At 72.5% G+C, this 113797-nt stretch carries 102 protein-coding genes and 1 other RNA gene (2 of these 103 running past the window's edge); 45 read left to right on the top strand and 58 right to left on the bottom strand.

What is annotated here, in order from left to right:
• Positions 1-1153, top strand: the final stretch of a protein-coding gene (locus HHX37_RS08285) for a KGGVGR-motif variant AAA ATPase (protein WP_182884992.1). Its footprint begins 1574 nt before the window's first position; 1153 of the gene's 2727 nt are visible here — the last part of the coding sequence; the start codon falls outside the window, past its left edge; its stop codon occupies positions 1151-1153.
• Between the two features lie 34 nt (positions 1154-1187).
• Here HHX37_RS08285 and HHX37_RS08280 read toward each other — a convergent pair whose 3' ends face one another.
• Positions 1188-1640 carry a MarR family winged helix-turn-helix transcriptional regulator gene (locus tag HHX37_RS08280; RefSeq protein ID WP_220502660.1) on the bottom strand — a complete coding sequence of 151 codons (453 nt, stop codon included), beginning with the start codon at positions 1638-1640 and terminating at the stop codon, positions 1188-1190.
• Between the two features lie 64 nt (positions 1641-1704).
• Between HHX37_RS08280 and HHX37_RS08275 the strand changes: the two genes are divergently transcribed.
• Positions 1705-2844: a serine hydrolase domain-containing protein gene (locus HHX37_RS08275; protein ID WP_182884991.1), complete on the top strand. Its 1140-nt coding sequence runs from the start codon at positions 1705-1707 to the stop codon at positions 2842-2844.
• A gap of 95 nt (positions 2845-2939) precedes the next feature.
• Here HHX37_RS08275 and HHX37_RS08270 read toward each other — a convergent pair whose 3' ends face one another.
• Positions 2940-3509: a hemerythrin domain-containing protein gene (locus HHX37_RS08270; protein ID WP_117408258.1), complete on the bottom strand. Its 570-nt coding sequence runs from the start codon at positions 3507-3509 to the stop codon at positions 2940-2942.
• A 320-nt stretch (positions 3510-3829) separates the two neighbouring features.
• Positions 3830-4327: a tautomerase family protein gene (locus HHX37_RS08265; RefSeq protein WP_182884990.1), complete on the bottom strand. Its 498-nt coding sequence runs from the start codon at positions 4325-4327 to the stop codon at positions 3830-3832.
• Between the two features lie 94 nt (positions 4328-4421).
• Here HHX37_RS08265 and HHX37_RS08260 point away from each other — a divergent pair, with 94 nt between their 5' ends.
• A complete protein-coding gene (locus HHX37_RS08260) occupies positions 4422-4913 on the top strand; it encodes a winged helix-turn-helix transcriptional regulator (RefSeq protein WP_182884989.1) in 492 nt (163 codons plus the stop codon).
• A 249-nt stretch (positions 4914-5162) separates the two neighbouring features.
• Here the strand turns inward: HHX37_RS08260 and HHX37_RS08255 are convergent, their stop codons facing one another.
• Together HHX37_RS08255 and HHX37_RS08250 are read right to left on the bottom strand one after the other, a co-directional pair.
• The gene (locus tag HHX37_RS08255; RefSeq protein WP_259406268.1) at positions 5163-6710 is read right to left on the bottom strand and encodes a serine/threonine-protein kinase; all 1548 of its coding nucleotides are present in this window, start codon (positions 6708-6710) and stop codon (positions 5163-5165) included.
• A 34-nt stretch (positions 6711-6744) separates the two neighbouring features.
• Positions 6745-8034, bottom strand: a complete 1290-nt coding sequence (locus tag HHX37_RS08250; RefSeq protein ID WP_182884987.1) for an SGNH/GDSL hydrolase family protein — start codon at positions 8032-8034, stop codon at positions 6745-6747.
• A gap of 240 nt (positions 8035-8274) precedes the next feature.
• On the opposite strand from HHX37_RS08250, the gene HHX37_RS08245 reads away from it, so the two are divergent.
• The gene (locus HHX37_RS08245) at positions 8275-9072 is read left to right on the top strand and encodes a tyrosine-protein phosphatase (protein WP_117408268.1); all 798 of its coding nucleotides are present in this window, start codon (positions 8275-8277) and stop codon (positions 9070-9072) included.
• A gap of 33 nt (positions 9073-9105) precedes the next feature.
• On the opposite strand, the gene HHX37_RS08240 is transcribed toward HHX37_RS08245, so the two are convergent.
• Both HHX37_RS08240 and HHX37_RS08235 read right to left on the bottom strand, forming a co-directional pair.
• Positions 9106-10218: a Gfo/Idh/MocA family oxidoreductase gene (locus HHX37_RS08240; RefSeq protein WP_182884986.1), complete on the bottom strand. Its 1113-nt coding sequence runs from the start codon at positions 10216-10218 to the stop codon at positions 9106-9108.
• A 12-nt stretch (positions 10219-10230) separates the two neighbouring features.
• Positions 10231-11136 (bottom strand): proteasome assembly chaperone family protein, encoded by a 906-nt coding sequence (locus HHX37_RS08235; RefSeq protein WP_117408253.1) that lies wholly within the window; start codon positions 11134-11136, stop codon positions 10231-10233.
• A 243-nt stretch (positions 11137-11379) separates the two neighbouring features.
• Here HHX37_RS08235 and HHX37_RS08230 point away from each other — a divergent pair, with 243 nt between their 5' ends.
• Entirely contained in the window at positions 11380-12348 is a 969-nt protein-coding gene (locus HHX37_RS08230) for a 4-epi-cubebol synthase (protein ID WP_182884985.1), read from the top strand.
• Between the two features lie 43 nt (positions 12349-12391).
• Here the strand turns inward: HHX37_RS08230 and HHX37_RS08225 are convergent, their stop codons facing one another.
• Positions 12392-14509: an ATP-binding protein gene (locus HHX37_RS08225; RefSeq protein ID WP_182884984.1), complete on the bottom strand. Its 2118-nt coding sequence runs from the start codon at positions 14507-14509 to the stop codon at positions 12392-12394.
• Between the two features lie 193 nt (positions 14510-14702).
• On the opposite strand from HHX37_RS08225, the gene HHX37_RS08220 reads away from it, so the two are divergent.
• Positions 14703-14870, top strand: coding sequence for a hypothetical protein (locus HHX37_RS08220; RefSeq protein WP_165900781.1), 168 nt, complete (start codon positions 14703-14705; stop codon positions 14868-14870).
• On the opposite strand, the gene HHX37_RS08215 is transcribed toward HHX37_RS08220, so the two are convergent.
• Positions 14867-15346 carry an ATP-binding protein gene (locus HHX37_RS08215; RefSeq protein WP_182882818.1) on the bottom strand — a complete coding sequence of 160 codons (480 nt, stop codon included), beginning with the start codon at positions 15344-15346 and terminating at the stop codon, positions 14867-14869. The genes HHX37_RS08220 and HHX37_RS08215 overlap by 4 nt on opposite strands.
• Complete coding sequence (locus HHX37_RS08210) at positions 15343-15546, bottom strand: DUF5999 family protein (protein WP_182882983.1); 204 nt, start codon at positions 15544-15546, stop codon at positions 15343-15345. Before HHX37_RS08210 ends, HHX37_RS08215 begins: the two co-directional genes overlap by 4 nt.
• Before the next feature lie 351 nt (positions 15547-15897).
• On the opposite strand from HHX37_RS08210, the gene HHX37_RS08205 reads away from it, so the two are divergent.
• Entirely contained in the window at positions 15898-16269 is a 372-nt protein-coding gene (locus HHX37_RS08205) for a response regulator transcription factor (RefSeq protein WP_220502659.1), read from the top strand.
• 84 nt (positions 16270-16353) lie between these two features.
• Here the strand turns inward: HHX37_RS08205 and HHX37_RS08200 are convergent, their stop codons facing one another.
• Positions 16354-17013: a response regulator transcription factor gene (locus tag HHX37_RS08200; RefSeq protein WP_182874358.1), complete on the bottom strand. Its 660-nt coding sequence runs from the start codon at positions 17011-17013 to the stop codon at positions 16354-16356.
• A 140-nt stretch (positions 17014-17153) separates the two neighbouring features.
• Here HHX37_RS08200 and HHX37_RS08195 point away from each other — a divergent pair, with 140 nt between their 5' ends.
• Entirely contained in the window at positions 17154-19019 is a 1866-nt protein-coding gene (locus HHX37_RS08195; RefSeq protein WP_182884982.1) for a GAF domain-containing sensor histidine kinase, read from the top strand.
• A 25-nt stretch (positions 19020-19044) separates the two neighbouring features.
• Here HHX37_RS08195 and HHX37_RS08190 read toward each other — a convergent pair whose 3' ends face one another.
• Both HHX37_RS08190 and HHX37_RS08185 read right to left on the bottom strand, forming a co-directional pair.
• The gene (locus HHX37_RS08190; RefSeq protein WP_182884981.1) at positions 19045-20007 is read right to left on the bottom strand and encodes an ABC transporter permease; all 963 of its coding nucleotides are present in this window, start codon (positions 20005-20007) and stop codon (positions 19045-19047) included.
• Positions 20008-20012: 5 nt separating this feature from the next.
• On the bottom strand, positions 20013-22778 hold the full coding sequence (locus HHX37_RS08185; RefSeq protein ID WP_182884980.1) for an alpha/beta fold hydrolase: 2766 nt from the start codon (positions 22776-22778) through the stop codon (positions 20013-20015).
• 167 nt (positions 22779-22945) lie between these two features.
• Here HHX37_RS08185 and HHX37_RS08180 point away from each other — a divergent pair, with 167 nt between their 5' ends.
• Positions 22946-24145 carry a hypothetical protein gene (locus HHX37_RS08180; protein WP_310738303.1) on the top strand — a complete coding sequence of 400 codons (1200 nt, stop codon included), beginning with the start codon at positions 22946-22948 and terminating at the stop codon, positions 24143-24145.
• Positions 24146-24151: 6 nt separating this feature from the next.
• Here the strand turns inward: HHX37_RS08180 and HHX37_RS08175 are convergent, their stop codons facing one another.
• Both HHX37_RS08175 and HHX37_RS08170 read right to left on the bottom strand, forming a co-directional pair.
• Entirely contained in the window at positions 24152-25189 is a 1038-nt protein-coding gene (locus HHX37_RS08175; protein ID WP_182882814.1) for a copper resistance D family protein, read from the bottom strand.
• On the bottom strand, positions 25186-25824 hold the full coding sequence (locus HHX37_RS08170; RefSeq protein ID WP_182884979.1) for a copper resistance CopC family protein: 639 nt from the start codon (positions 25822-25824) through the stop codon (positions 25186-25188). The genes HHX37_RS08175 and HHX37_RS08170 overlap by 4 nt, the downstream gene beginning before the upstream one ends.
• 329 nt (positions 25825-26153) lie before the next feature.
• On the opposite strand from HHX37_RS08170, the gene HHX37_RS08165 reads away from it, so the two are divergent.
• Positions 26154-27401 (top strand): CynX/NimT family MFS transporter, encoded by a 1248-nt coding sequence (locus tag HHX37_RS08165; RefSeq protein WP_182884978.1) that lies wholly within the window; start codon positions 26154-26156, stop codon positions 27399-27401.
• A gap of 12 nt (positions 27402-27413) precedes the next feature.
• Here HHX37_RS08165 and HHX37_RS08160 read toward each other — a convergent pair whose 3' ends face one another.
• Positions 27414-29624, bottom strand: a complete 2211-nt coding sequence (locus tag HHX37_RS08160; protein WP_182884977.1) for an alpha/beta fold hydrolase — start codon at positions 29622-29624, stop codon at positions 27414-27416.
• A gap of 177 nt (positions 29625-29801) precedes the next feature.
• Here HHX37_RS08160 and HHX37_RS08155 point away from each other — a divergent pair, with 177 nt between their 5' ends.
• Positions 29802-30377 (top strand): GNAT family N-acetyltransferase, encoded by a 576-nt coding sequence (locus HHX37_RS08155; protein WP_182882811.1) that lies wholly within the window; start codon positions 29802-29804, stop codon positions 30375-30377.
• A 26-nt stretch (positions 30378-30403) separates the two neighbouring features.
• On the opposite strand, the gene HHX37_RS08150 is transcribed toward HHX37_RS08155, so the two are convergent.
• Complete coding sequence (locus HHX37_RS08150; RefSeq protein ID WP_117408596.1) at positions 30404-31414, bottom strand: LacI family DNA-binding transcriptional regulator; 1011 nt, start codon at positions 31412-31414, stop codon at positions 30404-30406.
• Between the two features lie 233 nt (positions 31415-31647).
• Here HHX37_RS08150 and HHX37_RS08145 point away from each other — a divergent pair, with 233 nt between their 5' ends.
• Positions 31648-33024 (top strand): glycoside hydrolase family 5 protein, encoded by a 1377-nt coding sequence (locus HHX37_RS08145; RefSeq protein ID WP_182884976.1) that lies wholly within the window; start codon positions 31648-31650, stop codon positions 33022-33024.
• A gap of 151 nt (positions 33025-33175) precedes the next feature.
• Positions 33176-34402: an NAD(P)/FAD-dependent oxidoreductase gene (locus tag HHX37_RS08140; protein ID WP_165900805.1), complete on the top strand. Its 1227-nt coding sequence runs from the start codon at positions 33176-33178 to the stop codon at positions 34400-34402.
• Here HHX37_RS08140 and HHX37_RS08135 read toward each other — a convergent pair.
• The 5 genes from HHX37_RS08135 to HHX37_RS08115 are packed head-to-tail and all read right to left on the bottom strand — an operon-like array spanning position 34365 to position 40010.
• Positions 34365-35345 (bottom strand): phosphatidylserine/phosphatidylglycerophosphate/cardiolipin synthase family protein, encoded by a 981-nt coding sequence (locus tag HHX37_RS08135; RefSeq protein WP_182882808.1) that lies wholly within the window; start codon positions 35343-35345, stop codon positions 34365-34367. The two genes, HHX37_RS08140 and HHX37_RS08135, sit on opposite strands and share 38 nt — an antisense overlap.
• 2 nt (positions 35346-35347) lie before the next feature.
• A complete protein-coding gene (locus HHX37_RS08130) occupies positions 35348-36283 on the bottom strand; it encodes an SCO2521 family protein (protein ID WP_182884975.1) in 936 nt (311 codons plus the stop codon).
• Between the two features lie 8 nt (positions 36284-36291).
• Complete coding sequence (locus HHX37_RS08125) at positions 36292-37263, bottom strand: SCO2522 family protein (protein ID WP_208759287.1); 972 nt, start codon at positions 37261-37263, stop codon at positions 36292-36294.
• Positions 37260-38174, bottom strand: coding sequence for an SCO2523 family variant P-loop protein (locus tag HHX37_RS08120; RefSeq protein ID WP_117408601.1), 915 nt, complete (start codon positions 38172-38174; stop codon positions 37260-37262). Before HHX37_RS08120 ends, HHX37_RS08125 begins: the two co-directional genes overlap by 4 nt.
• The gene (locus HHX37_RS08115; RefSeq protein WP_182884974.1) at positions 38175-40010 is read right to left on the bottom strand and encodes an SCO2524 family protein; all 1836 of its coding nucleotides are present in this window, start codon (positions 40008-40010) and stop codon (positions 38175-38177) included.
• A 369-nt stretch (positions 40011-40379) separates the two neighbouring features.
• On the opposite strand from HHX37_RS08115, the gene HHX37_RS08110 reads away from it, so the two are divergent.
• Positions 40380-41393, top strand: a complete 1014-nt coding sequence (locus HHX37_RS08110) for a 2-hydroxyacid dehydrogenase (protein WP_182882806.1) — start codon at positions 40380-40382, stop codon at positions 41391-41393.
• 89 nt (positions 41394-41482) lie between these two features.
• Positions 41483-43177: a 5-guanidino-2-oxopentanoate decarboxylase gene (locus HHX37_RS08105; RefSeq protein WP_310740305.1), complete on the top strand. Its 1695-nt coding sequence runs from the start codon at positions 41483-41485 to the stop codon at positions 43175-43177.
• On the opposite strand, the gene HHX37_RS08100 is transcribed toward HHX37_RS08105, so the two are convergent.
• Genes HHX37_RS08100 through HHX37_RS08090 form a run of 3 tightly spaced genes read right to left on the bottom strand, consistent with a single transcriptional unit; the run spans position 43089 to position 46455 of the window.
• Complete coding sequence (locus HHX37_RS08100; protein ID WP_310740304.1) at positions 43089-44054, bottom strand: GNAT family N-acetyltransferase; 966 nt, start codon at positions 44052-44054, stop codon at positions 43089-43091. The two genes, HHX37_RS08105 and HHX37_RS08100, sit on opposite strands and share 89 nt — an antisense overlap.
• Entirely contained in the window at positions 44051-45379 is a 1329-nt protein-coding gene (locus HHX37_RS08095; RefSeq protein WP_310740303.1) for a M20/M25/M40 family metallo-hydrolase, read from the bottom strand. Before HHX37_RS08095 ends, HHX37_RS08100 begins: the two co-directional genes overlap by 4 nt.
• Positions 45376-46455, bottom strand: coding sequence for a dipeptidase (locus tag HHX37_RS08090; RefSeq protein ID WP_310738299.1), 1080 nt, complete (start codon positions 46453-46455; stop codon positions 45376-45378). Before HHX37_RS08090 ends, HHX37_RS08095 begins: the two co-directional genes overlap by 4 nt.
• A gap of 84 nt (positions 46456-46539) precedes the next feature.
• On the opposite strand from HHX37_RS08090, the gene HHX37_RS08085 reads away from it, so the two are divergent.
• From HHX37_RS08085 to HHX37_RS08075, 3 genes are all read left to right on the top strand, one after another.
• Positions 46540-47394, top strand: a complete 855-nt coding sequence (locus HHX37_RS08085; RefSeq protein WP_182884973.1) for a Nif3-like dinuclear metal center hexameric protein — start codon at positions 46540-46542, stop codon at positions 47392-47394.
• 10 nt (positions 47395-47404) lie between these two features.
• The gene (locus HHX37_RS08080; protein ID WP_182874343.1) at positions 47405-48145 is read left to right on the top strand and encodes a zinc ribbon domain-containing protein; all 741 of its coding nucleotides are present in this window, start codon (positions 47405-47407) and stop codon (positions 48143-48145) included.
• A gap of 62 nt (positions 48146-48207) precedes the next feature.
• The gene (locus HHX37_RS08075; protein WP_182884972.1) at positions 48208-49527 is read left to right on the top strand and encodes a bifunctional RNase H/acid phosphatase; all 1320 of its coding nucleotides are present in this window, start codon (positions 48208-48210) and stop codon (positions 49525-49527) included.
• Here HHX37_RS08075 and HHX37_RS37625 read toward each other — a convergent pair.
• Genes HHX37_RS37625 through HHX37_RS08060 form a run of 4 tightly spaced genes read right to left on the bottom strand, consistent with a single transcriptional unit; the run spans position 49470 to position 53600 of the window.
• Positions 49470-51089, bottom strand: coding sequence for a sensor histidine kinase (locus HHX37_RS37625; RefSeq protein ID WP_182884971.1), 1620 nt, complete (start codon positions 51087-51089; stop codon positions 49470-49472). The genes HHX37_RS08075 and HHX37_RS37625 overlap by 58 nt on opposite strands.
• Positions 51086-51796, bottom strand: coding sequence for a response regulator transcription factor (locus HHX37_RS08065; RefSeq protein WP_307801373.1), 711 nt, complete (start codon positions 51794-51796; stop codon positions 51086-51088). Before HHX37_RS08065 ends, HHX37_RS37625 begins: the two co-directional genes overlap by 4 nt.
• Before the next feature lie 59 nt (positions 51797-51855).
• Positions 51856-52629 carry a hypothetical protein gene (locus HHX37_RS36380; protein WP_259406266.1) on the bottom strand — a complete coding sequence of 258 codons (774 nt, stop codon included), beginning with the start codon at positions 52627-52629 and terminating at the stop codon, positions 51856-51858.
• A complete protein-coding gene (locus HHX37_RS08060; RefSeq protein ID WP_182884969.1) occupies positions 52626-53600 on the bottom strand; it encodes an ABC transporter ATP-binding protein in 975 nt (324 codons plus the stop codon). Before HHX37_RS08060 ends, HHX37_RS36380 begins: the two co-directional genes overlap by 4 nt.
• A gap of 193 nt (positions 53601-53793) precedes the next feature.
• Here HHX37_RS08060 and rnpB point away from each other — a divergent pair.
• An RNA gene (rnpB, locus tag HHX37_RS08055) (RNase P RNA component class A) lies at positions 53794-54184 on the top strand.
• A 105-nt stretch (positions 54185-54289) separates the two neighbouring features.
• On the opposite strand, the gene HHX37_RS08050 is transcribed toward rnpB, so the two are convergent.
• Both HHX37_RS08050 and HHX37_RS08045 read right to left on the bottom strand, forming a co-directional pair.
• Positions 54290-54628 (bottom strand): hypothetical protein, encoded by a 339-nt coding sequence (locus HHX37_RS08050; RefSeq protein WP_182884968.1) that lies wholly within the window; start codon positions 54626-54628, stop codon positions 54290-54292.
• A gap of 9 nt (positions 54629-54637) precedes the next feature.
• The gene (locus HHX37_RS08045) at positions 54638-55081 is read right to left on the bottom strand and encodes a VOC family protein (protein WP_182884967.1); all 444 of its coding nucleotides are present in this window, start codon (positions 55079-55081) and stop codon (positions 54638-54640) included.
• An 88-nt stretch (positions 55082-55169) separates the two neighbouring features.
• Between HHX37_RS08045 and HHX37_RS08040 the strand changes: the two genes are divergently transcribed.
• The gene (locus tag HHX37_RS08040) at positions 55170-55622 is read left to right on the top strand and encodes a winged helix-turn-helix transcriptional regulator (RefSeq protein WP_182882800.1); all 453 of its coding nucleotides are present in this window, start codon (positions 55170-55172) and stop codon (positions 55620-55622) included.
• 26 nt (positions 55623-55648) lie between these two features.
• On the opposite strand, the gene HHX37_RS08035 is transcribed toward HHX37_RS08040, so the two are convergent.
• The 15 genes from HHX37_RS08035 to HHX37_RS07965 all read right to left on the bottom strand — a co-directional run bounded on the left by HHX37_RS08035 (position 55649) and on the right by HHX37_RS07965 (position 73447).
• The gene (locus tag HHX37_RS08035; RefSeq protein WP_182885077.1) at positions 55649-56305 is read right to left on the bottom strand and encodes a maleylpyruvate isomerase N-terminal domain-containing protein; all 657 of its coding nucleotides are present in this window, start codon (positions 56303-56305) and stop codon (positions 55649-55651) included.
• 256 nt (positions 56306-56561) lie between these two features.
• Positions 56562-59438 (bottom strand): type 2 lanthipeptide synthetase LanM family protein, encoded by a 2877-nt coding sequence (locus HHX37_RS08030; protein WP_182884966.1) that lies wholly within the window; start codon positions 59436-59438, stop codon positions 56562-56564.
• 19 nt (positions 59439-59457) lie between these two features.
• Complete coding sequence (locus HHX37_RS08025) at positions 59458-59643, bottom strand: DUF6229 family protein (RefSeq protein ID WP_182884965.1); 186 nt, start codon at positions 59641-59643, stop codon at positions 59458-59460.
• Between the two features lie 54 nt (positions 59644-59697).
• Positions 59698-59889, bottom strand: a complete 192-nt coding sequence (locus HHX37_RS08020; RefSeq protein WP_220502657.1) for a DUF6229 family protein — start codon at positions 59887-59889, stop codon at positions 59698-59700.
• Positions 59890-60855: 966 nt separating this feature from the next.
• Complete coding sequence (locus HHX37_RS08015; RefSeq protein WP_182884963.1) at positions 60856-61701, bottom strand: S8 family serine peptidase; 846 nt, start codon at positions 61699-61701, stop codon at positions 60856-60858.
• A gap of 7 nt (positions 61702-61708) precedes the next feature.
• Positions 61709-62023 (bottom strand): hypothetical protein, encoded by a 315-nt coding sequence (locus tag HHX37_RS08010; RefSeq protein WP_182874326.1) that lies wholly within the window; start codon positions 62021-62023, stop codon positions 61709-61711.
• A 231-nt stretch (positions 62024-62254) separates the two neighbouring features.
• On the bottom strand, positions 62255-63004 hold the full coding sequence (locus HHX37_RS08005; protein ID WP_182884962.1) for a hypothetical protein: 750 nt from the start codon (positions 63002-63004) through the stop codon (positions 62255-62257).
• Between the two features lie 178 nt (positions 63005-63182).
• Complete coding sequence (locus tag HHX37_RS08000) at positions 63183-64193, bottom strand: multicopper oxidase domain-containing protein (RefSeq protein WP_182884961.1); 1011 nt, start codon at positions 64191-64193, stop codon at positions 63183-63185.
• Between the two features lie 419 nt (positions 64194-64612).
• On the bottom strand, positions 64613-64897 hold the full coding sequence (locus HHX37_RS07995; protein WP_111701634.1) for a YiaA/YiaB family inner membrane protein: 285 nt from the start codon (positions 64895-64897) through the stop codon (positions 64613-64615).
• Positions 64898-65103: 206 nt separating this feature from the next.
• A complete protein-coding gene (locus HHX37_RS35540; protein WP_220502656.1) occupies positions 65104-65664 on the bottom strand; it encodes a type II toxin-antitoxin system PemK/MazF family toxin in 561 nt (186 codons plus the stop codon).
• A gap of 266 nt (positions 65665-65930) precedes the next feature.
• The gene (locus tag HHX37_RS07985) at positions 65931-66941 is read right to left on the bottom strand and encodes an NAD-dependent epimerase/dehydratase family protein (protein WP_182884960.1); all 1011 of its coding nucleotides are present in this window, start codon (positions 66939-66941) and stop codon (positions 65931-65933) included.
• Positions 66942-67108: 167 nt separating this feature from the next.
• The gene (locus HHX37_RS07980; protein ID WP_182884959.1) at positions 67109-69409 is read right to left on the bottom strand and encodes a SulP family inorganic anion transporter; all 2301 of its coding nucleotides are present in this window, start codon (positions 69407-69409) and stop codon (positions 67109-67111) included.
• A 53-nt stretch (positions 69410-69462) separates the two neighbouring features.
• Positions 69463-71373, bottom strand: a complete 1911-nt coding sequence (locus HHX37_RS07975; RefSeq protein ID WP_182884958.1) for a hypothetical protein — start codon at positions 71371-71373, stop codon at positions 69463-69465.
• 183 nt (positions 71374-71556) lie between these two features.
• Positions 71557-72102 (bottom strand): YbhB/YbcL family Raf kinase inhibitor-like protein, encoded by a 546-nt coding sequence (locus tag HHX37_RS07970; protein ID WP_259403972.1) that lies wholly within the window; start codon positions 72100-72102, stop codon positions 71557-71559.
• A 148-nt stretch (positions 72103-72250) separates the two neighbouring features.
• Positions 72251-73447: an FAD-dependent oxidoreductase gene (locus tag HHX37_RS07965; RefSeq protein WP_182884957.1), complete on the bottom strand. Its 1197-nt coding sequence runs from the start codon at positions 73445-73447 to the stop codon at positions 72251-72253.
• A gap of 68 nt (positions 73448-73515) precedes the next feature.
• On the opposite strand from HHX37_RS07965, the gene HHX37_RS07960 reads away from it, so the two are divergent.
• Positions 73516-74139, top strand: a complete 624-nt coding sequence (locus HHX37_RS07960; RefSeq protein WP_182884956.1) for a TetR/AcrR family transcriptional regulator — start codon at positions 73516-73518, stop codon at positions 74137-74139.
• Between the two features lie 36 nt (positions 74140-74175).
• On the opposite strand, the gene HHX37_RS07955 is transcribed toward HHX37_RS07960, so the two are convergent.
• The 4 genes from HHX37_RS07955 to HHX37_RS07940 all read right to left on the bottom strand — a co-directional run bounded on the left by HHX37_RS07955 (position 74176) and on the right by HHX37_RS07940 (position 81794).
• Positions 74176-75792 carry an alpha/beta fold hydrolase gene (locus HHX37_RS07955; protein ID WP_182884955.1) on the bottom strand — a complete coding sequence of 539 codons (1617 nt, stop codon included), beginning with the start codon at positions 75790-75792 and terminating at the stop codon, positions 74176-74178.
• A gap of 398 nt (positions 75793-76190) precedes the next feature.
• A complete protein-coding gene (sepH, locus tag HHX37_RS35535; protein ID WP_220502655.1) occupies positions 76191-78764 on the bottom strand; it encodes a septation protein SepH in 2574 nt (857 codons plus the stop codon).
• A 464-nt stretch (positions 78765-79228) separates the two neighbouring features.
• Positions 79229-80521 carry a D-arabinono-1,4-lactone oxidase gene (locus tag HHX37_RS07945; protein ID WP_182885075.1) on the bottom strand — a complete coding sequence of 431 codons (1293 nt, stop codon included), beginning with the start codon at positions 80519-80521 and terminating at the stop codon, positions 79229-79231.
• Positions 80522-80603: 82 nt separating this feature from the next.
• Complete coding sequence (locus tag HHX37_RS07940) at positions 80604-81794, bottom strand: MFS transporter (RefSeq protein ID WP_182884954.1); 1191 nt, start codon at positions 81792-81794, stop codon at positions 80604-80606.
• 192 nt (positions 81795-81986) lie between these two features.
• Between HHX37_RS07940 and HHX37_RS07935 the strand changes: the two genes are divergently transcribed.
• On the top strand, positions 81987-83186 hold the full coding sequence (locus HHX37_RS07935) for a lytic transglycosylase domain-containing protein (RefSeq protein ID WP_310740301.1): 1200 nt from the start codon (positions 81987-81989) through the stop codon (positions 83184-83186).
• 9 nt (positions 83187-83195) lie between these two features.
• On the opposite strand, the gene HHX37_RS07930 is transcribed toward HHX37_RS07935, so the two are convergent.
• The gene (locus tag HHX37_RS07930) at positions 83196-84194 is read right to left on the bottom strand and encodes a ferrochelatase (protein ID WP_182874298.1); all 999 of its coding nucleotides are present in this window, start codon (positions 84192-84194) and stop codon (positions 83196-83198) included.
• Positions 84195-84281: 87 nt separating this feature from the next.
• On the opposite strand from HHX37_RS07930, the gene HHX37_RS07925 reads away from it, so the two are divergent.
• On the top strand, positions 84282-86252 hold the full coding sequence (locus tag HHX37_RS07925; protein ID WP_182874440.1) for a S9 family peptidase: 1971 nt from the start codon (positions 84282-84284) through the stop codon (positions 86250-86252).
• 107 nt (positions 86253-86359) lie between these two features.
• Positions 86360-87181 carry an inositol monophosphatase family protein gene (locus HHX37_RS07920; protein ID WP_182884953.1) on the top strand — a complete coding sequence of 274 codons (822 nt, stop codon included), beginning with the start codon at positions 86360-86362 and terminating at the stop codon, positions 87179-87181.
• Between the two features lie 80 nt (positions 87182-87261).
• Here the strand turns inward: HHX37_RS07920 and HHX37_RS07915 are convergent, their stop codons facing one another.
• Complete coding sequence (locus HHX37_RS07915) at positions 87262-87426, bottom strand: hypothetical protein (RefSeq protein WP_165900481.1); 165 nt, start codon at positions 87424-87426, stop codon at positions 87262-87264.
• Positions 87427-87667: 241 nt separating this feature from the next.
• On the opposite strand from HHX37_RS07915, the gene HHX37_RS07910 reads away from it, so the two are divergent.
• From HHX37_RS07910 to HHX37_RS07890, 5 genes are all read left to right on the top strand, one after another.
• Positions 87668-88321 (top strand): response regulator transcription factor, encoded by a 654-nt coding sequence (locus HHX37_RS07910; RefSeq protein WP_111698089.1) that lies wholly within the window; start codon positions 87668-87670, stop codon positions 88319-88321.
• 11 nt (positions 88322-88332) lie between these two features.
• Complete coding sequence (locus HHX37_RS07905; protein WP_259402329.1) at positions 88333-89646, top strand: sensor histidine kinase; 1314 nt, start codon at positions 88333-88335, stop codon at positions 89644-89646.
• A gap of 257 nt (positions 89647-89903) precedes the next feature.
• Positions 89904-90203 carry a DUF4193 domain-containing protein gene (locus HHX37_RS07900; RefSeq protein ID WP_030454398.1) on the top strand — a complete coding sequence of 100 codons (300 nt, stop codon included), beginning with the start codon at positions 89904-89906 and terminating at the stop codon, positions 90201-90203.
• 19 nt (positions 90204-90222) lie between these two features.
• Positions 90223-90975: a hypothetical protein gene (locus HHX37_RS07895; protein ID WP_310737988.1), complete on the top strand. Its 753-nt coding sequence runs from the start codon at positions 90223-90225 to the stop codon at positions 90973-90975.
• A gap of 292 nt (positions 90976-91267) precedes the next feature.
• Positions 91268-92671, top strand: a complete 1404-nt coding sequence (locus HHX37_RS07890) for an alpha,alpha-trehalose-phosphate synthase (UDP-forming) (protein WP_111698088.1) — start codon at positions 91268-91270, stop codon at positions 92669-92671.
• On the opposite strand, the gene HHX37_RS07885 is transcribed toward HHX37_RS07890, so the two are convergent.
• On the bottom strand, positions 92661-92978 hold the full coding sequence (locus tag HHX37_RS07885; RefSeq protein WP_259402307.1) for a DUF4235 domain-containing protein: 318 nt from the start codon (positions 92976-92978) through the stop codon (positions 92661-92663). The genes HHX37_RS07890 and HHX37_RS07885 overlap by 11 nt on opposite strands.
• Before the next feature lie 69 nt (positions 92979-93047).
• On the opposite strand from HHX37_RS07885, the gene valS reads away from it, so the two are divergent.
• From valS to HHX37_RS07855, 6 genes are all read left to right on the top strand, one after another.
• Entirely contained in the window at positions 93048-95591 is a 2544-nt protein-coding gene (gene valS, locus HHX37_RS07880) for a valine--tRNA ligase (protein ID WP_182884952.1), read from the top strand.
• Between the two features lie 67 nt (positions 95592-95658).
• Positions 95659-96951, top strand: coding sequence for an AI-2E family transporter (locus tag HHX37_RS07875; protein WP_310740299.1), 1293 nt, complete (start codon positions 95659-95661; stop codon positions 96949-96951).
• A gap of 121 nt (positions 96952-97072) precedes the next feature.
• Positions 97073-97510 (top strand): dUTP diphosphatase, encoded by a 438-nt coding sequence (gene dut, locus HHX37_RS07870; RefSeq protein WP_111698086.1) that lies wholly within the window; start codon positions 97073-97075, stop codon positions 97508-97510.
• A 46-nt stretch (positions 97511-97556) separates the two neighbouring features.
• Positions 97557-98237 (top strand): DUF3710 domain-containing protein, encoded by a 681-nt coding sequence (locus HHX37_RS07865; protein WP_310740298.1) that lies wholly within the window; start codon positions 97557-97559, stop codon positions 98235-98237.
• A 237-nt stretch (positions 98238-98474) separates the two neighbouring features.
• On the top strand, positions 98475-98867 hold the full coding sequence (locus HHX37_RS07860; protein ID WP_111698084.1) for an OB-fold nucleic acid binding domain-containing protein: 393 nt from the start codon (positions 98475-98477) through the stop codon (positions 98865-98867).
• A 16-nt stretch (positions 98868-98883) separates the two neighbouring features.
• A complete protein-coding gene (locus HHX37_RS07855) occupies positions 98884-99552 on the top strand; it encodes a DUF3159 domain-containing protein (RefSeq protein WP_111698083.1) in 669 nt (222 codons plus the stop codon).
• A 62-nt stretch (positions 99553-99614) separates the two neighbouring features.
• Here HHX37_RS07855 and HHX37_RS07850 read toward each other — a convergent pair whose 3' ends face one another.
• Together HHX37_RS07850 and HHX37_RS07845 are read right to left on the bottom strand one after the other, a co-directional pair.
• A complete protein-coding gene (locus tag HHX37_RS07850; RefSeq protein WP_111698082.1) occupies positions 99615-100283 on the bottom strand; it encodes a potassium channel family protein in 669 nt (222 codons plus the stop codon).
• Entirely contained in the window at positions 100283-100951 is a 669-nt protein-coding gene (locus tag HHX37_RS07845) for a potassium channel family protein (protein ID WP_111698081.1), read from the bottom strand. Before HHX37_RS07845 ends, HHX37_RS07850 begins: the two co-directional genes overlap by 1 nt.
• Positions 100952-101058: 107 nt before the next feature.
• Here HHX37_RS07845 and HHX37_RS07840 point away from each other — a divergent pair, with 107 nt between their 5' ends.
• From HHX37_RS07840 to HHX37_RS07830, 3 genes are all read left to right on the top strand, one after another.
• Positions 101059-103101: an APC family permease gene (locus HHX37_RS07840; protein WP_182884951.1), complete on the top strand. Its 2043-nt coding sequence runs from the start codon at positions 101059-101061 to the stop codon at positions 103099-103101.
• A 23-nt stretch (positions 103102-103124) separates the two neighbouring features.
• Complete coding sequence (locus HHX37_RS07835) at positions 103125-104417, top strand: class I SAM-dependent RNA methyltransferase (RefSeq protein ID WP_182885072.1); 1293 nt, start codon at positions 103125-103127, stop codon at positions 104415-104417.
• Positions 104418-104668: 251 nt separating this feature from the next.
• The gene (locus HHX37_RS07830) at positions 104669-105166 is read left to right on the top strand and encodes a hypothetical protein (RefSeq protein ID WP_182884950.1); all 498 of its coding nucleotides are present in this window, start codon (positions 104669-104671) and stop codon (positions 105164-105166) included.
• A 47-nt stretch (positions 105167-105213) separates the two neighbouring features.
• On the opposite strand, the gene HHX37_RS36375 is transcribed toward HHX37_RS07830, so the two are convergent.
• Positions 105214-105372: a hypothetical protein gene (locus tag HHX37_RS36375; protein ID WP_259406264.1), complete on the bottom strand. Its 159-nt coding sequence runs from the start codon at positions 105370-105372 to the stop codon at positions 105214-105216.
• 41 nt (positions 105373-105413) lie between these two features.
• On the opposite strand from HHX37_RS36375, the gene HHX37_RS07825 reads away from it, so the two are divergent.
• Genes HHX37_RS07825 through HHX37_RS07810 form a run of 4 tightly spaced genes read left to right on the top strand, consistent with a single transcriptional unit; the run spans position 105414 to position 110832 of the window.
• Entirely contained in the window at positions 105414-105815 is a 402-nt protein-coding gene (locus HHX37_RS07825) for a helix-turn-helix domain-containing protein (RefSeq protein ID WP_259406263.1), read from the top strand.
• Positions 105812-106729 carry an LLM class F420-dependent oxidoreductase gene (locus tag HHX37_RS07820; RefSeq protein ID WP_182874292.1) on the top strand — a complete coding sequence of 306 codons (918 nt, stop codon included), beginning with the start codon at positions 105812-105814 and terminating at the stop codon, positions 106727-106729. The genes HHX37_RS07825 and HHX37_RS07820 overlap by 4 nt, the downstream gene beginning before the upstream one ends.
• A gap of 45 nt (positions 106730-106774) precedes the next feature.
• On the top strand, positions 106775-108268 hold the full coding sequence (locus HHX37_RS07815; protein ID WP_182884949.1) for a 3' terminal RNA ribose 2'-O-methyltransferase Hen1: 1494 nt from the start codon (positions 106775-106777) through the stop codon (positions 108266-108268).
• A complete protein-coding gene (locus HHX37_RS07810) occupies positions 108265-110832 on the top strand; it encodes a polynucleotide kinase-phosphatase (RefSeq protein ID WP_182884948.1) in 2568 nt (855 codons plus the stop codon). Before HHX37_RS07815 ends, HHX37_RS07810 begins: the two co-directional genes overlap by 4 nt.
• Before the next feature lie 196 nt (positions 110833-111028).
• Here the strand turns inward: HHX37_RS07810 and HHX37_RS07805 are convergent, their stop codons facing one another.
• Positions 111029-111601, bottom strand: coding sequence for a TetR/AcrR family transcriptional regulator (locus HHX37_RS07805; protein WP_182880012.1), 573 nt, complete (start codon positions 111599-111601; stop codon positions 111029-111031).
• Between the two features lie 87 nt (positions 111602-111688).
• Between HHX37_RS07805 and HHX37_RS07800 the strand changes: the two genes are divergently transcribed.
• Complete coding sequence (locus tag HHX37_RS07800) at positions 111689-112060, top strand: DUF4267 domain-containing protein (protein WP_182874288.1); 372 nt, start codon at positions 111689-111691, stop codon at positions 112058-112060.
• Between the two features lie 39 nt (positions 112061-112099).
• On the top strand, positions 112100-112639 hold the full coding sequence (gene mug / locus HHX37_RS07795) for a G/U mismatch-specific DNA glycosylase (protein ID WP_111698074.1): 540 nt from the start codon (positions 112100-112102) through the stop codon (positions 112637-112639).
• 18 nt (positions 112640-112657) lie between these two features.
• On the opposite strand, the gene HHX37_RS07790 is transcribed toward mug, so the two are convergent.
• Positions 112658-113626, bottom strand: a complete 969-nt coding sequence (locus tag HHX37_RS07790) for an alpha/beta hydrolase (RefSeq protein ID WP_182884947.1) — start codon at positions 113624-113626, stop codon at positions 112658-112660.
• Positions 113627-113737: 111 nt separating this feature from the next.
• On the opposite strand from HHX37_RS07790, the gene HHX37_RS07785 reads away from it, so the two are divergent.
• Positions 113738-113797, top strand: the 5' end (the start) of a protein-coding gene (locus HHX37_RS07785) for a MarR family winged helix-turn-helix transcriptional regulator (protein ID WP_182874284.1). The gene runs 384 nt beyond the window's last position; the window shows 60 of its 444 coding nt (coding positions 1-60); the start codon lies at positions 113738-113740; its stop codon lies beyond the right edge, outside the window.

The following is a 113797-nucleotide window of genomic DNA, read 5'->3' as shown; positions in this document are numbered from 1 at the left end:
CGGCGTTCCAGGGGTCTCGCTGCAGGCCCTGCTGGCTCCCGTCTTCATATCCAAGAACCTGAAGGACGACGCTTATCAGCGAATAAGGGCGATTCAATGCGATGCCTGCGTCTCCTCGGCGGCGGAGCCCGCGAGTCAACTGGAACTGCGCGATCTGATCGACAGGGCGCTGCGTTCACAGCTCTCCGATTCGGAATGGCGGCGAGTCTGGCTCACCTGCATGGCCCGAGCCGTGGGTATCGATGCCGAGCCGGCCGACGTGGAGCGGAAGCTGGCCGACTTCGCCCATGGCGACTCGCGGATCTTCCTCATCGACGGGCTCGAGGACCTCCTGCAGGATTTCGCTCGCAGTGAGGCGCAGCGGCAGGCGCTTCGCGTTCTCATGGTCGACTGCCTCGACTGGCTGCGCAGCTTGAGGGGCCGGCCACTCGGTCTGGTCATCTTCGTGCGCCGGGATCTCGTCCAGGCGGCGGTCCGGCAGAACTACAACCAGTTGCTTGCCCGGTACAGCGAGTACGAGCTCAAGTGGAACCCCGCGGAGGCGCTGCGACTCGCCCTATGGGTGGCCCAGCGCTCGGGAAGCCTCCCTCGTCTGTCGTCCGAGGAGGTGTCCAAGGCGTCGGACAAGGATCTGAGCAGGCGGCTCACACCTGTCTGGGGGGAGAAGATGGGATCGCCACGCTCCCGGGAGGCCAGGTCGGACGGCTGGTTCCTCGCTGCGCTCTCGGATTTCAACGGGCAGATTCAGGCGCGTGACATCGTCATCTTCACCGCGGAGTCGGCGGACATCTCCAAGGACGACATCCGGTGGTCGGATCGGCTGCTGACGCCATCCGCCATGCGGAACGCCCTGGTCCGATGCAGCCGGGAGAAGATCGCAGCGATCGGGGCGGAGAGTCCGCAGGTCGGGGAACTCCTCAACCGGCTGGACGGCCTGGGCGCGGAGAAGAAGAAGATTCCCTTCAGTCCTGAGACCGTTGGCCTCTCCGGCGAGGATCTCGATCTCCTGGCCGCCAACGGAGTCGTCTTCCGCGAGGAGGACCAGTACTGGATCCCCGAAATCTTCCGTCACGGCCTGTCCTTCAAGGCCGCCGGCCGCCCCAAGATCCTGGCCATCACCAATCTCGTCAGGCAGCGCAACAATCTCGACTGAACCGAGCCTCGCCGGCTGTCCGAGCCACGGTCGTTCACTGGGGGCGTAGCCGGCGGGAGAGCAGGTCGCTCAGGGCGCCGGTCTCCCGGGCGAGCCGGTCGAGCGACGCCAGGAACTCCTCCGGGGCGTCGAGGAGGCCGAGCATTCCGGCGGACACCTCGGCGCGGGCGGTGCGGCCCGCCTCGATCGCGGCCTGGCCGTACGGCGTGAGTTCGATCATCCGCGCCCGCTGGTCGCCGGGGTCGGTCCGGCGCGCGACGTAACCGGCGCGTTCCATCTCGGCCGCCACCTTGGACGCGCCCTGGGGGGTCATGCCGAGCAGCCCGGCCAGGTCGGAGACCCGTACGGGCCCCTGGAGCAGGTGCTGGAACACGTACCCGTGCACCGTGCGCACCCGGTCGTGCCCGGCCGCGGCCATCCGGGCGCGCACCTCGGCGTCGCAGGCCGCGCTGAGGGCGGCGAAGAGCAGGGTCAGGTCACTTGACACCACAGGAGGATGCTCTAATACTCAACCATGGTTTCGCAACCAAGGTTGAGTATCTGGAGGGCGTATGTGGTGTGATCCCGCGTTCCGGCCCGTCGCCGAGGCGTTCCGGCAGGTGTGCGACGGACGGCCGGGTGGCGCGGCCGTCGCGGTGTACGCGGACGGGCGGCTGGTGGTGGACCTCTGGCACGGCACGGCCGACCGGGACGGCGGCCGTGCCTGGGAGCGCGACACGGTCGTCAACGTGTTCTCCGCGTCCAAGGGGGTGCTCGCGACGCTCGCGCACTTGTACGTCCAGCGTGGGCTGCTCGACCTCGACGCCCCGGTGGCCCGTTACTGGCCCGGGTTCTCCACCGCGACCACCATCGCCGACCTGCTGGCGCACCGGTCGGGGCTGCCCGCCGTCCGCCGCACCCTGCCGCCGGGCTCGCTGTTCGACTGGGACGCCATGACCGGCGCGCTCGCCGCGGAGAGCCCGTGGTGGCCGCCCGGCGAGCGGCACGGGTACCACGCGGTGACCTTCGGCTGGCTCGTCGGAGAGGTCCTGCGCCGGATCGGAGGGCGGCCGGTGCGTGACTTGGTCCGCGACGAGTTGCGCGTGCCCGGCCTGTCGATCGGCCTGCCCGCCGCCCAGGCGGGCAGAGCGGCCTACCTGTCGCCCCCGGAGGCGGCACCTCAGGAAGCCCGGGAGGAGGCCGGGCGGGCCGGGCAGGACGCCGCCCCGCCGGCGTTGGCGTCGGCCATGGCGGATCCCGGCTCGATCACCATGAAGGCCTTCTGCAACCCGCCGGAGCAGCTCACGCCCGGCCTGGTCAACACCGCGCGCTGGCGCTCCGCCGAGATACCCGCGTCCAACGGGCACGCCAACGCCCGGGCCCTGGCCACCCTGTACGGCAGGCTCGTGTGCGGTGAACTGCTCCAGCCCGACGTGCTCGGACGCGCGGTCGAGCCGCGCAGCGAGGGGCGCGACGAGGTGCTGCTCGCCGGGACCAGGTTCGCCCTCGGCTACATGCTGCCCGGTGAGATCCGGCCGTTCGCGCCGGACCCGCGCGCCTTCGGCCACAGCGGCACGGGCGGGGCGCTGGCCTTCGCCGACCCGGCGGCGGGCGTGGCCCTGGCCTACACCCCGAGCCGCCTCCTCGTCAGTCCCGCCGGGCCGGACCCGAGGTGGCGGCCCATGGTCGCGGCGCTGTACGGCTGCCTGTGACCGGCGGGGCACGCGTCGCCGCCGTGCGACGCCCGGCGTGCCCGCCTCGGCTGCCCGCCCGTACGATGCCCGCCGTACGGCGCCGCGGCCCGGGGTCAGCCCTGCTGCTTCTTCTGCCTGATCGCGGCGACGAGCTCGTCCTTGGTCATCCCGGACGCGCCCTCGAGCTCCAGCTCCTTGGCCTGGTGCAGCAGCTCCTCCTTGGTGCGCGACCGCGGCTTGATCGGCTTGGCCAGGACCTCGGCCTTCCGCCTGCTGAAGGCCTTGCCCGCCCGCACCCGCTCCTCCAGCGAGACGGCCTGCTCCAGGACGGGGAGGATGTCGGTCTCCTCCTCCTCGACGTGGTGGGACACCGCCGCCACCAGCTCCCGCAGCAGGGTGTCGAACTCCGTGCTCTCCGGGTCGCTCTCCAGCAGCCGCGAGAGCATCTCCTCGGCCTCGTGGTGCTCCTCGGCGCCGTGGTGGACCTCTTCCTTCTCCTCCGGCCGCCGCCTGGCGAGCAGGGGGTAGACCACGTCCTCCTCGCCCTCGCTGTGGGCGATGAACTTCGCCGCCAGCTCCGCGAGCAGAGCCGGACGGTTCTCCGGCATCTTCTGGAGCCGCTCGAACAGCGACTCCACATCGCGGTGATCTTCCTTGATCAGGCCGATGACGTCGGTTGCCATGGATTTCCTCCTGTGCGTGGACGCCCTCGCGACTACCCCGCGTCCCGCCGCTCACACCGATCACGGCCGGTAGGAGCACCCGCTTGTCGAACCCCTCGTCGGCCCTCCGCTCACAGCCGTGGGCGAATCGGCCCGAAATCGGCTCACACCGGGAAGGTGGCTAGTGCCGCATCAGAGGACCTACGCCCCGTAGTGACGTGACGCGCCGTTCGGATGCTGGTCCGTGCGGCGCGGTGTCGCCAGGCTGCCCGGGTGGCAGAACGGGTACGCGTCCCGACTGTGTCGCCGGCCGCATCGATCCCCGCTTCGTTCGCCGCTCATCAGGGCAGGCGGGCGTGTTCGGCTCGGGTGGCAGCGATCCGCTCACGCGCGAGCGTACGGGCCCGCTTGGTGTCGTCGCCGGTGAGTCGGGCGAGGATCGTCGCGAGCGGCCTGATCTGGCCCCGGCCGCCCCAGTGACCCTCGGGGATCTCGGTGGGGAATACCCAGACCCGGGTGGCGTCACGCGGCCAGGCGCCGTTCTCCGCGTCGAGGATCGCCTCGGTGACCTCGGCGATGACGCTCGCACGCTTCTGCTCGTCGAGCTGGCCTTCGGGGACGGACGGGACGACCTTGTAGCGAGGTGCGTCCGCGGGTTCTCCGCCGACGTAGATGCCGGCCGGCCGGTGCAGCCAGAGCCAGGAGACGGAACGGCTCACCGGGTCGGCAGGGTCGAATCCCTCGTTGCGGACGAGGATCTCGGTGATGCGGTTCAGCAGGGCCGCCTCGGCGTCCGGCTGGAGCGCGCCGTCGGGAATGTACACGTCGAGCATGGGCATGGTCGATCTCCTTGATGAGTTTAGTTCTTCAACTCAGGCCGGAGTCTACGAGGGCTAAGTACAGCTTGTAAACCCAGATGGGTACACTCGTCCCATGGAGACGCGGCGAATCGACCCGGTGAACTGCTCGGTGGCGCGCGCCCTCTCGGTGGTGGGGGAGCGCTGGTCGCTGCTGATCGTTCGTGAAGCGCTGGACGGCGCGCGCCGGTTCGGAGAGTTCCACTCCCGCCTCGGGATCGCCAGAAATCTTCTGGCGACTCGGCTCGAGGCCTTGGTGACCGCGGGAGTGATGCGCCGCGTGCCCTATCAGGAGCCCGGGGAGCGGCAGCGCTTCGCCTACGAGCTCACCGAGCAGGGCCGGGCGTTGCGGCCCACGCTCGTGGCGCTCCTGGAATGGGGCGACACCTACCTCGCCGACCCGCAGGGCCCGTCGGTCATCGTCCGGCACCGGCCCGTCGACGATGCGAGCTCCTGCGACGAGCCGGTCAAGATCGTCCTCGAGTGCGCTGCGGGGCACAGCCACCTCGCCCCGGAAGACGTCTGCCGCACGCCCGGGCCGGGCGCGCGCTTCATGGAAAGCTCCTGAGATCCCAGGATCGTACTGAGCAGCTCACCGCACCGGCTCCTTCGTCTCCGACGACGGACGCACCCGACGACAGCCCCGTGATGCAGTGGGTGGAGAAGGGGGAAGCCGATACTGCCACGCCGTCTCCACGTACATATATCTGCCACCCAATACGGCCCAGCCGCAGACGCTGACGGGCAAGGAGGAATGTTACGCGGGAAGTATCTACACCACCGTTGCCAGAACGACCTTTTATCAGGTGGATGGATACTAATACTTCCTGGTGAGGTCGCCGGTATAGGTGAACAGCTTGGCGTCGTCGCTGTGGCGGTAGGCGAGGGCGTCACCCTTCCGGGTGAGCACCACCTCGCCCGGCACGCACCCGTCCACGTCCTCCAGGCGTAAGGTGAGCGCGGGGCCGGAGCCCCCCGTGAGCCCTCCCGTCAGCCGCAGCGTGCCCTCGCAGGAGTTCGCCGGCTCCTTCCACCTGCCCGTCTTCTCGCCCCGCCGCAGTTCGATCTCGATGTCGTACTCGCCCATCAGCGGGGTGTCGGGCGCGATGTGACCCTGCCACTTGCCCGCGAACGCGGCCGGAATCGCGGCCACCGTCGTGGTCGTCGAAAGGGAGGAGGACGGTGTGGAGCCGCCTCCGGGCGAGGCGGTCGCCTCCGCGCCGGTGCCGTACGTCCCGGTGGCGGACGTGTCCGGGGCGGACGTGGCGGTAGTGCCGCTCGTCGGCGGCGGGTCCGCGGACGCGGAGGGGGAGGTGCCGTCAGGCGCGGCGTTGAGGCGCGGCACCAGCACCGCCGCGGTGATCCCGAGCGCCGCCACGACCGTGGCAGCCCCCGTCAGGACGCGGGCGCGCGAGCCTCCGCGGGCCGCGCCGCCGGGAGAGGTGACCGCCGCGCCGGACCCGGCCACTCCGGGTTCCGGCGCGCCGTACGGCGGGCGCGGGAGCGTGCCGTACGAGTCGCCGGCGGCGGCCGGGGTGGCTCCGGCGGCGGCACCCGCGCGCAGCGGGTCGGGCGCGCTCCCGACCAGAGTGAGCAGCAGATCGCGGGCGGTCGGCCGGGCCGCCGGATCCTTCGCCAGGCACCGCTCGACCAGGGCCCGCAGCGACGGCGGCAACGCCGTCAGGTCGGGGGAGGCCGTCATGATCCGGTGCAGCACGGCGGCGACGTTGTCGGCGCCGAAGGCCGCGCGCCCGGTGGCGGCGAAGACGATCGTGGCTCCCCACGCGAACACGTCGGACGCGGGCGTGGCCGGCTGCCCGGCGATCTGCTCGGGCGCCAGGTAGGCCGGGGTGCCCACCGGCCCCGCCGTGATCGTCTGGCTCTCGCCCTGGCGGGCGATGCCGAAGTCGACCACCCGCGGGCCGTCCGGCCCCAGCAGCACGTTGCCGGGCTTGAAGTCGCGGTGCACGATCCCCGCGGCGTGGATCGCCGCGAGGGCGGTCGCCGTGCCCACCGCGAGCCGGTCGAGGTCGCCGCCGCGCAGCGGGCCCGAGGCGGCCACCCGCTGCTGCAGCGAGGGGCCGTCGACGAACTCGCTCACGACGTACGGCCGGCTCCCCTCGACGACCGCCGCGATCACTCTCGCCGTGCAGAAGGGGGCGACGCCGCGCATGGCGTCGAGTTCGCGGGCCAGCCGTTCGCGCACGACGGGGTCGAGCCCGGTCTTGAGCACCTTGACCGCGACCGGGTCGCCATCCGGCCCGTGGCCCAGGTAGACGACGCCCTGGCCGCCCTCGCCGAGCCGGCCGCCGAGGCGGTAACCGCCGAGCGTGCGCGGGTCATCTGCCTCAAGAGGGGCAATCATGGTCAAACCGTAGCGACCCTGGGGCCGCTCCGGGTCAAAGGGCGCCGAGGCTCACCGTGTAGGCGAGCTTGCGCCGGCCGGCGTCGCTCAGGTGCAGATGGTCGCCCGAGTCGTACGGCACGGCGAGTTGCTCGGGGAACTCGGGGTCGCGCACGGCCTTGTCGAAGTCGAGGACGCCGTCGAACGCCTTGCTCGTGCGGATCCACTGGTTGAGCCGCAGCCTGACGTCCTCGCGTTCCGGCGTCCAGGTGCCGAACCCGTAGAACGGGGTGAGCGTGGCGCCCAGCACCTTGATCTTGCGGGCGTGCGCCAGGCGGATCAGCCGCTTGTACCCGTACGCGAGGGGTTTGATCGAGGTGTACTCGCCCCGGGAGATGTCGTTGATGCCCATGAACACCACGACGGTCCGTACGCCGGGCTGGGTGAGCGCGTCGCGGTAGAACCGGCTGAGACCGCTCGGGCCGACGCCGGAGTGCAGCAGCCGGTTCCCGGCGATGCCCGCGTTGAGCACCGCCATCCTGCGCGACGGCGAGAGCCGGGCCATGCGCTGCCGCAGGTAGTCGGTCCAGCGGCGGTTGGCGTCGGTGTTCTGGCCCGCCCCGTCGGTGATCGAGTCGCCGAAGGCGACCACCGAGCCCGCCTTCGACGTGGTCTCGACCGCGATGCGGTCCAGGAAGTACCACTGCGTGCTGGTGTAGGTGAAGCCGTCGGCGGTCTCCTCCGCCGCGTGGTCGCCGGGGTCGGACAGGAACGTCGTGGCGTAGGCGCGCTCGTGCCCGGTGATGGCGCTGACCGTGCCCGGCAGATAGAGACTGACGACCAGGGCGGAGCCCGTGACGATCCGGCCCGGTATCGGATCGCTCCAGACCGCCCGCCCGGCCGGCACCCGGACGGACTTCCGGCCGCCGAAGGTGACCTGCCGGTTGGTGCCGGTGAGGATCTCCGCGCCGTACGCCTGGACGCCCACATGGACCTGGGCGAAGGTCACCGGCGCCGTCCCGAACACGTTGGACAGGCGGAGGCGCGTTCCGCCGCCGCCGGCGCTCACCCGCACGACCATCCGCACGGTCTGCCCGCCGAGAGCCGCCACCACGCGGTCGGTCGAGGTGGTCCAGGCGCCCACCAGGTGCGGCCGGGCGGGCGTGTCTCCCTTCCGTGCGGCGGCCGGCGAAGCAGCCGCGCGAGCCGCGGCCGTGACGTTCGCCGTGGCGTTCGCGGTCGCCGGGGACTCCGCGTGGACCGGTGCCGTGGGGAGCGCGGCGGTCGCGCCGGTTACGGCGAGGGCAAGAGCGGCCATGGTCAACCGGTGAGCCGGCCGTGCCATCCGGGTCCTCCAAGTGGGTCGGGCTGCCTGGGCGGGTCGACGGCGGCGGCGCGATAGGGCCGCCGGAACCGTTGATCGTAGAGCATGCGCGACGCCCTACATTACGGCTGTTTGCCGAACACTGGGGGACAACTTGACGGGTGCGTGTGATCGCCGGTGCCGTCCCGGATGCCGAAGGGGTTTCGGACCTTCACTCTGCCCACATTCTTCCGTCACAGAGGGGCGGATAGGCTCGGAATGATGAATGCACACAAGCGTTGGATCGTTCTCGAAGGCGCGGCGAACGTGCGCGACCTCGGCGGGCTCCCCACCGAGGACGGGGGGACCACGGCGTCCGGACGGATACTGCGGGCCGACAACCTGCAGGGCCTCACCACCCGTGACATCGGGCTGCTCGTCGGCGACCTCAAGCTGCGGCACGTCGTCGACCTGCGGTCGGGGACCGAGGTGCGCCTGGAGGGGCCCGGCCCCCTGACCCGCCTGCCGGAGGTCGCCGTACACCATCACAGCCTGTTCGCGGAGGGCGGGCGCTTCACTGACGTCGAGGCCGACACCATCGACGACAGGGCGCTGCCGTGGCAGGACGAGCGGAGCGAGGAGGACCTCGCCGAACTCCGGGTGACCGGCTACTACTACGGCTACCTGCGCGACCGGCCCGACTCGGTGGTGGCGGCGCTGCGGGTGCTCGCCCGTGACGACGGCGCGGCCGTGGTGCACTGCGCGGCGGGCAAGGACCGCACCGGGGTGGTCTGCGCGCTGGCCCTGGCCGTCGCCGGGGCCACCCGGGAGGCGATCATCGGCGACTACGTCGCGACCGGGGAGCGGCTGGCGGGCATCCTCGCCCGACTGCGGGCCAGCCCCACCTACCGCGCCGACCTCGACGGCAAGCCGGTAGACAGCCACCTGCCGCGGCCCGAGTACATGGCCCAGTTCCTGGCCACCCTGGACGACCGGTTCGGCGGCCCCCTCGGCTGGCTGCACGCCCACGGCTGGACCGGCGCCGACACCGAGGCGTTGTACGGCCGCCTCCGCGGCTGACCCGGCCGGGACCGGAGTCGTGGGCGGGCCGGCTCACTCCCGGTGCGCGGGGACGGGCACCACCTGGCCGAGGGACGCGGAGAGCCGGGCCGCCTCCAGGACGGCGATCGCCGCGACGGCCTCCTCCGCCGGCACCGGCGGCGGCGCGCCGTCGCGCAGGCAGGCCACCACGCCCTCGTAGAACCGCTGGTAGGCGCCCGGCTCCGTCCGGAACGGGCGGACGTCGCCCTCGACCCCGAGGGTGCCCCAGCGCTCGGGCGGCTCCGTGCCCCAGCCGTCGCGCGGGTCACCGCCGCGGCCGAAGTCGGCGGGCCCCGGGCGCTCGCCCGCGCGCAGGCGTTCCTCCTGCGGGTCGAGGCCCCACTTGACGTAGGCGGCGCGGGAGCCGAGCACCCGCAGCCTCGGGCCGGGCAGCCCGGCAACCGCGCTCATCCACAGGTGCGACCGGGTCCCGCTCCGATGGGTCAGCGCAACGAACGCGTCGTCGTCATTGCGGATGCCGGCCCGCCTGACGTCGGTCTCCGCGTACACGTGGGTGACCGGGCCGAACAACGTCAGGGCCTGGTCGACCAGATGGCTGCCGAGGTCGAAGAGCGTGCCGCCCACGTCCTCGGGGCCGCCCGCCTCGCGCCAGCCGCCCTTGGGCACCGGCCGCCACCGCTCGAACCGCGACTCGAAGCGGTGGACCTCGCCCAGTTCGGGCAGCAGGCGGCGCAGCGTGAGGAAGTCGCCGTCCCAGCGTCTGTTCTGGAAGACGGTCAGCATGAGGCCGCGGTCACGGGCCAGCCGCACGAGGTCGCGGGCCTCGTCCGCGGCGCCGGCGAGCGGCTTGTCGACGACCACGGGAAGACCGGCCTTGAGCGCCTCGGCCGCCAGCGGCACATGGGTGCGGTTCGGCGTCGCGATCACCACGAGGTCGCAGGCGTCCCAGAGGTCCTCCGCCGCCGCGACGACCTCGGCACCGGGGTGGTCCGCGCGTACCTGCCCGGCTCTGCCGGGGTCGCGGGTGACGACGGCGGACAGGCGCAACCCGGGGGTGGCGGCGATCAGCGGAGCGTGGAAGAAGGATCCGGCCGGGCCGAAGCCCGCGAGCCCGACCCGGATGTCGGAGGTGTCGCCGGAAGACGGCGTGAGCGGGGAAGGCATGAGTGGTGCGTTCTAGCCGTCGTGGTCGTCGCGTTCGGCGAGGAACGCCTCGAACTGGGCGGCGAGCTCCTCACCCGTGGGCATCGGCGTGTCCTCCGCCAGCAGGCTCTCCCGCGTGGCGCCCGACTGGAACGCGTCGTACTGCTGCTCCAGGCCGTGGATGGCGCCGGCGAGCTCGTCGGAGGCCGCGATCTGCTCCTCGATCTCGGCGGTGGTCTTCTCGGCGGCGTCCCGCAGGGCCTCGGTGGGGAACACCAGGCCGGTGCCGCGGGTGATCGCCTCCAGGGCCGCGACGGCGGCCTGCGGATACTCCGCCTGGGCGAGGTAGTGCGGCACATGGATCGCGTAACCGAGCGCGTCGTGTCCCTTGGCCCCGAGACGCAGCTCGATCAGCCCGGCGAGGCTGCCCGGCACCCGGACCTTCCCGAACGGGCTGTTCTGCCCGTGGACGAGGTCGGGGCGGCTGGCGTGGGCCGTCAGGCCGAGCGGCCGGGTGTGCGGGACGCCCATCGGGATGCCGTGCACGGTCACCAGCGTGCGGATGCCGAGCCGGGTCACCAGCATGCCGACGGCCTCGGTGACCAGCTCCCACTCCCGGTCCGGCTCCGGCCCGCTCATGATGAGGAACGGGGTGCCGGTGACGTCACGGGTCAGGTAGACGGCCAGCTCCGGGGTCTCGTAGTCGGTCCAGCGGTCGGTGTCGAACGTCATCACCGGCCGGCGGGACCGGTAGTCGAGCAGCCGGTCGACGTCGAACGTCGCGATTACCCGGTGCTCCAGCTCGGCGAGGAGGTGCCCCAGGGCGAGCCGCCCCGCTGCGCCGGCGTCGACGAACCCCTCGAAGTGGTAGAGCAGCACCGGATCGGTCAGCTCGGGAAGGTCCCCGTCGAGCCGATAGAGATCCGTGGGGTCGGACACGTGTCCCAGCCTTTCTCAGGAAGCCTTTACCTACTGAACCTACGGGGTGCCCGGTCGATTCCGCGGTGGTTGCGGCGACCTTATCGGTGGACGGTGTCCAACGGGCACCCGGACCCGGAGCCGGACCGGCCGGGCGCCGGGCACCCGGGCCGGTCCGAACCGGCTGCGCTGAATCGCTGACCGATGTGTCCGTAATCAGGGCAAGGGTGGCCCCTGTCTCCCCGGCGGGATCATTCTTGTCGGATGGCTACTGCGAAAGCGGATTCCCTCAGTGGACACCCCCTCCGCATCCCCCCGCTCGCCTGCCCTTTCCCCCGTGCGGTCAACCCCCACGTGGACGAGGTGGACCGGGACACGCTGGCCTGGCTGGCCGCCTCCGGCATGATCGCCGGCGACCAGTTCGAGCGTTTCCGGATCGCCCGGTACGGATGGCTCGGCGCCCGCACCTACCCGTACGCCTCACGGGAGCTGTGCCAGCTCGTCACCGACTGGTGCGTATGGCTGTTCGCGTTCGACGACGCCTACTGCGAGTCGGACCGGAGGGCGGCCGAGATCGCCCGGGCGCTGCCCCAGCTCTACACCGTCGTGGAGGACGCCGGGGGAGGTGATGCGGTCGAAGACGTCTTCGCCCGGGCGCTGCTCGGCATCAAGACCCGCATCGCCGCCCACGCCACCCCCGATCAGCTCGACCGCTGGCGCACGACGACCAAGGACTACCTGTTCGCCCAGGTGTGGGAGGCCGCCAACCGGGAGGACGACGTGCTCCCCACCATCGACGACTACGTCTTCATGCGCCGCAGGACCGGCGCGATGCTCACCGTCTTCGCGCTGATCGACGTGGCCGCCGGGGTACGCCTCACGGTGGACGAGTGGCTCCACCCGGCCGTCCACGAGATGACCGGGCACGCCAACGACGTGGTCGTCTGGGACAACGACCTGATCTCCTACGCCAAGGAGCGGGGGCAGGCGAACATCCGCAACAACCTCGTCAGCGTGCTCGCCGGGCACACCGGCTGCGGCGTCCAGGAGGCGATGAACCGCATCGGCGTCATGCGCGACGAGGCGGTCGCCGCCATGGTGGAGCTCACCCCCGCCACCGAGGCGCTCGGCTCGCCCGCGGTCGACGCGTACGTGCGGGGCCTGAAGTTCTGGGTCAGCGGCAGCGTGGACTACTCGCTGACCAGCTCCCGGTACGCCGGCGCCTGGCAGTGACCCGACCGGCCCGGAACAGCCCCGAGAGGCCCGGCCGGTCCGGTCAGTCCTCGGGGAGGTCGTCGAGACCGTCGAGGTCGTCCAGCGCGTACTCGACGAGATCGCCCAGGCTGAACCGGGCCCCGGCGGCGTACGCCTCGTCGTAGGCGTCCTCGCCGACCAGCTTCTTGCACTCCTTGACGCACTGCTCGTGCTCGGTCGTGAAGAACGGCGACCCGAACTGGGGCAGCCCGAACGTCCGCCAGTTGGCCTGGGCCGCCCCGAGGAGGGTCGCCGTCCGTTCCGGCTCACCGGCCTCCAGGCTCAGCCTGGCGAGGTTGTCCACGCACAGGACGATGCCGAGCACGTCGTGGAAGCGCCGCTTGATGCGCAGCGCCTCCTTGCACGCCACCAGGGCCTCGTCCCGCCGCCCGGTCTCCCGGTGGACGAGGGAGGTGACGTACCAGGCGTAGGAGCGCAGCCACAGCTCGCCGCGTTCCCGGCAGACCTGCAGGCAGTCGGCCAGCAGCGTCTCCGCCTCCTCGAACTCGCCCTGTGCGAGCAGCACCATGGACAGCTCGACGATCGCCGGGAGCAGGCCCGGGTTCAGCTCCCGGCCGCCCCGGTGGAACTCGATCGCGACGCCGAGCAGCGCCGTCGCCTTCTTCGCGTCGCCCTGCAGCATGGCGGCGGTGCCCTGCATCTTCGTCGCGAGCAGTACGGCGCCCGAGTCGCCCACCCGCACCGCGTCGGTGCTGCACTGCTCGGCGGCGGCCAGCGCGCCGGCCATGTCTCCCTGGGCGCTGCGGATGTAGGCCAGCACCCACAGCGCCTTGCAGCGTTCCCTGCTCGGCGCCGGGCTCGCCTTGAGGGCGCGCTCCAGGTAGACCACCCCCTCGCGGGCGAAGCCGCAGGCCACCCAGAGGAACCACAGGGCCGACAGCAGTTCCAGGCCGACGCGTTCCTCTCCCGGTGCCGACAGGCAGTAGTCGAGGGCGACCCGGATGTTGTCGTGCTCCTGGCGCATCCGGCTGAACCAGTGCACCTGGCGGGGCCCCGACCAGGAGTGCTCGCTGAGCTCGGCGAGCCGGAGGTAGTGGTCGCGGTGGCGCCGCCGCAGGTCCTGCGTCTCGCGGAGCTTGTCCAGCCACTCGCCGCCGTACTGCCGCAGCGTGTCGATCAGCCGGTACCGCTGCCCGGCCGGGGTGGCGAAGCTCAGCAGGACCGACTTGTCGACCAGACCGGTGATCACGTCGAGGATCCGGTCGGCGGGCAGGGCGTCGCCCGCGCAGACCTGCCGGGCGGCGTCGAGGTCGAAGTCGCCGGCGAACACCGACAGCCGGGCCCACAGCAGCCGCTCGGCGGGCTCGCACAGCTCGTGGCTCCACCCGATCGCCGCGCGCAGCGTCTGGTGCCGCGGCAGAGCCGTGCGACTGGCCCCCGCCAGCAGGCTGAACCGGTCGGCGAGCAGGGCGAGGATCTGCTCGACCGACAGCGTGCGCAGCCGTACGGCGGCCAGTTCGATCGCCAGCGGGATGCCGTCGAGGCGGCGGCACAGCTCGGCGACGGCCGCGATGTTGTCCTCGTCCACCGTGAAGTCGGGCACCACGGCGGAGGCCCGCGTGCCGAACAGTTCGACCGCCTCGTTGGTGAAGGGATCGTCCGACAGGTCCTCGCCGGGCACCGTGAGCGGCGGCACGGCCACCGTGAGCTCTCCAGCCGCGTTCAGCGAGCGCCGGCTGGTCGCGAGGATCCGCAGGTGCGGCGAGGTGCCGAGGAGGTCCTCTGTGAGCCGGGCGCACGCGTCGACCAGATGCTCGCAGGTGTCCAGGATGAGCAGGATCTCCCGCTCGGCCAGCCATTCGGCGAGCGTGTCCGACCCCTCGCGCGGGGACTGGTCCGCGATGCCGAGCGCGGCCGTGATCGTGTGATACACCATCGCTTGGTCCTGCAGGCGGGCCAGGTCGACGTACCAGACGCCGTCCCTGAACCGCCGCCGCACCTGGTGCGCCAGGCGCAGCGCCATGCGGGACTTGCCGACGCCGCCGATGCCGGTGACCGTGATGAGCCGGGACTCCTGCAACCTCTGCCTGAGCGACGCGAGTAACCGTGTCCGCCCGACGAAGCCGGTGAGCTCCACGGGAAGGTTGCCCTCTTGCCGCCATCCTGCTGGCGCTGCCATGCCGCCTCACGGGGGGATTTGTCCGGCGTGCTCCCTGCTCCCGCATCGTACCCGCGCCGCCGTCGGCTGTCCGGTCGTACGGGCGTGAGGCCGGTACGCCGGAGAGGCTGTTGTTTCTCCCCTCATCGGAAGGAGTCCCAGGGCATGACAGGCGTCTCCACGGGCCGCCGCGGGAGCCGATACCATTGGGATCGTGAGTATGCGGCATCCGGATGACATGCGTCCGGTGGACCTCTTCGACGAGGGGCTGCCGGTGCTGCCAGACCAGACGAGCGACGACACCGACCTCGGGTGGGGCGAGTGGCGCTCCGACTCCGACGTCTCCCACCTGCTGGAGGAGCGTCCGCCCCACTGGGACTAGACGTTCACGGGGAGCTCGAACCAGACGGCCTTGCCCCTGCGGGTGGGGAGCACGCCCCAGGCGCGGGACAGCGTGTCGACGATCAGCAGTCCCCGCCCGCCCTCCTCCTCGCGCCGGGCGGTTTCGTCGCGCGGTGACGTGCCGCGTGCCCGGACCGGGACGCGGGCCTCGTCCTCGACCTCGCACCGGAGGGTGTCGTCCCGCAGCAGCAGGAGGGTGAGGAGGGGTGATCCCCGCCCGTGCCGCATGGCGTTGGCGACGAGCTCGCTGACGAGGAGTTCGGCCACCTCCGCAGCCTCCCGGTCTCCGTCGCCGCACCAGTCGCGCAGTGCGGCGCGGACGAACCGGCGGGCCAGGCACGTGGACGACGCGTCGAGGGGCAGGGTCCAGCAGGAGCGGTGGACGGCCGGCACGTCGTCTGCCGGCCGCCGGCTCAACGGGACGAGCGAGCACATCATGTTCGCATCCCTCTTCATGCGGCCCGCGTGCAGCGGGCCCGGTGCGTGGGAAGGCTCCGGCCGTCGGGCAGCAGTTCGCCGGTGTCCTCGAACACCACGACGCCGTTGCAGAGCAGGCCCCACCCCTGCTCGGGATGGAACGCCACCAGCCGGGCCGCCTCGTGGTCGTGCGCGTACGCGGGCGGACACGGCGGACTGTGCGGGCAGGTGGGGCACATGCGTGTCACCTCGATCCTTCAGATGAGGAGGACGGTTCGCGGGGGGCCGGCCCGGGCCGGGCAGCCCGGCTCGGGGAGCGGAGGCGTGCGGTGCCGGCGCCGGAAGGCCGCACCGGGCCGAGGCCGTCGATCCCGTCGGCCCACGCGTCGTGACGGTCGGTCAGCATCGCCGCCCTCCTCCTGTCCCGTGACCTCGCCAGCTTCGCGGTCGCCCGCTCACCCCCCTACGATCGCTCGTGGAGGGCGCCGCGTCTGCGCGGGCAGCCCCCATCTCGCACGGGTGTCCACCGGCATGCCGAGATGCCTGCTACCTGCAATGACGTGGACGCGAGCCGGTGTCAACCTGGTGTTGTGCCTCTGCGGTGTCTCATCGTCGACGACAGCGATCACTTCAAGGACGCCGCCCGCCCGTTGCTGGAGGCGGACGGCATCTCCGTCGTGGGCGCGGCGTCCACCACGGCCGAGGCTCTCCGGCACTGCCAGGAGCTCCGGCCGGATGTCGTGCTGGTCGACATCGACCTGGGCGAGGAGAGCGGCTTCGACCTGGTGCCGCGGCTCTGCGCGGAGACGGGGGAGCGCCCGCCCCGGGTCATCCTGATCTCGACGTACGACGAGCAGGACTTCGCCGAGATGATCGCGTCCAGCCCGGCGCTCGCCTTCCTGTCCAAGCCGAGACTGTCGGGCCGGGCCATCGACGAGATCCTGCGGAGAGCGGACGCCTGAAGCGGCCGTTTCGGTCCCGGCCGAGGCGTGGCGGAGGCGCCACCGAGGCGTTCCCGTGCTCGGTCCGGGCGACGCCGTACGGCGTCAGCGGGCGTCGAGGAAGGCGAGCACGGCGAGCACGCGGCGGTGGTCGTCCTCGGTCTCCGGCAGCCGCATCCTCGACATGATGCTGCGGACGTGCTTCTCGACCGTGCCCTCGGTGATCCACAGTTTGTGCGCGATCCCCGCGTTCGAGCGGCCCTCCGCCATCAGGGCGAGCACCTCGCGCTCACGCTGGGTGAGCTCCTCCAGCGGATCGTGCCGGCGGCGGGCGTTGATCAGCTCGGCGACGAGGCTGGGATCGACGACCGAGCCGCCGTGGACGATGCGTTCGAGCGTCTCGACGAAGTCGGACACCGCGGTCACCCGGCTCTTGAGCAGGTAGCCGACCCGTTGGCCCGCCGCGAGCAGCTCCATCGCCTGGTCGACCTCGATGTGCGCGGACAGCAGCAGGATGCCCACGTCGGGAAGTTCCGCGCGGATGACCTTGGCCGCCTCGACGCCCTCCGTGGTGTGTCCCGGGGGCATCCGGATGTCGATGACGGCGAGGTCGGGATGGTGTTCCCGGACCAGGGCGAGCAGCTCGGACGCGTCCCCCGCCTGCCCCGCCACTTCGAATCCCGCGCGCTCCAGCAGGCTCGCGAGCCCCTCCCGCAGCAGGACGTCGTCGTCCGCCAGGACCACCCGGCTCGGGGTCTCGTCCACCGCTCCGCCGCCTTCCGCGTGCGCAGGTCACGCCGGATCGAGGGTCGTGCCTCGATCGCGCCGGCGATCGGGGCGGCCGTGCCAGCCGTGGTCGTCCGATCTGCGTCGACGTGGTGCGAACAGCCGCGTAACGTGGGCTTATGCGCGCGCGAATGTTGTCGTCGCTGCTCCGCGTGACGCGCCCGCCCCTCTTGGTGGGCGTCATCGTCGGCGTCGCATGCGTGACGGCGGAGACTTTTCTGACCTTCCTGCTGGAGCGGGTGGCCCCCTCGAACGCCCTGAACGTAGTCTATCTGGTCGGCGTTCTCGTGGTCTCCTACCTGTGGGGCCTGCCGCTCGGCATGCTCACCGCCGTGGCGAGCGGCTTCGTCTACGACTACTTCCTGGTCGTTCCCCGCCACGCGATCAGCGTCTTCAGCGGCTGGTCGTGGATGCCGCTGCTGGTCTTCCTGGTCGTCGGGCTGCTGGTCAGCGCCGCCGCCGCGCTGATGCGGACGCTGCTGATGGAGGCGGAGGAACGCCGCGGCGAGGCCGATCTGGAGGCCGCCACGGCCCGTCTCCTCCTGCGCGCCGAGCACCTGCCCGCCGCGCTGCCGGTCGTGGCCCGTCGTCTGGCGCAGGGCCTCGGCCTGCCGTTCCTGGCCGTGGAGCTCGGAGCGACCGGTGCCGGGGACCCGGGCAAGGTCGCACTGCCGCTGAGCGACGACGACGTACGGCTCGGCACGCTCGTCGCGCCCGCGAACCTGCCGGCGGCGGTGCTGCGCCGCCTCCGGGAGCGCGTGGTGCCCTCACTGGAGGCGGTGCTGGCGGCGGCGTGTGATCGTGAGGCCATCGGGAACGCCCTGGCCACGAGCCGGGACGAGCTCGCCAGGGTCGCCGACGAGCAGGCCGCCCTGCGCCGGGTCGCGACGCTGGTCGCGCGTGGCGTCCGCCCGGCGGAGATCTTCGGCGCGGTCGCCCGCGAGATGGGTCTGATCGTGAACGCGGACCACACGGCGGTGGAGCGATACGAGCCCGACCGGACGGTCGCCCTGATGAGCTTCTGGAGCGCCTCGGACGGCGGCCCGGCGCCGCCGATCGGCTCACACCGGCCGCTCCGGGAGGACGGCCTGTCCGCCCTCGTTCTGCGCACGGGACAGCCGGCCAGGATGGCCGCGGCCGAGGGGACGGCCGAGGGCGCGGCGGGAGAGCTGGAGACCTGGGTCAGGGACGACAAGGTCGTCTCCGCGATCGCCAGCCCGATCGTCGTCGAGGCCCGTTTGTGGGGTGTGGTGATCGCCTTCTTCCGCGGCCGTGAGCCGCAGCCCGAGGGCATCGAGGAACGCATCCGGGACTTCACCGAACTCGTCGCCACCGCGATCTCCAACGCCCAGGCCCGCGACGAGCTCGCCGCCTCACGCGCCCGCGTGGTCGCGGCCTCGGACGAGACCCGGCACCGCATCGAACGCGACCTGCACGACGGTGCCCAGCAGCGCCTCGTCTCCCTGGGGCTGCAACTGCGGATGGCGGAGACCGCCGTGCCTCCCGAACTGCCGAAGCTCAGGGAACAGCTCTCCCGCACGGCCGAGGGCCTGACGCTGGTGCTGGAGGACCTGCGGGAGCTGTCCCGTGGCATCCACCCGGCGATCCTGTCCAAGGGCGGCCTCGCGCCGGCCCTGAAGATGCTCGCCCGCAGGTCGTCGGTCCCCGTCGATCTACGGGTGCGGGTCGACGGGCGCCTTCCCGAGCGGGTCGAGGTGGCGGTCTACTACATCGTCTCCGAGTCGCTGACGAACGTCGCCAAGCACGCGCACGCCTCGCTGGCGTGCGTCGAGGTGGACGCGGTGGGCGAGGCCGCGCGGGTCGCGATCCGCGACGACGGGAAGGGCGGCGCGGACCCGCGCGGGGGTTCCGGTCTCATCGGCCTCCTCGACCGCGTGCAGGCTCTCGGCGGCACGATCGAGATCACCAGCCCGGCCGGCCAGGGCACCACGCTGACGGCCGTCATGCCGGTCGGCGGCGGCTGAGCCCGGGTGCGGGGAAACGGTCTGGTCAGGAGACGACGTCCCGGCGCCGGAAGCGGCGGAAGGCGAAGGCGACGATGATCGCCGAATAGGTCACCGAGATCGCCACGCCCTTCACCATGCCGCCGTACTCGGGCTCCGGCGCGAGGGCGTCGAGCCACGCGGCGTTCCAGAACGTGGGCAGGAACTCGCGCAGCGAGCCCAGCGCCTCGACCGCCTGGAGGATGCTGCTGACGATCACCAGGCCGACCGCGCCGCCGACCGCGCCGAGCGGGGAGTCGGTGGTCACCGACAGCAGGAAGGCCACCGAGGCGACGACCAGCTGACTGACCATGGCGTACCCGATCACGACGGCGAACTTCGGCAGCACGTCGGCGGCGGGGATCACCTCGCCCGTCCCCGGCACGGTGATGTCGTTCCACCCGAAGGCGAGCGTGCCGGCGAGCAGGGCCATCAGCGGGAGCACGGTCACCGCGGCGGCCGAGTACGCCAGCGCCACCACCAGCTTCTGGCGCAGCAGCCGGTCGCGGGGGACCGGGGCGGCCAGCAGGTAGCGCAGCGACGACCAGCTCGCCTCGCTCGCCACCGTGTCGCCGCAGAACAGCGCCACGGCGACGACCAGCAGGAAGCTGGCCGACACCGACAGGGCGAACGCCGCGAAGTTGAGCCCGCCCGCCGTGGCGAGGTCCGACAGCCGCAGGCTGCCCTGGCCCCGCCCGGCCGGGCCGAACTGGAACGCCACCACGAGCACCCAGGGCAGGGCGAGCAGCACGCCGAACATCGCCATCGTCCGGCGGCGGCGCAACTGCCGGACGAACTCCACCCGCAGCGGCAGCGTGCGTCCCGGCGCGTATCCGGGTGCGTGCGCGGCCGCCGCCTGTCCGGGCGTGCGGCCGTCCGCGTCGCTCCCGTGTGCGTCCGGCCCGTCGTCCCGGACGGCCCGCCCGGCGGCGGGGGCTTCTCCGGCCACGTCCGGGGCCGGTCGATCCATCGGGCTCAACGGCGCTCTCCGATCAGGTCGAGGAACACGTCCTCCAGGCGCGGGCCGGCGCCGTTGGCGGTGGTGGCGGTGCCGAGCAGGTCGCCGACCGGTCCGGCCGACACCAGTCGCCCGCGATGCATGACGACCACGTGGGTGCAGGTCTGCTCGACCTCCGCGAGCAGGTGGCTGGAGACGATGACCGTGCGCCCCCGTTCGGCGTACGCCCTGAGCACCCGGCGCATCTCGGCGATCTGCGGCGGGTCGAGGCCGTTCGTCGGCTCGTCGAGCACGAGCAGGTCGGGGAGGCCGAGCATGGCCTGCGCGATGGCCAGGCGCTGCCGCATGCCCTGGGAGTAGGTGCGCACCGCGCGGTCCAGGGCCGCGCCGAGCCCGGCGATCTCCAGCGCCTCCTCCAGGTGGGCGTCCTGAGGCGGACGGCCGGTGGCCCGCCAGTACAGCTCCAGGTTGGCCCGCCCGGACAGGTGCGGCAGGAATCCCGGCCCCTCGACGAACGACCCCAGCCGGGACAGCACGGGCGCCCCCGGTGCCACGCGGGTGCCGAAGATCCGGATCTCGCCCTCGTCGGGATGGATGAGACCCATCAGCATGCGCATGGTGGTCGTCTTGCCCGCGCCGTTCGGCCCGAGCAGGCCGAGCACCTGCCCCTTCTCGACCCGGAACGACAGGCCGTCGACCGCCTTCTCGCCGTTGCGGTAACGCTTGACCAGCCCGCTGATCACCAGGGGCACCTCGGCCGGCCCGGCGTCTGCGGCCCGGTCGCCGGTAGGGGCCGGGTCGCGCCTCGCGGCCCGGCCGGTCAGCAGGAGGACGGCCGCGATCAGGATCGCCGCGAGCGGCATGGCCCACGTCCACCAGGCGGGGCCGGTGGCGGGCGTCCGCAGCGCCGCGAACCCCGGGACCTCCAGCGCCGGGGACTCCAGCCCGATCCGGTAGACGGCGGGGGCGGCGGGCGTCGCGTAGCCGAGGTCGGTGGTCGACACCACCACCCGCATCCGGTGCCCGGCGTCGAAGCGCCTGTCGACGGCCGGGAGCGTCACCGTGACCGGCGTGCCCGCCTCGCTCGCGGTCACCCGCAGCGGCGCGACGAGGCCGGACGGCAGCACCGGGAGCGACCCCCCGGAGACGTCGTAGAGCTTGGCGAACAGCGTGGCCTCGCCCGTGCCGTAGACCCTGATCCGGACGGCCGGGCTGCCGGTGACCTGGGTGGGCCGGGCCAGCGGAGCGGACTCGAAGACGGCCGCCTGGCCCGGCATGTCCAGCGCGACCGACACGCCGCCTCCGCCGCCTCCGCCGGCGCCGCCGAGCAGCCCGCCGAGGCCGGGCACCGCGGAGATCGACGCCGGCGACCCGCCCGCGGGGTTGGCGACCGGCTGGGCGGAACCGTGAAGGGCGATCGTGGTTCGTTCCCCGCCCGCCAGGCCGGGGTATCGGCCCGCGGTCGCGTGCAGGAGCACGGGGCGGCGGGTGCCCGGGTCGCGTCCGCCGTCCCGGGTCACGGTGAACGCGGCCGAGGCGGCGTCGGCGGGGGAGCCGGACCGCTTGAGATAGCGGTCGAACCAGCCCGCCGTCCGGTCGGACAGCCAGTCCGCCTCGCCGTCGCCGCCGTCGTGGCCGCCGTTGAACCAGGCCACCTCCACGGGAGCGCCGGTCGCGGCGATGGCCCGGGCGTTGGCGTCGGCGTGGGAGAGGGGGAACAGCGAGTCGCGCTGGCCCTGCACGAGAAGCGTCGGCACCTTGATCCGGCCGGGCACGGAGATCGGGCTCGACCGCCGGAGGAGGTCGACCGCCTCCTTGGTGGCCCTGCCGGTCTCGGCCACCTTCTGGTACATCGCGCAGATCTCCGGCCGGAACCGCCCGCACTGGACCTGCTCCGCCTCCCCGCCCCCCGACGTGCCGCCCGGCCCGGTCTGCTGCCCGGACCCCTGGCCGGTCTGCGGGGCGGCCGTGTTCCCGGGCCTCGCGGTGGCCGCACCGGCCTCCGGCGAGGGCGCGCCGGGCCCCTGCTCGCCGGTGCCCGGTGCCCGGCCGTCGCTGCCGGCGGCGGCGCCCGCGAGGCCGGCGAGACCCCCGGCTCCGAGCCCCCCGGCGCCGAGGCCGCCGTCCGGGGCCAGCCGGTCGGCGGCGGCGCTGAAGAAGATGCCGGCCCACATCTTCTTGAACACGCCGTTGGCCGGCCCGGCGCCCGAGGCGTCGGGGAAGAGCGCGTCGGCGAGGTCGTACCAGGTGATCTGGGGCACGATCGCGTCGACCCGGCTGTCGTAGGCCGCCGCCATCAGCGCGATCGCCCCGCCGTACGAGCCGCCGGCGATGCCGACGCGCGGGTCGCCGGGGGCGTCGAGACGCACCTCGGGCCGCGCGGCGAGCCAGTCGACCAGCCCCCGCACGTCCTTGACCTCGTAGTCGGGGGAGTTGAGCGCGATCTGACCCGTCGAGCGGCCGAACCCGCGGGCCGACCAGGTCAGCACGGCGTAACCGCGCCCGGCGAGCCGCTCCGCCTGCTCGCGCATGCTGTCCTTGCTGCCGCCGAAGCCGTGGGCGAGCAGCACGGCGGGGGCCCTGCCGCCGGAGGCGGGGGGATAGAAGGTGGCGTCGAGATCGACGCGCTGGTCGCCCGAAGGCCCGTCGACGACGGGGATGGCGAGATCGCGCCCCTGCACCGCCGGACCGGAGGGCCACAGGGCCCACGCCACCCCTCCGGCCACCAGGATGACCAGCGTGACCACGATCGCGAGGGCACGCCGCCCACCCGGAAACGTCATATCGCGATGCTACTTGTCGCACCTGAGAGCGGGCTGAGGAGCCCGCCGCGCCTGTGGACAACCGGCCCGCGACACCGGGCGCGGCCTCCCTCGGCATACGAATCGTGATGATGCATCGGGGTAATCCCTGATTGCGCCTGACCTTGGGGGACGGCATCATTTCGCGCGTGAACGGAACGCCGCTGAAGCAAGTCCCCACGCGCGTGGTCGAGTGGGCCCTTCCCTACTGGACCCGGGGGGAGGCGGGCAGGCAGACCCCGTCCGACCTGTTCCGGGTGCTCTACGCTGGCTGGCTCGCGGCGTTCGTCCTCAAGGTGCTCGGGTCGAGCTGGGACGTGTCGTGGCACTTCAGGTGGCTGCGCGACGACCTGGCCCCGCCGCATCTGCTCAACACCGTCGGCACGGCGATCGCCGTCGCACTGACCATCGTGCACTGGTACACCGGTTACGGGGTGGACCGCGCGTCCTCCCGCCTGATCGTGTGGGGCACCGGCGTCTTCCTCATCGCCATCCCGCTCGACCTGATCAACCACCGGGTCAACGGCATCGACATCACCGCCTGGAGCCCCTCTCACGCGCTGCTGTTCGTCGGCACCGCGCTGATGCTCGCGGGTGTGATCCGCGGCTGGTACCTCGGCTCGGGCCGCTACGCCGAGATCTCCGGCGGGCGGCGCGCCCTGGTGCTCGGCGGCCTGTTCGCGTTCTTCCTGGAGAACGCGCACTTCCCGGAGCAGCACCAGGAGTACGGCGTGCTGGAGCTGGCCTCGTGGGACCGCGGCCAGCCGTACGCCGAGCCGACGCTGCTGAACTTCGCGGCCGACCAGATGGGCCGCGCCGTGGACCGCGCGATGGTGCTCAAGTTCTCGCTGCCCGTGCCCGACGCCGTCTACTCCGTCTACGCCGGCGTGTTCGGCGTCGCGATCCTGGTCTTCGCCCGGGTCATGACAGGCCGCCGCCTCACCGCCACCACGATCACCGCGGGGTACCTCGCCTACCGCTGCCTGATCTGGCCGCTGCTCGTCGGCGGCGGGTTCCCGCCGTCGGCGATCCCGTTCTTCTTCCTGCTCGCCGGGATCGGCGTCGACCTGGCCTTCCTGGTGCCGATCCGGCTCCTGCGCCCGCTCGCGGGCGGGGTGCTCGCCACCGTCGGCGTGTACGGAGGCCTGATGGCGCAGGACCGCCTGCTGGAGGCTCCGCCGTACGCGCCGGAGGCCTGGCCGTACGCACTCGCCGGGCTGGTGGTCGTGTGGTACGCCGTCGAGTGGTTCGCCGGGCGCAAGGGGCTGACGGCCGCCGACGCGGAGGCCAGGGACGCCCGGGAGAGGGCGGCGGACTCCGGGTCGCCCGTCTCCACGTCGCCGGTCTGAGGACGTTCAGGCGACGGGCGTCCGGGTCAGCGCGACCGCGACGCCGAACGCGAGGCCCATCACCGTGACTTCGAGGGCCGCCCAGGCGGCGAACGCCGTGGGCTCACGCCGCGCGATCGCCGGCAGCAGCCGCCAGCGGATGTTCGCCCCCAGCAGCGCGATCACGCCGGTGAGCACCGCCTTGGCGATGACCAGCCAGCCGTACCGGGTGGTCACGAGCGACCCGGGCAGGGTCTCGCCGGGCGAGAGCGCGAGCTCGACCAGGCCGTTGAAGAGCCCGGAGAGCCCCACCACGAGCAGGGCGTAGGTCGCCAGCCGGGAGAACCTGGGCAGCGTGGGGGCGAGCAGGTCGCGGTCGCGCGGGAGCAGCACGCCGAGCGCGACCAGGCCGCCCACCCAGGCGCACGCGCCGATGACGTGCAGCTCCATCGACACCATGCTGAGGTCGTGCCAGTACCAGTTCGACGCGTGCCCGGTCACCGGCAGCGGCAGCAGCCCGAACCCGGCGACGAGCACCCGCAGCTCGGCGGGCACCTTCTCGCCGAAGCGCACCGCGAGCATCCCCACGGCGGCGCTGGCCAGGGCGCACGACGCGCTCACGATCATGCCCTGCCCCGAGCCGATGCCGTCCACGTACGCCGCGACGTCCGGCGCCCCTCCCGGCATGATCTCGGCGGCGCCGAGCACGGCCGACAGCAGGGCAGCCGCGCACCAGACGAGGGAGAAGGCCACGGCCCAGTGCCGCGCCCTGGCGGCGACGGGCTCCGTCCGGTCCGGATCGTCGAAGCCGAGCAGCTTGGGCAGCAGACTCAGGCCGAGGGCGGCGGTGGCGGCCAGGTCGAGGACGACCCGGACGACCGGCAGGCCGTACTCCACGACCGCGCCCGGCATCGGAATGCCCGGCGCCGCCCCCGGACGGGTGAGCCACGTCGCGGTCACGACGGCGAGGACGGCCGCCACGGTCAGCCCCGCGACCGGGATCCGGGTCCTGGCGGGCGTGGCGCGGCGGTCCGTCGTGGCGGGCCGCTCCGTGGTCGCGGTCATCCGGCCTCCCCGGCGGCGGAGCGGCCCGGCGCGGCGCTCGCCACGCGGCGGTCGTGCCGGAAGAGGACGAGGGCGGACAGCGCCAGCAGCGCCGCGGTGAAGATCAGCAGCCCCCAGACCCAGCCTCCGCCGCCCTGGCCGCCCGCCGCCGCGGAAAGCCCGGTGCCGGGCTTCGGGTCCACCGTCTCCACGGCGACCGCTTCGGTGTTCACGTAGCCGGTCGGCAGGGTGAACCGGAGGGTGCCGGTGACCGGATGGCCGTCGTTCGACACGATGCGGTAGCCGACGGCGTACGACCCGGCGGGGACGGTGAACGCCTTTCCCGGGGCGGCCGGTGGTCGCACCGCGATCGAGATGCTCCCGCCTTCGACGGTGACATCGCCGTCCTCGTAGTGCCCGCCGTCCGGCCCGGTGACGGCGATCCGGGCGAAGTCCGCACGCACCGCCTGGTCGAACGTGAGCGTGACGGTGCGGGGCAGGCTGTCGAGTACGGCGCCGTCCTTGGGGTCGCTGGACACCAGGACGTTGTGCGCGCTCGCGGGCGTCGCGACCAGCGTGACGGCGAGCAGGGCGAGCACGGGCCACACGAGCAGGGCGAGCGCAGGCGACGCCAGGCGGGCGAGCACCCGTGACATGGGCCGAGCGGGCGGGGGCGGCACGAGCCGCGCGGGCATCCGCGACACAAGCCGTGCCGGCGTGGGCGGGGCGGTTCGTCCAGCCGTACCCCGGCCACCGCGCGGGGCCGGGGCGTCGTGGCACGTCGGGGTGCGTGCGACCTGGTCCACCTGCCTTGCCTTCCTTTTGCCGGGCACCGACCCTGACATGGTCCCACTGATCGCGTGCCCGGAACGCCCCGGGCGGGGCGCGTACGGCCGGGCCGTTGTTGAGCGCGCGCCGGGCGGAGGCCAGCATGGGGGGCACGGTCACCGGCCCCATCGTCACGACCGCGAGAAGGAGAAGCCTCTTGACCCCCCAGCCCTCGTCATGCGAGTCCCAGCGCGACCCGGCCCGGAGCGAAGCGTCGACGCCGCGCTCGTCATGGGTGACGATCATCGTCATCTATCTGGCCGGGGTCGCCGCGGCGACGAGCCTCGGCAAGTTCTCCTCGGTGGGGCCGCAGATGACGGCACAGCTCGGGCTGTCGCTGTCCCAACTGGGCTGGGTGATCTCGGCGGTGGTCGCACTCGGAGCAGTCGCCGGGCTGCCGGCCGGTTACCTGGTCCGCCGGTTCGGCGCGGCGAGGTCCCTGGTCGTCGCTCTCGTGCTGATGGTGGCGGCGAGCGCGCTCAGCGCGGCCGCCGGAAACCTCGCCTGGCTGCTGACGTCCCGCGTCGCCGAGAGCGCGGGCTACCTGCTGGTCTCCATCACCTGCCCGGCGCTGATCCTCCGTCTCGCGCACGAGCGGGATCGAGGGGTCGCCCTGTCCATCTGGGCGACGTTCGTCCCGGTGGGCATCGGACTGAGCACCCTCGCGGGAGGCGCCGCCGGCGCCGCCCTCGGCTGGCGCGGCTGGGTCCTGCTGCTCGCCGGGTTGACGCTGGTCATGACGCTGATCGTCCGGGCGCGGCTGCCGTGGACGTCCGCTCCCGAGACGGCGGCCGGGTCCGTGCCCGGCGCGCGGGCGCTGGCGTGGCCCGCGCTGCTCACCGTGGCCTTCTGCCTGATGGTCCTGGTGACCATCCCGGTGATGGTGCTGCTGCCGACGCTGCTGATCGAGCAGCACGGGCGGTCGGCCGCCGTCGCCGGAGCCCTGACCTCGGCGATCTCGCTGGTCGGGGTGCCGGGAGGGCTGGCCGTGGGACTCCTGCTCCGCCGGAGGGTCCCGCTCGGGGTGCTGGCGGCGTCCGGACTGCTGGTCGTGCCGGCCGCCTGGCTCACCTACGACAGCGAAGGGTCGCTGGCCGCCGCGGTGACGGGCGCGGGAGTGATCTCGCTGGAGAACGGGCTGCTCGGCGCCCTCGTCTTCGCCGCCCTCCCGCAGGTGCTGGAGCGGCTCGACCACGCCGACGTGGGCAACGGCCTGGTGACCCAGATGGGCAGCCTCGGATCGCTGCTCGGTCCTCCGCTGTTCGGCCTCGTCGCCGGCGCCTCCGGGTACGGCGCCGCCGTGCCGGTCATCGTGGCGGGCATGGTGGCCTCGGTCGGGATCATGCTGCTGGTGACCCGGCATGTGAGCGGGCGGGCGCGGCGGGCCGCGCCGGAGATCGGCTGAGCCGCGGGCCCGTCAGGCCAGCAGCCAGCCGTACAGCCAGGCGAGGAACGCCATGCCGGTCAGAGCGGGCACGATCTTCGCGGCGCCGGCGGTGAGCCGGAACGCCTCGATCACCGACAGCACGGTGCAGACGATCGCCAGCAGGCCGAACCAGGCCAGCGCCGGAGGCACCCCGATCGCCAGCACGACGGGATCGGTGATCGCCGCGAGGCTGAGCGCCGACAGCGCGCCGAGCACGACACCCGCGAGGCCCGCGAGCACGCTCAGCCCGCCGCCGCGGCGGCGCAGGAGGGAGACCAGCCCCACGAGCAGCTGTACGGCGGCCACGAGGAGGAACGCCGCGGGAATCGCGAGCGGAGCGGGCGACCGCAGCATGCGGTACACCGAGGAGGTGAGGAGGAGATCGCCCGGCCGGACCATCGCGTACGGCGCGACGCCGGGGTCGCAGGGCCGGGCGGCCGAGGCCGGGTCGGCCAGGAACGCGGCGATCGTCCGGCGGCCGCACTCGCTCGACAGGAAGACCGCGTGCCCGACGCCGTCGAACTCGGCGAACCGGGCGCCCGGCACCGCCGACACCGCCTTACGGGCGGCCTCCGGCGGCGTGGTCGGGTCGTAACGCCCGCCAAGCGCCAGGATCGGCACCCCGCCCCCGGTCGCCGTCTCCCCGGCCGTCCTGCGCCTGGCGCTCGCGCTCCCGGCCGTCGCGCGCCCGGTCGCCCTGCCCTCGGCTGTCGTGCCCGTGGTTGCCGTGCCCGTGGTTGCCGTGCTTTCGGCCGCTGCGTGCCCTGCGAACGCGTTCCTGGTCGCGTTGCCCCCGGCCCTCGCGGTTCCGGCCGTCACGCGCCCGGCCGCCCTGCCCTCGGCTGTCGCGCTGGCCGTCGTGTGCCCGGTCGTCGTGCCCCGGGTGTCCGCGGTCGCGGAGCGCCCGGCGATGGTGGCGTCGGCGCCGACGGCGGTGACCGCCGGGTCGGGGGTCAGGGCGTCGGGTTCGGTGCGGGAGGCCGGGAGCCCCCACGCGCCGCACACCGCGGCGTCGACGACACCGGTGAACAGCCGCGGGTGCGCGGAGCCGGGGAAGGAGTTGCCCGGCGTCTCGTCCTGGCACTGGACCGCGTAGTACAGGCCCCACTCGTGCGAGGTGAGCCCGTCGCCAGCCTGGTCGACCAGGGGTTGCAGCAGCTCGGTGCGCCCCGCGGCCAGCCCGTCGACGAGAGCCGGCATGACCGGGATCACGTCCGTCTCGTGCAGGGCCTCACCCAGGATCGTGGCCACGTCGTCCCCGTTGAGCCACACGGTCAGCCGCTTGCGGGTCAGCGGGTCCCGGGTCTCGTACGCGGCCGGATGGGCGTTGAGCGCGGCCACCATGGTGTCGAACCGGCTGGTGAGCCCCAGTTTCGCCATGGTGGCCGTGAGCGAGCCGGGGGACTCGTCGTACCACCGGGCGCGCGGGGGGAGGAGGGAGTCCAGCACGATCCCTCGGCTGCCCTGGGGATCGAGCGCCGCCGCCCGCAGCATCGGGCGGGTCGAGTAGCTGACGCCGAACAGGTACCACCGCCGGTAGCCGAGCGCGGACCGCAGGTCGACGATGTCGGCCGCGATCTCGGCGGTCCGGTAGCCGCGCAGGTCGACGTGCTCGCCCTCCAGCCGGGACTGGCAGGCCGCCGCCCGCCGTACGACCGCCGCCGTCTCGTCCGCGGCCGGGCCGGGGGTGCGCAGGGTGTCCACGATCCCCTCGACGATCTCCGGGCAGCTCAGGCGTGGCTCGGAGTAGCGCCCCCCGCGCTGCTCCAGCACGATCACGTCGCGGCCGGGAAGCATCTGCGTCAGCAGCCCGGTGAGCTGGAGCGAGGCGGAGCCGGGGCCACCGCTCATGTAGACGACCGGGTCGGCGTCCTGCGCGCCCGCCTGCCCTGTGACCTGCCCTGGCGCCTCTCCTCCGGCGCGGTGCACGGCGTAACCGACCTTGATCGTCCTGCTGTTGGGGACGTCCCGCCGCTCGGGCACCAGGAGGTAACCACACGTCGTGCCGGCGGGAACGGTGACCGGGCAGGGCCGCTCCTCGACGCGCGCCGTGGCGGACGTCCCGGCGGCCGTCACACCGGCCGCGGTCGCGGCCCCGGGCCGGCTGGACACCGGAGCCGCCAGGGCCGCCGACCCCGGACCTTCCATCAGCATGAGGGCCGCGACGAATGCCGCGACGGCCGCTCCGCGCAAACTACGCAACCGTCAGCCCCGTCCCGCGAACCCGGCGATATCGGCAGAAACCTTAGCGTGTCCGTTGGTCATCCCGCCCACATTCGCCACATGCGCCGCCGGTCGGACGATCACCGCATCGCCCGCCGGCTCCCTGTCCGGGAAAGCGGATGACCGGGAGGAGGCCGGAGCGCGAGAATGCGCCCCATGTCCCAGGCGACACTGCGTACGGGCCGGATCGAACTCGTCCCGCTGTCCGACGAGCACCTCGAAGACGAGATCGAACTGGACGCCGACCCCGAGGTCATGCGTTACATCACCGGCCGTGCCCGCGACCGCGCGGAGGTCGAGGCGCTCCACCGCCGGAGACTCGCCGCCGCGGAGCGCGTCGCCGGGCTCGGCTTCTGGGCCGGTCTCGTCGACGGGCGGTTCGTCGGCTGGTGGATCCTGGAGCCGCCCACCCGCGCCGACCAGGGTCCGGTCGAAGGGCAGGCCGAACTCGGCTACCGGCTCCTGCGCCGCCACTGGCGTCAGGGGCTCGCCGGCGAAGGGGCCCGCGAACTGGTGCGGCACGCCTTCGAAGACCTTCGGCTGTCCCGCGTGTTCGCCGAGACGATGGCGGTCAACACCGCCTCCCGCGCGACGATGACCGCGATCGGCATGCGGTACGTCCGTACGTTCCACCCGGACTGGGAGGAACCGCTCCCCGGGAGTCATCTCGGCGAAGTCGAGTACGAGATCACCCGGGAGCAGTGGCTCGCCTCCCGGGCGGCCGGAGCGTAACGGCCCGGCCGAGTCGGCTCCATTTCTCATCGCGGCCTGGCGGTGCTCTCCCTGATCACCAGATCGGTGGACAGCTCGACCCTGCGGGCCTCGGTGTTCTCACCGCGGCCCATGGCCAGCACCATCCGCGCGGCGAGGGCCGCCATCTCCTCCAGAGGCTGGCGTACGGTGGTCAGCGGCGGCCACGCGGAACTGGACAGCGGCAGGTCGTCGAAGCCGACCACGCTGAGGTCCTCCGGCACCCGCAGGCCGCGCTGGCGCGCGGCCTCGAACACGCCGAACGCCTGCATGTCGCTGCCCGCGAAGATTGCGGTCGGGGGAGTCTCCAGCGAGAGCAGCGAGTGGCCGTGGTCGTGGCCCGAGTTGACCAGGAAGTCGCCGTACCGGATGAGCTCGGGGTCGATGGACACCCCCGCGGTCTCCAGCGCGGCCCGGTAGCCGTCGATCCTGGCCCGGCTGCAGAGCATGTCGGGCGGGCCGCCGATCATGCCGATCCGGGTGTGGCCGAGGTCGAGGAGGTGACGCGTGGCCGCCAGGCCGCCGTGCCAGTTGGTCGCGCCGACCGACGCCACCCCCGGCGGCGGCTCGCCCTCGGGATCGACGACGACGAACGGGATCGAACGCGCGCTGAGCTGGCCCTGCTGACGCACGGAGAGGCGTGAGCTGACGATGATGACGCCGTCGGTCCGCCGCGCCGCGATGCGCTCCAGCCAGTCGCGGCCGGGTCCCGCATGGGTGTGCAGCACCGAGATCACCACGCTCGCCGCGGCCTCGTGCGCGGCCTGCTCGGCCCCGCGCACCAGTTCCATGGCCCACGGGCTCTCGATCTCGGCGAACACCAGGTCAAGTAAACCGACCGGGCCGTCGCCCTGCCCGGTCCTGCGCTGGTAGCCGTGCTTCTGCAGGAGGCGCTCCACCCGCTGGCGGGTCTCCGGCGCCACCTCGGGACGGCCGTTGATCACCTTGGACACGGTCGGAACGGAGACCCCGGCCTCCTCCGCTATCTGGGCGATGGTCACCCGCCTTTTCACTGGCATGGTGCAGATCGTAGCCGAAAGTTTCGGGGGAGCCGTACCGGATACCTCCTGATGGCGCGGATGTCGCAGGTGATCAAGCCCGCGATGCTCTTGACGCTTAACGACCGTATTACATATTCTCCGGTCCGCGAAAACATTCGGATATCAGCCGAAACTTTTCAAAAGCGGACAGAGGAGAGGCAGGCCCGTCGCCCCTCCGGCCACGCCACTGGTTTCGAGGTTTAGGAGAATCGATGACGCTGCTGCGCGTGTCCGGATCCCGGCTGGTGAACGAGACGGGTGACACGGTCCGGCTCCGGGGGGTCGGCCTGGGCGGCTGGCTCAACATGGAGAACTTCATCACCGGCTACTCGGCCAACGAGTCCTCGATGCGCGCGGCGGTCCGCGGGGTGCTCGGCGAGGAACGCTACGAGCTGTTCTTCGACCGTTTCCTGACCTCGTTCTTCACCGAGGCCGACGCCGACCTCCTGCGCGACATGGGCGTCAACTGCGTACGCATCCCGGTGAACTACCGCCACTTCGAGTCGGACGACCGGCCGATGGAGATCATCGAGCGGGGGTTCCACCACCTCGACCGGGTCGTCGCGATGCTCGGCGAGCGCGGCGTCTACAGCGTCATCGACCTCCACGCGCTCCCCGGGGCGCAGAACCAGCACTGGCACTCCGACAATCCCACCCATGTCGCCTCATTCTGGCAGCAGCGGCACTTTCAGGATCGGGCGGTCCACCTCTGGGAGGCGGTGGCCGACCACTACAAGGACAATCCGTGGGTGGCCGGCTACAACCCGGTCAACGAGCCGGGCGATCCGAGCGGCCAGGTGGTCGGCCCCTTCTACGACCGGCTGGTCAAGGCGCTGCGCGCCGTCGACCCCGCCCACGTGCTCTTCCTGGACGGCAACACCTACTCGACGGACTTCTCGGTGTTCCGGGAGGTGTACGAGAACACGGTGTTCGTCTGCCACGACTACGCCCTTGCCGGTTTCGCCCACGGCGGGCCGTACCCCGGCTACACCCGGGGCGAGTGGTGCGACCGCGAGGAGCTGGAGCGCACCTTCGCCCGCCGCACCGCGTTCCAGCGCGAGACGGGCACCCCGATCTGGGTCGGCGAGTTCGGGCCCGTCTACACCGGCGACCCCACGGTGGACGAGCAGCGCTACCGGATCCTCAGCGACCAGCTGGAGATCTTCGACGCCCACGGGGCCGGCTGGTCCATCTGGACCTACAAGGACGTCGGCCTGCAGGGCCTCGTCTGCGCCGGCGGGACGTACATGGAGCGGTTCGCGCCGTTCATCGCGAAGAAGAAGCGTCTCGGCGCCGACCGGTGGGGCTCCACGATGGAGGAGACGGCCAACGAGCTCGCGCCGCTGCACCGCCTGATCGACACCGAGTTCCCCTCCTGGACCCCCTACCCCTGGGGCGCCCGCTACCAGACCGACGACCTCATCCGGCACATCCTGATCGCGCAGGCGCTGCTGCCCGAGTACGCCGAGCTGTTCGGCGGGCTGGACGACGACGAACTGGTCGCGCTCGCGGACTCCTTCGCTCTGTCCGCCTGCACCAGGCGGGAGCCGCTCATCCAGCTCCTCGGTGACAACCTGTCCGCGGGCTAGCCGACGAACTCGGGAAGGGGCACGTTCCCGAATTCCCGCCTCGGTGCAGGCCGGCGGGATACAGTGCGGCAAGGCCACGCGTCTGTGACCTTCTTGAACGGCCCTTACTCGCCTACTGTCGAAGCGAGGGGATGGCGAACTGGGAGCCCGCGTGCCTGGAACCTGCGACGTCGTGATCATCGGTGGTGGCGTGATCGGCTGTGCGATCGCGCACCGGCTCGCCGCGCGGGGCACGAAGGTCGCGGTCGTCGACTCGGGCCAGCGGCTCGGGCTCGGCGCCTCCGACGCCGCCATGGGCGGCATCCTCACTCAGACGGAGCCGTCCTGTCTCGGCCCGCTCAGCGTCGTCATCAAGCGCAGCCGGGACATCTACCCCCGGTGGCTGGAGGAGGTCGCGGCCGCCTCGGGCCTCACGGTCCCGGTGCTGGAGGGCGGCGACATACAGGTCGCCCTCGACGAGGCCGAGATGGAGCGCCTGGAGTCCGAGGTCCTGCCCGAGTGGAAGAACTCACCATTCCAGGTCGTGCGCCTGACCGCCGCCGACGCCAGAGACCTGGAGCCCCTGCTGAGCGATCGGGTGGTCGGGGGATTCCTGCTCCCGCAGGAGCTCGCGCTCGACCCCCGCGTGCTGATGGCCTCGCTGGGCCGCGCGGTGCTGGAGCACCCGGGGATCCGCGTGCACAACCAGGCGCACGCCACCGCCCTGCGCTCCTCGCCGGGCGGCGTCGAGGTGGACCTGCACGACGGCCGCCGGCTGCGCGCGGAGACGGCCGTGGTCGCCGCCGGGCACCTGAGCGGGGTGTTCCTGCCCCGCCTCCGCGAGCACCTGTTCCCGATCAAGGGCGTGGCGTTCGACCTGCGGCCTCCCGGCGCCACCACCTACCCCCTGCGCCACCACGTCTTCGCGGAGTTCACCGACGGCGAGCGGGAGTACTTCCCCTACCTCGTGCCGCGGCACGACGGCCGGGTGGCCGCGGGCGTCACCTACGAGGAGAACGTCGGTGACGTGACGGTGACCGCCGAGGCGATCGAGGAGATCCGGCAGGGGGTCGCCACCCTCATGCCGGAGGCGGCGACCTGGCCGATAGGCCGGCGCTGGGCCGGCCTGCGGCCCGGCAGCGCCGACCACCGGCCCATCCTCGGCCAGGTGGACGACCACGGCAGGATCGTCGCCGCCACCGGCCACAGCGGCCTCGGCGTCACGCTCGCCCCCGTCACGGCCGAGCTGGTGACGGCACTTGTCACCGGGGAGGTGGGCGCGCCGGAGCGGAGACTGCTCGACGTGTGCAGGCCCGACCGCCCCTTTCCGCCCGCGCCGCCGGTGCCTGCTCCTCCGGTGCCTACGCCGCCGGCGTCGCCGCCTGCCACAGTTCGCTGAACCGCTCCACGCGCTCCCGCACCCTCTCCTGGTCCCGTACGAGGATCGTGCTGTGGATCACCGGCGCGATGTCGTCGCCGAGCTGGGGGGCGGGGTTGGACTCGTAGTAGACGACCCCGTCGAACAGGATGAAGTCCGACAGCGAGCCGCGCAGCAGGGGCGGCGCGTCGGTCAGCAGGAGGGTGCGGACCTCGATCCCGACCCCGGCCTGCCACTTCCACACCCTGCGGAACGCGTCGGAGTCGAGCCGTTCGGAACGATCCATGACGAACACGCGGCGCACCCGCACCCCGCGCTGGACGAGATCGCGCTGGAGCTTGACGTAGCGCTGCCCGAGATCGGTGTGCCAGAAGCCGCCGGCGAACTCGATGTCGCGGGCGTCCACGCTGGTCAGGCTGATCGCGTCCAGGCTGACCTGGGTGTTCTTGGCGAGCGCGAGCAGCCAGTCGCGGTCCTCGCCCTCGTAGAGGGCGTACCTGCCGTCGGTCAGCTCGCCGAGGAACTTCGCCATCCGGCTGATCTCGTGGTGCACCAGGAGCTTGACGAGGTCGGGCATGTCGTCGCGGATCTTGGTGGCGTTCCGCACCAGCTCGGCCACGCCCCTGGTGTGCAACGACGACATCTCCATCAGGCCGAAGAGCTTGCTCGCCTCGTTGATCCTGGTGAAGCTGTCGGCCACGAGGGTGTGGGTCTTCGAGTGCTGCCTGCTCTGCTCCTTCCGTACGGTCTGCAGCTGGTCGTCCACGTCGACCAGGAACTGCACGACGAAGGCGACGCCGCTGATGAACGTCGCGAGCAGCAGGCTCCACAGGTCCTCGTTCGGGCCGTGGATGAGCGCGTTGCTCACCAGATAGCTGACGCCGCCCACGAGCACGGTCACGAGCGCCTTGCGCACGATCCTCGGCACGAGCGTGGGGGGCGGCTCCGGTTCCGCTCCGGTCACGGTCACCTCCCTCCGGTTTCGGCGTTCGCGCTGAGCAGGGCGAGGGTGTGCACCGCCAACTGGTCGCGGACGCGGTCGACCAGCGACCGCCACTGGCGGCTGAAACCCGGCCGCCGCTCCAGGCTCTCCCAGAACGGCGTCAGCCGCTCCTCGACCCGGGCGGCGGGCATCCACAGGTGCAGCAGATGGTCGACGGCGGGCGACAGCCGCGCCGCCACCTCGGCCGCCGGGGTCGCGCCGACGCGCGCCCGCTCGACGACGACCAGCAGCGAGGTGAGCAGCCAGTCGTGCACCGCCAGGTCCTCGCAGAGGTCCACCACCGCGGGCGTGAACGGGCCCGGATGCGTCAGGCGCAGCGTGCGCTCCTGCTCGGTGTGCAGGGTGAAGGCGATCGACGGCTCGCCGGTCTCCGCCACCCATCGCAGGATCGTCCGCGGCATCCTGAAGGGCGCCCGCCGGTTGAGCAGCGGGGACGTCTGGACGAGGTCGAGGAAGCGGCCGGTGACCGCCGTCAGGTCGAGGCAGCCGTGGAGGCGCGGGGCGCCCTCGCCGACGAACCCCTCGGCGATGTCGGCCGCCCTGGCCTTGCCCAGGACCTCGATGACGCCCGGCCGCGCCAGGTAGTGCGACCAGGGCAGCCGCCGGTCGGTCTCCGAGCGCCCCAGCCGGACGTACGACGAGCCCTGGGCCACCCGGCCCCCGGTCACCGCGCAGCGGGACACGACGGTGCCGACGCCCCTGATCCGGGAGCCGGAGGCGGCGGGTAGCACGCAGTCCACTCCGGTCAGCCGGTCGGGCGACAGCGCGTGGACGATGGGGCGGCGGGACACCCGCACCGTCTCCCCGGTCATCAGCCCGAGCACCTGACGGCACGCCGGTTCGGAGATCTCCCCGGAGTTCTGCAGCAGCCCGGTGTGGACCTCCCCCATCACCAGCATCGGGCCCCTCAGGTGAAGACGTAGGAGACGCGGTCGACGAGCTCCTCTTCGAGCCGGACTCGTTCGCTCTCGCTCCGGGCCGCTACCTGCCGCAGGACTTCGTCGTCCACCGCGACCTGACCGAGGATCGTCCGAACGGCCAGCTCGACGGGCAGGAACCGGGGGGAGAGGACGGAAAGCGTGGTGTACGCGCTGAACGGCGCGGCCTGGGGGTTGATCCGGACGACGGCGGGCAGCCGGTCCCAGTCGCCGGGCCAGTCACCCTCCAGGGGCACCGGGGGCAGCGGCACCCGGCCCTCGGCGCGCAGCAGGCCGAGCCGCAGGAGCTGCCAGACGGCGGCGAGGAAAGGACACGACCAGGTGCGCCGCGCCCCCCTCTCGTCCCACAGCTCCACGTCCACGAAGATCGAGTGGCCGCGCTTGGCGTTCTGGGTGGGAGGCTCCCAGGGCCGGGCCTTTCCCATCGCCTGCAGCGGGGTGGTGAGGGGTGAGCGGGAGCCGTTGCACAGCCAGCCCGTCTCCTTCACCGGCGGGCGGGACCCGTCGGTCTCCGGCGGCGGGTCGTCGACGAGACGGTCCTCCACCAGCCGGGCCAGCTCCACGGCTCCGGACCGGCCGTCCTCGAACTGCGCGCACGCCGACTCGCGGGCCAGGTAGTCGATGGTCAGATCGTGCTCGGCCGCCGCCTCCAGGATCATCGGGACCAGCTCGGCCGGGGTGCTGAACCGGCTGAAGTAGTCGTCCACGAGGAAGCAGGTGCTCACCCGGGCCCGGCCCCCGGGCACCCGCTCCCGCCACACGGAGCGGATGGTGGCGAGCCACGGCGCGACCCGGCGGAACTGCTCGCGTAACCGGGCCGGGCCCGCCTCGAAGTCCTCCATGTAGAGGTGCCCGAGCTCGACGGACACGTGCGAGAGGGGGACGGACGCGATCCTGCGCTCGGCCGCCACCTCGCCGAACGTCGCGTGCACCGGCGTCACAGACCCTCCCACGCGTTGTCGTCGACGATCTTCTTGGCGAGGTCGTCGAACGCGGCGGCGGTCTCGACGTTGGCGATCTTGCTGGCGAGCACGTCCTCGTCGGTGATGAGCTGCTCGCGCCACTGGAGCACCGGGTCCAGCGGCACCTTGCCCAGCATCGTCGTACGGCCGACGCCGTGGCGGCCCGCGAGCTCGCGCAGCTCGCTGTCGCACGCGCTCAGCCAGGCCCGCTGCTCGTCGCGCAGGCCGACCAGCTCCGCCGCGTCCGGCTCCAGCACGGCCGTGCGTACGAAGCGGATGCGGTCGCGCAGGACCTCCGGGTCGTGCCCGAACCGGGTGCCGACGTCGAACAGCCCGTCCGTGCCGGTGACGAGCCCGTCGGCCGCGATGATGTGCTGGCGCGTCCAGCGGTGGAAGACCAGCCAGCGGAACGGGACCGCGGGCATCCGCACGGTCGCCGCCAGGACCAGCTCCGCGGTGAACGACCGGCCGGCGCTGACGTCGACCATGCAGAGGTCGAACTCCTCCTCCAGCCGCCCGAACAGCTGGACGCACCGCCCGACGACCTCCTCGGAGAGCGCGGACAGCTCGCCGCCGCCCTCGCTGCCCGGCAGCAGCACGAGCCGTCCCGCGCCGGGCGGACGGGTGCGCAGTCCCTCGCGGTCGGACTCGGCCCACACGTCCACCCGCCGCGGCTGCGGGCAGTCGCCCCGCAGGTATTCGTGCAGGCCGCTCTCCCGCGTGCCGCGCGCCACCGAGCCGACACTGAAGATGGCTCCGGCCGTGGGCGAGCCGAAGTCGAAGTCGAGGTAGCAGACGTCGTTGCCCTGCAGGGCGTGCCGGTAGGCGATGTTGGTGCCGGTGACCGAGCGCCCGGTCCCGCCCTTGTCCGAGATCGCGAAGACCAGCACTCAGATCGCCTCCGACGCGCTGTCGCGGGCGGCGGCCAGCCGTTCGAGGTCGAGCAGCGCGTCGTTGATCAGCGCCTGGGCCGTCGCGGGCCGGTCGCTGATGATCGTCCTGGCCCGCTGGAGCGCGGACTGGATCGTGCGCAGCTTGGGCTGGATCGTCTGCCCGGCGACCAGCGGCCGGGTGACCATCTCCTGGTCGAGCAGGTGCTCGGCCTCCCCGAGCATCTGGTAGGCCAGCTCGACGAGCTGCGGGCTGCGCAGCGGCGGCTCCCCGCTGGCCGTCGCCGCGGCGACGAGGAACTCGGCGACCCGTTCGGAGAAGTACCAGGACGGCTCCTCGTCCCGTACGGGGATGTCGGTGAAGACGTTGCCCGGCTGGTCCCACAGGCCGGCGGCCGGGCCGGCGGTGTGGCGGCGCTGCAGGATGTGCCGCCAGATCTGGTCGGCGAGCGTGAGCAGGCGCTCCCGCATGCGGGTGTTCTGGGCGATGCTGGCGGCCCAGATCGTCCGCTTCAGCAGCGTGATGGCGAAGTCGGACACCATCCAGAGGAGGTGCGGGCCGAGCATGTCGCTGCCGTGCAGGTTGACCGGCACACCGGGGGCGTGCATGAGCACCGGCGGGTCGCCCGGCACCGCCCTGCGGATGATCCTGGCGCGGATGGCCAGCTCCTCCAGCACCGCGCCGACCCGGTCGAGGTCGACGTCGGCCGACCGGTTGTTCACCAGGCTCTGCACCACCATGGCGGTGACGCCGAGGCTGTAGTAGTCCGACTCCTTCTCGTCGACCGTCCGCCAGGGGATGTCCTCCAGCGGCCAGGTGCCCCGCCCGTACGTCGCGATGGTGCGCCAGTAGAGCTGCGTGAGGTCCCAGCGGCGCTGGATGGCCTCGGCGAGCGTGATCTGGTCGTCGTTGAGCAGGCTCAGCACTCTGGTGCGCGGCGAGAACAGGTCGGCGATGCCGACGAGGGCGTTCACGGTGAAGTACAGGAACGGCGTGTCGGCGGCCACGCCCTCCGGCTGGGGGCCGATGTCGAGCGGCGTGACGACGGCCGGCGCGTCCTTCACGATGCCCCACGTCCAGCCGCACTCGAACAGCAGGTTCTCGTTGTCCAGGTCGGCCTGGCTGCCCGAGCCGATCGTCAGGTCGCGCAGGCCGGCCCGCACCGGCCGCAGCTCACGCCGCAGATCGTCGAGCACCCGGCGGGTGGGCGCGCCGGTCTGGTTCACCGTGCGCAGCAGCGCGCGGCCCGCCGGGGAGGCGGGGTCGAACGCGTTCACCGTGAAGCTGCGCAGCAGGCCGGCCATCGCGGCCGAGAGGCGTTTGCCGGCCAGGTCCTCCAGCTCCCGGATCTCGGTGCGGATGGACTGGCGCCGCACGCTCTGGCGGAAGACCTTCAGGAAGCCGAGGGTGCCGAGCGCGAGCGTGACCGACATCGAGAACGAGTCGACCACGTCGAGCTGGAGCTGTTCCGGGGTGACCTTGGCGTCGTCCTCCTGGGTGCGGAAGTAGCTGCCGCCGGAGAAGATCGGGCGCCCGTCCTCGGCGGTGTAGGTGCGCAGGTACTGGCCGATGACCTTGAGCAGCAGCTTGGGGATCTCCACGGAGTCGCCGAGCACGGTGAGCGCGGCCAGCACGTCGTCGCCGGTCTCGTTCGGCGTGTCCAGCCGGAAGCCCGGCAGCTCGGAGGCGGGGTACATGAAGCACAGGAGCTGCTCGGCGTCGGAGATGGAGTTCGACCCGTCCCGGCCGCCCCACGTCCATACGCCGTCCCGGTAGGAGGTGCGGGCGGCCGCCTCCCACAGCTCCAGAAGCTGCTGTCGCGGCTGGAGTCTCATACGGGCCCTCTCTGCACTGCCTTCGCTTGCCTCGGGTTCGCCTATAAGGGGCGGATACCTGATGGCGGGCCGAAGACCGGTGTTCCCGCGGCCCACCTGGGGAGTTCCTTGCGAGGAGTTGTCCGTACCTGGCACGTCGCTATCAATATTCTGTATATCATTGAACTCGCACTTCGTCGCTACAATCGTCCGCGATATTTGGCATTCCAGCTGGGCTGCAGTGATTCCGGAGCCTACGGAAACCAGTGAGAAGCGGGTCCTGAATCGAGAGATAACGCAATGGTCCACCCACTGGCTGTCGGGGCTGAAACATTCGGCGATGCCGCGACGTCACGGGTGGGCGGTGCGGAGAGGCCGGCGAGGGGCGGGGTGGTCCTCGTCACCGGCGCCGGCATCGACACGAAGCTGCTGGCGCCGCTGAAGGAGCGGCACGGTCTGAAGGTGCTGTACCTGCCCGGCCCGCTGGACGAGACCGAGCTCGGTCATCGCCTGGGGCAGCACGTGCGCGCCTACCTCCACGGAGGCGAGGAGCGGGCGACCGGCGGCGTGCTGCGCAAGGCGACGTCCCTGCAGGTGGTCGCCTTCGTGGGGGTGGGCTACGAGAACTTCGTCGACGTGCCGACGGCCGACGAGCTCAACATCGCCGTCACGAACACCCCGGGGGCGGCGACGGACGCGGTCGCGGCGTTCACGGTGGGCCAGATCATCAATGCCAACTGGCGCATACCCCACCGTCTCGGCCGGCGCGTCCCGGGCTGGGGGGACCCCGGTGACATGCCGCACGAGCTGGGCGCCTGCCGCGTCGGCATCCTCGGCATGGGGGCGAACGGGCAGCGTATCGCCGAGATCCTCCGCGACGGATTCGACGCGACGGTCGCCTACCACAGCCGCACCCGGAAGGCGGACGTCGAGCGCAGGCTCGGCCTCTCCTATCGGGGATCGGTGTCCGAGCTGGCCGAGGGCAGCGACATCCTCGTCGTCATGGTGCCGGAGACCGACGAGACCAGATCGATGATCGACCGCTCGGTGATCAAGCTGATGCCCTGGGGGTCCGTCATCGTCAACACCGCGCGCCCGGCGATCGTCGATCCCCACGCCCTGTACGAAGGGCTGAGCGACGGCAGAGTGCGCATGGCGGTCTTCGACGGCTTCTACGACCTCGACTCCGATGCCGGCCTGAAATTGACCCGGGATTTCGCCGACCGCCTTCTCGTTACCGGGCATATCGCCTCCCACACCCAGGAGACGATGAACCGCATGATCACTCAGGCCGTCGCTTCCATCGACAATTATCTGACAAATGGGACGGACGAGCACGAGGTAGGCAAACGCCGCGACACGTTTGGGACGGCGCTCCGGGTGACATGCGGTCGGTCATCATAATTCGGGTGCCGGAAGAGCGTACGCGGTGCACGACGGGGGAAACCTAGGGAGTAAACCTCCGTAAACCCCTTCTCTCCCCGGGAAGTGACGTGGCCACCGAGGACCCGATCCATTCCAAGGGGACGCCCGCCGGGATCACCGGTGCCCGTGCCCTGGTCGAGACGTTGACGGCGCACGGCATCAGAACGATTTTCGGTATACCGGGCACCCACAATCTCGCGATCTACCAGGAACTCGACGGCGCGGGCGTCCGATGCGTGACGCCGCGGCACGAGCAGGGCGCGGGATACGCCGCCGACGGGTACGCCAGGGTGACCGGCAGACCCGGCGTCGTCGTCACCACCACCGGCCCCGGCGTGGTCAACGCGGCCACGGCGATCGGGCAGGCGTACTCCGACTCGTCCCCGATCCTGCTCGTCTCCCCGGGCGTCCCGACCGGCCATCCCCGCGACGGCCGCGGCTACCTGCACGAGAGCAGGGACCAGTCGCGGGCGATCGGCGCCCTGTGCGACTGGAGCCACCGTGTGACGAGCGTGCGCGAGATCCCCGCCGCCGTCGCCCGCGCCTTCGGGCACTTCGCCGAGGGACGCCCCCGGCCGGTCCACATCGAGATCCCCGCCGACCTGCTCGACCTGGAGGGCCACGTCAAGATCGTGCCGCCGTACCGGGTCATGCCTCGCGAACCGGATCCGCAGGCCCTGGACGAGGCGGCCGAACTGCTGCGTGCGGCGCGGCGCCCGGGTTTCGTGCTGGGCGGCGGCGCCCAGCGGCCGGGCTCTGACGAGCCGCCGGTGGGCCGCCTGGCGATGCGCCTGGCGGAACGGCTCGGCGCGCGGGTCGTGACCACGGTCAACGGCAAGGGCGCGGTGCCGGAGAGCCATCCGCTGGCGCTCGGCGCCACCCTGCACCTCGCGGCCGTCCGTCGCTGGCTCGCCGCGTGCGACGTCGTGCTGGCCGTCGGCACCGAGCTGGGACCGGCCGACCTGTGGGAGGACCCCTTCGCCCTCACCGGCCGCCTCGTACGGATCGACATCGACCCCGGGCAGATGCACGGCGACCACGTGGCCGACGTGGCGATCGTCGCGGACGCCGAGCGAGCCATGCGCGGCCTGACCGAGCGGCTCGGCGGGCGGCTCGATGACCGGCTCGATGACCGGCTCGACGGGCGGCTCAATGGCCGGGCCGGGGGGCAGGGGGACGCGCCGGGCCCGGAGCGGGAGCCGGGCGTCGGCCACGAGACGGAGCTCCAGGACCTGGTTCGCAGGTGGTCCGGCCAGCTCGCGGCGCTGCGCCGCGCCATGCCGCCGGAGACCGTCGTGGTGGGGGACAACTCCATGTTCGTCTACCACGGCGCGCTCGTCGGCATGCCGATGGACCCGCCCGGGCGGTTCCTGTTCCCCACCGGGTTCGGGACCCTCGGCTTCGCGTTGCCGGCCGCCATCGGCGCGAAGCTGGGTCAGCCCGATCGGCCGGTGGTGGCGCTGGCGGGCGACGGGGCGTTCCAGTTCACCCTGCAGGAGCTGGCCACGGCCGTGGAGCTGCGGCTGAGCCTGCCGATCGTGGTGTCCCTCAACGGCGGTTTCGGGGAGATCCGGGAGGAGATGGTCGCCCGCGGCATGACGCCGGTCGCCGTGGACCTGCACGCGCCGGATTTCCCCGCACTAGCCGCCGCGTTCGGCGCGCGGGGCCTCGCCGTCAAGACGCCCGGGGAGCTGGAGGAGGCGGTCGCCGAGGCCCTGCGCGCCCCGCTGCCCACGTTGATCGCCGTACCCGAGGGGGAGTGACGCCGCCGCCGGATCGCCGGCGCTCGACGACGTAGCAGCCGTCGGCGAAGCCCGTCACCCGGCCGCCCTCAGCCATCAGGCCGCCGAGCACCTCGCGTACGGCGTGCCGCCACGCCGCGGCCGTCGCGGGGTCGCGGCGGCGCAGCGTCTCCATGTCCGCGGGCACGGTGACGAGCACCGCCGGGGCGTCCGTCCGCAGGACCAGGGGCCGCCCGTCCCGTTCGATCAGCGCGCGGCCCGCGCCGTCCGCGCTCACCGGCCGGTACGGCACGCCGACGCAGGCCCGCGACACGGCGGGCGAACTGAGCCGCCAGACCGCCAGGAGCCGGTCGGACTCGTCCCCGGCGTTCAGCGCGTCGCCCATCGGGCCGTAGAAGTCGGGAAGGTACTCCTCCGGCCGCGCGGCGAGCTTGACCAGGTTGAAATGGGCGTTGCGCCGGACCAGCGGATCGAACGTCCAGGTGATCCGGCTCAGCCCGCGTCGCAGGGCCCAGGCGCGCTGGTGCAGCTTGAGCGCGAAGCCGGCCCCCGGCCGCACGGCGCCGGTGACGTGCGAGTGCAGCACCTGTCCCGCGGGCGCGGCGAGGAAGCCGACGCACGCCCCGACGAGGTCGGGCCCGTCGAACGCCCCCGCGACGTATCCGCCCGCGTGCGACAGGGCCCGCATCAGCTCCGCGGTGACCGGCGGGTTCCACGGCTCGGGATGCCAGATGTCGTCGAACAGCTCGACCACCCGGCCGAACTCGTCGTTCGTGTCCAGCTCGGCTATCCGCAGGCCGCCGCGCGCCGCCGCGGCCCGCGCGCGGCGGCCTGCGTCGGCGGCGCACCCGCCGCGCGGGGGCCGCGGCCCGCCGGTCTCCCGGCGGCCCGCGTTCACGCGGTGTCCCCGGCTTCGAGAGGACCGGTCTCCCCGCGACCGGTCTCCCCGCGACCGGTCTTCACATGACCCGTCTCCCCGAGGCCGAAACGGCCGGTCCCCGCGCGGCCGTGCGCCGCGTGCGTCCCGCCACGGCCGTTGTCCGCCGTGTCGCCAAGGTCGCCAAGGTCGCGGGGGTCGCCGTCCGTCGTGTCCCCGCCGCCCGGGGGTCCGACGGCCCCGCCGGCCAGGACGTACGCGGTGAGCGCGGCCACGAGGCGGGCCCGGACCGGCATCTCGGCGACCACGACGTGCTCCCCGGCGGCGTGCGCGCCGCCGCCGACCGCGCCCAGGCCGTCGAGCGTGGGGCAGCCGGCCCCGGCGGTGAAGTTGCCGTCGGAGCCGCCGCCGACCGCGACGCCGCGCAGCGGCGCCATGCCCAGCTCGCGCGCGGTCCGTACGGCGACCTCGAAGAGCCCGGCGGAGGCGGCCGGGTCGAGAGGCGGGCGGTTCGGCCCGCCCCGCAACTCAAGGCGTACGCCCGGGGTGCGGGGGGTGAGCGCGCGCATCAGCTCGTCCACCCGCCGCTGCGCGGCCTGGTCGGGCACCCGCACGTCGACCGCGACCCGGGCCCGCGCGGGCACGGTGTTGGTGCTCGTCCCGGCGGACAGCATGGTGGGGGTCACCGACGTGGCCCCCGCCCTGGACGACGACCCGACCTGGTCACCGATCGCCGCGACGGCCAGCACCTGATGGGCCAGCTCCACGGCGGCGTTGGCGCCCAGTTCGGGTTCGAGCCCGGCGTGCGCGGCCCGGCCGTGCACGATCAGCTCGTAGCGGGAGATGCCCTTGCGCGCCGTCTTGAGCGCGCCCCCGTCCGCGCTGGCCTCCAGCACGAACGCGGCGGCGCACCGCGCCGCGATCGACTCGATCAGCGGGCGGGAGGTCGGCGAGCCGAGCTCCTCGTCGCCGACGACGAGCACGCTCAGGCCGTCGGCGGACGGCAGCGAGGCGGCCGCGTGGAACAGCTGCACGAGCCCGGCCTTCATGTCGAACACCCCCGGGCCGCGGGCCACGCCGTCCGTCACCGACCAGGGGTGCTCGCGCAGCGTGCCGACGGGCCAGACGGTGTCGTGGTGGCCGAGCAGCAGCACCCGCGGGGCGCCGAACGACCAGAGCAGGTGCGTCACCCCGTCGATCACCAGGATCTCCGGGTCCGCCCCGAGCAGCCTGCGGCCCTGCGCGGCCACGACCCGGGCGCTGCGCGCCACCGCGTCGTGGTCGCTGGAGTACGACTCGCAGAGCACCAGATCTTCGAGGTCGGCCAGCATCGCGTCCAGGTTCACCGCGCGGGCTGTTCCTCTCCCGCCCCTTCGGGCGCCGGCCGGCCGAGCTCGGCCCGGAACAGGCGCATCACGTTCGCGCCCAGGATCTTCTGGATCTCCTCCTCCGAGAATCCCCGCTTGACCAGCGCGTCGGTCACCAGCGGAAGCCCGCGCGGCCCCTCCAGGCCGGGGATCGCCGCGTTGGCGTCGATCCCCGGGTAGCCGAAGCCCTCGCAGCACGGTGGGGTGAGGTCCTCGTTGACCTCGCGCATGAAGTCGGGGCCGAGGCCCACGTGGTCGATCCCGGCGACGGAGGCGACGTGCTCGATGTGGTCCACCAGATGGTCGGCGGTGGCCGAGCGCGCGTCCTCGGTGAGGAAGGCGGCCAGGAAGTTCACGCAGATCACGCCGCCGCCCGCGGCGACGCCCCTGAGCTGCTCGTCGGTGAGGTTCCGGTGGTGGTCGCGCAGGGCGCGGGCCGAGGAGTGGGTCGCGATGACCGGCCGGGCCGCGATCTCCAGCACGTGCGCGACCCCCGCCGCGCCCAGATGCGAGATGTCGAAGAGCATGCCGAGCCGTTCCATCTCGCGCAGCGCCTGAACTCCGTGGCTGGTGAGCCGGGAGCCGGCGCCGTCCTGGCCGCTGCCGTCGGCGAGAGCCGTACGGCCCCAGTGGGCGATCGACGCGACGCGGACCCCGAGCCGGTGCAGGGTCGGGATCAGCTCCACGCTCTCGTCGATCCCGGGCATGCTCTCCAGGGCGAGGACCAGGGCGATCCTGCCGAGGGCGAGCGCCTCGTCGATCTGCTGCCCGTCGTGGCACAGCGCGACCGCGTCCTGGTTGCCCTCGGCCAGCACGTGGGCGCACTCGATCATGCGCAGGGTCTGGCGCAGCGCCCCCTCCGGACGGAACCGGCTCTCCACGAACACCGGCAGCACCTGCACGTCGACCCCGCCCTCGGCGAGCTGGGGCAGCCATCGGTCCCGGAAGAACGAGGACCAGACCTCCGGGGGCCTGGCGGAGACGGCCATCAGAAGGTCGTTGTGCGTGTCGGCGACCACGAATCTGTCGTGCGGGCTCTGCTGACCATCGGGCACGGCGGGGTCCCTCCCTGTGTCGAGTCCTCGGTTGGGACGTTACCTTTCCCGGGCCGCCCCGCCACCAGGCTGTAGTGTGCGCGGGTGGATTCGATCTCCTCCTGCGCCCTCGCCGAGGTCGTCGCGCGCCTGGACGCGTTGTACGACCCCTCCTGGGCCGAGTCATGGGACGCGGTGGGCCTCGTCTGCGGCGACCCGGAGCAGCCCGTAAGGAAGATCCTCTTCGCGGTCGACCCGGTCGCGGTCGTCGTCGACGAGGCCCTCGCCTGGGGGGCCGACCTCGTCGTCACCCACCACCCGCTCTATCTGCGCGGCACCACGAGCGTCGCCGCGACCACGTTCAAGGGCCGGGTCGTCCACCGGCTCATCCGCGGCGGCGCCGCGCTTTACGCCGCGCACACCAATGCCGACGTGGCCGATCCGGGCGTCTCGGACGCGCTCGCGCGGGCCGTCGGCCTCGCGGGTGACCTGCGGCCCCTCCAGCCCGCCGCGGACGACCCGCGCCGGGGGCTCGGCCGGATCGGGGACCTGCCCGCCCCGATGCCGCTGCGGGAGTTCGCCGCGCTGGCCGCCGCCGGACTGCCGCGTACGGCGGCTCCGCTCCGCGTCGCGGGGGACCCGGACCGCGCGGTGCGGACCGTCGCCGTCTGCGGCGGTGCCGGCGACTCCCTCCTGGGCACGGCCCGGGCGGCGGGGGTGGACGTCTTCCTGACGGCCGACCTCCGGCACCACCCCGCCGGTGAGCACCTGGAGGCGGGCGGGCCCGCATTGGTCGACGCCTCCCACTGGGCCACCGAATGGCCCTGGCTCGCGGACGCCGCCGAGCGTCTGACGTCAGCGTTGGCCGCAGGTGGCATTACTGTTGAGGCGCGCGTCTCGGGCGCCGTCACCGACGCCTGGACGGCGACGACCACCGACTTGGACCCCCGAGCATCTTGAGGGATTTGGGATGAAGGCCGCACCGGAAGCACAGAAGCGTCTGCTCGATCTCGCGGAGCTCGACACGGGTCTCGACCGGGTGCGGCATCGCCGCCGCACCCTGCCCGACCTGGCCGAGATCGACGAGCTGTCCAAGAGGCTCGCACGGCTCGCCACGCAGGTCATCGCCGCCGAGACCGAGGCCGGCGACCTCGCCCGCGACCAGGCCAAGGCCGAGTCGGACGTCGACGCCGTACGCGTCCGGGTCGATCGCGACACCAAGCGTCTCGACTCCGGGCAGGTCTCCTCGCCCAAGGACCTGGCGAGCCTCCAGTCCGAGATCACCTCGCTGCGGCGCAGGCAGTCGGACCTGGAGGAGGTCGTCCTGGAGATCATGGAGCGCCGGGAGGCGGCGGACGCCCAGGTGGAGTCGCTCAGGTCGGAACGCGACAAGGTCACCGGGACGCTGCGGGCCGCCGAGGAACGGCGTGACGCGGCCTTCGCCGAGATCGACAAGGAGGCCGGCGAGCTGACCGGCGGCCGGACCGCGATCACCGCGGACATCCCCGCCGACCTGCTCGCCCTGTACGAGAAGCTGCGCGAGCAGAGCGGCGTCGGCGCCGCCATGTTGCACGGCGGCCGGTGCCTCGGCTGCCGTACGACCCTGTCGATCGCCGACCTGAACCGGATCAGGGCCGCCGCCCACGACGAGGTGGTCCGCTGCGAGGAGTGCCGCCGGATCCTCGTCCGCACGGCCGAGTCCGGGCTGTGACACCGGCTGCGTGAACGAGGGTGTGCGGATGACGAGGGCGTGCGGGTGACGGGGGTGCGTGGATGACCGGGGGGTACGTCGTCGAGGCCGACGGCGGGTCGCGGGGCAACCCCGGCCCGGCCGGGTACGGCGCGGTGGTCAAGGACGAGGCCGGGCACGTGCTCGCCGAGGCGGCCGAGTCGATCGGCACCACGACCAACAACGTGGCCGAGTACCGCGGCCTGATCGCCGGGCTCGAGTCGCTGCTCGCCCTCGGCGTGGAGGGCGCGCGGGTCGAGGTGCGGATGGATTCCAAGCTGGTCATCGAGCAGATGGCCGGGCGCTGGAAGGTCAAGCACGAAGGGCTGCGCCCGCTCGCCCTGGAGGCGGCGGCCCTGGCCCGGCGCCTGCGCGTCACCTGGACCTGGATTCCGCGGGAGCGCAACACCCACGCCGACCGCCTCGCCAACGAGGCGATGGACGCCGCGGCCCGGGGGGAGACCTGGCGGGCGGGCCCGGCCACCCCCGCCCCGCGGACCCCGCCCACCACTGGGCCTGATAGCGGGCCCGCCACCGGGTCCGCTACCAGGCACGCCGTGGGCCCGGGCACCGACCCGTCCGACCCCGGCACGCTCTTCCCCGCCCCCGCGCGGGACGACGGCACCGGTGCCCCCGGCGGGGCCGCGTCCGTGGAACGCGGTGCGAGACCGGGGGACCGCGAGGCTCGGGGCACGGACGCCGTGGCCGACGATCGGCGCGGGCACGGATGGATGCCCGGGGCCACCCGGACCGCCACGTCGCTGCTGCTGCTCCGGCACGGGCAGACGCCGCTCTCGATCGAGAAGCGGTTCTCCGGGCTCGGCGACCCGGAGCTCACCCCGACGGGGCTCGCGCAGGCCGAGGCCGCGGCCGCGCGCCTGGCCCGCGGGCCGCGGCGGGTGGAGGTGATCGTCACCTCCCCGCTCGCCCGCGCCCGGCAGACGGCGGAGGCCGTGGCGTCCCGTACGGGTTCGGTGGTGCTCGTGGACGAGGACCTGCGCGAGACCGACTTCGGGGCGTGGGAGGGGTACACGTTCGCGGAGATCCAGCGGCGCTGGCCTGATGAGCTGGCCGCCTGGCTGGCCGACCCTGAGGTGGCGCCGCCCGGCGGCGAGAGTTTCGCCTCGACGGCCCGGCGGGTCGAGCAGGCGAGGGAACGCATCGTCAAGGCCCACGAGAGCCGCAGCGTCGTCGTGGTCTCCCATGTGACCCCGATCAAGACGCTGATCCGCTTCGCCCTGGGCGCGCCGCCCGAGGCCCTCTATCGGATGCACCTCGATCTGGCCTGCCTGTCGGCGATCGACTACTACGCCGACGGTCCTTCCGTGGTGCGGACGTTCAACGACACGGCGCACCTCGGCTGAGGCCACCCGCCCGGCGGAGTCGGCGCGCCGGTCGCCGGGTGGACGGGCAGGACGACGCGGAAGGCCGCCCCGGCGCCGGGCGCGGTCCGCAGTTCCACCCGCCCGCCGTGGGCGGCGACGATCGACCGGACGATGGCCAGTCCGAGGCCGGCCCCTCCCGCGCCGCCGCGGCTGCGTGATCCGTCCACGCGGTAGAAGCGGTCGAAGACCCGCTCCGCCTCCTCCGGCGGCAGCCCCGGCCCCTCGTCGGCGATCACCAGGACGCCTTCGGCGCCGCCGCCGGCGCTGACCGTGCCGACGCCGATCCTGACCGGGGTGCCCGGCGGCGTGTGGGCGACGGCGTTGCCCACCAGGTTGGAGACCACCTGCCGCAGCCGCGCCTCGTCGCCGTGTACGGGCGCGGCGCCGGCCGGGCCCCCGTCGGGGCCGGTCAGCGTGACCGTCCGGGCGGGATCGAGCGCGCGGAGGTCGTGGTGCGCGTCGGCGGCGAGCGTCCGCAGGTCCATGGGCGCGAGGTCCATCGGGAGGGCGTCCTCGCCCTCGTCGAGGCGGGCCAGCAGGAGCAGGTCCTCCACGAGCCGGACCAGGCGCACCGCCTCGCTCTCGATCCGGCCGAGCGTGTGGTCGACGTCGGGAAGGCCGCCCATCCGGTGCAGTTCCGCGAATCCCTTGATCCCGAAGAGCGGCGTGCGCAACTCGTGGCTCGCGTCGGCGACGAACCGCCGCATCCGGGCCTGCGACCGCTCCCGCCCGGCGAACGCCGCCTCCAGCTGGGCGAGCATCGTGTTGAGCGCGGCGGCCAGCCGCCCGACCTCGGTGTGCGGAGCGGAGGGCACGGGCACCCGCCGGGACAGGTCGCCCGCGGCGATCGCCGCCGCCGTCCGCTCTATCGCGCGCAGCGGCCGCAGGCCCCGGCCTACGGCGAACCAGCCGATGACGGCGAGTGACGTCATGAGGGCGGCGGCGGTCGCGGCGCAGACGAGCGTCAGGCGGCCGACGGTCGACCTGACCCCGCCGAGTGACGCGGCCACGACGACGGTGCCCCCCTCGGCCGCCCCCTCACGAGGCCCCTCGCCAGGCCCCTCACGAGGCCCCACGGTGGTGAGAGCGGCCCGGGGGGCGGCGACGACCCGCCATGCGGCGCCGTGGTCGTCCCTCGCGTCGAACGGCCGCCCGCCCAGCCGGCGGACCGTCGCGGCGTCGAGCAGGGAGAGCTCCGGACCCCGTCCCCGCAGCCAGGGGCCGCCCTCCTGCTCGACGGTCCCGTCCGCCCGCAGGTACGCCAGATACACCTGGTCGATCAGGTCCATGCCGGGCAGGGCGCTCAGCGGCACCCGGCTCTGGCCGGTGAGCGGGGCCGTCACCAGCCGGGCGGGGACCCGCGACAACAGCGTCGCCATCGGCCCGAGCTGCTGGTCCACCCGTTCGATGAGGTGGGCCCTGAGCGTGGCGACGGCGACCGCGCCGCTGGTCGCGAGGCCCGCCGCGAGCAGGGCCAGGGTGATCAGCAGGAGCCGCCCCCTCAGCGACAGGCTCCTCCGGCGTGCCGTCCGGCGGGTCACGGGCGCGGCCCGCGCAGGACGTAGCCCACGCCGTGCATGGTGTGGATCAGCTTCGGCCCGGCCTTGTCGATCTTCCGCCGCACGTAGCTCACGTACGTGTCCACGATGCTGGTATCACCCGCGAAGTCGTACCGCCAGACGTGCTCCAGGATCTGCGCCTTGGAGACGACCCTCCCGGCGTTGAGGATCAGGTAGTGCAGCAGGCGGAACTCGGTCGGCGACAGCCGTACGGGAACGCCCGCGCGTGTCACCTGATGGCCGTCGGGGTCGAGTTCGAGGTCGGCCACCCGCAGCGTGCGGTCCTCCGGGGCCGCCCCCGCCCGCCTGAGCACGGCCTCGATCCGGGCGAGCAACTCCTCCAGGTCGAAGGGCTTGGTCACGTAGTCGTCGCCGCCCAGCCGAAGCCCGTTGATCTTGTCCTGTGTCGTGTCGCGCGCGGTGAGGAACAGGACGGGCACCTGTCCCGGACGGTCACCGGACAGCGGGCGGGGGCGTTCCCGGAGACGCCGGATGACCTCGAACCCGTCCATGTCGGGCAGCATGACGTCGAGGAGGACGAGATCGGGAGGCTCGGCCCCCGCCGCCTCAAGGGCCTGCGACCCGGTCGCGGCGGAGGTCACCGTGTATCCCGCGAAGCGCAGCGTGGCCGCCAGCAGTTCCCGCACCACGGGCTCGTCGTCGACCACGAGCAGGCGCCGCCCGTCCACTCCGGCCTCCCTTCGTCGGTCAGCGGCAGGATAGGTCCGCCGTCCAGGATCACGTGCCTTCAGACGTCCCGTGCCCGGAAGACGGCGGCGGCCGCGCACAGCAGCGCGAGCACGGCGGCGGCCAGCACCCCGATCCCCGTGAGCGGGGCCGGCCCGCCGGACCCCGGATGGACCGCGAACACCCGCGCGCCCGCCGCGCTCGGCCACCAGGCGACGATCCATTCGGCCAGCGCATCGGGGAACAGGGACGCCATGCCGGGCAGGATCAGCAGGAAAGTCCCGAGCGAGACGGCGCCCGCCGACCTGCGCAGCAGGAACCCGAGCGCCACGCCGTACAGTCCGACCAGCCCCGTGAACAGGCCGGCGCCCGCGACGGCCCCGAGCACGCCCGGGTCGCCGAGGCCCGCGCTCGGCACGTTCCGCGCGGCCAGCGAGAGCTGGCTCAGTGTGAACGACACCAGCGCCATCGGCGGCCCGGCGACGAGCGTGACCACCGCGACGACGGCGGCCTTGCCGCCGAGCAGCAGGCCCCGCCTGGGCACGGCGGCGACGCTGACCGGCATCGTCCCCGAGGCGTACTCCGACGTCACGGCGAGCACGCCGACCGCGCTGACGAGCACCCCCGCGAGCACGAGAGCGCGGAAGCCCGTGTCGGTGGGATCGAAGGCCGCCCGGTCCGCCGCCGACCCGGCCAGATACCGGCGGGCGTCGGCCAGCCCGAAGAGGTACCCGTACGCCGCGGTCGCCGCCAGGGCCCCGGCCAGGCAGCCGAGCGTCGCCCGGATGCTGTGGAACTTGCCCCATTCCGAACGCAGGACGTCGTACGCGGTCATCGGGCGGCTCCGCTGATGGTCATGGATGTGGTGGTGGCTTCGGTTTCGGCGGGGGCCGCGGGCCGGGCGCCGGCCGAGGCGAAATCGGCGCTGCCGCCGGTGAGTTCGAGGTACGCCTCCTCCAGGGAGGCCCGCCGCGGCGTCAGTTCGTGCAGGACGACGCCGTGCGCGCCGGCGATGTCACCGACCGCGGCGCCGGACACCCCCGTCACCAGCAACTCGTCCCCGGCGCCGGGCCGTACGGTCGCGCCGGCCTTTTCGAGCAGGGCGGCGAGTGGCCGCGCGCCTGGCGTGCGGACCACGACCGTCTCCCGGGCCGCGGACCGTACGAACGCGTCGAGACCGGTGTCCGCGAGCAGCCGCCCGCGGCCGACGACGACCAGGTGATCGGCGGTGAGCGCCATCTCGCTCATCAGGTGGCTGGAGAGCAGGACGGTGCGGCCCTCGGAGGCCAGATCGCGCGTCAAGGAGCGGATCCAGCGGATCCCCTCCGGGTCGAGCCCGTTGACGGGCTCGTCGAGCAGCACGACGCCGGGATCGCCGAGCAGCGCCGCCGCGATGCCGAGGCGCTGCTTCATGCCGAGGGAGAACCCGCCCGGGCGGCGACCCGCGACGTCGGCCAGCCCCACCAGCCCGAGCACCTCGTCCACCCGGCGCCGGCCGATGCCGTTGCCGCGGGCCAGGGCCAGCAGGTGCTTCGCGGCGCTCCTGTACGGATGCACGGCGTGCGCGTCGAGCAGCGCGCCCACCTCGCGGAGCGGCGTGGGCAGATCGGCGTAGCGCCGTCCGCCGATCGTGGCGCTTCCGCTCGTCGGCCGGTCGAGGCCGAGGATCATCCGCATCGTGCTCGTCTTGCCCGCGCCGTTCGGGCCGAGAAAGCCGGTGACGACGCCCGGCCGTACGTCAAAGCTCAGCCCGTCGACGGCCGTGACGTCGCCGTAGCGCTTGGTCAGTCCGCGTATCTCAATCATGCGCAGCAGGCTGGCCCACCCGTCTTGGCGTTCCGGGAGAGAGCCTGTGAGATCTCTGTGAGCGGTCCCCCCGTGGCCTGCGCCGCTGCCGCCGGCCCGCCCGCCCCGGGTGGAGAACTCGCAGAATCCTCACATGACTTCCGGCTGTGCCGGGGAACGGAGCGGGAGCCGATAGGCTTGTTTTCACGGCGGACGAGCCGGCCGGGCGGCCGCGTCAGGGCCTCGCGCCCTGCCGAGGAAGGTCCGGGCTCCACAGGGCAGGGTGGTCGGTAACGCCGACCCGGGGTGACCCGCGGGACAGTGCCACAGAAAACAGACCGCCCCTTCCCAGGGGTAAGGGTGAAACGGTGGTGTAAGAGACCACCAGCGCCCACGGTGACGTGGGCGGCTCGGTAAACCCCACCCGGAGCAAGGTCAAGAAGGGACGTTCTCCGGAACGTCCCGCGCGCGACGTTCGAGGGCTGCCCGCCCGAGCCGCGCGGGTAGACCGCTTGAGGCCGCCGGCAACGGCGGTCCTAGATGGATGGCCGCCGGTCAGCCCCCGTGGCTGGCCACAGAACCCGGCCTACAGGCCGGCTCGTCCACCTTCACACCCCTGACCTCGGTTCATGTGCGGTTCGGATGCCGCTGTCCAACCCCGGCAGCGACCCGTCGGGGACCGGGGAACAGACGCCCCCGGCCGGGATCACCTATCCGGGGAGGGTGTCTCCGGGGAAGCCGTGGCACGGGTGGACCTCGCAGCGCAGCATCCCGGCTCGAACGCAGGGGTCCCCGGCCATGATCTCCGCGGCCTCCTCGGCCGGCACGGTCATGATCGCGACGCCGGCCACGGTGTCGGAGGCGACCGGGCACAGGATCGCGATCACCCCCTCGGCGCGCAGCGACACCATGCGTCGCTGGTGTTCGAGTTCGATCGCGTCGGCGCCGTCCATGGTCCGCTCCGGCCCCCACTGAAGGAGCGCCAGGCTGTAGGGCTTCGCGGTCGCGGCCAGCGCCCGAATCTGTTCGTCGGTCACGGTCGTGCTCATGATGTCTCCTTACTTCTCGATGCGCTCGGCCAGCGAGACGATGATTCCTTCGGGCCCGCGGACGTAGGCCATCCGCCACACGCCCTCGTATTCGCCGATGCCCCCCACCAGGCCGTAGCCGCCGGCTGCGGCGTGGCCGACCGCGGCTTGGAGGTCCTGCACCTCGAAGGCGACGTTGCGCAGGCCCAGCTCGTTGGCCGGCGCGGCAGGCGAACCCGGGAGGTGGTCCGGCCGCGTGAAGCTCGAGAGCTCCAGCGTCGTACCTCCGCCGGGCGCTCGCAGCATGACGATCTCGGTGCGGGCGCCGGTCATGCCGATCACCGTGTCCAGGAACTCGCCTTCGACGGCCATCTTCTGATCAGCCTCCAGACCGAGGCTGACAAAGAACGCCGTCGCGGCGTCGAGGTCGGCGACGGTGATGCCGACGTGGTCGAAGCGCCTCACGAATGTCATCGGATCCCTTTCGAGGTTTCTTCAAGAGACGCTGAGAAAGGTAACACCCGAGGTTTCGTAAGGGAACCCCACTTGCTAGATTGCTGCCATGCAGCGAACGCGGTTCGGGGAGATGGCGTGTTCCATCGCGCGCACCTTGGACGTGATCGGCGAGCCCTGGTCGCCGCTGATCCTGCGCGACGTGTGGGCCGGGGTGCGCCGCTTCGACCACATCCAGGCCGACCTGGGGATCTCCCGCAAGGTACTCACCGAGCGGCTCAATTACCTGGTCGAACAGGGTGTGCTCGAACGGCTGCCCTACGACGCCCGTCCCCGCTACGAGTACCACCTCACCGCCAAGGGTGTGGATCTCGTCGAGATGCTCATGGTGATGGCCCGGTGGGGTGACCGCTGGCTCGCCGGCGAGGCCGGGCCTCCCGTCCTGTACCGTCACCACGCCTGCGGGCAGATCGGCCACGTCGACCCACGCTGCAGTCACTGCGGGGAGCCGATGCACGCCGACGACGTCGACCTCCTCCCGGGCCCGGGTTCGGCCGGATGACCGTGACGACGGTCCGGGCCCTGCGGTTATCCGAGGACGAGCGGGAGTCTCGTGGCCAGCTCGCCCAGTTCGGTCCTCTCCGCGTCTGTGGGGGCTCGCCGTCCGGTGCCGACCAGCAGCGCGTCCCTGTCTGAGAACGACGAGGGAAACGCGCTCCCCGCGATCTTCTCCAGCATCTCGCGGGACCGGGCAAGCCCCTCCGCGGGCGGTCCCGCGGCGTCCGCCAGGTGCGCGACCAGGTCGAGGTGGTGCAGTGTCCACTCCATGACGTACGCGGACAGGTAGGCGTCCACGGTGAGGACCTCGCCGCGGGTCCCGACCCGGAGGTGCGGGTCGGCGAGCCCGGCGGCACGGCCTGCGGCGGAGCCGACGTCGTCGAGGTGGAACTTGAGCAGCCGCGGCTCCTCGTACGCGGCGGCCAGCCGGACGACCAGCGCGTCGAGCGGGTCGTCGCCGGTCGGCGGCGTCGTGGCGACCTCCCAGTAGGTCACCGCGTCGCGGGTCGGTTCCGTCTCCACGGGGGTCGCCAGGGTGATCAGGACATCCTGCGCGTCGATGACCAGATGGCACACGAGATCCCGCACGAGCCAGCCGGCACAGCCCGACCGCTGGGCGAAGTCCTCATCCGGAAGCTCGGCGACCGCCCTGCGCAACGCCGTCCACGAGCGCGCGAAAAGATCCACGTCGGTGCGGTACTTCGGCGCCACGAGGACATCCACCTCGCCTTCCTCAGCATCGGCTGCGCCCTGATCTGCTGGCGCCGCCTCAGTTTGCCACGCCAGTAGACGCGGGGGATTGAACGGCGCCGGCGTGACCGGTGCCCTGGCCACGGTCCTCGGCTGCGGTACCGAGGACGCCATGGCTTCGGTCCACTCCGACTTTCGGTAGAGCGCACCGCGGCACGAAGAACCGGGGCGGGCAGGAGAGGAGACGGGGCGGTCAGTTCTCCGGGTCAGGGAGCAGGACGGAGGGGAGGAAGGTGTCGGGGTGCAGGCGTAGTAGTTGGTAGAGCATGCCGCCCACTCCCGGCATCAGACCTGGGCTGAAGGCGTCACGTGAAAGGCCACTCACCGGGCCGTGCTCGTCCATGCTGCCGATCACGTACGCGGCGAGGTACTCCGGCGTCAGCTCTTCGGGCCCGACACCCACATCGATCGCGTGGCGCACGATTTCCCAGGTGCCGAGGTCTCCGTGGCAGAGCGTGTGGTTCCAGCCGATGCCCCTCGACCAGGACGACGCGGCGGCCCGGCGCAGCACGTCCGCCCAGCGCGGGGCACCTTCGCGGGCCAGCCGGTCGGCCGCGACGAGGCCGATGCCGGCGGCTCCGTGGCACCATGCGCTGGAGGTCACGCGATGGTCGTCCATTTCACGCAGGTCACGCCAGCCCTTCTCCGCCGGGTCGTACAGTGACTCCTCGTACAGAAAGGCCCTGTCTGCCAGTGCGCGGAAGTCCGCAGCGCCGGCCGTGGCACTGTCAGCGAGCCGGGCCAGCGCCCAGGCGATCCCGGTGGCGCCGTGTGAGACCCCGCCCAACCCTTGTGGGAAGGCGGTGCTGGGCCAGCGTGCTCCCCGGTCGTCGATGTGGGCCAGTGAGAGCAGGCGCTCCCCGATGCGGTCGGCCTGCATGGACCACTGCTGGTCACCGGTCTGTTCCGACAGGCGGAGCAACGGCACGATGGCGCCTGCCATGCCGGTGAGCAGGTCGTACACCCCGTCGGCGGCCACCGCCTCGGGCAGTTGCCCCGCCAGGGCGCCGGCCCGGGCGACCGCCTCCTGCGAGCCGACGGTGCCCAGCCTGCGCAGCAGCAGCCAGCTCCAGATTTGCGAGCCGATGCCGACATAGCCGCCTGGGGTGGCGGGGCGGCGCCGCGGCCCGGTGCGGCGTGCCTCCGCGTCGCGCTCCTCGGCCAGCCTGATCGTATGGAGGAGATCGGCGAGCAGCCCGTCCAGCCCCGGCACCTCGTCGGCCCTGCCCTGCCCGGTCTCACTCACGTAGGCGGCCAGAGTGATGGCGACCCCGTACGCCCCGCCGTACACGTCGGGAGACAGCGACTGTACGAACCAGCCGTCGGAGGTGAGCACCGGCGCGGTCCAGGTGACGGTGCCGTCGTCGCCCCGGACCGCCGTGTCAAGCATGCTGCGGGCGATCCCGGCCGCGATCCGGCGCCGGCGCCGCTCGAGGTCCTGGTGCCGGATGAGAGGCACGGTCATACGCTTGTTGGCAGGCATCCACCCTTCATTGAGGTAGGCGCTGACCAGAGCGGACCGGATCACCTCACGGTCCAGGGCCGCGTCGCGGTCGCGCCAGCGCCGCAGCGCGTCCGCGATGAGGTCCTGCTCGTCTCCGTACGAGGTTCCGCCAGGGCCATCCAGACGGCCGCGAGCAGGGGTTGTGGCGAAGAAGGGGATGTCGCCGACCAGCAACTCGGCCACCTCGGCGTCGATCACCTCGGGGTCCGATGGCGCGCCGGGCAGGTTCTCGGCATGCTGGGCCAGCAACCCCGCCGCCTTGCCCATCGCGGTCGGCTCGTCGTGCAGTGAGGCCGGGTGCCACAACATGCGGGCCAGCTCGGCGTACGCCTCGGTGGCGCGGAGCACGACCCGGATCGGACGGTCGGCGAAGTCCGTGAGCAGCCCGGCGAGCTCACCCCGCCGATCCAGCATGTCGAGGTGCTCGGCCAGCTCGCTGAATCCGGACAGCACCAGATCCCAGTAGTGGACGAGGATCGGATCGGGGCTCGGGTGGTTGCTCACCGCTCCCAGCTCGACCCGTTCCATTCCCAATCTCGCCATGTCCGTGCCCGCGTCGACGACGACCGGCACCTGCGTGTACGGCTGCTGGCCAGGCAGGCCTCCGACGGCGGACATGTCGACGCCGCGCCAGGCGAGCGAGACGCCGCGTCCGGGAAGGAGTCCGGTGCGCAGCACCGATCCGCTGAGCAGGTCGGTCGCCTGGTCGACGGCGTCGCCATATCCGGACGGTTTGGCCGGGACGTGCGGGGTGAACAGCGTCTCGCAGTCGACGACGACGGGCGCGGGACCGGCCGCGATGAGGTTCTCCATGTGCAGGTCGCTGCCGCCGATCAGCCGCATCAGCGCCAGCCAGTGCCCGACACCGCGGTAGAAGGACCGCAGCTCCGTCTCGTCGGCGCAGTAGCGGTGCTGGATGTGCTCCGCCCAGCCGTACCCCTGGCGAATCAGCACGTCGGGTACCCGGATGCGGCTGCCGGCGGGCAGCTGGGGTTCCAGGCGGTCGATCAGCCGCGCCAGCGCCTCGTCCACGGCGAGGGACCGGGGCTTGTAGACCACCTTGCCCTGCGAGCCGTGCAGGACGACGACGCTGTGCCCTCCGCGATGGCTGTCTCCCGCCCCGAAGTCGACTCCGACCAGCTCGCCGCGGAGACCGCCGGGCAGTGTGGTGAGCGCCGCGCGATCGGCGGCGAACCTGCGGGCCAGTTCCACGGCCGCGGCGCACCTGTTGTCGATGATCGTGCCGAGCCTGGACAGCATCGTGGGGTAGTGCCCGGTCAGGGACAGCCAGAACTCGGGCGTCGCGGCCGTCGCCTTCCACTCCTGCCACCGCAGCTGCGGCGTCTCGGCGGTCAGCCTTCCGCTGATTCTGGCGGCGTTGAGTTCCAGCAGCAGAACCCTGTTGACCTTGAGGCGGACGGTCTCCTCCAGCGCTTCGGCGGTGCTCTGGCATACCAGCCGGGCCTCCGCCTCCGTGAGGCCGGGGATCGATCCCAGCGTGGCCGACAGCCCGGCCAGCGCCGGTGCGGTCAAAAAGTCCAGCGACGGGTCGAAGTCCCCGGCCATTCGGATCCTCCTTCCTTGATCAGCAGCAGAAGCGGCTGCAGGTGCACGAGCTCGCCAGCCGGGTGTCCAGGGCCGTCAGCGTGATCTCCGACTCGGCGTACTCGCCGATGAACAGCGGACCGGCGGGGCTGTCCCAGCCCTCGACGTCGGCTCCGCTGCGCCACGCGGAGACGATCTCCTCAGAGCGATTCAGTGTGAGAGGCATTGCTACTCCCTTCGTGACTGTGCGTTCCGATCCGCATTGACCGGGTAGGTCCGATCAGCAGCAGGGAATGGTGTTGGCGCCCGTGCACGAGCTCGGCCTCCGCGTGTCCAGGGCCGTCAGCGTGATCTCCGACTCGGCGTACTCGCCGATGAACAGCGGACCGGCCGGGCAGTCCCAGCCCTCGACGTCGGCTCCGCTGCGCCACGCGGAGACGATCTCCTCAGAGCGATCCAGGGTGACAGGCATTCTTACTCCCTCCATGACCAGGCGTCCCGATCAGCGTTAGTCAGCCGATCGAAAAAATCAATACATAGCAGGCGAAATGTAGACTTGTCGGCATTCGGCGGAAATAGCGAAAGCTGCGGTTGACTGTGACGGAGCTTGCCTGGACGCCGAAGGGATGTCCGGAACGCGCGAGCGAGACCGGCCACCTTCCACACCACCCGCCCACGCCCTCCAAGGGGGCGAAAGCACACGTCAGGGGGGTTCGTCCGGCAACAGGCTATGACTACCACCTCGGCGACGGCGCTCATGTACGGGACGACCCAGCGAACCGCTTTGATACGGAAGAGGCGGGCGCGAGAAGGTTTCCGCTGTTCGGGAGCGCGGCAGACGGCGGCGAACAGCCCCGGCCACGGGGTGTCCGGCGACATTTCCCACCAATGTGCCGGAGATTCTCCACATATTGCGGGCGACAATTATCGCGATTTGTGAATATAGCCCTCCGGCGGCGCGCCGCCCCGGCCCGAGCACCCCTCCCTCCAGGCGTGGTGTACCCCTACTGCTGGACTCCGCGGCGGGCCAGCACCTCGGCAGGCGTCGGGCGGGCGCGTGGGTAATCTCTTCGGCCTTCGGCCCACAGGAGGAGTCCCTGTACCGGCACGAGACAGTGGCTCCCGCGCTCGCGCCGGCCAGCCGCCTCTCCGGGGTCCTGTTCCACCGGGACATGGTGGAAAGTGACACTCTGCTCGGCGGGGTCATCACCGCTCCCGTACCCGACGACCCTAAGTAAGCTCCCCGCCGATCCCGGCTCTGTCCGACCATCTCCGTGACCCCCGCACCAGGAATACGGCGCACCCACACCTCACATCCTTTCGTTCGGTCAGGCGCAGCCCACGCTACTCACGCAGCTCGCCATCGCTGCCGGGGCACGCACTGCTGAAGACGATGCGGCGTCCGTCCATCGCGGACCAGGCGCGGGGAGCGCCGGGCTCATTCGTCACCCTCTTCGTACGGGATCCATTGCATGCCGGCGGGCATGGCGACCGTTCCGACGCCGCTGCGGTCCCATCCCAGTTGGGCCACGGCGAAGATGTTGTCGGCACGCCCTCGTAATCCGGCCATGGCCGGGCACGTCGTCCTGTTCGGCTCGTTGCCGGCGGCGACCGTCATCACCCGTACGTCTGCGGCCGCCGCCACGGCCGCCTCGCAGAGATCGCAGGTGCCGTCGCAGGCGAACAACCCCCAGCGCCGTGAGTAGCAGCCGAGGCTGATGTTGACGCACACCGGCGACGACGTCCCCCGCGCGAAGTCGCGGACCCATTCGATCCCTTTGATCAGGTCGCGGGGCGTCGCGCGGCCGTTTCCGTCGGCGACCTTCACGTTGAGAAGGCGCGGCCGGCGGGTCAGGCCGGCCGCGAGGATGAGCGCCACCATCGTTCCGTGGCCGTTCGCGTCCTCGCCGTCGGGTTCCGTGGTCAGGTTGGTCCCGTCCACGATCAGCCCTCGCAGGAGGGGGTGACGGGAGAGCAGGCCCGTGTCGAGGACGGCGTAATACTCGGGCGTCGGTTCCGGGCGCTTCCTCGTCAGTTCGCGCCAGATTTCCGGCCACGCGCGCTCGAGCGCGTCCGCGTCGAATTCGGCTCCGGCCTGTGCCTGCAGGTACGCCGCCTTCACGCCTCGCTCGCGGAAGGCGAGCATCTCCTCGCTGTCCGCCGGACGGAGGTACGTGCCGGTGCCGGCGTCGAAAACGTACTGCATATATCTGCTGGGTGAGCTGCCCTCGTCTCCGGCGATCTCGACAATTCGCTCATCCATATGAGCCGTGACCCACGACATCGCCGGCCTAGACGAAGAGGGAAACGATCAGAAGGACCACGCCGGCCGCCACCAGAAGGGCGCAGAGTCTGACCCCGAACTCGGAGAACCACTCGGTGAAGCCTCTCCGGCCACCGTCTCCCAGCACGTTCACCTGCGCCGGCAGTTTGACGGCCACGATCCCCGCCAGCAGTGCGCCCACCACCAGCACCGCGAGTCCGACGCTCGTGGTCTCCGCCTTCGCCCCGGCGACCTCGCCCTTGAACTCGACGACGCCGCCCAGGCCCAGTATCGCCACCACGGCCCCCGCCACGGCGAGCAGAAGTCCCGTGATGATAAGCACCGTGTACGTGATCGAAATTCTGGTTCTGTTGGTTTTCTTGCCCGCACGCCCTTTGCCCATGCTGCCGCTCCAGAGCCCAGATCAATACAGAACCAACGTGAAAGGATCTATATCACATCTTCTTCTGAAGTATCCACGGTTTCCTCGAATGAGGTTTGTGATGGCCCTTCTGTCGGGACTCCGAGAATGGGCGATAAAGACAGCCTTAGGCGATATTTCCTCTTGTGGGAATTACGAGAATCGTTCGATGGTCACGGGGATCGGGCCCGCGTGACGTATCGCCGTGGTCAGGATCCGGAGCAGCGGCCGGAGGGCGTCGTCGGACGTGGTGCCCAGGCGTGCCGTGAGATCGACGCAGCAGGCGACGCCGGGCCCGATCCGGCGCAGTTCCCAGGTGAACTCGTCCCGCGCCGTCCGCAGCCCGCCCGTGCCGGCGATCCGGGTACGCGGGTCGTCGGCGTTCTCGGCGAGCGTGACGACCTCCGGCGCGAGGCGGGCGAGGCCGGCAAGGCGGAGATCGCCCGCGAACAGGACGCGGTATGTCCGGGAGTCGTGGAACCCGCCGGAGCCCCCCTCCAGGCCGAGGCGCAGGGGAGCGGAGTCCGGAAGGGCGAGGGTGTCGCGGAAGCGGTCCCGCAGTGTCGCCTCGCCGGGAAGATCCCCTCCTCCGAGGCGGCGATAGGCGGCCTCGGCGTCCGTACGGCCGACGGCGACCACCCGGGCGCGCAGTTCCGGGTCCTCGCGCATGGCCCGCCCGAAGGCCGCCGAACTCCACCAGGCGCGGTCGTCCCCGCGCCATCCGGCGGTGTCCAGGCCGATGGTCCGATGGTCGCCGCTGAAGACGAACTCCTCGACGACGAGACCCTCCGCCCGTACGGCGCCGGCCCCCGCCTCGGGCGTGATCACGTAGTAGTCCAGGGCCGGCTGGGTGGGGGCGGAGGCGGTCGCCGCCAGTCCGGCCCGGAGGAGGTCACCAGTCACGGGCATACCGTACTGATCCGCCCCACATCTGAAGCGGTGTCTCCATCGGCGAGGCGCCTCCGTCCCTCCGACGGGGGAGGGCTCGGGGGCGCCGTCGCGTCGCGTCCGTACCGCCTGCCGTCGCGACGTACGTGCTCGCGTCAGGCCGGGCGTGTGGTCGGGCGGGGGCCGGTACGCCTCAGTGGGACATGTCCATGCCGCCGCCGGAACCGCCGCCCATGCCGCCCATGTCATGGCCGCCCGGCACGTTCCCCTTCTCATCGGACACCATGAAGACCCCGGCCATGCCCATGTCCGAGTGGCTCTGCACGTGGCAGTGGTACATCCACATGCCGGGACCGACACGCTCTCCCGCGATCACCTGGAAGCCGAACGACTCGGCCGGGCCGGTGGTCTTCGTGTCGATGATCCGGCTCGGGTCCTGGGGGCTCTCCAGCAGGCCGGTGCGGTTGTCGGCCCACCGGTGCCCGTGGATGTGGAACGTGTGGAACGCGCCGCCGTGCGTGATCACGATGAACTCGACCCGCTCGCCGATCTTGGCGAGGAAGTGCGGCCCGGCCGGGAGGTTGTTGATCCGTACGTCGTTGAAGACGACGGTGAACGTCTTGTCCGGCTGCACGTCGCCCTTACGGCGGACCACCAGCGGGCCGTAGAGGCCCTTCTTGATGCCTCCCGTGCCGTGGTCGGTGCCGACCACGTGGTCGTGGTAGTGCCAGTAGCCCGCGCTGCCGGGCTCGATGGTCCCGCCGGGGCGGCGGCCCGGTGCGTGGGTGCGCCAGACGTAGACGCGCCGGGCCCCCGGTTCGACCACGCTGTCGTTCATCCGCGTGCCGTCGCTGCTCGTCTCGTAGTCCACTCCGTGCACGTGGAGGCTGGCGGTGACGTCCGCGTTGTTCACCAGCTCGACTTCGAGGGTCTCGCCCTCGACCATCTCGATGAGGGGGCCGGGGATCGTGGCCTTGCCCGGCTCGAGGCCGTAGCCCATGTCGCCGTTCGGCAGGTTCTCGACGTAGAGGGTGATGCGGCGCGGGTTGCCCAGGCGAACAGGCGCTGTCGCGTTCCTGCCGACGGGCGCCGCGTCGGCCTGAGCCGACACGACCAGCGGTGCTATCGCGGCGGCCGTCGCCGCCGTGGTGAAGGCGCGCCGCGAGAGCGTGCTCCGCGTCGTTCCCCTGCCTACCTCGGTCATGGTTCCCCAATCCGTTGTGCCGTTCCGTCCGCGAGGCGCGTGGCCGCGAGCCGGCGGTGGGGCCGGGCCTCGCGGCGTGACGCCGGGACCGGACCACGGGCGCGGTCCGGCCCTGGAACCAGGCGGGACGAGACGGGTGCCCGATGCTTTCCACCACACCGGGCATCACTTTTGATGGAATTAGGCGATAGTGGCCGAGGAAAGTCAATAAGTTGGAGATAAAGCGATAGGACTTCGTCACATACCGGACTGAAGTGATGTGAGATGGCTCCGTTCTGTCGTCGCACCGTCGCATTCTGTCGCTCGCGCCGCCGGTCCGGTGGCGATTCGCGAGCCGGACGGGAGCGCGTGGCAGGTGTCCGCGTGGGGCGTGCCGGGCGTGCCGGACGTGCAGGTGTGCAGGGTGCGCCGGGGGCGGCTCAGTCGGTGCGGAAGGGGTCGTGCTCGGCCAGCAGCTTGTCGAGCCTGGCCTGGTCCACCCGGCTGACGACGGTCGCCTCCTCCTGCCGGTCCCGCACACACTTGGCCAGCGTGAAGGTCGAGGTCACCACGTACATCAGCCCGAGGGCGAGGAACGAGCGCACCCAGGTCGTGACGGGCAGGTAGAGGATCCCGGCGGCCAGTCCGGCGAGGGAGATCGCGAACGAGATGACGGCCTGCAGGTAGAAGGCCGTCGTCGTCGTGCTCTTCACTGGTTTCGTCATGGCGCCCATGCTGCGCGCCCGGCGCCGCCCGGACATGAGCGCCGATACTCAGTTACCGGTGAGTACGATCTCTCCGCCGGGCCACCGGGCCGCCGGGCCGCCGGGGGGGGGGGGGCGGCTCGGCGCAGGCGGCGGCCCCGGCGGCATGGGCTCAGCGGCACGCTCTCAGTGGCGTGGGCTCAGTGGCGTGGGCTGAGCGACCCGGCTCAGTTCGGGGAGATCTCGTGGAGCCGGCAGACCTGACGCCAGACGCGGGGGTCGAGGGTGCCCGCTCTGTCGTCGAACGAGGCGGAGGGCACCCGGACCGGTCCGGTGAGGTCGAGGAAGCTGTTGTGGTCCGCGCTCGGGTCCCACGTGCGGGTGGGGATCTCGACGTGGTCGGAGCGGTCGCTCCGGTCCTGGCTGGTGATCTTCAGGACCTCCGCGCCGCCGTGGTACGTCCTGAGCACCACGCAGGGACGCACCTTGTGCCCGGGCCCGTCCTCGAACGGTACGTCGGCCCACCAGATCTCGCCCGGCTGCGGGCCGGTGCGTTCGCCGGTGGCGGCGCCCGTCCGGGTTCCGCCGCGGGTCGTACGGGAGGAGGGCGGGGAGGAGGGCCGGGCACCTCGTGACGGGCGCGTCGTCGCGCCCGGGGGGCGTGGCGCGGGCCGGCGGCGGGACGTCCCGCGGGCGGGCCCGCGGGACGCCTGACGGGCACGTCCGGTCCCGGCCAGCGCGGCGAGCACGATCAGTACGGCCACGATCGAAAGAGCCACCCAGAGCATGCCCGACAGCCTACGGCCCGTGCACCTCACGGCGGCAGCCCTCGCTCCTGCGTCCGGTGCCGCCGTGGTCGTCCCATCACGCTCCGGCCCACGGCTTCCGGGCGGTCCTGAGCCGCTGCGCCCGGTGCCGCCGTGGTCGTCCACGGCGCTCCGGCCCGCGGTCTCCGGGCGGCCCTGAGCCGCTGCGTCCGGTGCCGCCGTGGTCGTCTACCGCGCTCCGGCCCGCGGCTTCCGGGGGCCGGACCCCGCTCCTGCTGGGGAACGCGTCAGCGGGCGTCCCAGGCGGCGAGCACGCGGCGCTCCTTGTCGGGGTCCATGCCGCTGCCCACCCGGACGCCGCGGAAGCTGCGCCGCTCCTCCGGGATGTCCTTCAGCCACTCCCATGTGTCGCGTACCGTCTCGCGGAGCGGGCGGCAGGTGAGACCGGCGGCGAGGGCCTTGGCGGAGGAGTGGTTCCACACACCCAGACCGTCCGCCCCCGGGTACCACAGCGGAAGCTCGGTCCACGGCTCCACGCCCTGAGCGGTCAGGAAGTCGTCGTCGGCCCAGACGAGCTCCGCGCCCGAGCCGGTGGCCTCCACGCAGTCGCCGAGCCAGCTTCCGAACGTGGCCCTGCCCGGCACACCGCCCGTCATGTAGCGGCCCGTCGTGCCACCGGCCGCCCGGTCGAGGGTGAACGCCGCGATGTCGCGGGCGTCGATGAGCTGGATCGGCTGCGCCGGGTCGCCGGGCGCGAGCACCCGGCCGCCCTTGGAGATGCGGTCGAGCCACCAGGGCAGCCGGCCGACGTTCTCGTGCGGGCCGAGGATCAGGCCGGGCTGGACGACCAGGGCGGCGCCGTCGAAGTGCTCCTCCACCGCGCGTTCGCAGCCGGCCTTGAGCACGCCGTAGTCGCCGAACTCGGCGTCCGCGTCCGCCGGGCACTCGTGGGTGGGGAAGGTCTCATCGACGCCCGTCTTGTCGGGCCAGTCCGGGTACGCGGAGATGCTGGAGATGAACGTGTAGTGCGAGGCGTGCCCGGACAGCGCCCGCACCGACTCCAGGACGACCCGGGGGACGAATCCGCAGACGTCGACGACCGCGTCCCACCGCCTGCCGTCGGCGAGCCGCAACAGGTCGCCGGTCACCTCGCGGTCGCCGCGCACCGCCTCCACCCCGGGCAGGTCCGTCCCGCTCCTGCCCCGGTTGAACGTCGTGACCTCGTGATCGCGCCGCAGCGCCTCCTCCACGATGGCCCGGCCCAGGAACACCGAACCACCGATAACCAGAATTTTCATACGGTCATCCTTGGTGCTGTGGCGCGCGGAGTCCGCCCGGTTTCACGATCGGCGGACATCATCCGCTCACAGCGGAAGCGCACCGGTGCGTTCCCGGCCACTGCGTTCCTGACCACTGCGCTGAGGGCCGGTGCGCTGTGGGCCGGTGCGCTGTGGGCCGGTGCGGCTCAGCCGGTGGTGCGCAGCTCCGGGACCGGTGTGAAGCCTTCCTGCTCCAGCACGTGCACCCGGGCCGCGCCGATGTCGAAGTACAGGCCCGTGAGCTCCAGCCTGCCCGCCCGTACGAGCGTGTCCACAAAAGGGTGGGTCCGCAGGTTGTCGAGCTGCTGGATGACGTTGACCCGGCACAGCCGGTCGAGCGGCCCGGCGTCGTCGGCGTCCTGGCCGGGCCCGGCGGCCACGAACCGGGCCAGGCTCTGCCGTCCGTGCCGCAGCCAGGCGCGCAACGCCGGCAGGTCGGGGACCTCGCCGAGGAGGGCTGCCATCGCGCCGCACCCGGAGTGCCCGCAGACGGTGATCATGCGGACCTCCAGCACGTTCACGGCGTACTCGACCGCCGCCGCCACCGAGTCGTCCGGCGGGACCGAGCCCGCACGCGGCACGAGGTTGCCGATGTTCCGCAGAGTGAACAGGTCACCGGGGCCGCTCGCGGTGATGATGTTGGGCACGATCCGCGAGTCGGCGCAGGTGATGAAAAGGTGCGACGGCGACTGCCCGCGGGCCATCCGGGTGAGCAGCGGACGGACCATCGGTGCGGTCCTGCGGTGGAACTCCCGCGTCCCCTCCAGGAGGTCGGGCACGCCCTGCGGCTCGCAGATCACGGCGTCGTCGTGGCCCGCGAAGCTCCCGCCGTCCACGCCGACCACCTCGAAGGACCCGTACGGGCCCGGACCCGGGGAGTGGGCTCCGGCGGAGTGGGCGCGGCGCCGGTAGGCCCAGGGCAGCCACCAACGGTCGTGCCGGGGCGGGATCCTGGCGGGGGAGAGCCGGGCGCCGCTGATCGCGGCGGAGTACCACTCGCCGTGCGGCTCGTCCACGTCGACCTCGCCGCCGGCCCGTTCGTGCTCCAGCCGCCAGGTGTGCAGCGCCTCGAAGGCGGCGTTGTCCATGAAGTCGAGGTGCAGGTCGAGCTCCACCGCCGACCCGGCGGGGATGGCGCGCAGCGCCTCGGTCAGCCGGGGCACGCCCAGGAACGTCAGCGATCCGGTGACGACGACCCGCCAGTGTCGCTCGCCGTCCTGGCGGACGTCGACCGAGACCCACGCGAGGCGGCGCAGGGCGAGCAGGGCGGCCAGCCCGAGGCCGATCGCCACTCCCTCGGCGAGCCCGATCAGCACGACCCCGGCCATCGTCACGGCGTACACCGGCACCTCGCGGTGGTTGCGCAGGTTCCGTACGTGCCCGAGGTTGACCATCTGCACGCCGATGAACAGCAGCAGCGCCGCGAGCGCCTCCAGGGGGATCAGCGCGAGCATCCAGGCGAAGGCCGCGGTGAACAGCAGCACCCACACGCCGTGCAGGACCGTGGACCAGCGGCTGCGGGCGCCCGCCCGCGCGTTGGTGGTCGTACGGACGACGACCCCCGCCACCGGCAGGCCGCCGAGCAGACCGGACACCACGTTCGCCACGCCCTGCGCGGTGAGCTCGCGGTCGAGGTCGGCACGGGGGCCGTCGTGCAGGCGGTTCGACGCCACACAGGTCAGCAGCGACTCCACCCCCGCGAGGAGGGCGACGAGCAGGACGGCCCCGGCGATGGCGTGCCAGTCGCCCTGGGGCGCCAGCGGCCCCTGGACGGAGGAGAACCCGTCGCCGAGGTCCACCTTCGTCAGGTCCCAGCCCGACACCCCCGCCGTCAGCGTCGCGATCATCAGCGCGGCCAGCGGGGCGGGCACGGCCCGCAGGCGCGGGATCCGGCCCCACACGAGCAGGACCGCGATCGTCAGGACGCCGATCAGCACGGCGTGCGTGTGGTTGTGGACGATCTGGGCGGGCAGTTCGAGCACGTTCTCCAGCGCGGAGCGCTGCGGGCTGCCGCCGAGGACGATGTGCAGCTGGGAGAGCGCGATCACGGCGCCGACCCCGGCCAGCATGCCGTGGACGACGGCGGGAGAGACCCCCAGGGCCGCCCGCGCCACCCGCAGCGCGCCGAGCCCGACCTGGAGCAGCCCGGCCATGGCCGTGATCGCGCACGTCGCGCGCCAGCCGTACGTGTGGACCAGCTCCGCGACGACCAGGGAGAGCCCGGCGGCCGGGCCGCTCACCTGGACGACGGACCCGCCGAGCGCTCCCGCGACCACCCCGCCGACCACCGCCGCGACGAGGCCCGCCGCGACGGGAGCGCCGGACGCGACCGCGATGCCGAGCGACAACGGCACGGCCACCAGGAAGACGACCAGCGAGGCGGGCACGTCATGGCGGAGCACGGACTTCCAGTCACGATGCGAGATCGTGCCGTCACTGAGGGTCATGGGCCGACGATACGTCAGCCACGGAGACCGTCACCAGGCAGGGAACGGGAAAGTCACCGATAGTAGTCGGGATAGTCGGTGTCGGGATCGCGGTGGCTGCCCCGGCGACGGCCGCCGGCCGACGTGGAGGCGTCGCCGTACAGCTCGTCGTAGGAGGGCCAGCTTCCGCCCATGTTCTGCTCGGGCCACGACGGCTGCGTGCCGCCGTACCCCTGCTGTTGCTGGTCGTAGCCGTACTGGCTCTGCCCCGACGGCGCGTCGTAGCCCGCCGACTCGTACGGCGAGGCGGACCCGGGCGCGGCGCCCGTCACGCTGTCGGAGGCGTCGATCGACGCCCAGCCGGGGTTCACCTCGTACGACGGTGTGACCGGGGGCGGAACGGGCGACGACGCGGCCGGGTAGGAGGACTCACCGGAGTGGCCCGCCTGGTAGCCGTCGTAGGCCGGGGTCTGGTAGGTCTCGGCGTTCGGCCAGGAGGACGAGCCGTGCGACGGCTCGGGGTCGTCCAGCACGTCCCGGGCTGCCGCCCAGCCCGGAGCGGGAGCCGAGGCGGCGGGGGCCGGCGGGTAGCTGCCGGTCACGGGCCAGCCGGGGTCGGTGGCACTGCCCTGGCTGCCGGGAGCGGGGGTGCCGACGGCCGGCTCCTGGGTGGGGGAGTACGAGGGGCGCGCGGCCGGGAACGGGCCCGTCGAGGCCTGGGAGGGGTCGTAGGCGTCGGTGCGGGCCGGCTGACGAGCCGTCCAAGGGTCGAAGGAACTCTGGGGCGCAGGCTCGGCGAGGGCGTCGGCGGGCTGGGCAATGGGTTGAACGGGGGACGCGGCCGCCTCGAACGCGCCGCTGCCGCGCGCCGGGTCATAGCCGCCCATGACGAAGGTCCCGGTCTCCGGCACGGGGGAGGCCGACGCGGCGTCGAAGGAACCGGCCGCGTGACCGTCGTACGAGCCCGTGCCGCCGGCGGACGGGAACGGGCCGGTGGCCGCGGCGCGGTTGAAGAAGCCGGTGTCCCCGGAGGCGGCCATCGGGCCGGTGTTCGCCTGGACGCCGTCCAGGGCGTCGGCGCCCGGCGTCGCCGGGTACGAGCCGGTGCCCGACGGCGTGGTGAACGGGCCGGTGCCCGCGGACGCCGGGAAGGGGCCGGTGCCGCGGGGGATGTCGTAGGAACCGCTCGCCTGACCCGCGTCGGCGGAGGCGGCGGCCGCGGCGCGGCGGGCCGCTCGCGACGACCTGCCGGACCTGCCCGGCCTGCCGCTCTGCGTACCGGCCGGTGTTGCTCCGGTCGGGGGGGCGGAGGGGGCGTCGAACGGGCCGGTGGCGGGGGAGCCGGCGGCGTCGAGCAGGTCGGGCGTCGGCGCGGCGAACGTCATGGTCTTCTGCTCGGCCATCGCCGAGGCGGGGACGGGGGCGTCGGCGCGGCCGGCCGCGGGGCGCGCGGGCAGGGGTGCCTGCACGGTCACCGCGTCGGCGTCGGCCGCCTGTCCCTGGGACGCGCCCGGAGATGCGCTCGCCGGGCTTGAGGTGTCCTGGACGGGCCGGGGGGTGGCCATCCTCGCGGCGATCGTGCCGCCGAAGCCGCCCTCGTCGGCGCGTACGCGCGACCAGTAGTCGTCGTCGTAGTCGTCCGGCTCGCCCCACTCGTCCACGCCGCGCTTGCCGCGGGCGGCGGCGGGCTGCTTGCCGCCGCGCTGCGCGGGCCGCGCCTGCCGGCTGCCGGGGCGGGTGCTCGCCGGCCTCGGCTTGGGCGCTTCGGGCTCGGGCTCCTCGAAGGCGTCGAACCCCTTGGGGAAGCTCTCGAAGAACGTCTCCTCGGCCGGTCGGCGCGGCTTGGGACCCTTGTTCTCGGCCATCGCCTTGATGCGCTCTGAGGAGAGAGCGCTCTCTCTGCGGTTCATCGACCGCATGCCCAGCGCCACGACCAGCAGCACGAGAAGCACGACGGCGACAAGACCGACAATGACCGCAGTCATAGCACCACCTTCAAGGCCATGGCCTTTCTGCGGCGCCGGTGAGGTCGCGCGGCCATCGACGCGACCTGCCCCCTCTGGCCACCTGCGCTCAGCAATTGAAACCGATTCTGCTCGACCACAATGACCGTTGTCACACCCTAGGTGAAGATTGGTGTAGCACGACTACCTCCGGTGCCCAGCATGTCACTCGATCGTGTCCGCCGTGAGGCGTCCACGTGCGATGGTGTGGCTCGCGATGCTCTCCAGCGTCGGCGCGAGGCCGGCACCCTGCTCCAGACCGAGCTTCGCGTCCAACGCGTAGACAGTGAAACGGTAGCTGCCATCGGTCCGGCATGGGGGCGTATAGCCCACCTTCCCGCTCGTCGTCCTGCCCAGCCTGGCGCCCCGGGGGACGTCGTCCATGCCCAGCTCGGTCGTGTCGGGATCGATGTCGAACACCACCCAGTGCACCTCCGGCCCGCCGCGCGGGCTGCTGTCGTCGACCACGAGGGCCACGGACTTCGCGCCCGACGTGCCCGACCAACGAAGAGGCGGGTTCCCCTGCCCCCCCTTGCAGGAGTAGTCCTGCGGCAGGGGGGCGCCGTCGCGGAACTGCGGGCTGGACACGCTGATGACGTCGAGGTTCCTCGGCGATCCGCCGCCGATGATTGCGCAGCCCTGCGTGGCCAGCATGAGCGCCGTCACCGTGACGGCGGCTCCCGCGACCGCTGATTTTCTCGGCGACCCCATGCCCGATGATGCTACGCGGATTGGACAGGTGCCCCGACCGCATCGCGATGATCCGTACGGCGGTCTGTGCCCGCGTTGGCCGGTTGACCTCTACTTGTTCGCTCTACGAGCAATATGACCGAAAAGTCGGTACGGAGGGCGGCGTGGGCTACCCGCGTACGGCGGGCACCCGGCCGACCGGCGGCAGGCCCGCTCCGGGGTCGTGGTCGTAGAGCCAGGCGGTGGCGCGTTCGTAGGCGAACGGGAAGACGACCGGCATGATCAGGTTGCGGAACCGGCGGGCGACCGGGCCCAGGGCCTTGGCGTCCCGGTTGTCGTCACCGGCCTTGACCATCCGGCCGACGCGGTCCCGCCGCGCCTGCCCGTACGCGGCCAAAGCGCTTGCCAGAGCGGCGGGCTGTGCGGTGGGCGCGTCGCCGGTGGCCGCCAGGCAGCGGGCCAGCACGACCGCGTCCTCGATCGCCATCGACGCGCCCTGACCGGCGCCGACGGGGTGCCAGGCGTCGCCGACCAGGGCGATCCGGTCGTCGTGCCAGACCGGCACCGTCGCCAGGGCGTGCATGAGCGTCGGGCGCCGCACGCTCGTCGCGGCGCGCAGCAGGGCGGACGGCGTCTCCTCGTGGCGGTAGAGGTCCCGGAGGTCGTCCAGGCCGGCCTCGTCCGGGCCGGGAGGCGTCGCGGAGGCGGCCTGGGCCGACCACCACACCTCGCCGCCGGGGGCGGCCAGGTAGACGAACGCGCCCTTACGACCGAAGACCATGTTGAAGACGCCGGGTTCGAGGTCGACGCCGCGTGAGACGCCGGAGACGGAGTAGAACCCGGCGTACGCCGGCTCGGGCGCGGCCGGGTCGAGCACGCGCCGGGTCGCCGACCAGATGCCGTCGGCGCCGACCAGGAGGTCCGCGCGGGCGGTGTGGCCGTTCGCGAACCGGGCCCGGATCCCGTCGCCGTCGCGGACGGCGCCGGTCAGCCGTTCGCCGGTGACGAAGCGCGCGCCGTGGGCGGCGGCGCGGGCGCGGAGAGTCTCGACGAGGCGGCCGCGTTCGAGTGTGACGCTGTGCAGAGGCTCACCCTCGGGGCGGCCGCGTGGCGCGTCGCCCAGGAGCTTGCCGGTGTCGGCCCACAGGCGCTGGCGCGCCACGTCGAAGCCCGCCTGCTGCACGGCTTCGAGGCAGCCGAGCGCGCGCAGGCCCTTGAGCCCGTTGGCCGCCAGGCTGAGGAACGAACCGACCGGTCCGGCGGGGTCGGCGTACGCCTCGTACACGGTGACCTCGGCTCCGATGCGCCGCAGCGCGAGCGCGGTGGTCGCCCCGGCCACTCCGCCGCCTGCCACGATGACCTGCATCCTATCCTCCTGAATTCACGTTCACTGAATATTTATTCGGCGAATCTGGGTTCAGTATGATTTGACGCATGAACGAACGTCAAGGCGGGGTGCGCAAGGCGAGGGCGGCCGAGACCCGGGTCGCGCTGAAGGACGCCGCGCGCCGCCTGTTCATGGAACGCGGCTATCTCAACACCAAGATCGCGGACATCGCGGCGGAGGCGGGCCGGGCGACGGGGTCGTTCTACGAGCACTTCAAGAGCAAGGAGGAGCTGCTCCAAGCCCTGATGGCCGATCTGGAGGGCCAGGCCGACGAGGAGATCGGGGCAGCCGGGCATCCCCGCGACCACGACCTCACCGACCGGGCGCAGCTACGCGGGCACATGGCCGTCGCCTGGAGCGTGCTGCGGGCCAACCTGCCGGTCGTGGCGGCGCGGATGCAGGCGCTGATCGCCGAGCGCCCGGCCTCCGGCGCCGCCTGGGCGAGTCTGACCGCCGAGTCGGAGGTGCTGCGGGACCACCTGGAGTATCTGCGGGATCGCGGGCATCCATTGCCGGGCGATCCCGCCCTGCTCGCCGCGATGATGGCGGCGATGCTGTCGATGTTCGGCTACGCCATCCTCACGGCGGGCGAGCACGGGCCCACCGCCACGGACGACGAGATCGTCGACGCGCTCACCGGCCTGCTGCTGCACGGCCTGGCCGGTCCCTGACGCCCGGTGTCGGCGCCGGGCGTCAGAAACCGGGCCTTAGCAGGCGACGTCGGCGGCCGGGAGCATCCCGGTGGTGAGGAAGGCGTCGACCGCGCCGTTCAGGCACGCGTTGCCGTACGCGGGGTAGGGCGCGTGGGTGTGGGCGTCGATGGTGACCATGCGCGACCCCCGGATGCGCGCGGCCACGGCGCGGCTGTTGGCGATCGGCACGGCCACGTCCCGCAGCGCGGCGGTCACCAGGACCCCGGGCGACCGGTTGGCCGACAGCCGCACCGGCTCGTCCTCGATCCTCGGCCAGAACGCGCACGGGGTGATGTTGGCGTTGGCCGGCCCGAACAGCGGATACCGCTCGCTGTAGGAGGCGATGTCCCGCAGGTAGTCGCGGGGATCGCGGGGCCACGGCCCGTCCCCGCACCGGTAGGCCATGTTGGTCGCGGTGTGGTTGTCGGCGGGCACCCCGGGCACTCCGGCCGGGGGCAGCGGGCGGAGGGGGAACGGCACGAACGGCTCCCGCCCCGCGGCGAGGGCGGCGAAGGCCGCCGCGACCAGGCCGAAGGACCGCTCGTCGTAGATGCCCACCACCAGCAGCGTCCCCAGCTCATCGGACGTCCAGGCGTGGTCCCCCACGACGATCGGGGCCGTGCGGGCGCGGCGGATGAGCCCCGTGACGGCGTCCGTGACCTTCTGCGCGGTGTCGCCGAGGCCGTAGTCGGCGTTCCGCTGGGCCGTCCAGGCGGCGAAGGCGGCCGTCCCGGCCTCGAAGGCCGGAGTGCGGGCCAGTTCGTACGCCCGCCAGACCGTGTCCGCGTTGGGCGGGCTGTCCAGCACGAACCTGTCGACCCGGCGGGGGAACAACGTGCTGTAGACGGCCCCGAGCATGCCGGCGTACGAGCCGCCGAGGTAGGAGATCTTCTCCTCGCCGAGCGCGGCGCGGATGACGTCCATGTCCCTCGCGGCGTTCGCCGTGGTGGCGTGGGGCAGCGCCCACCCGGCGGCACGCATGCACGCACGGGCGTACGCGCGGGCCTCGGCCGTGTCGGCGGGGAAGCTTCCGGAGGTGGCCGTGCGGACCCAGTAGCCGCCGGGCTCCTCCACGTCCTGGCCGCAGCCGATGGGCGTGCTGCGCTCGACGAACCGCATGTCGAAGCCGATCAGGTCGTAGCGCGCCCGCACTTCGGAGGACAGCATCGGGGCGAGGCTCGACGGCAGCGGGACGCCCGGCCCGCCGGGGCCGCCGCCGGTGGTGAGCAGCACCCCACGGCGGCGCGTCGGGTCGGTCGCGGGCAGCCGTGAGACGACGATCGTGATTTTCCGGCCGTGGGGGTGGTGGTAGTCCAGCGGCACGGCGACCTCCGCGCACCGCAGGGCCGCGTCGGCGACCCCCGCGCAGTCGCCCCAGTGCAGCTCCTGCCGCCCGAACCGGCCCGCCGCGCTGTCCGCCCCTGCGGCGGCCTCCGTGCTGTCCGTGCTGTCCGTGCTCCGCTCGGCCGCCGCACTGTCCGCCCCCTGCGAGGCCGCCCCCTGCGAGGCCGCCCCCTGCGAGGCCGCCACCGCGCTGTCCGCTGCCCGCGCGGCTGCTGCCGGTGGTGCGGCCAGCACCGCCCCGAACACGGCGGCGAACACCGCGACGAGCACACGCCGAGACCCACCCATTTGGTACGCCATCCCGCACGGCCTCCTGATCATGTGGATGGCGTGGATCATGGACGACGTGCCGCACTCCGCGCCACCCGCCGCAACCGGGGCGCCGACCGTACGGGAGGGCGCGCAGTTCCGGGGCCGCCTCACCCGGCCCCGCGCGTGAAACTTTCTCGCAGGCGCGCACCACGCACGCGAAAGTCTGCGTGCCGACCGGCCGACTTCGCCGTATCACCCGGACGAGGCCGTCGCGCGGGCCTCGACCAACCGCGCCGCGCGCTTACGCAGCTTGGTGCGCTAGGGGGATGTGGCTGCCATGACTCGATCCTCCCAAGGGAACGAGCCTCTACCGAAGCAGCGGAGCGCTTCACCGGTAGCTGCGGACGAGCAAGGCCGGAGCGCCGCCGCGCTCGTCAGTCCTGCTTGCGGGCCCCGAACATGATCTCGTCCCAGGTCGGTACGGACGCCCGCCGGCCGCGCGACTTGCGAGGACGCGGGGGAGCGGGCTTCGGCACCGGAGGGGCGGGAGTCTCCGGCTTCGACTCCTTCGGACCCTCCTTGGCGGTGTCCTTCGGGCTGTCCTTCAGCCCTTCCTTCGTGCCGCCCTTGGCCTCGTCTCTCGCACGGTCTCCCGCTTGCCGTGGGCGCGGCTGAGGGGCCGGGGTGGCCGCCTCAGCAGGCGGCGCAGGCGCGGGCACGGCGGGCCGCGTCTCCTGGACCGTGTCATCCGCGGCAGGCTCCGCTGCAGCAGCTACGGCAGGCGGAACGGCGGTGTCCGCCGCGCTGTCGGCCGCGGCTTCCGTCCCGGCGTCCGCCGGAGCGCTTGCCGCGGTGTTTGTCTCCGTGGCCGACGTTGCGACTTCGGCAGTCGCGGTGTCGGCCACCACCGGTCTCTCCGCCGTGGCAGAGGCGCTGTCGTCGGTGTGCGCCGTCCCGCCGGCCATGGCGGTGTCGGTGTCCGATACGCCGGCGTTCGCCGCGTCGGTGCTCCCCGGGCCGCCGGAGGTCGTGTCCTCAGCCGACGCTTCGGGTGCTGTGCCACCCGGCGCGCTGGGAGTGCTGCCATCGGCCGCGTCCGCGCTCTCGATGGCTGTGGTCGTGGCGTCCGTGGCTGTGCCAGTAGCGGTGCTCGGCGCCTCGGTCGCCTTCGCAACGGTCTCCGCCTGTTGCGACGCATCGGTGACAGGGTCCTGGACGGACGGAGCATCGTCGTCCGCGCTCGCGGTGGTCGGCGGGGCGGCTGCTGCTGAAGCGTCGGCAGACGGCACGCTGACAGGCGAAGGGGCGGGTGCTTCGACGTCGCGTGTCGCGGCTTCTCCCACCGGCCGGACACCGGCGTCCGATTCGCGAGCATCGGCATCCGCCTTCGGGGCGGGTGTCGTAGCGGCAGCCGGGGCGTCATCGGCGGCAGTCCGGGAGCCGGTTGCGGCGCTGACGTGAGCGTCCGGCACCGGGGAGGGCGTGACGGCCTGCACGGCAGGCGACACGTCCGCACCCGAGTCCGTCCGGTCGCCGGCAGCGCCATCCTCGGCGGCCGTAAGCCGCGGCGGCACGGGCGCGTCCGCGCCACGCTCCGACTCCGCGCTGGAGGTCGCGGGCGTGGCGGGCAGCGCGGTGTTCGCCGCAGCGGCGCTCTGCGCGGTAGAGGGCGCGGAGGCGGCAGGAGCGGCCTGCGTTCCAGGGTCGGTCTGCGTGGGAGGCGCGGCGCTCACGGCGGCGTCCGGCACCGAAGCGGGTGATGCGGCTTCGGCCGGAGGCAGCGCGTACGCCGCGACGTCCGGGGCTGAAGCGGGTGTTGCGGGTTCCGTTCGGGGCGGGGGCGGTGCGTACACCGCGGCGTCCGGGACAGGCGCGGCCGGGGACGCGGGCGGGGCCGCGTCATGTGCGTCCCGGCTTGCCGGGGGAGCGGGCGGGGCGGCGTCGTAGGGGTCGCGAGCCGGCGGGAGGGCGGGCGGGGCGACCGGTTCGGGCGCGGAGATCAGCGACTGCGGCAGCCGGAAGGGCACCGGGGTGAGCTCCGGCCGGTAGGCGGCCAGCTCCTCCTCGGACGGATCCGTCCGTCCGTCGCCGCGCCGCGCGGCGGGGTCCTGCTGCCGGCCGGGCTCCGGGCGCAGCGGAGCGCCCAGCCGCGGCAGCGGCTCGACGAAGGCGGCGGGCTCGGCAAAGGCGGCGGGCTCGGCCCGCGGCGGCTCATATCTCACCGGCTCGGCGGCGCGCATGGGCTCGGGACGCACCGGCTCGGCACGCGCGGGCTCGGGACGCGACGGCTCATAGCGCACCGGCTCGGGACGGAACGCGGACTCGTCGCGGCTGCGGACCTCGTTGGGCAGCGGCGGCACGGGCGCGAGCTTGCTGGCGAGCCGGGGCACGAACGGCCGCACGGTGGCGTCGTCCGCCTGGTCCGGCTCGACGTACTCGGCGGCCGACAGGCGCATGGCCTCGTCGTCGTTCGGGGTGATGTGGCGGCGGCGGGGGTCGAAGAGCCACTCGGCGTGCCGGGTGTGGCCGTTCCAGACGAAGCCGAGCCGCACCCGCCAGAGGTTGTCGTCGCGCTTGGCCGAGTCCCAGTCGATCTCGTCGGCGGGCACGCCGCGCCGGGTGAGCCGCTCGGCCACCAGCTCGCCGAGCGTCGGCCCGGGGGTGGTCTCGCCGGGCATCCGGACCGGGACGCGCTGGGCCTGCTGGGCCATGTACTCGCGCTCCTGGAGAACGGGCCCCTCGAACCAGCGGACTCGTTCCACCGGGATCCCGGCGGTGGCCGCGATCTCCTCCGCCGTCTCGCCGGCACGGATGCGCGCCTGGATCTCCTTGGGACGCAACGGGCTCTCCACTTCGATCTCGTACTGGCCGAGACGGGAGAAGTTGCCGCGAACCGCAGCACGGAGCCGGTCGTCGACGGGCAGCGTGAAGCGCGTGCCCCGCCCGGCCGTCGCCAGGACGAGGTACGTTCCGTCTTCACTCACCGCGACGAGACGGAGCTCCTGCATGCGAGTCCCTTCGTCGTCGTGCTCTGTCTTCCCCCGGACCCTTGAGTCTCTCGCGTGAACCGGTTGCCTTCCAGCACCGTACCCGGCATGTCCGAACATCGCCTCGCCAGGAGGCGAGGCAGGTGTTGTGACCCCGGTCACATTTTTGACGTTCACTTCGCCGCAACCCGTCGGTCATGATCGACCAGAGGAAAGGCGGCACCCGGAACGCGAGAGTGCGGGTCGTGTCTCGGATGGCGCGCGCCCACGGCCCGTCCGTACGGCCTGGCGACGGCGCACGTGCCGTACGCCGTGCGGCCGGACCTGCGGGAGGGTCTCATTACTGCGTTGCTCCCTCGGTTCGAGTGGCGCGCCGGGCTCCGGTCTGCCCGTGCTCCGCAATGTGCCTGCCCCGGGGGAGGCTTGGGCAACGCGACACGCGGAAGACGCCGGACCGTGGAGAGGGACTTTACGCGGCGATGGGGTCAGCCATCCCGCGACGCGCCGAGGACCCGGTCGAGGTAATCGTTGGCGAACAGCCCGTCAGGGTCCATCTCACGCCGCAGCGCCACGAAGTCGCCGAACCTGGGATAGACGCCGCGCAGGTAGTCCGCGTCGCGGGTGTGCAGCTTGCCCCAGTGGGGCCGGCCCTCCAGCCGGGTCATGATCTCCTCGACCCCCGCGAAGTACTCCGGGTCGGGCGCGCCCCGGTAGACGTGGCAGGCGATGTACGCCGAGTCCCGGCCGTACGCGGTGGACAGCCAGGCGTCCGAGGGCGGCGTGACCCTGACCTCCACCGGGAACGTGACCGGGCGGCCCGACCGGTCCAGCAGGTCGCGGACCTCCCGCAGGGCGCGGGCGAGGTGGCGGCGCGGGATCGCGTACTCCGTCTCCAGGAAGCGGACCTCGCGGACGGAGGTGAAGACGCGGTGGGAGGCGTCCACGTGCTCCGACGCCCCCAGCAGCCGGGCGGACGCCCGGTTGATCGCGGGCACCGCCCGGGGGAGGCGGGCGCCGAGGGCGCAGGCCGCGCCGAACGCCGTGTTCTCCAGGAAGACCTCGTCGAGCCACCTCTTGAACGCCGTGGGCGGCCGGGCCGGGCCGGCGTCGCGGTTGTTGCGCTTGACCAGGCAGGTGTCGGTGTGGGGCAGCCAGAAGAAGTCGAGGTGGTCGTCGGCCCCGGTCAGGTCGTCGAGCCCGTCGAGGATCCGGCCGAACGCCATCGGTTCCCGTCTGGCGCGCAGCAGGAACGCGGGCTCGACCCGGAACGTGACGGCGGTGAGGATGCCGAGCGCGCCCAGCCCCACCCGGGCCGCGTCGAACAGGTCGCCCTCCCGCACGGTCGCGACCGAGCCGTCGGCGAGCACCATCTCCAGTTCGGCGACCTGGTCGGCGAGCCCTCCCGTGTGCCTGCCGGAGCCGTGGGTTCCGGTCTGGATCGCCCCGGCGGCGGTCTGCGCGGTGATGTCGCCCATGTTGGCGAGCGCGAGGCCCCGCCGGTGGAGCTCCTCGTTGAGCGCGTGGAGCGGCGTGCCCGCGGCCACCTTCACCCAGCCGTCGCCCGCGTCGAGCACCCCGGTCAGGGCGTGCGGCCGCAGCAGGACGCCGTCGGTCAGCGCCACCCCGGTGAACGAGTGCCCGGTGCCGGTCATGCGGACCCGGCGGCCCGTTCTCGCGGCGTCCCGTACGGCGTCCGCGACCTCGGCGGCCGAGGCGGGGGTGCGCGTCTCGGCGGGCGTGACCGACTGGTTGCGCGCCCAGTTGACGAAGGCGTTCATGCTCTTGTGCTCCAGTGCCCGGCAGTGAACGCGAACACTACTCATGAACGCCCCCGCTGCCTACAGCCCGGACGGCGGAGCGTCAGCCGGCCCGCTGCCGCACGCGGGCCAGCGCCGACCCGCCGAGACCCACCGCGACCGCGAGCAGCGCACACGCGTAGGAGAAGCCGTACGCGTTGGACGCGCCGTAGGCGTCGGTGAGCCGCCCGCCCGCCCACGCGCCGACGGCCACCCCGAGGCCGATGGACGTGGAGATCCACGCCATGCCCTCGGTGAGCTGCCCGGCCGGGACCATCCGCTCGACGAGCGAGAACCCGGTGATCAGCGTGGGGGAGATCGACAGCCCGGCGAGGAAGAGCGCCAGGGCCATCGCGCGGATGTCGTCCATCAGCAGCACCGGGGTGAACCCGGCCGCGAACAGCGACAGCCCCCGCACGAACCGGCTGCGCAGGCTGATCTTCCAGTGCCGGGACCCGAACCACAGGCCCGAGATCATGCTGCCGGCCGCGATCGAGGCGAGCAGCAGCCCGGCCGCCGCCTTGTTGCCGTGCTCGTCGGCGAAGGCGACCGTGATGATGTCGATCGAGCCGAACACCGCGCCCATGGCGAGGAAGACGGCCGACAGCAGCGCCACCCCCGGGATCGCGATCGGCGACCCGCCCGACCTCTGGTGCCGGACGACCGGGGGCTCGGTGCCGCGCAGGCAGGCGAAGACCAGGGTGCCCGACACGGCCAGGACGATCGTGGCGATGAGCCCGGCGTAGGCGTTGACGCCCGTCGTCAGCGCGGTGACGAACGCCGGGCCGCCGACGAAGATCAGCTCATCGGCCACCGACTCGAACGAGAACGCCGTGTGCAGCCGGGAGGGGTCGTCGAGCACGTGCGACCAGCGCGCCCGCACCATCGAGCCCAGCGACAGTCCGGTGGCGCCGGACGCCACGCCCGCCGCGTACAGGGCCCACTGGGGGGTCCGGGCGTGCGCGCACAGCATCAGCGCGGTGATCGAGGCGGCGTGCAGGAGGATGAACGGGACGAGCACCCGCGACTGGCCGAAGCGGTCCACGAGCCGCCCCGACAGGGGCGCGGCGACGGCGAAGGCCACCGAGACGGTCGCCGCGACCGCCCCCGCCGTCGCGTACGAGCCGGTGACGGCGTTGACGAGCAGGATGACCCCGATGCCGAGCATCGACATGGGCGCCCGCCCCACGAACCCCGCGAGAACGAAGCCCTTGACTCCGGGCGTGCCGAACAGCCCTCGATACGGCCCGACCATTGGTGTTTCCCCTTCGGCACGATGGTGCGTGTGCGTCCGGGCCGGCCGTTCGGACAGCGGCGGCGGCCTGCGGAAAGTTCCGGTGAGAACTCCTGAGGCACGCGGACGTCATTTATTTCCGGTTTCGACCTTCGCCTGCCCGCCTATCATGGGGCAAGTGATTTTCCGTCGCCGGGGGTGCGGGGTCTGACTGTGCGTTCCCGCTCTTCCTACGCTACCGGGCGCATCCGTCCCATCGTCACCGGGCTCGCGGTCGTGATCGTCAGCGTGCTCGCCATGGGTGTCGCCGCCCTCGTGACCTGGCCCGATTCCGGCGCGCTCGCTGCCGGCGACGTGGCCGGTGACCGGCCGCGCCCGGACAAGGCGCGCCCGGCCGCGCGGGCCACCACGGCCGCCCTCGTGCCCGACCGCACGCTGCCGTCGAGCGCGCCCGTCGCGGGCGGGCCGGGCGTGCAGGTCACGCCGCCGCAGCTCCTGGCGATCTCCCCGGCCACGGTTCCGGCGCGGACGCTACGCAAGATCGCCAAGTTGCCGCACGTGCAGAAGGTGGCGGTCACCGACGGCGGCGCCGTGCACGTCTCCGGTACGGCCCTGCGGCTGCTCGCGGTCGACCCGGCGCAGTTCCGCTCGTGGACGCCCAAGCGGGTGGCCGAGCACCCGGAGGTGTGGAGCGGGCTCGCCCGGGGCGAGTTGGTCGCCGACAGCGGGACGATCAAGCGGCTCGGCGTGCGGCTGGGCGTCGACTACCAGATCGACGGCGGCCCCCGGCTGCGGGTCGCGGCCTCGGCCTCGCTCGGGCTGCCCGACATCGACGGGCTGGTCAGCCAGGAGGTGGGGCGGCGCCTCGGCTTCCCCGCCGGAGTCGTGGTGCTCGTGCACGGCGACCCCGGCAAGGTGGACCGGGATGCGGTCGCCCGCCTGCTCGGCAAGGGCGCGCAGGTCGTGCGCATCGGCCCGGAGAGCGAACGGCCGAAGGCCGCCACGCCGCAGGGCCAGGCCCTGGTGGGGCGGCCGGAGAGCTACCTCGACCTCTACCAGCGCTCGGCGACCGTCTGCCCCGGCCTCTCCTGGACCGTCCTCGCCGCGATCGGCCAGGTGGAGAGCAGCCACGGCCGCAACAACGGCCCGTCGTCCGCCGGGGCGCTCGGGCCGATGCAGTTCATGCCCGCCACCTGGAAGTCGTACGGCGTGGACGGCGACGGCGACGGCGAGGCGGACATCTGGAGCCCCTACGACGCGGTGCCGTCGGCGGCCAAGTACCTGTGCGCCAACGGGGCCGGCGCGGGCGGCGAGAAGCTCAGGAAGTCCGTGTGGTTCTACAACCACTCCTGGGACTACGTGAACAAGGTGCTGTCGCTCGCGGACGCCTACGCCCGCTCGTACGCCTCCTGACTCAGGACACTAGGAGGGCCGGCGGGCGGGAGCCGGGCAGCAGGTGCCCGGGCACGGCGCGGGCGCGGGTTCGGCGAGCAGCTCGGCCACCATCGACACGAACCGCGGGTGGGTACCCGCGGTCGCGGCCCTGGTGAGCGGCAGGCCGAGCTTGCCGGCCAGGGCGGCCGCCTCCGTGTCGAGGTCGTAGACGACCTCCATGTGGTCGGACACGAACCCGATCGGCACCAGCGTCACGGCCGGCACGCCCTCGGCGTGCAGCGCCTCCAGGTGGTCGCAGACGTCCGGCTCCAGCCACGGGACCTGCGGCGGGCCGCTGCGGCTCTGCCACACCAGGTCCCATGGCCGTCCCGCGTCCACCTGCTCGACCACCAGCCGCGCCGTCTCGCGCAGCTCGGCCTCGTACGCGCCGCCGGACGGGCCGGCGGTGCGCGCCATGGAGACGGGGATGCTGTGCGCGGTGAAGACGAGCCGGGCGCCGGTCCGCACGTCCTCGGGGAGCGCGGCGAGCGCCTCGCGGGTGTGGTCGGCCATCGCGGCCACGAACCCGGGGTGGTCGTAGTAGTGGCGCAGCTTGACGATCTCGGGGGCCCCCGGCACGGCGGCGCGGGCGCGGGCGATGTCGTCGAGGTACTGCCGGCAGCTCGAATAGGAGCGGTAGGCCGCGGTGACGAAGGCCGCCGCCCGGCGGACGCCGTCCTCCTTCATCCGCCGGACCGCGTCCTCCAGGAACGGATGCCAGTTGCGGTTGCCCCAGTAGACCGGGAGGTCCACGTCCAGCGCGTCGATCAGCTCGCGGCACTGCCGGTTGATCGGGCTGACCCCGCCGAACCGCTGGTAGTGCGCCTCGACCTCCAGCAGCCGCTCACGTGGCACGCCCCGGCCGCGTACGACGTTCTCCAGGAACGGCATGACGTCCTCGGGACCTTCCGGCCCCCCGAACGAGACGACGAGCAGGGCGTCGTACCCCGCGTCGCGCCCTGCATCAGACCCCGTGGTGCTCCCCATGAACGACAACACTATCGGGGGGTCGAGACGGTCGGCCCGGGCGAGTAGGTTCGAGCGGTGACCCAATTTCCCGACATCCGCGAGTACATGGCCCTGCCGCGCGTGGCGTCGCTGCGGCTGTCACCCGACGGAACCCGGCTTGTCTCCGTGGTCCAGTCCCTCAACCCCGACGGCAGGTCGTACGGAACGGCGCTGTGGGAGATCCCTCTCACCCCCGAGGGCGAGCCGCACCGGCTGACGCGGTCGGCGAAGGGGGAGGCGGGCGCGGAGTTCGCCCCCGGCGGAAGCCTGCTGGACGGAGGCCTGCTGTTCGTCTCCCGGCGGCCCGACGAGACGGTCAAGGAGCCGGGCGGCGAGGTGCCCGCGCTGTGGCTGCTGCCCGAGCGGGGCGAGCCCTCGCGGCTGGCCACCCGCCCCGGCGGGATCGGCGCGGTCCGGGCGGCCGGTGACGTGGTGGTCTACGCCTCCGAGGTGCTGCCCGGCGACGCCGCGACCGAGGAGGAGCGCCGTAAGGGCCGCGAGGACGACGGCGTCAGCGCGATCCTGCACGAGGGCTACCCGATCCGCTTCTGGGACCACGACCTCGGCCCGGCGCAGCCCCGGCTCTTCGCGGGCCGCGCCGCCCGGGACGGCCTGGAGGACGTCCGGGACCTGACCCCCGAGCCGGGCGGCGCGCTGCGCGACGCCTCCTTCGCGGTCACTCCCGACGGCTCGGCCGTGATCACCGCCTGGCGCGAGTTCCTGCCGAACGGCACGGGGCGCACCGACCTGGTCGCGATCGACGTCGCGGACGGGTCCCGGCGGACGCTCGCGACCTCGCCGGGCCACGACTTCGGCGGGCCGGTCGTGGTGTCGCCCGACGGGCGGCACGTCGCCTGCACCCGGGAGCGGCACGCCACCGAGCGGGTCTCGGCCACCGTCGACGTCTGGGTGATCGACCTGGCCACCGGCGAGGGACGGGCCGTCGCCGAGGAGATCTTCCCCGCGTCGGTCGCGTGGGCGCCCTCGTCGGCGGAGCTCTACGTCGCCGCCGACGACCGGGGCCGCCGGCCGGTCTTCCGGGTCGCCCTCAACGCGCCTTCCGACGCGGCGACGACCCGGCTGACCTCGGACGACGGCGCGTACGCCGAGCTGTGCCCGGCCCCCGGCGGCGAGGTCTACGCCCTGCGCGGCGCGGTCGACTCGCCGCCCGTGCCGGTGCGGATCGACCCGGACGGCACCGTGACCGCGCTGCCCTCGCCCGTTCCCGCGCTCGACCTGCCGGGCACCCTGACCGAGGTCACCGCCACGGCCGACGACGGCACCGAGATCCGGGGCTGGCTGGTCGTCCCCGCGGAGGCGACCGCCGAGAGCCCGGCGCCGTTCCTGCTGTGGATCCACGGCGGGCCGCTCGGGAGCTGGAACGACTGGAGCTGGCGCTGGAACCCCTGGCTGATGGCGAGGCACGGATACGCCGTGCTGCTGCCCGACCCCTGCCTGTCCACCGGGTACGGCCAGGGCATGATCGACCGGGGCTGGGGCGACTGGGGCCCGGTCACCCACGCCGACCTGATGGCGATCACGGACGAGTGCCTGAAACGGCCGGAGATCGACGAGCAGCGTACGGCGGCGATGGGCGGGTCGTTCGGCGGCTACATGGCCAACTGGGTCGCCGGGCACACCGACCGCTTCCGGGCCATCGTGACGCACGCCTCCCTGTGGAACCTGGAGCAGTTCGCGGGCACCACGGACGGCGCGGACTACTGGCAGCGCGAGTTCGGCGCGCCCGGCTCGGCCAGCTACGAGAGGCTGTCGCCCCATCGGTGGCTCGGCGAGATCAGGACGCCGATGCTGGTCATCCACGGCGACAAGGACTACCGGGTGCCGATCGGCGAGGGTCTGCGGCTGTGGTGGGACCTCCAGCGGTCGGGGGCCGAGGCGAAGTTCCTCTACTTCCCCGACGAGAACCACTGGGTGCTCAAGCCCGGCAACGCGATCGCGTGGTACGAGACCGTCCTGGCCTTCCTGGGTCAGCACGTGCTCGGGGAGGAGTGGCGCCGCCCGGCCTCCCTGCGGTGACCGTCCGAGAGCTCCCGATCCTGGTTTGGAAGGATGTGGGAGTTATCCGTGGCCGTTCCGTTCCGGCGGGCGGCCACGATCACGAACTCAGGAGGGGGCAGACCGGCATGGACGAGCGGGAGCGGCGGGACGACCGCGTTCGGGAGGAGGAGCTGCTGGAGCTGGCGACCCGCATAGCGGAGGAGGCCGGCCAGATGCTGCTCGCCAAGCGGCCCGCGCGGCCCGAGGTGCTCGCCACCAAGTCGAGCCCCACCGACGTCGTCACCGCGCTGGACCGGGCCGCGGAGGAACTGATCCGCGCCCGCATCGCCGAGGCCCGGCCGCGTGACGCGATCCTCGGCGAGGAGGGCGGCGACACCCCCGGCGAGGGCGTGGTCCGCTGGGTCGTCGACCCCATCGACGGCACGGTCAACTTCCTGTACGGCGTGCCCGACTGGGCGGTCAGCATCGCCGTCGAGGTGGACGGCGAGATCGTCGCGGGCGCGGTCAACAACGTCCCGCGCGGTGAGCTGTTCACCGCCCGCAGGGGCGGCGGCGCGTGGCTGCGGGGCGAGCGGCTGCGCTGCAACACCGGCGTCCCGCTCGACCGGGCGCTCGTCGCGACCGGCTTCGGCTACGGCGCCGCCCGCAGGCGCGTGCAGGCCGAGGTGGTCGCGCAGGTGGTGCCGAGGGTCAGGGACATCCGGCGGGGCGGCTCCTGCGCGATCGACCTCTGCTCCGTGGCGGCGGGCCGGGTGGACGCCTACTACGAGCGCGGCGCCAACTACTGGGACCACGCCGCGGCCGGTCTCGTCGCCGCCGAGGCGGGGGCGCGGCTCGGCGGCCTGAACGGCAGGAAGGTGAGCCCCGACATGGTGCTGTGCGCCGCGCCCGGGCTCTTCGAGGAACTGCACGACCTGCTCGTCCCCCTCGATCCCGAACGGGACTGACCACCACGGAGTTCCACACGGCCCGGCACAGTCGAAGGGGCCCGCCGTACGGCGGGCCCCTTCGTCAGGTGATGGCGCGGTCAGCGGTTGATGGAGACGCCGTGATCCTCCGCGAGGCGGTGCAGGTCCTCGATCTCGGCGGTGAGGGTGTCGGCGAGGAAGTCGTCCCCGCTCGTCGTGGCCTCTTCAAGACCCTTGTAGGCCTGGTCGAGCCTGGATTCGATCGTGGTCGTGAACTCGCCCATCTCACCTTCTTTCTCAGGGGGCGGACGTGGCACGGAGACGCCGGCGCGGAATCCGCTCAGGAGAGACGCGCCTACCCCGGCACACGACAATGGAGGGTGCCCGGGCCCATACCCATGACAGGACCCAGCGCAAACCTGTGAATTTCTGTGCTCTACGTCACGTAGAGTGCCGGGGCCGCTTACCGGCGGCTTACGCCGGTCAGGGCCACAATGAGGCGTCCGTACCAGCGAGGAGGACCTGATGCGCGTGCTAGTGGTGGAGGACGAGAGGGTGCTCGCGGACGCGATCGCCACCGGCCTCCGCCGGGAGGCGATGGCCGTGGACGTCGCCTACGACGGCGCGGCCGCCCTGGAGAAGACGGGGTACATCGACTACGACGTGATCGTGCTCGACCGCGACCTGCCGAAGGTCCACGGTGACGAGGTGGCCCGCCGCCTGGTCGCGGAGCGGTCCGCCTCGCGGATCATCATGCTCACCGCGGCGGGCGACGTCGACGCCAAGGTGGAGGGGCTGGAGCTCGGCGCCGACGACTACCTGGCCAAGCCGTTCGTCTTCATGGAGCTCGTGGCCCGGGTGCGCGCGCTCGGCCGCCGGTCCGCGCCGGCGCTGCCGCCCGTGCTGGAGCGGGCCGGCATCCGGCTCGACCCCGGCAAGCGCCAGGTGGCCAGGGACGGCGCGGAGATCCATCTCACCAAGAAGGAGTTCGCGGTGCTGGAGGAGCTGATGCGCGCCGAGGGCGCGGTCGTCAGCCAGGAGGACCTGCTCGACAAGGCGTGGGACGAGAACATCGACCCGTTCACCAACGTGGTCAGGGTGACGATGATGACCCTGCGCAAGAAGCTGGGCGACCCGCCGGTCATCGAGACCGTGCCGGGCGTCGGCTACCGGCTGTGACGCCCGGCCGGATGTCGGACCCGATGGGCACCGGTCCCTACCGCAGCCAGGTTCCGCCGCCGCCCAGCGGGCCGCCCGCCTGGGACGGCCCGCCGCCCCTGGTCGCCCACCCGGTCCAGCGGGCCAACATCCTCGACGAGATGCGGTCGCTGCAGAACCGCGTCAGCATCCGCTGGCGGCTGACCCTCACGTACGCCGCGCTGGTCTTCGTCGCCGGCGCGCTGCTGGTGATGGTCATGTACGTGCTGGTCGGGCATGCGATCAACGTCGGGTGGCAGAGCGTGCCGAAGATCCTGCTGCCGCCGAGCGTGCCGCAGGAGGTGATCGACGAGTTCAACAACAACTACGCCAACCTGCAGGCGGAGGCCACCGCGGCGGCGCGGAGCGAGCTGCTGCAGCGGTCGCTGCTGGCGCTGCTGGGCGTGGGCATCTTCGCCCTGATCCTCGGATACGTCGTGGCCGACCGGGCGCTGCGGCCGATCAAGAAGATGACGGTCACCGCGCGGAAGCTGTCGGAGACCTCCCTCGCCCACGAGCGCATCGACCTCCAGGGCCCCGACGACGAGCTGAAGGAGCTGGCCGACACGTTCGACGCCATGCTCACCCGGCTCAACACCGCCTTCGACGCCCAGCGGAGGTTCGTGGACAACGCCTCGCACGAGCTGCGCACGCCGCTGGCGATCAACCGCACCGTGCTGGAGGTGGCCCTGTCCGACCCCGAGGCGTCGGACGACCTCAAGGTGCTCGGGCGCACGCTCCTCGGCACCACCGCCCGCAACGAGCGGCTCATCGAGGGCCTGCTGCTGCTCGCCCGCAGCGAGCGGGAGCTGTCGGTGCGCAAGCCCGTGGACGTGCAGGAGGTGGCGCGGACGGCGGTGGAGCAACTGGCCGCCTTCGCCGAGGAGGAAGGGGTCACGGTCGAACACGACCTTCATCCCGCCGCCACGACGGGTGATCCGGTTCTCGTCGAACGCTGCCTCTCGAACCTCGTCGAGAACGGCATCAAGCACAATCTTGGTCCCAACGGAAAAGTATGGGTCCGTACGGGAATGGTGGACGGGGGTGCGGTTGTTCAGGTCGCGAACACGGGACCGCACGTTCCCGCGTACGAGGTGGAGAGCCTGTTCGAGCCGTTCCGGCGGCTGAATGCCGACCGGGTCCAATCCGCCAAAGGCGCGGGTCTCGGCCTGTCCATCGTGCGCGCGATCGTCCGGGCGCACGGTGGAACGGTCGTCGCCGTTCCCCGCGACGGGGGCGGGCTCGTGGTGACGGTGCGACTCTCCGGAAACGGGGTTTCTCCGGGGATGCCGCAGTCGGCGCGCTGATGGAGCGTGCGCGCCGTACATGTGGTTGGATGTGCCGTCGAACACGGTGGGGATACCGCCGATACTGTGGTTTTCGCCATATTTGGCTAACCGCAGTCCCCGGCGGTGCACGCCACCCGTGTCGGGAGGTTCAGTGTTCGTTCAAGCGGGTACCGATTGCACGATTTCCCGGCCCCCGCGGGCACAACACCGGCCTCCCGAGCGTTAAGACGCGCGACACGAGCGCAGGCAGATAGATGAGGGGGATGGAGTAGCAGATGGCTACCGACTACGACAGCCCGCGTAAGACCGACGACGACCTCAGCGAGGACAGCCTTCAGGAACTACAGGCGCGCCGGAGCGACAAGTCGTCGGGCAGCATCGACATCGACGAGACCGATCTGGCCGAGTCGCTGGAGCTGCCGGGGGCGGACCTGTCGAACGAGGAGCTCTCGCTTCGGGTGATTCCTCGGCAGGCCGACGAATTCACCTGCTCGCGGTGCTTCCTGGTGCACCACCGCAGCCAGCTGGCCTCGGAGAAGAACGGCCAGCAGGTCTGCCGCGAGTGTGCCGCCTAGGAGACCCTGAGGAGGGTCCGTGACTTCAGACGCGGATCGATCGAACGACGAGGTGGCCGACCTGGTCGGCAAACTCGTGGCCCCTGAGGAGACGGACGGGGCCGAGCGGCGACGGCTGCTCGGCCGCCTCAGCAAGGCCCTGGCGAAGTCCGCAGGAAAGGCGCGCGAGCGCGGGACCGGCCGGGGCCGATGGCTGGCCGACGTCTTCATGAACATCGCCCCGCGGTTACCGATCAGGGACCTGGCGACGCTGCGGGAGCACCACTACGGGCTCACCGGCGATCAGCTCGCCGACGACCTCGTCCGCACCGCCGCCAAGGCGACCACGGCGGTCGGCGCGGTCGGCGGAGCGCTCGCCGCCGCCGAGTTCGCCGCCCCGCCCCTGCTGCTGTCCGCGCCCGCCCAGATCGTCGCCGAGACGCTCGTCGTGGCGGCCATCGAGGTGAAGCTCCTCGCCGAACTCCACGAGGTGTACGGCGTGCAGGTGCCCGGCAACGGCACCCAGAGGGCGGCCGCGTACGCGCTCGCCTGGTCGAAACAGCGGGGTGTCAATCCCCTCGCCCCCGGTTCGGCCACGATCGCGCTCGGCACCGCCGCGAAGACCGCGCTGCGCAACCGGCTGATGCGCACACTCGGCCGGCATCTCACCACCCTCGGCCCCTTCCTCACCGGGGCGGTCGCCGGCGCCGCCCTCAACCGGGCCGCCACCAAGAAGCTCGCCGCCGCCGTTCGCGCGGACCTGCTCCGCGGGCACGCCCTCCCGCCGGGCTGACCCCCGTTCCTCCGGCCGCCTCCGGCCGCCGTCCCCTCCACCGTCTCCCCGCCGTCCGGCACCCCTCGGTGACGGCGGCCGGTCCAGGTGACCATCCCAATCGGCACTCTCCGGCCGTCCCGATGTTCCGGGTAGAGAAGTGTCACCGATTGGTCTAAACCACTTGGCGGACCCCCGTGAGCTGCGTGAGATCATTCTCACAGTTTCAGCTGTGAATTGTGCACGTCATTACGGGTATGGGGTCGCCTGGTGGCTTTCCGTATGGTGGTCACAGGCGACCCTGGAGGGGTTCATGCGTGATGGCACCAGCTCATTTCTGATCGTCGCGAACCGGCTGCCGGTGGACCGCGTGGGTGAGAACGAGTGGCGTCGCAGCCCCGGAGGGCTGGTGACCGCCATCGCGCCCGTCATGCAGCGCCGTGACGGCGCCTGGCTCGGCTGGACCGGCGCGGCGGGAGAGGAGCTCAAGCCGTTCGACCACGACGGCATGCACCTGATCCCCGTTCCGCTGTCCCAGCTCGAGGTCGAGCTGTACTACGAGGGGTTCTCCAACGCCACCCTGTGGCCGCTGTACCACGACGTGGTCGCCACCCCGATCTACTCCCGGGTGCTCTGGGACGCCTACAAGGCGGTCAACGACCGGTTCGCCCGGGCCGCCGCCGAGGCCGCCGCCCCCGGCGCGGTCGTATGGGTGCAGGACTACCAGCTCCAGCTCGTGCCGGCCATGCTGCGCAAGCTGCGGCCCGACCTGAAGATCGGGTTCTTCCTGCACATCCCGTTCCCGCCGGGCGAGCTGTTCTACCAGCTTCCCTGGCGCAACGAGATCCTGGAGGGCCTGCTCGGGGCCGACCTGGTCGGCTTCCAGCGGCCGGGCGGCGCCGCCAACTTCCTGCGCCTGTGCCGCCGCCTGCTCGGCGTGCAGTACCTGCGCAACGAGATCCAGCTCGAGGACCGGACGGTGCGCGCCGAGTCGTTCCCGATCTCGGTCGACTTCGGCGAGCTGGACCAGCTCGTCCGCGAGCCGCGCGTCCAGCAGCGGGCCAGGGAGATCCGGGCCGAGCTGGGCGACCCCGAGCACATGCTGCTCGGCGTCGACCGGCTCGACTACACCAAGGGCATCGGCCAGCGGCTCAAGGCGTTCGGCGAGCTGCTCGACGACGGCTCGGTCAAGCCGGGCGAGGCGGTGTTCGTCCAGGTCGCGACGCCGACCCGGGAGCGGGTCGCCGAGTACATCCGGCTGCGCAACGACATCGAGCTGCGGGTGGGCCGCATCAACGGCGAGCACGGCATGCTCGGCCGTCACCCGATCTCCTACCTGCACCAGTCGTACAACAAGGAGGAGCTGGCCGCCCTGTACTGCGCGGCCGACGTCATGGTCGTCACGCCGCTGCGCGACGGCATGAACCTCGTCGCCAAGGAGTACGTCGCCTGCCGCCACGACCTGCGCGGCGCGCTGGTGCTGAGCGAGTTCGCCGGGGCGGCCGACGAGATGCGCCAGGCCTACATGGTCAACCCGTACGACATCGCGGGCATGAAGCGGGCGATGCTGGCCGCGATGCGGGCGACCCCGCACGAGCTCGCCCGCCGGATGCGGTCGTTGCGGCGCAGGGTCGCCTCGCACAACGTGGACAGGTGGGCCAGCGACTTCCTCACGGCCCTGGAGTCCGGGGAGCCGGCGCCCGCGCCTACGGAGTGAGGTCGCGGGCGGCGTCCTTCCAGGAGCGCCACTTCCTGGCCGCCGCCCGGGTCGCCACGATCCGGGTGACCTCGATGCCGAGCCCCATCACGACGGCGTAGGCGATCGCCTCGCCGAGGCCGATGTCCGGGGAGTCGGCGCTCGCCGGGGGCTCCTTGCCGGTCGCCTTCTCCCAGGCGTACGCCAGCACCTTGCGGGAGGCGAAGCCCACCGCGAGGCCCAGCACTCCGCCGATGATCCGCCACTGCATGTCGGGCTTTTCCGACAGGCCGAGTTCTCGCTTGGCCGCCCGAGCCGTGTCCGCCATGATTCCTCCTCCATAACGACCTTAGTGTCTCCCCTCGGGGAGGCGCGCCACGCCATACCATGTGGTGGCATGACCGAACAGCGACTCCCCGCAACCATGCCCGAGAAACCTGCTCTCGACGGCCTGGAGGCGGTATGGGTAGCCCGCTGGGAGGCCGACGGGACCTACAGGTTCGACCGGTCCCGCGGCAGGGACGAGATCTACTCCATCGACACCCCGCCGCCGACCGTGTCCGGATCCCTCCACGTCGGGCACGTCTTCTCCTACACGCACACGGACACGATCGCCCGTTACCAGCGGATGCGGGGACGCGAGGTCTTCTACCCGATGGGCTGGGACGACAACGGCCTGCCCACCGAGCGCCGGGTGCAGAACCACTTCGGCGTCCGCTGCGACCCCTCCGTGCCGTACGACCCGGACTTCACGCCTCCGGAGAAGCCGGACGCCAAGCGGCAGGCGCCGATCTCGCGCCGCAACTTCATCGAGCTGTGCGAGCGGCTGACCGCCGAGGACGAGAAGGCGTTCGAGGAGCTGTGGCGCCGCCTCGGCCTGTCGGTGGACTGGTCGCTGACCTACGCGACCATCGACGCCGGCGCCCGGGCCGCCTCGCAGCGGGCGTTCCTGCGCAACCTCGCCCGGGGCGAGGCGTACGTCGCCGAGGCGCCCACCCTGTGGGACGTGACGTTCCGCACCGCCGTGGCCCAGGCCGAGCTGGAGGACCGGGAGTGGCCGGGCGCCTTCCACCGCATCGGCTTCGACCTGTCGCCCGCGCAGCGTGAGCAGGGGTTCGGCGAGCGCGTGTGGATCGAGACGACCCGGCCCGAGCTGATCCCGGCCTGCGTGGCCCTGGTCGCCCACCCCGACGACGAGCGCTACCGGCCGCTCTTCGGCACCACCGTGCGCACCCCGGTCTTCGGGGTCGAGGTGCCGGTCGTGGCCCACCACCTGGCCGAGCCGGACAAGGGCTCGGGCATCGCGATGATCTGCACCTTCGGCGACGTGACCGACGTGACCTGGTGGCGCGAGCTCGACCTGCCGACCCGGCCGGTGATCGGCTGGGACGGCCGCCTGCTCCCCGAGCCGCCGCACGGCGTGCCCACCGGGCCGTACGCCGAGCTGGCCGGCAAGACCGTGCACAGCGCGCGCGAGCGCATCGTGGAGATGCTGCGCGAGTCCGGCCACCTGGACGGCGAGCCGCGCAAGATCCAGCGGCCGGTGAAGTTCTACGAGAAGGGCGACCGCCCGCTGGAGATCGTGACCACCCGGCAGTGGTACATCCGCAACGGCGGCAGGGACCTCGCCCTGCGCCGCGCGCTGCTCGACCGGGGCGGGGAACTGGAGTGGCACCCGCCGCACATGCGGGTCAGGTACGACAACTGGGTGGAGGGCCTGGCCGGCGACTGGCTGATCTCGCGCCAGCGGTTCTTCGGCGTGCCGATCCCGGTCTGGTATCCCCTCGACGCCGAGGGCGAGCCCGTCTACGAGGCCCCGATCACCCCGCCGGAGCGGGCGCTGCCCGTCGACCCCTCCAGCGACGTGCCGCCCGGCTATAGCGAGGACCAGCGCGGCAAGCCGCTCGGCTTCGCCGGCGACCCCGACGTCATGGACACGTGGGCGACCTCCTCGCTGACCCCCCAGATCGCCGCCGGGTGGGAGCGCGACGACGACCTGTTCCGCCGCGTGTTCCCGATGGACCTGCGGCCCCAGGCCCACGAGATCATCCGTACCTGGCTGTTCTCGACGGTCGTGCGGTCACACCTGGAGCACGGCGGGCTGCCCTGGCGGCACGCGGCGATCTCCGGGTGGATCCTCGACCCCGACCGCAAGAAGATGTCGAAGTCCAAGGGCAACGTGGTCACGCCCATGGGCCTGCTGGAGGAGCACGGCTCCGACGCGGTCCGCTACTGGGCGGCGAGCGGCCGGCCCGGCACCGACACCGCCTTCGACACGGGCCAGATCAAGATCGGCCGGCGGCTGGCGATCAAGATCCTGAACGCGTCGAAGTTCGTGCTGGGCTTCCGGTCCGAGGGCGGCGGGGAGGTCGTCGAGCCGGTCGACCTGTCCATGCTGGCCGCGCTGCGGACGGTCGTCGACGAGGCCACCGAGGCGTTCGAGGCGTACGACTACACGCGGGCGCTGGAGCGGACCGAGCGGTTCTTCTGGTCGTTCTGCGACGACTACGTGGAGCTGGTCAAGGCCCGCGCGTACGCCGGGGACGCGTCGGCGGTCGCCGCCCTGCGCGCGGCGCTCGGCGTGCTGCTGCGGCTGTTCGCGCCGTTCCTGCCGTTCGTGACCGAGGAGGTCTGGTCGTGGTGGCGGGAGGGGTCGGTGCACCGCGCCGCCTGGCCGTCGCCGCGGGACCTGCCCGAGGCGGAGCGCGGCGACCCCGCGGTGCTGGACGCGGTGGCCGAGGTGCTGCGCCGGGTGCGGCGGGCCAAGTCGGAGGCCCGGCGGTCCATGCGGGCCGAGGTGTCCCGGCTGACCGTGTCGGGGGACCAGGCCGACCTCGTCAGGCTCGCCCAGGACGACCTGTGCGCGGCGGGCAACGTCGAGGAGTTCGTCCTGGAACCCGGCGACGGCCCCCTCGACGCCGTGGCGGAGCTGGCCGCCTGACGCGCCGCCGGCAGACGGAAGGTAAAACGACTGCGCGCCGCACCTCCGGGCATGCCAGGCTGGAGCCGTGATCCCGTCTAAGAGGCGATCCCCCGAGGGGGTGCCGCCGACACTCGCCACGCTGGCGGCGTGGAGCTGGCGGCTGCTGCTGGTGGGCGCGGCGGTCTACGTGCTGGCGATGATCATCGGCAGGATCAGCTTCGTGGTCCTGCCGGTGGCCGTCGCGCTGCTGCTCGCGGCGCTGCTGTACCCGCTCACCAGGCGGCTGCGGGAGGCCGGGCTGCGGCCGATCTACGCGACGTGGATCACGATGCTTCTCGGTCTCGCCGTGATCGTGGGCATCGGCATCCTCATCGGAACCCGGGCGAACGAGGAGTTCCCCCGGCTGGTCGCGCAGATCCAGCTCACCGCGCGCAACCTGCAGAACTGGCTGCTGCACGGCCCCCTTCACCTGAAGGAGGCCCAGATCGCCGACATCGTCGACCAGCTGAGCCGGCAGGTCAACGAGCAGCGCAGCCAGATCACCAGCACCCTGCTGACCGGCGCCACCGCGTTCGTCGAGGTCCTCGCCTCGATCGTCCTGCTGCTCTTCGTGACGTTCTTCCTGCTCAAGGATGGCGACCGCATCTGGGCCTGGTTCCTGCGCGGCTTCGGCCAGGCCGCGCCCCGGGTCGACCGGGCCGGCCGGGCCGCCTGGGTGACGATCTCCCACTACGTGCACGGCACGGTCGCCGTCGCGGCCATCCACGGCATCGTGATCGGCATCGTGCTCGCCGGGATGCGGGTGCCGCTGTGGGCCCCGCTCGCCGTGCTCATCTTCTTCGCGAGCTTCATCCCGATCGTCGGCATCCTCTTCGCGGGCGCGATCGCGACGCTCGTGACGTTCGGCTCACAGGGGTGGGTCTACGCCCTGGTGTTCGTCGGCATCCTCGTGGTCGAGCAGCAGCTGGAGAACCACGTGCTCCAGCCGCTGATCGTCGGCCGCGCGCTGGCCTTCCACCCGCTGGCGATCATCCTCGTCCTGGCCGTCGGCGGTGTGCTCGGCGGCATCGCCGGGGCGGCCGTGGCCGTGCCGCTGACGGCGGTCATCTACCGTGCGCTGCCGGAACTGCGCTCGGAACGGCGCGCCATCGAGTCCTCGGAGACCGGGGGAGACGCGGGCCCTCCGGACGGCCCTCCGGGCCCGGCCGCGGCCGCCCCGGAGGCCGCCCGGGAGCCCGGGCACGCCGGACCCGCGGCCGAGCCCACAGCCGGTTCCGCGGCCGCGGGGGGCGGGGAGGGGGAGGCGGACCGGCCCCCGGGGACGGCGCCCCCGTCCTCCGGCGCGGGAGAGGCGGTGTCGCCCCAGCGCAACGGGTAGGGTCTTGCCTCATGAGCAGCCCTGTGCCGAACGCCACATCGCCGGCTCCGGCGGACCCGGGTCCGGGAGGCGCCGTCCCGGGACACGGCACCGTCCCCCTGCGGGGAGCCGAGGCCGCCGCATGAGCGTCGAGATCCTGATCCACCGGCTCGATCCGGGCCTGCCGCTCCCCGCGTACGCGCACCCCGGCGACGCCGGGGCCGACCTGTACGCGGCGGAGGACGTCGAGTTGCTGCCCGGGGAGCGGGCCGTCGTCCGGACCGGCGTCGCGATCGCGCTGCCGGACGGCTACGCGGCGTTCGTGCATCCGCGTTCGGGCCTCGCCGCCCGGCACGGCGTGACGCTGGTGAACGCGCCCGGCACGGTAGACGCCGGCTACCGGGGCGAGATCAAGGTCACGATGATCAACACCGACGCCAAGGACGCCGTACGGTTCCGGCGGGGCGATCGGATCGCCCAGCTCGTCGTCCAGCGGGTGGAGCGTGCGGCGTTCTACGAGGTGGACCGGTTGCCCGGCTCCGTACGGGGCACGAACGGGTTCGGCTCGACGGGGAGCTGACAGCTCCGGGCACGCACATGCCCGGCACACGCAGGACACGAGGAGAGTGAGCGAAGTGTTTCGACGCCGGCGACGCGCGGAGGAGGAGACCGCACCGGCCGTCGTGCGGGAGGACGGCCCCGCCACGGCGCGGGCGGCGGGCCCCTGGGACGCGGCGGACGACTATCCGGAGGCCGAACGGGTCGACCTGGGAGGCCTGCGCCTGCCCGTCGACCCCCGGTTCGAGATCCAGCTCAGGGTGGACGGCGACCAGATCACCGGGGTGATCGTCCTGCTGGGGGAGAGCCTGCTGCAGGTGCAGGCGGTCGCCGCGCCCAAGCGGAACGGAATCTGGGACGAGATGCGGGCCGACGCCGTCAGGGACGTGACCGCCGCGGGCGGGGCCCTGGAGGAGCGGGACGGCCCCTTCGGCCCCGAGCTCGTGGGCCGGGCTCCCGCGCAGGGCCAGACGGAGCCGCAGCCGGTGCGTTTCCTCGGCGTGGACGGCCCCCGCTGGTTCCTGCAGGCCGTCATCAGCGGCCCGGCGGCGTCCGGCGGGGAGGCCGGCGACGTCCTGGAGGACGTGGTCCGCGGCATCGTGGTGGTCCGCGGCGACGAGCCGATGCCGCCCAGAGAGGTGATCCCGCTGCGTCTTCCGGTGGACCGGCAGCCCGCCGACGAGCAGGCCCCCCACCGGGATGAACTGCGGCCGTTCGAGCGCGGCCCGGAGATCAGCGAGATCCGCTGAACGGCGGCGCCCGGCCCGCCGGGACGTCGCCGCCGGGCCGGGCGGTCCGGCACGCCGGGACCGCGCCCGCGGGCCGTTGACGAATCGGGGGCAAGCCCTGCCCATGCCGTCCTTCTGACCGGCTGGCGTTCTCACGTATGCTGCGGGGAGGCATGGCCCGGGAACGACACCCGGGGTGGAGCCAGACGATGGGTCCCCCCGTGGGGACAGCGAGCGAGGAAGCCGGGTGAGCGACCGATGGACACGCCGGAGCCTGCCAGACGGGGCGGACTGCGGGGTCTCCTGCGGCGGCTGACCACCAGCCAGGCCGAGCTGGAGGCCGCCGAGCTCCAGGAGGACCTGGAGCAGGAGGGGGCCACGCCCATCGCCAGGTGCGGCGAGCGCCAGCGGTCGTGCGTGGCGGGCACGCTGCGCACCGTGACCCTGCGCCCGCGCGGCGGCGCGCCCGCCCTGGAGGCCGAGCTGTACGACGGATCGGACGTGATCGACCTCGTCTGGCTCGGCCGCCGGAAGATCGCCGGGATCGAGCCCGGCCGGGTGGTCCGGGCCGAAGGACTGATCAGCGTCCAGGACGGCCGGAAGGTCATGTTCAACCCCCGCTACGAGCTGCGCCCGGCTGGTGGCCCTTGATCTCTCAGGAGACCGTATGAGCACAGCGGACATGACGGCCCCCGCCGCGCACGCCACCGTTGAGGCGGCCGTTCGTGCCCAGATGAGCAAGGCGCTGGGCGGCAAGCGAGGGATCGTCGAGGCGGCGGTGCCCACGATCGCCTTCACCGGCACGTGGATGGCCACCCAGGACCTCAAGACCTCCCTGATCGTCGGCATCGCCTCGGCGGTGGCGCTCCTGGTGGTGCGGATCGCGCAGCGGACCACGCCGCAGTTCGTGCTCAACAGCCTGGTGGGCATCGGGATCGGCGCGTTCTTCGCCGCCCGCACCGGCGACGCCAAGGACGTCTTCCTGCCCGGGATCCTCTACAACGGGGCCTACGCGGCCGGCATGCTGCTGTCGATCGTGGTCCGCTGGCCGATCGTGGGCTTCCTGATCGGCTCGGTGACCGGCGACCCGACGGCCTGGCACAACGAGCCGGCCCTGGTCCGGCTGTGCGCCCGGCTGACGTGGCTGCTCATGCTGCCCTGCCTGCTGCGGGTGGTGGTGCAGCTGCCGCTCTACCTGGCCGACCACGTGACCGCGCTCGGCGTCAGCAAGATCGTTCTGGGCTGGCCGCTCCAGGTGGCCGGGCTGGCGGCGATGGTGTGGGTGCTCGCCCGGGGCCGTACGCCGATCGAGCCGCCCGCCCAGCCCTCCGTCTGACCCTCCCGGCGGACCGGCCGCCCGGGGCGATGCCCGCGCGGGCGGCGCGGTCGGCGTACGGCTCAGGAGCGGTCGTGGGCCGACAGCAGTTCGGTGAGCTCCTGCTCGACCTCCTGGCTGGCGACGAACAGCAGCTCGTCGCCCGCCTCCAGCGGGTCGTCGGCCGAGGGGACCAGCACCCGGCCCTCCCGCAGGATCGCGACCAGGGCGGAGTCCACCGGCCAGGGAACCGAGCCGGTCCGCTGGCCCACCACCGGGGCGTCCTCGGCGAGGGTGAGCTCCACCAGGTTGGCCTGGCCCTGCCGGAAGGTCATCAGGCGCACCAGGTCGCCGACGCTGACCGCCTCCTCGACCAGGGCCGACAGCAGACGCGGGGTGGAGACGGCGACGTCCACGCCCCACGACTCGTTGAACAGCCACTCGTTCTTCGGGTGGTTGACGCGGGCGACCACCCGGGGCACGCCGTACTCGGTCTTGGCGAGCAGCGAGACCACGAGGTTCACCTTGTCGTCGCCGGAGGCGGCGATGACCACCTGGCAGCCGTTCAGCCCGGCCTCGTCCAGCGAGGAGATCTCGCAGGCGTCGGCCAGCAGCCACTCGGCCCGCGGCACGCTGTCGATCTTGATGGCGCGGGGGTCGATGTCGATGAGCAGGACCTCGTGGCCGTTCTCCAGGAGCTCGACCGCGATGGAGCGGCCGACGGCTCCGGCGCCGGCGATGGTGACGCGCATCAGTGCTCCTCGTCGGACGGCGGGGCGGACAGCGCCTTGTTGACCCGGTCCATGTCGTTCTCGGCGGCGACCAGGTGGAGGATGTCCCCTTCCTGCACCACGGTCGCGTCCCTGGGCACGAGCGCCTCGCCCATCCGGTTGACGAAGGCCACCCGCGCGCCGGTGGCGTCCTCGATCGCCCTGGCCCGGGTGCCGATCCAGCCCTGGTGGAAGGCCACCTCGGCGAGGACGACCGTACCCGTCGGGTCGCGCCACAGGGGCTCGGCGCCCTCGGGCAGCACCCGGCGCAGGATCTGGTCGGCGGTCCAGCGGACCGTGGCGACGGTGGGGATGCCGAGCCGCTGGTAGACCTCGGCCCGGCGGGGGTCGTAGATGCGGGCGACCACGTTGTCCACGCCGAACATCTCGCGGGCGACCCGCGCGGAGATGATGTTGGAGTTGTCGCCGCTGCTCACGGCGACGAAGGCGGCGGCCGAGGCGATGCCGGCTTCCTCGAGGACATCGCGGTCGAAGCCGATGCCGGTGACCCTGCGGCCCCGGAACCCGGCCCGCAGCCGCCGGAAGGCCTGCGGGTCGCGGTCGATGACCGCGACCGAGTGGCCGTTGTCCTCCAGGATGTGGGCCAGGGTCGAACCGACCCGCCCGCATCCCATGATCACGATATGCATGCTCCCCCGCCGTGGGTGTGTGGCGGACTCCTATTGGAGACAGTATGTCGCCCATGCCGTACACCGCATGACCCGGGCATGGCGCGGGGGGACTAGGCTCAACAGACGTGTCCAAGGTGCCAGATCTTGTCAAGCGGCTCCTCGTGGGGCGTGCCCTGCGCAGCACCCAGCTTCACCACCAGCTGCTGCCCAAGCGTGTGGCACTGCCGGTCTTCGCGAGTGACGCGCTGTCCTCGGTCGCGTACGCGCCGCAGGAGATCCTGGTCATCCTGTCGCTCGCCGGGGTCAGTCTCTACGCCATCAGCCCGTGGGTCGCGGCGGCGGTCGTCCTCGTCATGCTCGTCGTGGTCGCGTCCTACCGGCAGAACGTGCACGCCTATCCCAGCGGCGGCGGCGACTACGAGGTGGCCACGACGAACCTGGGGCCCACCGCCGGGCTGACCGTCGCGAGCGCCCTGCTGGTCGACTACGTGCTGACCGTGGCGGTGTCGGTCGCCAACGGCGCCGACTACGTGGGTGCGACGATCCCGTTCGTCGCCGAGCACCGCCCACTGGTGGCGATAGCCATCGTCGTGCTCCTGACGATCATGAACCTGCGCGGCATCCGGGAGTCGGGTGTCGCGTTCGCCGTGCCCACCTACGCCTTCATGGCCGCCGTCATCGGCATGATCCTGTGGGGCCTGTTCCGCGTGTTCCTGCTCGGTGACGAGCTGCGGGCCCCGACGGCGGACTACCGGCTCCTCGCCGAGCAGACGGACCTCGCCGGGTTCGCGCTGGCGTTCCTGGTGCTGCGCGCCTTCTCCTCCGGCTGCGCCGCGCTGACCGGCGTCGAGGCGATCAGCAACGGCGTCCCGGCCTTCCGCAAGCCCAAGAGCAGGAACGCCGCGACGACGCTGCTCATGATGGGCCTCATCGCGGTCACGATGTTCGGCGGGATCATCTTCCTCGGCCTGGAGTCGGGGGTGAAGGTGACCGACCCGGCCACCGTGGCCAGGGACCTCATCATCGACGGGCACCCGGCGGGGCCCGGCTACTACCAGCAGCCGATCATCGCGCAGGTCGCCTCGGCCGTCTTCGGCGACGGCTCGGCCCTGTTCGTCGTCATCGCCGCGGTGACCGCGCTGATCCTGTTCCTGGCGGCCAACACCGCGTTCAACGGCTTCCCCGTGCTGGGGTCGATCCTCGCCCAGGACCGCTACCTGCCGCGGCAGCTCCACACCCGCGGCGACCGCCTGGCGTTCAGCAACGGCATCGTCATCCTCGCGGCCGGGGCCTGCCTGCTCATCTGGGCGTTCGACGCGGACGTCAGCAAGCTGCTCAACCTCTACATCGTCGGCGTGTTCGTCTCGTTCACCCTCAGCCAGATCGGGATGGTCCGGCACTGGACCCGGCACCTGAGGACCGAGAGCGACGCGAAGGCCCGCTTCCGCATGATGCGCGCCCGGGTGATCAACGGCTTCGGCGCGGTCATGACCGGGCTGGTGCTCGTCGTCGTGCTGGCGACGAAGTTCACCCACGGCGCGTACATCGTCTGTCTCGCGATGCCGCTGCTCTTCCTGATGATGAAGGGCATCAGGCGGCACTACGACCGGGTCGCCGCGGAGCTCGCCGCGCCGGAGGAGACCGAGGTCGACGAGTCGATGCTGCCCGCCCGCAACCACGCGGTCGTCCTCGTCTCCAAGATCCACAAGCCCACGCTCCGGGCCCTCGCGTACGCCAGGGCGACCCGCCCGTCGAGCATCGAGGCCGTGACCGTCAGCGTGGACGCCGGCGAGGTGAGCAAGCTCAAGGACGAGTGGGAGCGGCGCGGCATCGGGGTGCCGCTGAAGATCCTCGACTCGCCGTACCGCGAGATCACCGGCCCGGTGCTGGAGTACGTCAAGTCGCTGCGCCGGAGGTCGCCGCGCGACGTCGTGACCGTCTACATCCCGGAGTACGTGGTCGGCCGCTGGTGGGAGCACCTGCTGCACAACCAGAGCGCGCTGCGGCTCAAGGGCCGCCTGCTGTTCAAGCCCGGCGTGATGGTGACGAGCGTGCCGTGGCAGCTCGCCTCCTCCGACCGGCTCAAGCGACGCAGGGAGCCGTCCGCGCCCGGCGCATCACGCCGTTCCTACCAGCAGCCGTCGAAGGACGCGCAGGTCGGGGCATGACCGATACGAAAGGGGCCGGCCGGATGAACGGGAACGGCAGCACGGCACCGCAGGAGTCCGGAGAGACGCACCCCGCGCGGCTCGAACTGACCGTGGGCGCCGTCGCCAACGGCGGCTGGTGCGTGGCCAGGCACGAGGGCCGGGTCGTGTTCGTCCGGCACGCGCTGCCGGGCGAGCGGGTCGTGGCCGAGGTCACCGAGGAGACCACCCGGTTCCTGCGGGCCGACGCGGTCGAGATCCTGGAGGCCTCACCGGACCGGGTGACGCCGCCCTGCCCGTTCGCCGGCCCCGGCCGGTGCGGCGGGTGCGACTGGCAGCACGCGTCACTGGAGGCGCAGCGCCGGCTCAAGGCCGACGTCGTCGCCGAGCAGTTGCGGCGCCTGGCCGGGCTGGACCACAAGGTCGTGGTCGAGGAGGTGCCGGGGGCGCCGGACGGCCTCGGCTGGCGCACCCGGGTGCAGTTCGCCGTCGACCGGGACGGCTCGGCCGGGCTGCGCAGGCACCGGTCCCACGAGATCGAGCACATCACCGGCTGCCTCATCGCCCATCCCGCCGTCGAGGAGGCCGGGGTGGAACGGCTCGCCTGGCCCGGAGCCTCCTCGGTGGAGGTGGTGGCGGCCTCCGGCGGGGACCGGGCCGTGATCGTCGAGCCCCTGCCGCACCGCAGGGCGACGATCCCGGACGTGGACGCCGCGGTCCTCCTCGACGAGGGCAGGCGGGGGACCCGCGCGCTGCGCGGCCGGGCCTCGCTGACCGAGCGGGTGGGGGAGCGGGACTACCGGGTCACCGCGAGCGGGTTCTGGCAGGTCCACCCCGGCGCGGCGGCCACACTGCTCGGCGCCGTGCTCGACCTCGGCCGTCCCGAGCCGGGGGAGTGGGCCCTCGACCTCTACTGCGGCGCCGGTCTGTTCGCCGCCGGCCTGGCCGAGGCGGTCGGCCCGGAGGGCGCCGTGCTCGGGGTCGAGTCGGATCCGCAGGCCGTCCAGGACGCCCGGATCAACCTGCGCGACCTGCCGCAGGCGCAGATCGAGCGGGGAAAGGTCGAGGAGGCCCTCGGCCGGCTCGGGATCGAGCGGGCCGACCTGGTGGTCGCCGACCCGCCCCGCGCGGGCCTCGGCCGCCCGGTCGTCGAGCGCGTCGCGCGCCTGGAGGCCCCGCGAATCGTCTACGTCTCGTGCGACCCCGCCACCCTGGCGCGGGACATCGCCTGGTTCGCCCCGTACGGCTACCACCTGGAGGACCTGCGGGCGTTCGACCAGTATCCGATGACCCACCATGTCGAGTGCGTGGCGCTCCTGGTCAAAGATGTGATCTAGGCTCTGACATGCTGTGATGCTGGTGGTTACCGTCCAGGAGTCCCCAGCGTCACCCAGCAGAAACCAAGATCATGACGCATGGAGAGCGCACGATCTTGAAAGCGGCTCTCCGGCCGGCCCGGCACCTCACCCGGTCGGCCACCGGGCCGCCGGCTGCGGTTGCCACGCGGCCGGAGCCGTCCAGCCGGAACGGATGCGCGAGGATTGCTGCCATACCGCCGGCGTCACCGTCATTCCAGCGAAATGGTGGGATGCCCTTCAACACCGCGTGGTGGCCATCGACGCACGTGCCCTCCTCGGACCTGCGGCAGAAACAGGCGCGCGAGTGCCCACGAAGAATGTCCATGGGATCCGAAGCGTTCTACGCCACCGTCGCGCAGGTCCTCCCGACGCTGCTCATCGCCCTGACCATCGAGGTAGGGCTGATCCTCCGGTGGTACGACCGTAAGCTCGACGAGCTCCAGCCTCAGGTGAGGTTCCCCTACCCCATCACGCGAGAAACTCCGCAGAGCGAAGTGCAGGTGTGGCGGGAATGGCAGAGGAACGAGCGCGTCCAGGACCGGTGGGTGATCACTGAGATCGCGATCGCCGTGGTGTTTCTCATCGGCGAGATCCTCGCCCTCGTCGCGCTGGGAAGCCACTGGCGCAACGCCTGGACCTTCTTCGGTAGTGGCACCAGTATCGTCCTCCTGTGCCTCGCCGTCGTACTGATCCCCCTCTTTCGCATGAATACGGAGGGGAAGAGTTGAGGCCGCCTCAGAATTGCCCGGGCTGAGCTACTGGATGCGCAGGGTGGTCAGGTCGACCACACTGGCCAGCTCCTCCAAGTGCGGACGTAGGTGACGCACTGCCCTGCCCGGGTCACGGCGATCACCTCGTCGCCCGGTTCGTCGGGTAGGTAGATGCGGGCGGACAGCAGGTGGTGGCCGCCGACGGCGAGCCGTACAGCCTCCACACGGGCCCGTCCCTCCCGGGCAAGGGAGGGCGGGCGTCGCGTTGCACCAGGCGCTGGACACGACCACCCCCGGCGGCCGGCTGGTCTTCCACGTCTTCGCCGGGCTCGCGGAGTTCATCCGCGAGCTCATCGTGCAGGGCACGCAGGAGGGGCTCGCCGCTGCGAGAGCGCGCGGGCAGCGCCTCGGCCGCCCGCCAGCGATGGACGCAGAGATGGTGGCACGGGCCCGGCGGCTGCTGGCCCAGCCCGAGGAGACCGCGTCTAGCATCGCGAAGCTCCTCGGCGTGTCCCGGGCGATGCTGTACCGCTACGTGTCGGAGCTGCAGCCGGAATGGAGGCGCTGCTCGTGCGGGAGTGATCCGGTCCCGGCCGTGCCTCACGCGCTTCGGCGAGCCGGGGCTCACGAGGCGGGATATCCCGAATGCGGGATAATGGACGGATGAAATTGAGGATCTTCACCGAGCCGCAGCAGGGCGCGACCTACGACGACCTGCTCCGGGTGGCGCAGACGGCCGAACGCCTCGGATTCGACGCCTTCTTCCGGTCTGACCACTACCTGCGGATGGGGGACGGCGACCCGGGGCCGGGCCCCACCGACGCCTGGATCACCCTGGCCGGGCTCGCCCGGGAGACCTCGCGCATCCGGCTGGGCACGCTGGTGACCGCCGGGACGTTCCGGCTGCCCGGCCCGCTGGCGATCAGCGTCGCCCAGGTGGACCAGATGAGCGGCGGGCGCGTCGAACTGGGCCTCGGCACCGGCTGGTTCGAGGAGGAGCACACGGCGTACGGCATCCCGTTCCCTCCGCTGGGTGAGCGGTTCGAGCGCTTCGAGGAGCAGCTCGAGATCGTCACCGGCCTGTGGGCGGCGGCGAAGCCGTTCTCCTTCGACGGCGCGCACTATCGGCTGGTGGACTCGCCCGGCCTGCCGAAGCCGGCGCAGCGGCCGCGGCCGCCCCTGATCGTCGGCGGCGGGGGCGCCAAGCGGACCCCGCGGCTGGTGGCGCGGTTCGCCGACGAGTACAACGTGCCGTTCCTCCTGCCCGAGGACACCGCCGCGGCCTTCGACCGGGTCAGGGCGGCGTGCGAGGCGGCGGGGCGGGAGACCGTCCTGCTGTCGGCGGCGCAGATCGCCTGTGTGGGCCGGGACGAGGCGGAGGTCGCCCGGCGGGCCGCCGCCGTCGGCCGGGAGGTCGGCGAACTGCGCGTCAACGGCCTGGCCGGCACCCCGCAGGAGGTCGTCGACAAGATCGGCCGGTTCGCCGAGATGGGCGCGGAGCGTCTCTACCTTCAGATCCTCGACCTCGACGACCTGGAGCACCTGGAGTTGATCGCCACCGAGGTGCTGCCGCACGTCTGAAAAGCCGGTGGCCGGTGAAAGGGGGCATCCGGCACACTTTGCCGGGTGCTCCTGACGATCACGACGACCCTGCGGCCCGCCACGGACCTCGGTTACCTCCTGCACAAGCATCCCGGCCGGGTGCAGGAGTTCGGGCAGTCGTTCGGCACCGCGCGGGTCTTCTACCCGGAGGCGGACGGGGATCGCTGCACGGCGGCGCTGCTCCTGGAGGTCGACCCCGTCCGGCTGGCGCGCTCGCGGGGCTCGTCCTCGCCCGACTTCTCGCTGAGCCAGTACGTCAACGACCGGCCGTACGCCGCGTCGTCGCTGCTGGCGTCGGCGCTCGCCGACGTGTTCCGCACCGCGCGGACCGGGCGCTGCGCCTCCCGGCAGGACCTCGCCGACTCGGCGATCCCGCTGGAGATCACGCTGCCCGCGCTGCCCTGCCGGGGCGGGGCCGACCTCGCGCGGCGGCTGTTCGCGCCGCTGGGCTGGGAGGTCGACGCCGAGGCCGTACCGCTGGATCCCGGCTTTCCCGAATGGGGCGACTCCCGGTACGTACGGCTCGCGCTGCGGGGGCGGGTGCGCCTGGCCGACGCGCTCAACCACCTGTACGTCCTGCTCCCGGTGCTCGACGACGCGAAGCACTACTGGCTGGCCGGCGACGAGGTCGACAAGCTCGTCCGCGCCGGTGAGGGATGGCTCGCCGGGCATCCGGACAAGGCGCTGATCACCCGGCGCTACCTCGGCCGGCGCAACGCGCTGACGCGCGACGCGTTCGCGCGCCTGGCGGAGGTCGGCGACGACGTCGAGGAGGCCCTGGAGCCACCGGTCGAGGAGGAGCCGGGCACCGAGACCCCCGAGACCCCCGAGATCACGGGGCGGTCCGGCGATGACAGCGGTCTCGGGAACGACAGCGGTGCCGGGGGTGAGCCCGCCGAGGCGCGGGTGCCGCTGAACACCCTGCGCCGGGACGCGGTCGCCGCGATGCTGACGGAGATCGGCGCACGCTCGGTGATCGACCTGGGCTGCGGCTCGGGACAGCTGCTCGGCGTCCTGCTGCGCGACCCCGCCCTCACCCGGGTGACCGGCATGGACGTGTCGGCCCGCGCGCTCGCGCTGGCGGGGCGCCGCCTGCGCACCGACCGGATGCCGGACGCCGTGCGCGCCCGCTTCACGCTCTTCCAGGGCTCGCTGACGTACACCGACGCGCGCCTGGCCGGGTACGACGCCGCGGTGCTGATGGAGGTCGTCGAGCACGTGGACCCGCCGCGGCTGCCCGCCCTCGAACGGGTGGTCTTCGGCACGGCCAGGCCGTCCCACGTGATCGTGACGACTCCCAACGTGGAGCACAACGTCAGGTACGAGTTCCTGGCGGGCGACCGGCGGCACCCCGACCACCGGTTCGAGTGGACCCGCGCGGAGTTCGCGCGGTGGGTCGCGGGCGTCTGCGCGGCGTACGGATACACGGCCGATCTGCGGCCGGTCGGCGAGGACGACCCCGAGGTGGGCCCGCCGACCCAGATGGCGGTCTTCGGCAGGAGGGAGGAGCGGCCATGACGGAGGTCAGCGTGCCGGAGCTGTCGCTGGTGGTGCTGGTGGGCGTCTCCGGCAGCGGCAAGTCGACGTTCGCCGCCCGGCACTTCGCGCCCACCCAGGTCGTCTCCTCCGACTTCTGCCGCGGCCTGGTCTCGGACGACGAGAACGACCAGACGGCGACGTCCGAGGCGTTCGACCTGCTCCACCACATCGTGGGCGTCCGCCTGCGGCGCGGCCTGCTCACGGTGGTCGACGCGACCAACGTGCAGTGGGAGGCCCGCAAGCGGCTGATCGAGCTGGCCAGGTCGCACGACGTGCTCGCCGACGCGATCGTGCTCGACGTGCCCGAGGAGGTGGCCCGCGCCCGCAACGCGGCCCGCCCCGACCGGGCCTTCGGGCCGCACGTCATCACGCGGCAGCGCAGGGAGCTGCGCCGGTCGCTCGGCAAGATCTCCAGGGACGGCTTCCGCCGGGTGCACGTCCTTAGCGGCGACGAGATCGACGACGTGACCGTCACGCGCGAGAAGGCGTGGACCGACAGGACCCACCTCACCGGGCCGTTCGACGTCATCGGCGACGTGCACGGCTGCCGCGCGGAGCTGGAGTCGCTGCTGACCAGGCTCGGCTGGCAGGTCGGGCCGGACGGCGCGGTCCACCCCGAGGGCCGTACGGCGGTCTTCGTCGGCGACCTCGTCGACCGCGGCCCGGACACGCCCGGGGTGCTGCGGCTGGTCATGGGCATGGTCGCGGCGGGCACCGCGCTGTGCGTGTCCGGCAACCACGAGCGGAAGCTGGTGCGGGCCCTGGACGGCCGCAAGGTGCGGGTCGCGCACGGCCTGGAGCGGTCGCTGGAGCAGCTCGACGCCGAGCCGGCGGAGTTCCGCGCCGCCGCCCGGACGTTCATGGACGGCCTGATCAGCCACTACCGCCTCGACGGGGGCAGGCTGGTCGTCGCGCACGCCGGGCTCAAGGAGGCCTACCACGGGCGTGCCTCCGCACGGGTGCGGTCGTTCGCCCTGTACGGCGACACGACCGGGGAGACCGACGAGTACGGCCTGCCGGTGCGCTATCCCTGGGCGGACGACTACCGGGGCCGCGCGATGGTCGTCTACGGCCACACCCCGGTGCCCGAGCCGGAGTGGGTCAACAACACGATCTGCCTCGACACCGGCGCCGTCTTCGGCGGGCGGCTGACCGCGCTGCGCTACCCGGAGAGGGAGCTGGTATCGGTCCCGGCCGAGCAGGTCTGGTACGAGCCGGTGCGCCCGCTGACCGCGCGGACGCCCGCCCGTGACCCGGGAGTGCTCGACATCGGCGACGTGGACGGCACCCGTTTCGTGGAGACGCGGTTCGGCGGCCGGATCAGGATCGCGGAGGAGAACTCCCGCGCCGCGCTGGAGATCATGAGCCGGTTCGCCGTGGACCCGCGGTGGCTGGTCTACCTTCCGCCGACCATGGCGCCGCCGGAGACCTCCACGCTGGACGGCTACCTGGAGCACCCGGCCGAGGCGTTCGAGGAGTTCGCCCGCGCGGGGGTGACACGGGTCGTGTGCGAGGAGAAGCACATGGGCTCGCGGGCGATCGCCGTGCTGGCGCGGACGCCGGAGGCGGCGGCGCGCCGCTTCGGAATCGCCGACGGCACGGCGGGCAGCGTCTACACCCGCACGGGCCGGCCCTTCTTCGACACGCGCATGCCGGAACTGGTGGACCGGCTGCGCGAGGCGTGCGCGCCGCTGTGGGAGGCGCTGGACACCGACTGGGTGGCGCTCGACTGCGAGCTGCTGCCCTGGTCGGCCAAGGCCGAGGGCCTGATCCGCGACCAGTACGCCTCGGTGGGAGCGGCCGCGCGGGCGTCGCTGCCCGCGGCGGTCGCGATGCTTGAGACGGCGGCGGAACGTGGCCTGGATGTAGGCGCTCTGCTCGACCGCACCCGCCGCCGCGCTCACAACGCTGCCCTGTTCCGCGACGCCTATGCCCGTTACTGCGGGCCGGTTTCGGGTCTCGACGGCGTACGGCTCGCACCGTTCCAGATCCTCGCCTGCGAGGGCAGGGCGACGGCGGTGGACGAGCCGCACGAATGGCACCTGAAGACCCTCGGCCTGATCGACTCCCCGCTCGTCACCGCGACCCGTCACCGGTTCGTCGACCTGGGCGTACCGGAGGAGCGCGACGCGGCCGTGGCGTGGTGGACGGACCTGACCGAGGCCGGGGGCGAGGGAATGGTGGTCAAGCCCGCGTCCTTCACCCCCGTTCAGGTGGCCGGGGCGCCTCCGGCCGGGGTCCGGGAGGCCGGCCCGGCCGGCGAAAGGCCCGAGGACGCGCCGCGGCCGGTGAGGGCGCAGCCCGGCGTGAAGGTGCGCGGCCGGGAGTACCTGCGGATCGTCTACGGCCCCGACTACACCGAGTCGCTCGGCCTGCTGCGCCGCAGGTTCACCGGCAGGAAGCGCTCGCTCGCGCTGCGGGAGCACACGCTCGGGCTGGAGGCGCTGGCGCGCCTCGCGGAGGGGGAGCCGCTCTGGCGGGTCCACGAGGCGGTCTTCGCCGTGCTCGCCCTCGAGTCGGAGCCGGTCGACCCCCGTCTGTGAGACCGGACAGCCCCCGGGTACGGCCTTCCGCTCACGCGACGGGAGCCGTGCCCGGGGGCCGGGTTCCGCCGGCCGTTCTCGGGCCGCCCGCACCGGGGACCGGACGCGCTGCTCCTCGCCGTACAGGAGGGCGTCCTTCTTGCAGGCGAGGGCGCGGGGCGACCGCCTCGGGCTTCCCGAGGCCCGGCGGCGGGGCTCAGCCCGTGAAGCGGGCCAGGAACAGCCTGAGCCTGAGCTCGTGGTGCTCGCGCGGCAGCCGCCCGCCGCGCATGAGGGTCACCAGGCCGTGCAGGGCCGCCCAGAAGGTCTCGGTCAGCGCGCCCAGGCTGTCGCCGCCCGAGTAGGGGCGGACGGCCTCGGCCAGCTCGCCGAAGGCCGCCTGAAGGGCGGGCGGCGCCTCGGGGGTGGCGAACGGCAGCGGGACGATCTGGCTGAACATCACGTCGTAGAGGGCCGGGTGCCGGTCGGCGAAGGCCATGTAGGCCGCGCTGACGCCGGCGATGGCGCGGCGGGCGTCCGGCGCCGCGGTCCTGGCCGCGCGCAGGTCCACGGCCAGGTCGGCGCAGCCCTCCACGGCGACGGCCGCCATGATCGCGTCCTTGCCCTTGAAGTGGCTGTAGAGCACCGGCTGGCTGTACTCGACGCGCTCGGCCAGCCGCCGGGTCGTGACCGCTTCCCAGCCCTCGGCCTCGGCCAGCTCCCGGGCAGCCGTGATGATCAGCTTCTCCCGCTCGGCGCGCTCCCGCTCCCTGCGTGACTGGATCGACATGTCCGAACTCTAGCAGCGCTAGTGTTTATGTCGATGCTCTGCTAGCGTCATTATTGTTCCTAGCGCTGCTAGTTCCCGGAGAGAGACATGCTCACCCCCATCGCGTACGGCCTCGCCGTCGTCCTCAACCTGTTCGTCCTGTTCATCGGAGCCCGTTTCCTGCTCGCGCCCCACGCGGCGGCCGCCGGATACGGCGTCCCGGCCAAGAAGGACGGCGACGTCGCCTACCTGACGATCAAGGGCCTGCGTGACGGGGGCTACGGTCTGCTGGGCCTGGCCCTGCTGGCCTTCGCCGGCGCCCGCGCCGAGGCCTGGTACATGCTGATCGTCGCTCTGTTGCCCCTGGGCGACACCCTGATCGTGCTGCGCAACGGCGGCACCCGGGCGGTCGCCTTCGGCATCCACTTCGCGACCGCCGTGATCGTGCTCATCAGTGCCGCCCTGCTCTTCGCCGTCTGACCCCCGCACCCCAGGAGCGGGCGGCACTAGCATCGCGGCATGGCCCCCACCAAGGCCGACCTCGAGGCGGCCAGGAACGCGACGATCGAGGACGTGCTCGGCCCCCGGCTCGACGTGCTGTTCTGCGGGATCAACCCCAGCCTCTATTCGGCCGCGACCGGTCACCACTTCGCGCGGCCGGGCAACCGGTTCTGGCCCGCCCTGCATCTGTCCGGGCTCGTGCCGCGCAGGCTCGCGCCGTCCGAGCAGCACCTGCTCCCGTCGTACGGGCTGGGCATCACCAACATCGCGGCCCGGGCGACCGCCCGTGCCGACGAACTGGACCCGGAGGAGCTCCGCGTGGGCGGCGAGCGGCTCGCGCGGCTGGTGGCGGAGGTCCGGCCCCGCGTCCTGGCGGTAGCGGGGGTGTCGGCCTACCGGGTCGCCTTCGCGCGACCCGCCGCCCGGATCGGCCCGCAGGAGGAGACGATCGGCGGGACGGCGCTGTGGGTGCTGCCCAACCCCAGTGGGCTGAACGCCCACTGGAGGCTGGAGGCCATCGCGGCCGAGATGGCCCGCCTGCGCCCACCGCGGGCCTGACGGGATCGACCGCGGCGGTCAGGGACGGCCCGCCCCGGGCTCCTCAGGGTTCTCAGGCTCCTCCGGGTCCAGGCACCGGTCCGCCTGCGCGCCGTACCCGGCCTGCACCCGTGCGGACAGGAAGCGGGCGGCCTCGTCGAGCGCCTCGTCGGCCTCGTCGAGGTGGCCGAAGTGATTCTGGAAGACGTGCGGCACCTGCGGCCAGACCCGCAGCGTGACCGCCACCTCGTCGGCGGCCGCGCGTCCGGCGAGCCGGACGGCATCGTCCAGCAGGAGTTCGTTCGAGCCGGCCTGCACCAGCAGCGGGGGCAGGCCTCGCAGGTCGGCGAACACGGGGCTCGCCAGCGGCTGGGCGGCATCCTGACCCGCCAGGTAGGGGGTGGCGAAGGCCTGGATCGCCTGCCGGGTGAAGATCGGGTCGGCGTCCTTTTTCGTACGCATGCTCTGCCCGCCGAGTGTCAGGTCGGCCCACGGGGAGAAGACGACGGCGCCGGCCGGCTGCGGCAGGCCGGCGTCGCGGGCCGCGACCAGGGTGGCGACGACCAGCCCGCCGCCCGCGGAGTCCCCGGCGAGCACCAGTTCCTCCGGTCGCACACCCCCGTCGAGCAGTGCCCGGTAGGCGGCGAGGCCGTCGTCCACCGCGGCGGGGAAGGGATGCTCGGGGGCCAGCCGGTAGTCCAGGGACGTCGCCCGCAGCCGGGCACGGCGCGCCAGCTGGGCGGTGACTCCCGCGTGCGTGCCGGGCGACCCCAGGACGTAGCCGCCGCCGTGGAAATGGAGCAGCCGCCCGCGGCCGGTGGCGGTGGCCGGGGTCAGGTCGAGCGCGGGACGGCCGGCGAGCACGGTCTCGTGGGCGGCGACGTCGCCGGGCAGGGGCCGGGAGAGTGCCTGGGCGAATCCGGCGCGCTGCTCCGCCAGCGTCGGGTTCGTGGGGGCGGGGGCGTTGCGATGCAGGGCGTCGACGGCCTCGCGCTGCAGGCGGGTCATCCGGACCTCCATGATGTCGGGGGTGAGAGGATGCATTCCGTGGAATGCACATGTGGTCCCCAAGTAGATTCCGGAGAAGATGATTCCCTGGAATCAATTGAATCGGCGGATGTGACGGACATCACTCGCCTGTTCACCGATCTCGTCCGCGTCGAGACCCGCCTGTACAAC

Source organism: Microbispora sp. H10885, assembly GCF_014161415.1.
GTDB lineage: Bacteria > Actinomycetota > Actinomycetes > Streptosporangiales > Streptosporangiaceae > Microbispora > Microbispora triticiradicis.
This window is presented reverse-complemented; position numbering and strand designations above follow the sequence as displayed.

Coding starts and splice junctions, on each gene's coding strand:
- HHX37_RS08130 (WP_182884975.1), bottom strand. CDS start 36,283: ATGCTGGTGATGGGGGAGGTCCACACCGGGCTGCTGCAGAACTCCGGG.
- HHX37_RS08270 (WP_117408258.1), bottom strand. CDS start 3,509: ATGGCAACCGACGTCATCGGCCTGATCAAGGAAGATCACCGCGATGTG.
- HHX37_RS08145 (WP_182884976.1), top strand. CDS start 31,648: ATGACGCTGCTGCGCGTGTCCGGATCCCGGCTGGTGAACGAGACGGGT.
- sepH (WP_220502655.1), bottom strand. CDS start 78,764: ATGCAGGAGCTCCGTCTCGTCGCGGTGAGTGAAGACGGAACGTACCTC.
- HHX37_RS07970 (WP_259403972.1), bottom strand. CDS start 72,102: ATGGGGTCGCCGAGAAAATCAGCGGTCGCGGGAGCCGCCGTCACGGTG.
- HHX37_RS07975 (WP_182884958.1), bottom strand. CDS start 71,373: ATGACTGCGGTCATTGTCGGTCTTGTCGCCGTCGTGCTTCTCGTGCTG.
- HHX37_RS08240 (WP_182884986.1), bottom strand. CDS start 10,218: ATGCCTTCCCCGCTCACGCCGTCTTCCGGCGACACCTCCGACATCCGG.
- HHX37_RS07945 (WP_182885075.1), bottom strand. CDS start 80,521: ATGAACGCCTTCGTCAACTGGGCGCGCAACCAGTCGGTCACGCCCGCC.
- HHX37_RS08185 (WP_182884980.1), bottom strand. CDS start 22,778: ATGACGTTTCCGGGTGGGCGGCGTGCCCTCGCGATCGTGGTCACGCTG.
- HHX37_RS08040 (WP_182882800.1), top strand. CDS start 55,170: ATGCAGCGAACGCGGTTCGGGGAGATGGCGTGTTCCATCGCGCGCACC.
- HHX37_RS08195 (WP_182884982.1), top strand. CDS start 17,154: ATGCGCGCGCGAATGTTGTCGTCGCTGCTCCGCGTGACGCGCCCGCCC.
- HHX37_RS07940 (WP_182884954.1), bottom strand. CDS start 81,794: ATGGTCGGGCCGTATCGAGGGCTGTTCGGCACGCCCGGAGTCAAGGGC.
- HHX37_RS07985 (WP_182884960.1), bottom strand. CDS start 66,941: ATGAAAATTCTGGTTATCGGTGGTTCGGTGTTCCTGGGCCGGGCCATC.
- HHX37_RS08000 (WP_182884961.1), bottom strand. CDS start 64,193: ATGACCGAGGTAGGCAGGGGAACGACGCGGAGCACGCTCTCGCGGCGC.
- HHX37_RS07900 (WP_030454398.1), top strand. CDS start 89,904: ATGGCTACCGACTACGACAGCCCGCGTAAGACCGACGACGACCTCAGC.
- HHX37_RS07960 (WP_182884956.1), top strand. CDS start 73,516: ATGAACGAACGTCAAGGCGGGGTGCGCAAGGCGAGGGCGGCCGAGACC.
- HHX37_RS08215 (WP_182882818.1), bottom strand. CDS start 15,346: ATGAAGAGGGATGCGAACATGATGTGCTCGCTCGTCCCGTTGAGCCGG.
- valS (WP_182884952.1), top strand. CDS start 93,048: ATGACCGAACAGCGACTCCCCGCAACCATGCCCGAGAAACCTGCTCTC.
- HHX37_RS08260 (WP_182884989.1), top strand. CDS start 4,422: ATGGAGACGCGGCGAATCGACCCGGTGAACTGCTCGGTGGCGCGCGCC.
- HHX37_RS08045 (WP_182884967.1), bottom strand. CDS start 55,081: ATGACATTCGTGAGGCGCTTCGACCACGTCGGCATCACCGTCGCCGAC.
- HHX37_RS07980 (WP_182884959.1), bottom strand. CDS start 69,409: ATGACCCTCAGTGACGGCACGATCTCGCATCGTGACTGGAAGTCCGTG.
- HHX37_RS07885 (WP_259402307.1), bottom strand. CDS start 92,978: ATGGCGGACACGGCTCGGGCGGCCAAGCGAGAACTCGGCCTGTCGGAA.
- HHX37_RS07925 (WP_182874440.1), top strand. CDS start 84,282: ATGGCCCTGCCGCGCGTGGCGTCGCTGCGGCTGTCACCCGACGGAACC.
- HHX37_RS07910 (WP_111698089.1), top strand. CDS start 87,668: ATGCGCGTGCTAGTGGTGGAGGACGAGAGGGTGCTCGCGGACGCGATC.
- HHX37_RS07835 (WP_182885072.1), top strand. CDS start 103,125: ATGAACGGGAACGGCAGCACGGCACCGCAGGAGTCCGGAGAGACGCAC.
- HHX37_RS07800 (WP_182874288.1), top strand. CDS start 111,689: ATGCTCACCCCCATCGCGTACGGCCTCGCCGTCGTCCTCAACCTGTTC.
- HHX37_RS07810 (WP_182884948.1), top strand. CDS start 108,265: ATGACGGAGGTCAGCGTGCCGGAGCTGTCGCTGGTGGTGCTGGTGGGC.
- HHX37_RS08015 (WP_182884963.1), bottom strand. CDS start 61,701: ATGTCGTGGGTCACGGCTCATATGGATGAGCGAATTGTCGAGATCGCC.
- HHX37_RS07805 (WP_182880012.1), bottom strand. CDS start 111,601: ATGTCGATCCAGTCACGCAGGGAGCGGGAGCGCGCCGAGCGGGAGAAG.
- HHX37_RS08155 (WP_182882811.1), top strand. CDS start 29,802: ATGTCCCAGGCGACACTGCGTACGGGCCGGATCGAACTCGTCCCGCTG.
- HHX37_RS08115 (WP_182884974.1), bottom strand. CDS start 40,010: ATGAGACTCCAGCCGCGACAGCAGCTTCTGGAGCTGTGGGAGGCGGCC.
- HHX37_RS08150 (WP_117408596.1), bottom strand. CDS start 31,414: ATGCCAGTGAAAAGGCGGGTGACCATCGCCCAGATAGCGGAGGAGGCC.
- HHX37_RS08030 (WP_182884966.1), bottom strand. CDS start 59,438: ATGGCCGGGGACTTCGACCCGTCGCTGGACTTTTTGACCGCACCGGCG.
- HHX37_RS08255 (WP_259406268.1), bottom strand. CDS start 6,710: ATGATTGCCCCTCTTGAGGCAGATGACCCGCGCACGCTCGGCGGTTAC.
- HHX37_RS07915 (WP_165900481.1), bottom strand. CDS start 87,426: ATGGGCGAGTTCACGACCACGATCGAATCCAGGCTCGACCAGGCCTAC.
- HHX37_RS07955 (WP_182884955.1), bottom strand. CDS start 75,792: ATGGGTGGGTCTCGGCGTGTGCTCGTCGCGGTGTTCGCCGCCGTGTTC.
- HHX37_RS08170 (WP_182884979.1), bottom strand. CDS start 25,824: ATGTCACGGGTGCTCGCCCGCCTGGCGTCGCCTGCGCTCGCCCTGCTC.
- HHX37_RS07920 (WP_182884953.1), top strand. CDS start 86,360: ATGGACGAGCGGGAGCGGCGGGACGACCGCGTTCGGGAGGAGGAGCTG.
- HHX37_RS08080 (WP_182874343.1), top strand. CDS start 47,405: ATGAAGGCCGCACCGGAAGCACAGAAGCGTCTGCTCGATCTCGCGGAG.
- HHX37_RS07930 (WP_182874298.1), bottom strand. CDS start 84,194: ATGGGGAGCACCACGGGGTCTGATGCAGGGCGCGACGCGGGGTACGAC.
- HHX37_RS08210 (WP_182882983.1), bottom strand. CDS start 15,546: ATGTGCCCCACCTGCCCGCACAGTCCGCCGTGTCCGCCCGCGTACGCG.
- HHX37_RS07850 (WP_111698082.1), bottom strand. CDS start 100,283: ATGCGCGTCACCATCGCCGGCGCCGGAGCCGTCGGCCGCTCCATCGCG.
- HHX37_RS07965 (WP_182884957.1), bottom strand. CDS start 73,447: ATGCAGGTCATCGTGGCAGGCGGCGGAGTGGCCGGGGCGACCACCGCG.
- HHX37_RS08250 (WP_182884987.1), bottom strand. CDS start 8,034: ATGGCACGGCCGGCTCACCGGTTGACCATGGCCGCTCTTGCCCTCGCC.
- HHX37_RS08050 (WP_182884968.1), bottom strand. CDS start 54,628: ATGAGCACGACCGTGACCGACGAACAGATTCGGGCGCTGGCCGCGACC.
- HHX37_RS08060 (WP_182884969.1), bottom strand. CDS start 53,600: ATGATTGAGATACGCGGACTGACCAAGCGCTACGGCGACGTCACGGCC.
- HHX37_RS08175 (WP_182882814.1), bottom strand. CDS start 25,189: ATGACCGCGACCACGGAGCGGCCCGCCACGACGGACCGCCGCGCCACG.
- HHX37_RS07820 (WP_182874292.1), top strand. CDS start 105,812: ATGAAATTGAGGATCTTCACCGAGCCGCAGCAGGGCGCGACCTACGAC.
- dut (WP_111698086.1), top strand. CDS start 97,073: ATGAGCGTCGAGATCCTGATCCACCGGCTCGATCCGGGCCTGCCGCTC.
- HHX37_RS07830 (WP_182884950.1), top strand. CDS start 104,669: ATGCCCTTCAACACCGCGTGGTGGCCATCGACGCACGTGCCCTCCTCG.
- HHX37_RS08275 (WP_182884991.1), top strand. CDS start 1,705: ATGTGGTGTGATCCCGCGTTCCGGCCCGTCGCCGAGGCGTTCCGGCAG.
- HHX37_RS07890 (WP_111698088.1), top strand. CDS start 91,268: ATGCGTGATGGCACCAGCTCATTTCTGATCGTCGCGAACCGGCTGCCG.
- HHX37_RS08245 (WP_117408268.1), top strand. CDS start 8,275: ATGAATGCACACAAGCGTTGGATCGTTCTCGAAGGCGCGGCGAACGTG.
- HHX37_RS08190 (WP_182884981.1), bottom strand. CDS start 20,007: ATGGATCGACCGGCCCCGGACGTGGCCGGAGAAGCCCCCGCCGCCGGG.
- HHX37_RS07995 (WP_111701634.1), bottom strand. CDS start 64,897: ATGACGAAACCAGTGAAGAGCACGACGACGACGGCCTTCTACCTGCAG.
- HHX37_RS07860 (WP_111698084.1), top strand. CDS start 98,475: ATGGACACGCCGGAGCCTGCCAGACGGGGCGGACTGCGGGGTCTCCTG.
- mug (WP_111698074.1), top strand. CDS start 112,100: ATGGCCCCCACCAAGGCCGACCTCGAGGCGGCCAGGAACGCGACGATC.
- HHX37_RS08075 (WP_182884972.1), top strand. CDS start 48,208: ATGACCGGGGGGTACGTCGTCGAGGCCGACGGCGGGTCGCGGGGCAAC.
- HHX37_RS08020 (WP_220502657.1), bottom strand. CDS start 59,889: ATGCCTGTCACCCTGGATCGCTCTGAGGAGATCGTCTCCGCGTGGCGC.
- HHX37_RS07905 (WP_259402329.1), top strand. CDS start 88,333: ATGTCGGACCCGATGGGCACCGGTCCCTACCGCAGCCAGGTTCCGCCG.
- HHX37_RS08225 (WP_182884984.1), bottom strand. CDS start 14,509: ATGGCAGCGCCAGCAGGATGGCGGCAAGAGGGCAACCTTCCCGTGGAG.
- HHX37_RS07790 (WP_182884947.1), bottom strand. CDS start 113,626: ATGACCCGCCTGCAGCGCGAGGCCGTCGACGCCCTGCATCGCAACGCC.
- HHX37_RS08265 (WP_182884990.1), bottom strand. CDS start 4,327: ATGCCCATGCTCGACGTGTACATTCCCGACGGCGCGCTCCAGCCGGAC.
- HHX37_RS08230 (WP_182884985.1), top strand. CDS start 11,380: ATGGCTACTGCGAAAGCGGATTCCCTCAGTGGACACCCCCTCCGCATC.
- HHX37_RS35540 (WP_220502656.1), bottom strand. CDS start 65,664: ATGCTCTGGGTGGCTCTTTCGATCGTGGCCGTACTGATCGTGCTCGCC.
- HHX37_RS36380 (WP_259406266.1), bottom strand. CDS start 52,629: ATGACCGCGTACGACGTCCTGCGTTCGGAATGGGGCAAGTTCCACAGC.
- HHX37_RS07845 (WP_111698081.1), bottom strand. CDS start 100,951: ATGCATATCGTGATCATGGGATGCGGGCGGGTCGGTTCGACCCTGGCC.
- HHX37_RS08025 (WP_182884965.1), bottom strand. CDS start 59,643: ATGCCTCTCACACTGAATCGCTCTGAGGAGATCGTCTCCGCGTGGCGC.
- HHX37_RS07855 (WP_111698083.1), top strand. CDS start 98,884: ATGAGCACAGCGGACATGACGGCCCCCGCCGCGCACGCCACCGTTGAG.